The sequence below is a fragment of the Candidatus Thiopontia autotrophica genome, assembly GCF_982804495.1.
This window is the reverse complement of record NZ_CEYDPX010000001.1, coordinates 1-111,822: the sequence shown is the minus strand read 5'-3', so window position 1 is coordinate 111,822 and position 111,822 is coordinate 1. Positions and strand designations below refer to the sequence as shown.

At 48.2% G+C, this 111,822-nt stretch carries 130 protein-coding genes, 1 other RNA gene and 2 riboswitches (1 of these 133 only partly in view); of the genes, 34 read left to right on the top strand and 97 right to left on the bottom strand.

What is annotated here, in order from left to right; all coding sequences use genetic code 11:
* The 3 genes in view from parC to AC3ZFK_RS00645 are tightly spaced (at most 14 nt apart) and all read right to left on the bottom strand, a layout consistent with a single transcriptional unit that may run on beyond the window.
* Window positions 1-295: the 5' end (the start) of a DNA topoisomerase IV subunit A gene (parC, locus tag AC3ZFK_RS00655; protein ID WP_487505847.1), read on the bottom strand. Its footprint begins 1,958 nt before the window's first position; only the first 295 of its 2,253 coding nucleotides appear in the window; the start codon lies at window positions 293-295; the stop codon falls past the left edge of the window.
* Between the two features lie 12 nt (window positions 296-307).
* Window positions 308-2,194 (bottom strand): DNA topoisomerase IV subunit B, encoded by a 1,887-nt coding sequence (gene parE, locus AC3ZFK_RS00650; RefSeq protein ID WP_487505846.1) that lies wholly within the window; start codon window positions 2,192-2,194, stop codon window positions 308-310.
* A 14-nt stretch (window positions 2,195-2,208) separates the two neighbouring features.
* Window positions 2,209-2,718 (bottom strand): CNP1-like family protein, encoded by a 510-nt coding sequence (locus AC3ZFK_RS00645; protein WP_487505845.1) that lies wholly within the window; start codon window positions 2,716-2,718, stop codon window positions 2,209-2,211.
* A 56-nt stretch (window positions 2,719-2,774) separates the two neighbouring features.
* On the opposite strand from AC3ZFK_RS00645, the gene AC3ZFK_RS00640 reads away from it, so the two are divergent.
* From AC3ZFK_RS00640 to AC3ZFK_RS00615, 6 genes are all read left to right on the top strand, one after another.
* Window positions 2,775-3,008 carry an exodeoxyribonuclease VII small subunit gene (locus AC3ZFK_RS00640; protein WP_487505844.1) on the top strand — a complete coding sequence of 78 codons (234 nt, stop codon included), beginning with the start codon at window positions 2,775-2,777 and terminating at the stop codon, window positions 3,006-3,008.
* Complete coding sequence (locus tag AC3ZFK_RS00635; protein ID WP_487505843.1) at window positions 3,005-3,868, top strand: polyprenyl synthetase family protein; 864 nt, start codon at window positions 3,005-3,007, stop codon at window positions 3,866-3,868. Before AC3ZFK_RS00640 ends, AC3ZFK_RS00635 begins: the two co-directional genes overlap by 4 nt.
* 6 nt (window positions 3,869-3,874) lie before the next feature.
* Window positions 3,875-5,767 carry a 1-deoxy-D-xylulose-5-phosphate synthase gene (gene dxs / locus AC3ZFK_RS00630; RefSeq protein WP_487505842.1) on the top strand — a complete coding sequence of 631 codons (1,893 nt, stop codon included), beginning with the start codon at window positions 3,875-3,877 and terminating at the stop codon, window positions 5,765-5,767.
* A gap of 5 nt (window positions 5,768-5,772) precedes the next feature.
* Entirely contained in the window at window positions 5,773-6,153 is a 381-nt protein-coding gene (queD, locus tag AC3ZFK_RS00625) for a 6-carboxytetrahydropterin synthase QueD (RefSeq protein WP_487505841.1), read from the top strand.
* A gap of 15 nt (window positions 6,154-6,168) precedes the next feature.
* A complete protein-coding gene (gene folE2 / locus AC3ZFK_RS00620) occupies window positions 6,169-6,954 on the top strand; it encodes a GTP cyclohydrolase FolE2 (protein WP_487505840.1) in 786 nt (261 codons plus the stop codon).
* A 116-nt stretch (window positions 6,955-7,070) separates the two neighbouring features.
* Window positions 7,071-8,279 carry an NnrS family protein gene (locus AC3ZFK_RS00615; RefSeq protein WP_487505839.1) on the top strand — a complete coding sequence of 403 codons (1,209 nt, stop codon included), beginning with the start codon at window positions 7,071-7,073 and terminating at the stop codon, window positions 8,277-8,279.
* Between the two features lie 182 nt (window positions 8,280-8,461).
* Here the strand turns inward: AC3ZFK_RS00615 and thiL are convergent, their stop codons facing one another.
* The 8 genes from thiL to glyA are packed head-to-tail and all read right to left on the bottom strand — an operon-like array spanning window position 8,462 to window position 15,091.
* Window positions 8,462-9,421 (bottom strand): thiamine-phosphate kinase, encoded by a 960-nt coding sequence (thiL, locus tag AC3ZFK_RS00610; protein WP_487505838.1) that lies wholly within the window; start codon window positions 9,419-9,421, stop codon window positions 8,462-8,464.
* On the bottom strand, window positions 9,408-9,842 hold the full coding sequence (gene nusB / locus AC3ZFK_RS00605; protein WP_487505837.1) for a transcription antitermination factor NusB: 435 nt from the start codon (window positions 9,840-9,842) through the stop codon (window positions 9,408-9,410). Before nusB ends, thiL begins: the two co-directional genes overlap by 14 nt.
* A 16-nt stretch (window positions 9,843-9,858) precedes the next feature.
* On the bottom strand, window positions 9,859-10,329 hold the full coding sequence (ribH, locus tag AC3ZFK_RS00600) for a 6,7-dimethyl-8-ribityllumazine synthase (protein ID WP_487505836.1): 471 nt from the start codon (window positions 10,327-10,329) through the stop codon (window positions 9,859-9,861).
* A gap of 24 nt (window positions 10,330-10,353) precedes the next feature.
* The gene (ribBA, locus tag AC3ZFK_RS00595; RefSeq protein ID WP_487505835.1) at window positions 10,354-11,457 is read right to left on the bottom strand and encodes a bifunctional 3,4-dihydroxy-2-butanone-4-phosphate synthase/GTP cyclohydrolase II; all 1,104 of its coding nucleotides are present in this window, start codon (window positions 11,455-11,457) and stop codon (window positions 10,354-10,356) included.
* Between the two features lie 16 nt (window positions 11,458-11,473).
* On the bottom strand, window positions 11,474-12,136 hold the full coding sequence (locus tag AC3ZFK_RS00590) for a riboflavin synthase (RefSeq protein WP_487505834.1): 663 nt from the start codon (window positions 12,134-12,136) through the stop codon (window positions 11,474-11,476).
* A 16-nt stretch (window positions 12,137-12,152) separates the two neighbouring features.
* Complete coding sequence (gene ribD, locus AC3ZFK_RS00585) at window positions 12,153-13,256, bottom strand: bifunctional diaminohydroxyphosphoribosylaminopyrimidine deaminase/5-amino-6-(5-phosphoribosylamino)uracil reductase RibD (RefSeq protein ID WP_487505833.1); 1,104 nt, start codon at window positions 13,254-13,256, stop codon at window positions 12,153-12,155.
* Window positions 13,257-13,266: 10 nt separating this feature from the next.
* Window positions 13,267-13,803: a transcriptional regulator NrdR gene (gene nrdR / locus AC3ZFK_RS00580; protein WP_487505832.1), complete on the bottom strand. Its 537-nt coding sequence runs from the start codon at window positions 13,801-13,803 to the stop codon at window positions 13,267-13,269.
* A 34-nt stretch (window positions 13,804-13,837) separates the two neighbouring features.
* Complete coding sequence (glyA, locus tag AC3ZFK_RS00575) at window positions 13,838-15,091, bottom strand: serine hydroxymethyltransferase (RefSeq protein WP_487505831.1); 1,254 nt, start codon at window positions 15,089-15,091, stop codon at window positions 13,838-13,840.
* Between the two features lie 280 nt (window positions 15,092-15,371).
* Here glyA and ettA point away from each other — a divergent pair, with 280 nt between their 5' ends.
* Together ettA and efpL are read left to right on the top strand one after the other, a co-directional pair.
* Window positions 15,372-17,039: an energy-dependent translational throttle protein EttA gene (ettA, locus tag AC3ZFK_RS00570; RefSeq protein WP_487505830.1), complete on the top strand. Its 1,668-nt coding sequence runs from the start codon at window positions 15,372-15,374 to the stop codon at window positions 17,037-17,039.
* Between the two features lie 82 nt (window positions 17,040-17,121).
* On the top strand, window positions 17,122-17,691 hold the full coding sequence (gene efpL / locus AC3ZFK_RS00565) for an elongation factor P-like protein EfpL (protein WP_487505829.1): 570 nt from the start codon (window positions 17,122-17,124) through the stop codon (window positions 17,689-17,691).
* Between the two features lie 11 nt (window positions 17,692-17,702).
* Here the strand turns inward: efpL and yidD are convergent, their stop codons facing one another.
* The 6 genes from yidD to dapA all read right to left on the bottom strand — a co-directional run bounded on the left by yidD (window position 17,703) and on the right by dapA (window position 25,913).
* A complete protein-coding gene (gene yidD, locus AC3ZFK_RS00560) occupies window positions 17,703-17,927 on the bottom strand; it encodes a membrane protein insertion efficiency factor YidD (protein ID WP_487505828.1) in 225 nt (74 codons plus the stop codon).
* Entirely contained in the window at window positions 17,924-18,988 is a 1,065-nt protein-coding gene (locus AC3ZFK_RS00555) for a 3-deoxy-7-phosphoheptulonate synthase (protein ID WP_487505827.1), read from the bottom strand. Before AC3ZFK_RS00555 ends, yidD begins: the two co-directional genes overlap by 4 nt.
* A gap of 211 nt (window positions 18,989-19,199) precedes the next feature.
* Window positions 19,200-23,072, bottom strand: coding sequence for a phosphoribosylformylglycinamidine synthase (gene purL, locus AC3ZFK_RS00550; RefSeq protein ID WP_487505826.1), 3,873 nt, complete (start codon window positions 23,070-23,072; stop codon window positions 19,200-19,202).
* A gap of 22 nt (window positions 23,073-23,094) precedes the next feature.
* A complete protein-coding gene (locus tag AC3ZFK_RS00545) occupies window positions 23,095-23,862 on the bottom strand; it encodes an MBL fold metallo-hydrolase (RefSeq protein ID WP_487505825.1) in 768 nt (255 codons plus the stop codon).
* 3 nt (window positions 23,863-23,865) lie between these two features.
* Window positions 23,866-25,017, bottom strand: coding sequence for an NlpB/DapX family lipoprotein (gene bamC, locus AC3ZFK_RS00540; RefSeq protein ID WP_487505824.1), 1,152 nt, complete (start codon window positions 25,015-25,017; stop codon window positions 23,866-23,868).
* Between the two features lie 11 nt (window positions 25,018-25,028).
* Complete coding sequence (dapA, locus tag AC3ZFK_RS00535) at window positions 25,029-25,913, bottom strand: 4-hydroxy-tetrahydrodipicolinate synthase (protein ID WP_487505823.1); 885 nt, start codon at window positions 25,911-25,913, stop codon at window positions 25,029-25,031.
* Between the two features lie 90 nt (window positions 25,914-26,003).
* Here dapA and AC3ZFK_RS00530 point away from each other — a divergent pair, with 90 nt between their 5' ends.
* A complete protein-coding gene (locus tag AC3ZFK_RS00530; RefSeq protein WP_487505822.1) occupies window positions 26,004-26,567 on the top strand; it encodes a glycine cleavage system transcriptional repressor in 564 nt (187 codons plus the stop codon).
* Window positions 26,568-26,615: 48 nt separating this feature from the next.
* Here AC3ZFK_RS00530 and AC3ZFK_RS00525 read toward each other — a convergent pair whose 3' ends face one another.
* The 10 genes from AC3ZFK_RS00525 to AC3ZFK_RS00480 form a co-directional block, all read right to left on the bottom strand.
* The gene (locus AC3ZFK_RS00525) at window positions 26,616-27,680 is read right to left on the bottom strand and encodes an AI-2E family transporter (RefSeq protein ID WP_487505821.1); all 1,065 of its coding nucleotides are present in this window, start codon (window positions 27,678-27,680) and stop codon (window positions 26,616-26,618) included.
* Window positions 27,673-28,032, bottom strand: a complete 360-nt coding sequence (locus AC3ZFK_RS00520; RefSeq protein ID WP_487505820.1) for a hypothetical protein — start codon at window positions 28,030-28,032, stop codon at window positions 27,673-27,675. The genes AC3ZFK_RS00525 and AC3ZFK_RS00520 overlap by 8 nt, the downstream gene beginning before the upstream one ends.
* A gap of 19 nt (window positions 28,033-28,051) precedes the next feature.
* Window positions 28,052-28,966, bottom strand: coding sequence for a selenium metabolism-associated LysR family transcriptional regulator (locus AC3ZFK_RS00515; RefSeq protein ID WP_487505819.1), 915 nt, complete (start codon window positions 28,964-28,966; stop codon window positions 28,052-28,054).
* A 124-nt stretch (window positions 28,967-29,090) separates the two neighbouring features.
* Window positions 29,091-30,023: a carbohydrate kinase family protein gene (locus AC3ZFK_RS00510; protein WP_487505818.1), complete on the bottom strand. Its 933-nt coding sequence runs from the start codon at window positions 30,021-30,023 to the stop codon at window positions 29,091-29,093.
* 17 nt (window positions 30,024-30,040) lie between these two features.
* Window positions 30,041-31,513, bottom strand: coding sequence for an aminomethyl-transferring glycine dehydrogenase subunit GcvPB (gene gcvPB / locus AC3ZFK_RS00505; RefSeq protein WP_487505817.1), 1,473 nt, complete (start codon window positions 31,511-31,513; stop codon window positions 30,041-30,043).
* Window positions 31,513-32,886: an aminomethyl-transferring glycine dehydrogenase subunit GcvPA gene (gene gcvPA, locus AC3ZFK_RS00500; protein WP_487541261.1), complete on the bottom strand. Its 1,374-nt coding sequence runs from the start codon at window positions 32,884-32,886 to the stop codon at window positions 31,513-31,515. The genes gcvPB and gcvPA overlap by 1 nt, the downstream gene beginning before the upstream one ends.
* 3 nt (window positions 32,887-32,889) lie before the next feature.
* On the bottom strand, window positions 32,890-33,273 hold the full coding sequence (gcvH, locus tag AC3ZFK_RS00495; RefSeq protein WP_487541263.1) for a glycine cleavage system protein GcvH: 384 nt from the start codon (window positions 33,271-33,273) through the stop codon (window positions 32,890-32,892).
* Between the two features lie 27 nt (window positions 33,274-33,300).
* The gene (gene gcvT / locus AC3ZFK_RS00490) at window positions 33,301-34,395 is read right to left on the bottom strand and encodes a glycine cleavage system aminomethyltransferase GcvT (protein WP_487541265.1); all 1,095 of its coding nucleotides are present in this window, start codon (window positions 34,393-34,395) and stop codon (window positions 33,301-33,303) included.
* A gap of 152 nt (window positions 34,396-34,547) precedes the next feature.
* Window positions 34,548-34,636, bottom strand: a riboswitch (glycine riboswitch).
* 84 nt (window positions 34,637-34,720) lie between these two features.
* Window positions 34,721-36,028: a Xaa-Pro aminopeptidase gene (gene pepP, locus AC3ZFK_RS00485; protein ID WP_487506292.1), complete on the bottom strand. Its 1,308-nt coding sequence runs from the start codon at window positions 36,026-36,028 to the stop codon at window positions 34,721-34,723.
* Between the two features lie 8 nt (window positions 36,029-36,036).
* Window positions 36,037-36,618, bottom strand: coding sequence for a UPF0149 family protein (locus AC3ZFK_RS00480; RefSeq protein WP_487506291.1), 582 nt, complete (start codon window positions 36,616-36,618; stop codon window positions 36,037-36,039).
* 234 nt (window positions 36,619-36,852) lie between these two features.
* Here AC3ZFK_RS00480 and AC3ZFK_RS00475 point away from each other — a divergent pair, with 234 nt between their 5' ends.
* The 6 genes from AC3ZFK_RS00475 to AC3ZFK_RS00450 all read left to right on the top strand — a co-directional run bounded on the left by AC3ZFK_RS00475 (window position 36,853) and on the right by AC3ZFK_RS00450 (window position 39,031).
* A complete protein-coding gene (locus AC3ZFK_RS00475) occupies window positions 36,853-37,107 on the top strand; it encodes a TIGR02449 family protein (RefSeq protein WP_487506290.1) in 255 nt (84 codons plus the stop codon).
* Window positions 37,104-37,418, top strand: a complete 315-nt coding sequence (locus AC3ZFK_RS00470; protein ID WP_487506289.1) for a cell division protein ZapA — start codon at window positions 37,104-37,106, stop codon at window positions 37,416-37,418. Before AC3ZFK_RS00475 ends, AC3ZFK_RS00470 begins: the two co-directional genes overlap by 4 nt.
* A 40-nt stretch (window positions 37,419-37,458) precedes the next feature.
* Window positions 37,459-37,643, top strand: a non-coding RNA gene (gene ssrS / locus AC3ZFK_RS00465) — 6S RNA.
* A gap of 18 nt (window positions 37,644-37,661) precedes the next feature.
* On the top strand, window positions 37,662-38,249 hold the full coding sequence (locus tag AC3ZFK_RS00460) for a 5-formyltetrahydrofolate cyclo-ligase (protein ID WP_487506288.1): 588 nt from the start codon (window positions 37,662-37,664) through the stop codon (window positions 38,247-38,249).
* A 201-nt stretch (window positions 38,250-38,450) separates the two neighbouring features.
* Complete coding sequence (locus AC3ZFK_RS00455) at window positions 38,451-38,672, top strand: hypothetical protein (protein ID WP_487506287.1); 222 nt, start codon at window positions 38,451-38,453, stop codon at window positions 38,670-38,672.
* A 59-nt stretch (window positions 38,673-38,731) separates the two neighbouring features.
* On the top strand, window positions 38,732-39,031 hold the full coding sequence (locus AC3ZFK_RS00450; RefSeq protein ID WP_487506286.1) for a hypothetical protein: 300 nt from the start codon (window positions 38,732-38,734) through the stop codon (window positions 39,029-39,031).
* 19 nt (window positions 39,032-39,050) lie between these two features.
* Here the strand turns inward: AC3ZFK_RS00450 and yaaA are convergent, their stop codons facing one another.
* The 5 genes from yaaA to ilvA all read right to left on the bottom strand — a co-directional run bounded on the left by yaaA (window position 39,051) and on the right by ilvA (window position 44,780).
* Entirely contained in the window at window positions 39,051-39,827 is a 777-nt protein-coding gene (yaaA, locus tag AC3ZFK_RS00445; protein ID WP_487506285.1) for a peroxide stress protein YaaA, read from the bottom strand.
* Window positions 39,827-40,987, bottom strand: a complete 1,161-nt coding sequence (locus AC3ZFK_RS00440) for a hypothetical protein (RefSeq protein ID WP_489433695.1) — start codon at window positions 40,985-40,987, stop codon at window positions 39,827-39,829. The genes yaaA and AC3ZFK_RS00440 overlap by 1 nt, the downstream gene beginning before the upstream one ends.
* Window positions 40,960-42,165, bottom strand: a complete 1,206-nt coding sequence (locus AC3ZFK_RS00435; RefSeq protein ID WP_487506283.1) for a vWA domain-containing protein — start codon at window positions 42,163-42,165, stop codon at window positions 40,960-40,962. The genes AC3ZFK_RS00440 and AC3ZFK_RS00435 overlap by 28 nt, the downstream gene beginning before the upstream one ends.
* Window positions 42,162-43,205: an AAA family ATPase gene (locus AC3ZFK_RS00430; RefSeq protein ID WP_487506282.1), complete on the bottom strand. Its 1,044-nt coding sequence runs from the start codon at window positions 43,203-43,205 to the stop codon at window positions 42,162-42,164. Before AC3ZFK_RS00430 ends, AC3ZFK_RS00435 begins: the two co-directional genes overlap by 4 nt.
* A gap of 63 nt (window positions 43,206-43,268) precedes the next feature.
* Window positions 43,269-44,780, bottom strand: a complete 1,512-nt coding sequence (ilvA, locus tag AC3ZFK_RS00425) for a threonine ammonia-lyase, biosynthetic (protein WP_487506281.1) — start codon at window positions 44,778-44,780, stop codon at window positions 43,269-43,271.
* Between the two features lie 73 nt (window positions 44,781-44,853).
* Here ilvA and rpiA point away from each other — a divergent pair, with 73 nt between their 5' ends.
* Window positions 44,854-45,519: a ribose-5-phosphate isomerase RpiA gene (rpiA, locus tag AC3ZFK_RS00420; protein WP_487506280.1), complete on the top strand. Its 666-nt coding sequence runs from the start codon at window positions 44,854-44,856 to the stop codon at window positions 45,517-45,519.
* Window positions 45,520-45,926: 407 nt separating this feature from the next.
* Here the strand turns inward: rpiA and AC3ZFK_RS00415 are convergent, their stop codons facing one another.
* From AC3ZFK_RS00415 to AC3ZFK_RS00325, 19 genes are all read right to left on the bottom strand, one after another.
* Window positions 45,927-47,300, bottom strand: a complete 1,374-nt coding sequence (locus AC3ZFK_RS00415) for an ATP-binding protein (protein WP_487506279.1) — start codon at window positions 47,298-47,300, stop codon at window positions 45,927-45,929.
* On the bottom strand, window positions 47,297-48,007 hold the full coding sequence (locus tag AC3ZFK_RS00410; RefSeq protein WP_487506278.1) for a response regulator transcription factor: 711 nt from the start codon (window positions 48,005-48,007) through the stop codon (window positions 47,297-47,299). The genes AC3ZFK_RS00415 and AC3ZFK_RS00410 overlap by 4 nt, the downstream gene beginning before the upstream one ends.
* Window positions 48,008-48,286: 279 nt before the next feature.
* Complete coding sequence (locus AC3ZFK_RS00405; RefSeq protein ID WP_487506277.1) at window positions 48,287-48,430, bottom strand: hypothetical protein; 144 nt, start codon at window positions 48,428-48,430, stop codon at window positions 48,287-48,289.
* A gap of 122 nt (window positions 48,431-48,552) precedes the next feature.
* Window positions 48,553-48,906, bottom strand: a complete 354-nt coding sequence (locus AC3ZFK_RS00400; protein WP_487506276.1) for an ArsR/SmtB family transcription factor — start codon at window positions 48,904-48,906, stop codon at window positions 48,553-48,555.
* Between the two features lie 14 nt (window positions 48,907-48,920).
* The gene (locus tag AC3ZFK_RS00395; protein ID WP_487506275.1) at window positions 48,921-49,193 is read right to left on the bottom strand and encodes a hypothetical protein; all 273 of its coding nucleotides are present in this window, start codon (window positions 49,191-49,193) and stop codon (window positions 48,921-48,923) included.
* 334 nt (window positions 49,194-49,527) lie between these two features.
* Window positions 49,528-49,701 (bottom strand): hypothetical protein, encoded by a 174-nt coding sequence (locus tag AC3ZFK_RS00390; RefSeq protein ID WP_487506274.1) that lies wholly within the window; start codon window positions 49,699-49,701, stop codon window positions 49,528-49,530.
* Between the two features lie 218 nt (window positions 49,702-49,919).
* Window positions 49,920-53,735 carry a DUF3683 domain-containing protein gene (locus AC3ZFK_RS00385; RefSeq protein WP_487506273.1) on the bottom strand — a complete coding sequence of 1,272 codons (3,816 nt, stop codon included), beginning with the start codon at window positions 53,733-53,735 and terminating at the stop codon, window positions 49,920-49,922.
* A 242-nt stretch (window positions 53,736-53,977) separates the two neighbouring features.
* On the bottom strand, window positions 53,978-55,309 hold the full coding sequence (gene cobJ / locus AC3ZFK_RS00380; RefSeq protein ID WP_487506272.1) for a precorrin-3B C(17)-methyltransferase: 1,332 nt from the start codon (window positions 55,307-55,309) through the stop codon (window positions 53,978-53,980).
* Entirely contained in the window at window positions 55,306-56,451 is a 1,146-nt protein-coding gene (locus AC3ZFK_RS00375) for a cobalt-precorrin 5A hydrolase (protein ID WP_487506271.1), read from the bottom strand. The genes cobJ and AC3ZFK_RS00375 overlap by 4 nt, the downstream gene beginning before the upstream one ends.
* On the bottom strand, window positions 56,448-57,206 hold the full coding sequence (gene cobI, locus AC3ZFK_RS00370) for a precorrin-2 C(20)-methyltransferase (protein WP_487506270.1): 759 nt from the start codon (window positions 57,204-57,206) through the stop codon (window positions 56,448-56,450). Before cobI ends, AC3ZFK_RS00375 begins: the two co-directional genes overlap by 4 nt.
* A gap of 14 nt (window positions 57,207-57,220) precedes the next feature.
* Complete coding sequence (gene cbiE, locus AC3ZFK_RS00365) at window positions 57,221-58,519, bottom strand: precorrin-6y C5,15-methyltransferase (decarboxylating) subunit CbiE (protein ID WP_487506269.1); 1,299 nt, start codon at window positions 58,517-58,519, stop codon at window positions 57,221-57,223.
* On the bottom strand, window positions 58,519-59,625 hold the full coding sequence (locus AC3ZFK_RS00360) for a cobalt-precorrin-5B (C(1))-methyltransferase (protein WP_487506268.1): 1,107 nt from the start codon (window positions 59,623-59,625) through the stop codon (window positions 58,519-58,521). The genes cbiE and AC3ZFK_RS00360 overlap by 1 nt, the downstream gene beginning before the upstream one ends.
* Window positions 59,615-60,298 (bottom strand): precorrin-8X methylmutase, encoded by a 684-nt coding sequence (locus tag AC3ZFK_RS00355; RefSeq protein WP_487506267.1) that lies wholly within the window; start codon window positions 60,296-60,298, stop codon window positions 59,615-59,617. The genes AC3ZFK_RS00360 and AC3ZFK_RS00355 overlap by 11 nt, the downstream gene beginning before the upstream one ends.
* Window positions 60,295-61,044 carry a sirohydrochlorin chelatase gene (locus AC3ZFK_RS00350; protein ID WP_487506266.1) on the bottom strand — a complete coding sequence of 250 codons (750 nt, stop codon included), beginning with the start codon at window positions 61,042-61,044 and terminating at the stop codon, window positions 60,295-60,297. Before AC3ZFK_RS00350 ends, AC3ZFK_RS00355 begins: the two co-directional genes overlap by 4 nt.
* A gap of 13 nt (window positions 61,045-61,057) precedes the next feature.
* Window positions 61,058-61,840 carry a precorrin-4 C(11)-methyltransferase gene (cobM, locus tag AC3ZFK_RS00345; protein ID WP_487506265.1) on the bottom strand — a complete coding sequence of 261 codons (783 nt, stop codon included), beginning with the start codon at window positions 61,838-61,840 and terminating at the stop codon, window positions 61,058-61,060.
* On the bottom strand, window positions 61,837-62,376 hold the full coding sequence (gene cobO / locus AC3ZFK_RS00340) for a cob(I)yrinic acid a,c-diamide adenosyltransferase (protein WP_487506264.1): 540 nt from the start codon (window positions 62,374-62,376) through the stop codon (window positions 61,837-61,839). The genes cobM and cobO overlap by 4 nt, the downstream gene beginning before the upstream one ends.
* Window positions 62,373-63,653, bottom strand: coding sequence for a cobyrinic acid a,c-diamide synthase CobB (locus tag AC3ZFK_RS00335; RefSeq protein WP_487506294.1), 1,281 nt, complete (start codon window positions 63,651-63,653; stop codon window positions 62,373-62,375). Before AC3ZFK_RS00335 ends, cobO begins: the two co-directional genes overlap by 4 nt.
* Window positions 63,654-63,670: 17 nt before the next feature.
* Window positions 63,671-64,381 carry a CbtA family protein gene (locus AC3ZFK_RS00330; protein ID WP_487506263.1) on the bottom strand — a complete coding sequence of 237 codons (711 nt, stop codon included), beginning with the start codon at window positions 64,379-64,381 and terminating at the stop codon, window positions 63,671-63,673.
* A gap of 16 nt (window positions 64,382-64,397) precedes the next feature.
* Complete coding sequence (locus AC3ZFK_RS00325) at window positions 64,398-64,589, bottom strand: CbtB domain-containing protein (RefSeq protein WP_487506262.1); 192 nt, start codon at window positions 64,587-64,589, stop codon at window positions 64,398-64,400.
* Window positions 64,590-64,628: 39 nt separating this feature from the next.
* Window positions 64,629-64,842, bottom strand: a riboswitch (cobalamin riboswitch).
* Between the two features lie 97 nt (window positions 64,843-64,939).
* Between AC3ZFK_RS00325 and AC3ZFK_RS00320 the strand changes: the two genes are divergently transcribed.
* The 7 genes from AC3ZFK_RS00320 (at window position 64,940) to AC3ZFK_RS00290 (ending at window position 71,956) form a co-directional block, all read left to right on the top strand.
* Window positions 64,940-65,710 carry a ketopantoate reductase family protein gene (locus tag AC3ZFK_RS00320; protein ID WP_487506261.1) on the top strand — a complete coding sequence of 257 codons (771 nt, stop codon included), beginning with the start codon at window positions 64,940-64,942 and terminating at the stop codon, window positions 65,708-65,710.
* 8 nt (window positions 65,711-65,718) lie between these two features.
* Entirely contained in the window at window positions 65,719-66,858 is a 1,140-nt protein-coding gene (locus AC3ZFK_RS00315) for a cation diffusion facilitator family transporter (protein WP_487506260.1), read from the top strand.
* A gap of 12 nt (window positions 66,859-66,870) precedes the next feature.
* Window positions 66,871-67,782, top strand: coding sequence for an AEC family transporter (locus AC3ZFK_RS00310; RefSeq protein WP_487506259.1), 912 nt, complete (start codon window positions 66,871-66,873; stop codon window positions 67,780-67,782).
* Window positions 67,783-67,860: 78 nt separating this feature from the next.
* A complete protein-coding gene (locus tag AC3ZFK_RS00305; RefSeq protein ID WP_487506293.1) occupies window positions 67,861-68,940 on the top strand; it encodes a TRAP transporter substrate-binding protein in 1,080 nt (359 codons plus the stop codon).
* 226 nt (window positions 68,941-69,166) lie between these two features.
* Entirely contained in the window at window positions 69,167-69,808 is a 642-nt protein-coding gene (locus AC3ZFK_RS00300; protein ID WP_487506258.1) for a Fic/DOC family protein, read from the top strand.
* A gap of 349 nt (window positions 69,809-70,157) precedes the next feature.
* Complete coding sequence (locus AC3ZFK_RS00295; RefSeq protein WP_487506257.1) at window positions 70,158-70,670, top strand: TRAP transporter small permease subunit; 513 nt, start codon at window positions 70,158-70,160, stop codon at window positions 70,668-70,670.
* Window positions 70,667-71,956, top strand: a complete 1,290-nt coding sequence (locus tag AC3ZFK_RS00290) for a TRAP transporter large permease (protein ID WP_487506256.1) — start codon at window positions 70,667-70,669, stop codon at window positions 71,954-71,956. The genes AC3ZFK_RS00295 and AC3ZFK_RS00290 overlap by 4 nt, the downstream gene beginning before the upstream one ends.
* 30 nt (window positions 71,957-71,986) lie before the next feature.
* Here AC3ZFK_RS00290 and AC3ZFK_RS00285 read toward each other — a convergent pair whose 3' ends face one another.
* Genes AC3ZFK_RS00285 through cbiB form a run of 4 tightly spaced genes read right to left on the bottom strand, consistent with a single transcriptional unit; the run spans window position 71,987 to window position 75,256 of the window.
* On the bottom strand, window positions 71,987-72,322 hold the full coding sequence (locus AC3ZFK_RS00285) for a thioredoxin family protein (RefSeq protein ID WP_487506255.1): 336 nt from the start codon (window positions 72,320-72,322) through the stop codon (window positions 71,987-71,989).
* 2 nt (window positions 72,323-72,324) lie between these two features.
* Window positions 72,325-73,269 (bottom strand): ROK family protein, encoded by a 945-nt coding sequence (locus tag AC3ZFK_RS00280; protein ID WP_487506254.1) that lies wholly within the window; start codon window positions 73,267-73,269, stop codon window positions 72,325-72,327.
* 42 nt (window positions 73,270-73,311) lie between these two features.
* Complete coding sequence (gene cobD, locus AC3ZFK_RS00275) at window positions 73,312-74,328, bottom strand: threonine-phosphate decarboxylase CobD (RefSeq protein WP_487506253.1); 1,017 nt, start codon at window positions 74,326-74,328, stop codon at window positions 73,312-73,314.
* Window positions 74,321-75,256, bottom strand: coding sequence for an adenosylcobinamide-phosphate synthase CbiB (gene cbiB / locus AC3ZFK_RS00270; RefSeq protein WP_487506252.1), 936 nt, complete (start codon window positions 75,254-75,256; stop codon window positions 74,321-74,323). Before cbiB ends, cobD begins: the two co-directional genes overlap by 8 nt.
* A gap of 39 nt (window positions 75,257-75,295) precedes the next feature.
* On the opposite strand from cbiB, the gene AC3ZFK_RS00265 reads away from it, so the two are divergent.
* Window positions 75,296-76,747, top strand: coding sequence for a cobyric acid synthase (locus AC3ZFK_RS00265; protein WP_487506251.1), 1,452 nt, complete (start codon window positions 75,296-75,298; stop codon window positions 76,745-76,747).
* Window positions 76,748-76,814: 67 nt separating this feature from the next.
* Here the strand turns inward: AC3ZFK_RS00265 and AC3ZFK_RS00260 are convergent, their stop codons facing one another.
* The 3 genes from AC3ZFK_RS00260 to cobU are packed head-to-tail and all read right to left on the bottom strand — an operon-like array spanning window position 76,815 to window position 79,117.
* On the bottom strand, window positions 76,815-77,540 hold the full coding sequence (locus AC3ZFK_RS00260; RefSeq protein WP_487506250.1) for an adenosylcobinamide-GDP ribazoletransferase: 726 nt from the start codon (window positions 77,538-77,540) through the stop codon (window positions 76,815-76,817).
* A 12-nt stretch (window positions 77,541-77,552) separates the two neighbouring features.
* Window positions 77,553-78,602, bottom strand: coding sequence for a nicotinate-nucleotide--dimethylbenzimidazole phosphoribosyltransferase (cobT, locus tag AC3ZFK_RS00255; protein WP_487506249.1), 1,050 nt, complete (start codon window positions 78,600-78,602; stop codon window positions 77,553-77,555).
* Between the two features lie 2 nt (window positions 78,603-78,604).
* A complete protein-coding gene (gene cobU, locus AC3ZFK_RS00250) occupies window positions 78,605-79,117 on the bottom strand; it encodes a bifunctional adenosylcobinamide kinase/adenosylcobinamide-phosphate guanylyltransferase (RefSeq protein ID WP_487506248.1) in 513 nt (170 codons plus the stop codon).
* Window positions 79,118-79,197: 80 nt separating this feature from the next.
* Here cobU and AC3ZFK_RS00245 point away from each other — a divergent pair, with 80 nt between their 5' ends.
* The 3 genes from AC3ZFK_RS00245 to nadC all read left to right on the top strand — a co-directional run bounded on the left by AC3ZFK_RS00245 (window position 79,198) and on the right by nadC (window position 81,920).
* Window positions 79,198-79,614, top strand: a complete 417-nt coding sequence (locus AC3ZFK_RS00245; RefSeq protein ID WP_487506247.1) for a pilus assembly PilX family protein — start codon at window positions 79,198-79,200, stop codon at window positions 79,612-79,614.
* Between the two features lie 172 nt (window positions 79,615-79,786).
* On the top strand, window positions 79,787-81,085 hold the full coding sequence (locus AC3ZFK_RS00240; protein WP_487506246.1) for a GspE/PulE family protein: 1,299 nt from the start codon (window positions 79,787-79,789) through the stop codon (window positions 81,083-81,085).
* A complete protein-coding gene (nadC, locus tag AC3ZFK_RS00235) occupies window positions 81,072-81,920 on the top strand; it encodes a carboxylating nicotinate-nucleotide diphosphorylase (RefSeq protein ID WP_487506245.1) in 849 nt (282 codons plus the stop codon). Before AC3ZFK_RS00240 ends, nadC begins: the two co-directional genes overlap by 14 nt.
* On the opposite strand, the gene def is transcribed toward nadC, so the two are convergent.
* The 4 genes from def to rluD are packed head-to-tail and all read right to left on the bottom strand — an operon-like array spanning window position 81,917 to window position 84,639.
* On the bottom strand, window positions 81,917-82,432 hold the full coding sequence (gene def, locus AC3ZFK_RS00230; protein WP_487506244.1) for a peptide deformylase: 516 nt from the start codon (window positions 82,430-82,432) through the stop codon (window positions 81,917-81,919). The two genes, nadC and def, sit on opposite strands and share 4 nt — an antisense overlap.
* Window positions 82,425-82,943 (bottom strand): glycine cleavage system transcriptional repressor, encoded by a 519-nt coding sequence (locus tag AC3ZFK_RS00225; RefSeq protein ID WP_487506243.1) that lies wholly within the window; start codon window positions 82,941-82,943, stop codon window positions 82,425-82,427. The genes def and AC3ZFK_RS00225 overlap by 8 nt, the downstream gene beginning before the upstream one ends.
* Window positions 82,944-82,954: 11 nt before the next feature.
* On the bottom strand, window positions 82,955-83,662 hold the full coding sequence (gene pgeF / locus AC3ZFK_RS00220) for a peptidoglycan editing factor PgeF (protein WP_487506242.1): 708 nt from the start codon (window positions 83,660-83,662) through the stop codon (window positions 82,955-82,957).
* Entirely contained in the window at window positions 83,659-84,639 is a 981-nt protein-coding gene (gene rluD / locus AC3ZFK_RS00215; RefSeq protein WP_487506241.1) for a 23S rRNA pseudouridine(1911/1915/1917) synthase RluD, read from the bottom strand. The genes pgeF and rluD overlap by 4 nt, the downstream gene beginning before the upstream one ends.
* A 49-nt stretch (window positions 84,640-84,688) precedes the next feature.
* Here rluD and AC3ZFK_RS00210 point away from each other — a divergent pair, with 49 nt between their 5' ends.
* Complete coding sequence (locus AC3ZFK_RS00210; RefSeq protein ID WP_487506240.1) at window positions 84,689-85,447, top strand: outer membrane protein assembly factor BamD; 759 nt, start codon at window positions 84,689-84,691, stop codon at window positions 85,445-85,447.
* A gap of 23 nt (window positions 85,448-85,470) precedes the next feature.
* Here the strand turns inward: AC3ZFK_RS00210 and AC3ZFK_RS00205 are convergent, their stop codons facing one another.
* Window positions 85,471-87,138 (bottom strand): NAD+ synthase, encoded by a 1,668-nt coding sequence (locus AC3ZFK_RS00205; protein ID WP_487506239.1) that lies wholly within the window; start codon window positions 87,136-87,138, stop codon window positions 85,471-85,473.
* 79 nt (window positions 87,139-87,217) lie between these two features.
* On the opposite strand from AC3ZFK_RS00205, the gene hemH reads away from it, so the two are divergent.
* Both hemH and AC3ZFK_RS00195 read left to right on the top strand, forming a co-directional pair.
* Window positions 87,218-88,201 (top strand): ferrochelatase, encoded by a 984-nt coding sequence (gene hemH / locus AC3ZFK_RS00200; RefSeq protein WP_487506238.1) that lies wholly within the window; start codon window positions 87,218-87,220, stop codon window positions 88,199-88,201.
* Between the two features lie 5 nt (window positions 88,202-88,206).
* Window positions 88,207-88,749, top strand: a complete 543-nt coding sequence (locus tag AC3ZFK_RS00195) for a 2-thiouracil desulfurase family protein (protein ID WP_487506237.1) — start codon at window positions 88,207-88,209, stop codon at window positions 88,747-88,749.
* A gap of 56 nt (window positions 88,750-88,805) precedes the next feature.
* Here the strand turns inward: AC3ZFK_RS00195 and AC3ZFK_RS00190 are convergent, their stop codons facing one another.
* On the bottom strand, window positions 88,806-89,264 hold the full coding sequence (locus AC3ZFK_RS00190; RefSeq protein WP_487506236.1) for a DUF2939 domain-containing protein: 459 nt from the start codon (window positions 89,262-89,264) through the stop codon (window positions 88,806-88,808).
* Between the two features lie 83 nt (window positions 89,265-89,347).
* Between AC3ZFK_RS00190 and mobA the strand changes: the two genes are divergently transcribed.
* Genes mobA through moeA form a run of 3 tightly spaced genes read left to right on the top strand, consistent with a single transcriptional unit; the run spans window position 89,348 to window position 91,706 of the window.
* Window positions 89,348-89,932, top strand: coding sequence for a molybdenum cofactor guanylyltransferase MobA (gene mobA / locus AC3ZFK_RS00185; protein WP_487506235.1), 585 nt, complete (start codon window positions 89,348-89,350; stop codon window positions 89,930-89,932).
* Between the two features lie 2 nt (window positions 89,933-89,934).
* Window positions 89,935-90,483 carry a molybdopterin-guanine dinucleotide biosynthesis protein B gene (mobB, locus tag AC3ZFK_RS00180; protein ID WP_487506234.1) on the top strand — a complete coding sequence of 183 codons (549 nt, stop codon included), beginning with the start codon at window positions 89,935-89,937 and terminating at the stop codon, window positions 90,481-90,483.
* Window positions 90,480-91,706 (top strand): molybdopterin molybdotransferase MoeA, encoded by a 1,227-nt coding sequence (gene moeA / locus AC3ZFK_RS00175; protein WP_487506233.1) that lies wholly within the window; start codon window positions 90,480-90,482, stop codon window positions 91,704-91,706. Before mobB ends, moeA begins: the two co-directional genes overlap by 4 nt.
* Here the strand turns inward: moeA and ssb are convergent.
* Both ssb and AC3ZFK_RS00165 read right to left on the bottom strand, forming a co-directional pair.
* Complete coding sequence (gene ssb / locus AC3ZFK_RS00170) at window positions 91,703-92,152, bottom strand: single-stranded DNA-binding protein (protein WP_487506232.1); 450 nt, start codon at window positions 92,150-92,152, stop codon at window positions 91,703-91,705. The genes moeA and ssb overlap by 4 nt on opposite strands.
* 57 nt (window positions 92,153-92,209) lie before the next feature.
* Complete coding sequence (locus AC3ZFK_RS00165) at window positions 92,210-93,592, bottom strand: MFS transporter (protein ID WP_487506231.1); 1,383 nt, start codon at window positions 93,590-93,592, stop codon at window positions 92,210-92,212.
* Window positions 93,593-93,760: 168 nt separating this feature from the next.
* On the opposite strand from AC3ZFK_RS00165, the gene uvrA reads away from it, so the two are divergent.
* Window positions 93,761-96,580, top strand: a complete 2,820-nt coding sequence (gene uvrA, locus AC3ZFK_RS00160) for an excinuclease ABC subunit UvrA (RefSeq protein ID WP_487506230.1) — start codon at window positions 93,761-93,763, stop codon at window positions 96,578-96,580.
* Window positions 96,581-96,583: 3 nt separating this feature from the next.
* On the opposite strand, the gene AC3ZFK_RS00155 is transcribed toward uvrA, so the two are convergent.
* From AC3ZFK_RS00155 to AC3ZFK_RS00005, 31 genes are all read right to left on the bottom strand, one after another.
* On the bottom strand, window positions 96,584-96,928 hold the full coding sequence (locus AC3ZFK_RS00155; protein WP_487506229.1) for a GTPase: 345 nt from the start codon (window positions 96,926-96,928) through the stop codon (window positions 96,584-96,586).
* A gap of 8 nt (window positions 96,929-96,936) precedes the next feature.
* A complete protein-coding gene (locus AC3ZFK_RS00150) occupies window positions 96,937-97,668 on the bottom strand; it encodes an SAM hydrolase/SAM-dependent halogenase family protein (RefSeq protein ID WP_487506228.1) in 732 nt (243 codons plus the stop codon).
* Between the two features lie 93 nt (window positions 97,669-97,761).
* Entirely contained in the window at window positions 97,762-98,163 is a 402-nt protein-coding gene (gene rplQ / locus AC3ZFK_RS00145; protein ID WP_487506227.1) for a 50S ribosomal protein L17, read from the bottom strand.
* Window positions 98,164-98,213: 50 nt separating this feature from the next.
* The gene (locus AC3ZFK_RS00140) at window positions 98,214-99,212 is read right to left on the bottom strand and encodes a DNA-directed RNA polymerase subunit alpha (RefSeq protein ID WP_487506226.1); all 999 of its coding nucleotides are present in this window, start codon (window positions 99,210-99,212) and stop codon (window positions 98,214-98,216) included.
* 74 nt (window positions 99,213-99,286) lie between these two features.
* Complete coding sequence (gene rpsD, locus AC3ZFK_RS00135; protein WP_487506225.1) at window positions 99,287-99,916, bottom strand: 30S ribosomal protein S4; 630 nt, start codon at window positions 99,914-99,916, stop codon at window positions 99,287-99,289.
* A 28-nt stretch (window positions 99,917-99,944) separates the two neighbouring features.
* Window positions 99,945-100,334: a 30S ribosomal protein S11 gene (rpsK, locus tag AC3ZFK_RS00130; protein ID WP_487506224.1), complete on the bottom strand. Its 390-nt coding sequence runs from the start codon at window positions 100,332-100,334 to the stop codon at window positions 99,945-99,947.
* A 56-nt stretch (window positions 100,335-100,390) separates the two neighbouring features.
* Window positions 100,391-100,747 carry a 30S ribosomal protein S13 gene (gene rpsM / locus AC3ZFK_RS00125; RefSeq protein ID WP_487506223.1) on the bottom strand — a complete coding sequence of 119 codons (357 nt, stop codon included), beginning with the start codon at window positions 100,745-100,747 and terminating at the stop codon, window positions 100,391-100,393.
* 108 nt (window positions 100,748-100,855) lie between these two features.
* A complete protein-coding gene (rpmJ, locus tag AC3ZFK_RS00120) occupies window positions 100,856-100,972 on the bottom strand; it encodes a 50S ribosomal protein L36 (RefSeq protein ID WP_487506222.1) in 117 nt (38 codons plus the stop codon).
* Window positions 100,973-100,990: 18 nt separating this feature from the next.
* Window positions 100,991-102,331 (bottom strand): preprotein translocase subunit SecY, encoded by a 1,341-nt coding sequence (secY, locus tag AC3ZFK_RS00115; protein WP_487506221.1) that lies wholly within the window; start codon window positions 102,329-102,331, stop codon window positions 100,991-100,993.
* 12 nt (window positions 102,332-102,343) lie between these two features.
* A complete protein-coding gene (rplO, locus tag AC3ZFK_RS00110) occupies window positions 102,344-102,781 on the bottom strand; it encodes a 50S ribosomal protein L15 (protein WP_487506220.1) in 438 nt (145 codons plus the stop codon).
* 3 nt (window positions 102,782-102,784) lie between these two features.
* Window positions 102,785-102,970 (bottom strand): 50S ribosomal protein L30, encoded by a 186-nt coding sequence (gene rpmD / locus AC3ZFK_RS00105; protein ID WP_487506219.1) that lies wholly within the window; start codon window positions 102,968-102,970, stop codon window positions 102,785-102,787.
* A gap of 5 nt (window positions 102,971-102,975) precedes the next feature.
* A complete protein-coding gene (gene rpsE / locus AC3ZFK_RS00100) occupies window positions 102,976-103,488 on the bottom strand; it encodes a 30S ribosomal protein S5 (protein ID WP_487506218.1) in 513 nt (170 codons plus the stop codon).
* Between the two features lie 65 nt (window positions 103,489-103,553).
* Window positions 103,554-103,904: a 50S ribosomal protein L18 gene (gene rplR, locus AC3ZFK_RS00095; RefSeq protein WP_487506217.1), complete on the bottom strand. Its 351-nt coding sequence runs from the start codon at window positions 103,902-103,904 to the stop codon at window positions 103,554-103,556.
* A 69-nt stretch (window positions 103,905-103,973) separates the two neighbouring features.
* Complete coding sequence (gene rplF, locus AC3ZFK_RS00090) at window positions 103,974-104,504, bottom strand: 50S ribosomal protein L6 (protein ID WP_487506216.1); 531 nt, start codon at window positions 104,502-104,504, stop codon at window positions 103,974-103,976.
* 44 nt (window positions 104,505-104,548) lie between these two features.
* Window positions 104,549-104,944, bottom strand: a complete 396-nt coding sequence (gene rpsH, locus AC3ZFK_RS00085) for a 30S ribosomal protein S8 (protein WP_487506215.1) — start codon at window positions 104,942-104,944, stop codon at window positions 104,549-104,551.
* 62 nt (window positions 104,945-105,006) lie between these two features.
* Window positions 105,007-105,312 carry a 30S ribosomal protein S14 gene (gene rpsN / locus AC3ZFK_RS00080; RefSeq protein ID WP_487506214.1) on the bottom strand — a complete coding sequence of 102 codons (306 nt, stop codon included), beginning with the start codon at window positions 105,310-105,312 and terminating at the stop codon, window positions 105,007-105,009.
* Window positions 105,313-105,350: 38 nt separating this feature from the next.
* Window positions 105,351-105,890: a 50S ribosomal protein L5 gene (gene rplE, locus AC3ZFK_RS00075; RefSeq protein ID WP_487506213.1), complete on the bottom strand. Its 540-nt coding sequence runs from the start codon at window positions 105,888-105,890 to the stop codon at window positions 105,351-105,353.
* Between the two features lie 12 nt (window positions 105,891-105,902).
* On the bottom strand, window positions 105,903-106,223 hold the full coding sequence (rplX, locus tag AC3ZFK_RS00070; RefSeq protein WP_487506212.1) for a 50S ribosomal protein L24: 321 nt from the start codon (window positions 106,221-106,223) through the stop codon (window positions 105,903-105,905).
* Between the two features lie 25 nt (window positions 106,224-106,248).
* Window positions 106,249-106,617, bottom strand: coding sequence for a 50S ribosomal protein L14 (gene rplN, locus AC3ZFK_RS00065; protein WP_487506211.1), 369 nt, complete (start codon window positions 106,615-106,617; stop codon window positions 106,249-106,251).
* A 46-nt stretch (window positions 106,618-106,663) separates the two neighbouring features.
* Window positions 106,664-106,930: a 30S ribosomal protein S17 gene (gene rpsQ / locus AC3ZFK_RS00060; RefSeq protein WP_487506210.1), complete on the bottom strand. Its 267-nt coding sequence runs from the start codon at window positions 106,928-106,930 to the stop codon at window positions 106,664-106,666.
* Window positions 106,927-107,124, bottom strand: a complete 198-nt coding sequence (gene rpmC, locus AC3ZFK_RS00055; protein ID WP_487506209.1) for a 50S ribosomal protein L29 — start codon at window positions 107,122-107,124, stop codon at window positions 106,927-106,929. The genes rpsQ and rpmC overlap by 4 nt, the downstream gene beginning before the upstream one ends.
* A 12-nt stretch (window positions 107,125-107,136) precedes the next feature.
* On the bottom strand, window positions 107,137-107,550 hold the full coding sequence (rplP, locus tag AC3ZFK_RS00050; RefSeq protein ID WP_487506208.1) for a 50S ribosomal protein L16: 414 nt from the start codon (window positions 107,548-107,550) through the stop codon (window positions 107,137-107,139).
* Window positions 107,551-107,582: 32 nt separating this feature from the next.
* On the bottom strand, window positions 107,583-108,260 hold the full coding sequence (rpsC, locus tag AC3ZFK_RS00045; RefSeq protein WP_487541271.1) for a 30S ribosomal protein S3: 678 nt from the start codon (window positions 108,258-108,260) through the stop codon (window positions 107,583-107,585).
* 11 nt (window positions 108,261-108,271) lie between these two features.
* Window positions 108,272-108,604 carry a 50S ribosomal protein L22 gene (rplV, locus tag AC3ZFK_RS00040; RefSeq protein WP_487506206.1) on the bottom strand — a complete coding sequence of 111 codons (333 nt, stop codon included), beginning with the start codon at window positions 108,602-108,604 and terminating at the stop codon, window positions 108,272-108,274.
* A 4-nt stretch (window positions 108,605-108,608) separates the two neighbouring features.
* Window positions 108,609-108,884, bottom strand: a complete 276-nt coding sequence (gene rpsS / locus AC3ZFK_RS00035) for a 30S ribosomal protein S19 (RefSeq protein WP_487506205.1) — start codon at window positions 108,882-108,884, stop codon at window positions 108,609-108,611.
* A 19-nt stretch (window positions 108,885-108,903) separates the two neighbouring features.
* Window positions 108,904-109,731 (bottom strand): 50S ribosomal protein L2, encoded by an 828-nt coding sequence (gene rplB / locus AC3ZFK_RS00030; RefSeq protein WP_487506204.1) that lies wholly within the window; start codon window positions 109,729-109,731, stop codon window positions 108,904-108,906.
* A 34-nt stretch (window positions 109,732-109,765) separates the two neighbouring features.
* Entirely contained in the window at window positions 109,766-110,068 is a 303-nt protein-coding gene (gene rplW / locus AC3ZFK_RS00025; RefSeq protein ID WP_487506203.1) for a 50S ribosomal protein L23, read from the bottom strand.
* The gene (rplD, locus tag AC3ZFK_RS00020) at window positions 110,065-110,685 is read right to left on the bottom strand and encodes a 50S ribosomal protein L4 (RefSeq protein WP_487506202.1); all 621 of its coding nucleotides are present in this window, start codon (window positions 110,683-110,685) and stop codon (window positions 110,065-110,067) included. The genes rplW and rplD overlap by 4 nt, the downstream gene beginning before the upstream one ends.
* Before the next feature lie 12 nt (window positions 110,686-110,697).
* Window positions 110,698-111,348 (bottom strand): 50S ribosomal protein L3, encoded by a 651-nt coding sequence (gene rplC / locus AC3ZFK_RS00015; protein ID WP_487506201.1) that lies wholly within the window; start codon window positions 111,346-111,348, stop codon window positions 110,698-110,700.
* 31 nt (window positions 111,349-111,379) lie between these two features.
* On the bottom strand, window positions 111,380-111,691 hold the full coding sequence (rpsJ, locus tag AC3ZFK_RS00010; RefSeq protein ID WP_487506200.1) for a 30S ribosomal protein S10: 312 nt from the start codon (window positions 111,689-111,691) through the stop codon (window positions 111,380-111,382).
* Window positions 111,692-111,751: 60 nt separating this feature from the next.
* Window positions 111,752-111,822: EF-Tu C-terminal domain-related protein (locus AC3ZFK_RS00005; protein ID WP_202398113.1), on the bottom strand; the 71-nt coding region annotated here is incomplete at its 5' end.

Sequence of the window (111,822 nt, the reverse complement as noted above, 5' to 3'; positions counted from 1 at the left end):
TCTGTGCCATCAACACCATCGCCTCATAGGCCGCAGAGTCACCATGGGGGTGGAATTTACCCAATACATCACCCACTGTTCTGGCTGACTTCTTGAACTTGGCTGTTGCAGAGAGCCCCAGCTCTGACATCGCATATACAATACGACGCTGCACCGGCTTTAGACCATCACCAACATGAGGAAGTGCTCGATCCAGGATTACATACATTGAGTAATCCAGATAGGCCTTCTCGGTAAATTCACTTAGCGGAAGATGCTCCACTCCCTCCATATCCATCTCTATTGACTCGCTCATCTTTCCAGATCCTTAAACCTCAGCAAGGTCTCCCCGTTTCTCCAGCCAGCTCTTGCGGTCAGAGGCGCGTTTCTTTGCCAGCAACATATCCATCATGCTATTGCTATCATCACCAGGCTCAATAGTCAGTTGCACCAATCTTCTGGTCTCTGTCGCCATTGTGGTCTCCCTCAACTGCAGCGGATTCATCTCTCCCAGCCCCTTGAAGCGCTGAACATTCACTTTACCACGTCTTTTTTCAGCGGCAATACGGTCCATAACACCCTCTTTCTCTGCATCATCCAGCGCATAATAGACCTCTTTTCCTACATCAATACGGTAGAGTGGAGGCATCGCCACATAGACATGTCCATCTGCCACCAGCTTTGGAAAGTGACGCAAGAAAAGAGCACACAGCAGGGTTGCGATATGGAGACCATCAGAATCCGCATCTGCCAGGATACATATCTTGCCGTAACGCAGTCCGGTCAAATCACTACTGCCTGGATCCATGCCGAGTGCGACAGAGATATCATGCACCTCTTGTGAGGCCAGCACATCACCAGGCTCTATCTCCCAGGTATTAAGGATTTTTCCACGTAGCGGCATAATCGCCTGAAATTCTCGATCCCGCGCCTGTTTTGCAGATCCTCCCGCCGAATCACCCTCAACCAGAAACAGTTCGCCGCGCAGTGGATCATCTGTAGAACAGTCTGCCAATTTTCCCGGGAGTGCTGGTCCACTGGTTACCTTTTTACGGGCCACCTTCTTGCGAGTGCGCATTCGGTTTTGTGCACTATTGATTGCCAGTTCTGCTATCTGCTCTCCTACAGCCGGATGCTGATTAAGCCAGAGACTGAATGAGTCCTTGATTACACCAGAGACGAATGTCGCCACCTCACGTGAAGAGAGACGCTCTTTTATCTGTCCAGAAAACTGTGGGTCCTCCATCTTGACAGATAGAATATAGCTGACCTTTTCCCACACATCCTCTGGAGCCAGTTTTACTCCGCGAGGAAGCATATTACGGAATTCGCAGAACTCTCTCACCGCCTCAGTCAACCCTGCACGCAACCCGTTAACATGGGTTCCACCTTGTGGCGTTGGCACCAGGTTTACGTAGCTCTCATTAACAGATTCGCCCACTTCAGAGAGCCAGAGCACAGCCCAATCCACCCCCTCACGTTCGCTACTGCTTGATCCCATAAAGGGCTCATCTTCAGGCAGTGTCGGCACATCTCCTACCTGTCCCAGCAGGTATTCTCTAAGACCGTCTCTGTATTCCCACTCCTCCTTCTCACCAGACGCCTCATCCAGCAAGGAGATTTTCAGTCCTGGCTGGAGTACAGCCTTGGCACGCATCAAATGACGCAATTTAGGCAGGGAAATTTTTGATGAATCAAAAAACTGGGGGTCTGGCCAAAAACGCAGTGTGGTACCAGTGTTGCGTTTTCCGACTGTTCCTACCTCTTCAAGATCGCTCTTTTTCTCTCCATTGGCGAAGGCCATATTCATCTCACGCCCTTCACGACGCACCCAGATCTCCAGATTTTTTGAGAGAGCATTAACCACAGAGACACCAACACCATGCAACCCACCAGAAAACTGGTAATTTTTTCCCGAGAATTTGCCGCCAGCATGGAGTCTTGTCAGAATGACCTCAACCCCAGGTACACCCTCTTCCGGATGAATATCTGTTGGCATACCACGGCCGTTATCCTCAACCGTGGATGAACCGTCTTTATGGATAGTGACCTTGATATAGTCTGCATGGCCAGCTATCGCCTCATCCACACTGTTATCCAGGACCTCCTGCACCAGATGGTTCGGGCGGGTTGTGTCGGTATACATTCCTGGACGTTTTCGAACCGGGTCCAGACCGGAAAGAACCTCGATGGCCGAGGCATCATAATTGGACATAACTGCTCAGTTGGTTAACGGTTGTATTTAATCTTATCAATAACTGCATCTACAGGTCGCGGACGATTTCCCTGTTCGCACACAATCCCACGCAACAGGGCCTTACGGAAAAAATCATAACTACGCACCGGCTCCCAGTGCGCTCCATCATTCTCCGTAAAACTGCCATTTATACCAAATGCATAATTTTTGTATTCCATTGTCTGACAACGCATTCCGTCGTAAAAGACATTGGTTGATCCACTTCTGGTTTTTATCACTGCAGAGTATCGGATTACATAATCATCCGCAATGGATAGGGAGTTGGTATCCAGAAAATAACGGTGGCTGGAAGAGGGGTTATCAACCTGGAACTCCAATAAATTATCCTCTTGCGGATAATCCGGGATAGATATCTCAGACTCCTTCCACGCATCCCCCTCCTCATAATAGGTACTACCTGATCCTCCATCCCACCAGTTGGCATCTGCAGCCGACAGAATAGAAAAAATGAGAATGAAAAATGTTACAATGATCCGCTTCATGAACGTACATTATCCACCGAATCAGAGCTGAACCAACCCCCCTGACAGAAAAAAATATGGCTGCGAAAAAGAAAACCGGAGACTCTTCATTCAATTTCGAGAAGAGCCTTTCCAATCTGGAACAACTGGTTGCAGAGATGGAGAGTGGTGATCTGTCTCTGGAGGATTCACTGAAAAAGTTTGAAAATGGCATCCAGCTTATAAGAGATTGTCAGGGGGCATTGAGTGATGCGGAGCAAAAGGTTGAAATCCTTACCAAGGAGGGGTTGAAGCCGTTCGAATCCTCATGAGCAACCCATTCGGTGTGTGGCAGCAGCGTGTAGAGGGGGCTCTAGAGCAGTCCATCCCTGCCACAACCACACTTCCCACCCAACTACACAAGGCGATTCACTACACTGTTTTCAGTGGTGGTAAACGGATTCGTCCAATTCTTGTCTATGCTGCCGGTAAACTGTTTGATATCTCTACTGAAAAACTTGATAAAGCGGCAGTAGCAGTTGAACTCATCCACACCTATTCTCTGGTTCACGATGATCTCCCCGCAATGGATGATGATGACCTGCGCAGAGGAGAGCCTACCTGCCATCGTGCCTTCGATGAGGCTACTGCAATTTTGGTCGGAGATGCTCTACAGACCATGGCCTTCCAGGCTCTTGCAGACTCCCCTCTATCCAGTGATATTCGCCTCAAATGGATCCAGTTGCTCACGGCTGCCAGCGGTTCAGAAGGCATGGTCGGGGGACAGATGATCGATCTGGAGACAGTAACCGAGAGTGACGAATTAAGCACTATGCACCTGATGAAGACAGGTGCATTGATTCGTGCAAGTATCCTGATGGGGGCAACTCCAGGGAGGCCTGACGAGACCACTACCGACAACCTTATAACTTATGCTAACTCAATCGGTCTTGCCTTTCAGGTTCGCGATGACATCCTTGATATAGAAGGCACAAGCGATATCATCGGCAAACCACAGGGCTCGGATCTGGAGCAGGAGAAAAGCACCTTTGTATCTATATTTGGTATGGATAGTGCGAAAATCAGGCTACAAAAACTACACCAACAAGCAATAGATGCACTATCTCTATTTGATAGTCGGGCGGATAGCCTGAGAGAGATTGCCAATTTCATTATCCAGAGAGACCATTAACCGGCTATGCTCTCCTCTTCTCCATCAACACCGCTTCTGGATAAAACTACAGACCCAGAAAAGTTGCGCCACCTTGATCAGGAGCAACTTCCTGATCTGGCTAGGGAAATTCGCAGCTTTATGATTCACTCGGTTGAACAGACCGGTGGCCACCTTGCATCCAGCCTGGGAGTTGTTGAGCTCACGATAGCACTACACTACATATACAACACACCTGAAGATCGCCTGGTCTGGGATGTGGGTCACCAGAGCTATCCTCATAAGATAATTACCGGCAGACGTCATGAGATGTCTACTCTACGACAAAAAGGTGGTCTCTCCGGCTTTACCAAACGTGAAGAGAGCCCCTACGATCCATTTGGAACCGGACACTCCAGCACATCTGTAAGTGCTGCTCTGGGGATGGCAATTGCAGCAAAACAGGCTGGTGAAGAGAGACAGACTATTGCTGTTATTGGTGACGGCGCGCTGACCGGAGGCATGGCCTTTGAGGCACTAAACCATGCGGGCGATGAAAATGCCAACCTGCTGGTGGTACTAAATGACAATGACATGTCAATCTCTGAAAATGTTGGAGGGCTCTCTCGCTACCTTGGTAGAGTTCTTACCAGCTCCGCCTACAGTCATATGCGTGAAACCAGTCGCAAAGTGCTGAGTAAACTGCCAGGCGCCTGGGATCTGGCAAGAAAAACAGAGGAGCACGTCAAGGGGATGGTGGTTCCAGGAACACTATTTGAAGAGCTTGGATTCAACTATGTTGGCCCTGTCGATGGACATGATATAAACGCACTGGTACGCGCCTTGCGCACTCTGCATACACTCAAGGGCCCACGATTCCTCCATATAATTACCCAAAAGGGCCATGGTCACATACCTGCTGAACGAGACCCTCTTAAATACCATGGAATTGGACGTATTGAACCTGCCACTCAGCAAAGTGATGTGCAAACTGAACAGGCCACCACATATACATCTATTTTTGGTGACTGGCTCTGTGATGCCGTGGAGAAAAACCCGGAACTTATTGCCATAACCCCTGCCATGATGTGCGGCTCCGGCATGGTACGTTTTGCCGAAAAATATCCCGACCACTTTATTGATGTTGGTATTGCAGAACAACACGCGGTTACCCTGGCTGCAGGGCTGGCTGTAGAGAACCGGCATCCGGTTGTCGCGATCTACTCTACCTTCTTACAGCGTGCCTATGACCAGCTGATTCATGATGTTGCTCTGCAGAACCTTCCGGTTCTGTTTGCTATCGACCGGGCTGGACTGGTTGGTGCTGATGGCCCAACCCATACTGGCGCCTTTGATCTAAGTTTTCTCAGGGCTATTCCAAACCTTATTATCATGACCCCTTCAGGTGGTGAAGAGTGCCAACAAATGCTATCGACCGGTATGCGATACCATGGGCCAGCAGCGGTTCGTTACCCTCGTGCAACAATCCCGGATCAACCAGAGAGCAATAGCCCTGTAACAATCGGCAAGGGAAAGATTCGCCGACAGGGGGAAAAAGTTGCCATACTGGTGTTTGGAACACTGCTTGAACAGACCATGGATGCAGCTGAACAGATAGATGCAACTGTCGTTGATATGCGTTTTGTTGCCCCGCTGGACCACTCACTTATTACCCAGATGTGTAAACAGCATGAGATGCTTGTCACTGTTGAGGAGAATGTGACTGCAGGAGGTGCCGGTAGTGGTGTAAGCGAGTTCATACTTTCCCAAAACATATCTACTCCACTGTTGATGCTTGGACTGCCAAATAATTTCGTCGAACAGGGGGAGAGAGCAGCCCTTATAGAGCAATATGGCCTCTCTGGCCATGGTATACTTGACTCGATTAGTAGGTTTCAGCAACAAAGTTCTTCGAATAACCACCCTGACCCATCCATATAGCTCTTATGTCTGGACGATTTACACTACAAGTTATCAGTGATTTTTCAGCTGCCCACAGCCTTCGTGGATACCCTGGAGACTGCCAGCATCTACACGGACACAACTGGAAAGTAGAGGTTGAGGTAACATCTGCAGAACTGGATGAGCTGGGTATGGTTATTGATTTCAAAAAAATAAAACAGGCCACCAAAGAGGCCACTGACCGTCTTGACCATCAATACTTAAATGATGTGCCACCATTCGACAAAATCAACCCAACTGCTGAAAATATAGCCCATACATTTTTTACTGAGATCTCAAACTCAATCAACCATCAACAGGTAGAGGTTGAGTCTGTTACAGTCTGGGAAACCGAACGGTCATCAGCACGCTATAGCAAAAGATAATAGAGAGAAACCTTTATGAGCAATGACAAAATGGTAGATGTACAGGGTAGTGAGGATACCCGTCAGATACCAATCGACAAGGTTGGAATCAAGGATATCCGTCACCCTGTTGTCATCAAGGATCGCACCGGAAAAGAGCAGCACACAGTTGCAACCTTCAACATGTATGTCAGCCTTCCTCAACATTTCAAAGGGACTCACATGTCCCGTTTTGTGCGTATCCTTAATCAGCATGATTTTGAGATCACCGTAGATACATTCAAGGCCATGCTGGGAGAGATGGTGACGACCCTGGAGGCTGAATCTGGCCACATAGAGATGTCATTCCCTTTCTTTGTCAACAAAAAGGCTCCCGTTAGCGGAATAGAGAGCCTGATTGACTATGAGGTAACATTTATTGGTGAGATTACAGATGGACGGCCCTCCATGAACGTCAAGGTTCTGGTGCCAGCTACCAGCCTCTGTCCTTGCTCCAAGGAGATATCTGAATATGGTGCACACAATCAGCGTTCTCACATTACGGTAAATGCAAGGCCTTCAGGGTTCCTCTGGATTGAGGACATGATTGATATTGTGGAACAGGAGGCCTCATGTGAGCTATTTGGTCTGCTCAAGCGTCCTGATGAGAAATACGTGACCGAACGTGCCTATGATAATCCAAAGTTTGTTGAGGATCTGGTGCGTGATGTTGCAAACAGGCTCAATAGTGACGACAGAATCATCTCCTATGTACTGGAGGCTGAAAATTTCGAATCCATCCATAACCACTCTGCCTATGCGATGATTGAGAAAGTAAAGTAATAGAGACAGCACCTAATCTCACCATTGCCATAGATCAATTACAAGCTGGCAAAAAACATGTAAAAAGTACCATCTATTAGCCGTCAAAAAGAGGCTGCGATAACTGGAACAGATATATGTTACTAAATATTGAGAATAAGTCGGAGCCAGTCCACTCTTTTGCACTCTTTCAGCTTGGATTCCGTCCATTTTTCCTGGCGGCATCACTGTATAGCATAGTTGCCATAGTTCTATGGACGCTGTCCTATAGTTTTCAGTGGCACCCGGGTGCTATCCTGCAGTTTGGCAACCACTTTTTGTGGCATGGTCATGAAATGGTATTTGGCTATGGGGTTGCCGTTGCAGGTGGGTTCCTGCTAACGGCATCCATGAACTGGACGGGGGTGCAGACAATACGTTTTACCCCTCTGGCACTTCTCTTTAGCTTGTGGTTGCTTGCCAGAATACTGCCATGGATAGACAGTATTCCCCTAATCATCCCTGCAACACTCGACCTTCTGTTTTTGTTGGCCCTCACTATCGCTATCACCCATCCTCTCTACAAGGCACGGCAGTGGGATCAGGTTCGTATCTTTACCTCCAAATTTCTCACAATTTTTATCTCAAACCTTATCTTCTACCTTGGTGTATTCAAGGTGATAGACGGGGGTGAACGTATTGGCCTATATGGTGGCATCTACCTTATTATTGCCCTGCTACTAACCCTTGGGCGCCGAGTCTTTCCATTCTTTATAGAGAAAGGTGTAGGGGTAGAGTTAACACTCAAAAACTCTAAATTTCTGGATATCTCCAGCCTCGCACTGTTTCTGCTGTTTGCCCTCAGTGACATCTTTCTGCCCCAGTTATGGGTAAGCGGACTGTTGGCGGCAGCACTTGTAGTTGTACATGGTTTGCGATTTGTTAACTGGTATACAAACCTTATATGGAACAAACCCCTTCTTTGGGTGCTGATGGTTGGCTACGGCTGGATTATCCTTGGGTTTCTATTCAAGGCACTATCTGCCTTTGGGGTAATATCACCACTTATTGCGCTACATGCATTCACCTACGGCGCTATTGGCATCATTACAATGGGCATGATGGCGCGCGTTATCCTTGGCCATACAGGGAGAAGCATCTTCAATCCACCAAAAAGCCTTAACATCATCTTTGGGTTGCTGCTTGTTGGTGCTGTGGTTCGTGTACTGCTTCCCATTATTCTTCCAGAACAGTTCGTAACCATGGTTCTTATTTCACAACTGTTCTGGGTTGCCTCATTCACCATGTTTCTGTGGAACTATGCGGCCATGCTCATACAACCAAGAACAGACGGAAGACCTGGATAACTTTGGTCTCACCGCCTAAGTTTTCCTTAATTGTTGTCTTGTGTTATATCCACTACCATCTCTTTCACTAAGGAGGCTCTGATTAAGTCACTTCGTGACCCAATCAGATGTTCCCTAATTGTGAGGAGGTGGTGACCGGTGTCTTGATTGCTCAGGATGCCGGTTTTTTATAGGTTCCAGGGTTAAAAATGTTGAAACCCACTCTTGTCGGGAATCCATTCTGATGTCCCCCTCCACTGCAGACCAACATCTTGCTTAATCTCTCCAATTACAGATACTGCGATATCAATATCTGACAAGCTATTATTAACGTCACCCAACTTCTGTTTTGGAATTGTAAAACAGAGCTCATAGTCGTCACCTGCAGTCATCGCCAACTCTAGTTGTTCTGCAGTCGTGGAAAGTCTCGATAGTGATGGATGCAGAGGAATTGCATCCAGATCAATTATTGCTCCAACACCACTCTGATCAAGGATATGGCCAACATCAGCTAGCAGGCCGTCAGAAATATCTATCATTGATGTTGCATATTCACGCAAGATTACTCCTGCCTCAACACGCGGAGTTGGGAGCTCCAGATAATTTATGATCTCTTTCGCATTCTCCCCCTGCTGAATAAGTTTTAGTGCGAGAGCTGCAGCCCCCAGGGAATTTGTTACACAGATCAGGTCTCCTGCTTTTGCCCCATCTCTGCGGACTGCCTCACCTTCCGGCACCAGACCATGAATCTGCATGGTTAGAGTAAGAGGCCCTCTGGTTGTATCACCACCAACCAGGTCAATCTGGTAATGGTTAGCCAGCGCAAACATTCCTTGAGAGAACCTGCCCATCCACTCTGGATTATTCTCTGGAATAGTGAGCGCAAGTGTTGCCCATACCGGGGCTGCTCCCATTGCTGCCAGATCGCTGAGGTTTACTGCCATTAGTTTATGGCCCAATGATTCCGGCGACACCCCTCCCATAAAGTGTACGCCCTCAACCATGGTATCGATTGAGACAACGAGTTGTTTACCTGACGGAATCTGAAGCAGAGAGGCATCATCACCAATACCAAGAATTGTCTCTGGGTGGTATGTGTCTGTTCTATAGAAGTATCTCTCGATCAGGGAGAACTCACCATCACCCTGACTACTTTTTTTCATGTGCCGCAACTTCTACTTTGCGGGATTCGTGCGCTACTCTGTCAAGAGCGGCATTGATAAATTTGTGGCTCTTGGCCGAACCAAATGTCTTTGAGAGGTTGATATACTCGTTCAGAACAACTCTATATGGGACCTCAGGCATATATATCAGCTCATATGTTCCCAGTCTAAGCAGCGCCTTTTCAACAGGATCCACCTGTTCAATTTTCCTGCTCAGATAAGGAGACACCGACTGATCAACAGAAGTCACTTCAGCAATTACCCCCTTAACGACTTTCTCAAACAGCTTGGAGTCGGCCTCATCAAGAATTCCTTCTTCATGGAACTGGGTTATGATCTCAATTACAGGCTGTGCCGAAATAGACCACTGATATAACGCCTGTACCGCAGCACGTCTCGATCTGGAGCGCTCCTTGCTCATTGTGCCGGTTATAAACCTAAAGCTTTTTTAGCAGGTTAACCATCTCAATGGCAGAGATTGCCGCCTCAGCACCCTTGTTGCCCGCCTTGGTTCCTGAACGTTCAATGGCCTGTTCAATTGTATCTACTGTCAATAGACCAAAGGTGATTGGGGTGCTACTCTCCAGTGAGACTGTTGCCAACCCTTTGGTAGCCTCTCCAGCAACAAAATCGAAATGCGGGGTTCCACCACGAATTACTGCTCCTATCGCAATAATTGCATCATATCCCTCTTTTGCCATCCTCTGTGCCGCGATAGGCATCTCAAAGGCACCGGGAACTCTTACCACATGGATATCCTCAGCATTGGCTCCATTACGAACCAGGGTGTCAATAGCACCTTCCAGCAGACTCTCAACTACAAAGCTGTTGAAACGGGCAACCACAATACCGAAACGCCCTCCATCCACATTCAGATTTGCCTCAGTTACCTTTATATTGCTGTCCATATTTTTTCCTCTCTTAGATAATTATCAGTAGGATACCGTCTCAACCAACTCAAGTCCAAACCCTGACAGAGCATGTAATTTTCTGGGGGTACCCAAAACGCGCATTTTTCTCACTCCAAGATCGAGCAGAATCTGTGCTCCAACACCAAAATCACGCAGTTCTCCCGTCGATTTTGTGTTGTCTGAGTTACCGCCTTGCTGGTGGTTCCTGATCCGCTCAATCAGATCTCGTCCGTCCTCTTCCTTACGGAGTAGAAGCAGTACACCATTCTCTTCCTTGGCAATTCTCTCCATATCTCGCTCAAGGGTATGTCCGCACCCCTCTCCATCAACAGAGAACAGATCACAAAGTGTATCAAGCATATGAACACGGACCAGCACCGGGGTTTCCGGATCAATGCTACCCTTTACCAGAGCCAGATGAACCTCTCTATCAATGGATTCACGATAGGCTTTGATATGGAATGAACCATACTTGGTATCAAGATCACTCTCAGCCTCTGCCTCTACTGTTTTCTCGTTGCGGATCCTGTACTCAATCAGGTCAGCAACAGTTCCCAGCTTCAGTCCATGCTCCTGGGCAAACAACTCAAGATCAGGACGACGAGCCATTGTGCCGTCATCATTCAGGATCTCAACAATAACAGATGATGGCTCAAGCTCCGCCAATCTGGCCAGATCACACCCCGCCTCTGTATGTCCCGCACGGGTCAATACCCCGCCTAGCTGCGCCATTAATGGAAACACATGGCCCGGCATGACGATATTGTCTGCTGTTGCATCAGCTGCTGTTGCTGCCTGCACTGTAACTGCACGGTCAGCAGCCGAAATGCCCGTGGTCACACCACTGGATGCTTCAATAGAGACGGTAAAGTTAGTACCGTGCAGATCACTGTTTGTACCTGTCACCATAAGCGGAAGATTTAGCTGCTCACAACGGTCACGGGTAAGGGTGAGACAGATCAATCCACGGCCATAACGGGCCATAAAGTTAATGTCATCAGCTGTAGCCTTGGCAGATGCCATAATCAGATCGCCCTCATTCTCACGATCCTCATCATCCATCAGTACAACCATCTTGCCTTGACGAATATCTTCAATAATCTCTTCTGAACTGTTCAGTTCCATTATTTTTTTCTACCTGTTATTTCCCTAAAAATCCATTTTCAGCAAGGAGTTCCATACTGATCCCCTTCACTCCTGACTTAGCTGCACGATCCCCCAACAGCATCCTCTCCAGATAACGGGCAATCAAGTCAACCTCAAGATTAACCATGACCCCTACCTGAAAACTGTCCATTGTAGTCTCTTGCAGAGTATGCGGAACAATATTTAGATCAAACACTGCCCCATCAACACTATTCACGGTGAGACTGATTCCGTTAACTGTAACCGATCCTTTCTCTGCTATGTAACGCGCAAGCTCATCTGGTGCCTTGATACGGAAACAGACCGAACGTCCATCATCAGAACGGCTTATCACCTCACCAATGCCATCCACATGGCCACTAACCATGTGTCCACCAAGTCTGGTAGTTGGTGTTAGTGCCTTCTCAAGATTCACATCTGATCCAGCCTTTAGCTGTGAAAATGCGGTACGTGACAGAGTCTCACCAGAGACATCTGCAATAAAACCATTTCCCGGAAGCTCTACAGCAGTCAGACAGACGCCATTAACAGCAATACTGTCTCCAAGTTGCACATCACCAAGATCAAGTTTCCCGGTCTCAACAAATATTCTGGCATCGCTACCCTTGGGTTCAATGCGTGAAATACGCCCTATGGACTCTATAATTCCTGTAAACATGACGGCTAAGGATACATTAGTGAGCTGTTAACGTCATTCTGAGATCGCCACCAACCATTCTGATCTCCTTAATTTTCAACGAAATTTTTTCATCCATCTCCTTTAACTGGATATCAAGCAGAGGACGCGCATCACTTCCCATCAAAACTGGTGCCATGTAGAGAACAATTTCATCAACCAACTGATGCCTTACAAGCTCCCCTGCAAGAGTTGCTCCGGTCTCCACATGAATCTCATTCATCTCGAGCTGCGCCAAATACCCCATTAGCTGTTGAAGATCCAACCCTCGACTGGAGCGATCCAGGCGAATCACTTTCACATTTTTCCTCTCAGACCACTCTGATGGTATGGATGCATCTGTGGCCACAGCCATAATGATCTCTCCATCAATAGAGAACAATTTTGCAGATGCTGGGGTTTTTGCATCAGGGTCAAGAACTATCCGAACCGGTATCTTGAAATCACCGCTGATCTCTCGCACATTCAGGGATGGGTCGTCAGCCAGGATTGTTCCAACCCCCGTCATAATGGCAGAACTGCGTGCACGCAACCTTTGTACATCCATGCGTGCATCTGCGCCTGTAATCCACCTGCTCTCACCTGAGGACATGGCGGTACGTCCATCCACACTCATTGCCATTTTCAATCTTATGAATGGTCGCTTACTGCGCATCCGTGACAAGAAACCGGGATTTAACATCTCTGTCTCTTGCGGGGAGAGGCCACTTTGGACCGCAATGCCGGCATCCTGCATTCTTCTGATCCCACCCCCTGAGACCTCTGGATTTGAATCCTCCAGCGCCACAACCACTCGTGATACCCCTGCCTCAATCAAGGCATCACTACAGGGAGGAGTTTTGCCAAAATGGCTGCATGGCTCCAGGGTGACATAAGCGGTTGCCCCATTGGCAGCTTCACCAGCCTGATTCAACGCATTAATTTCGGCATGTGGGCCACCGGCATACTGATGAAACCCTTCACCAACAATCTCGCCACTCTTCACCAGAAGGCAGCCAACGCGCGGATTAGGGTCTGTCGTATAGAGCCCCTTCGCCGCCAACTTATGAGCCCGTGCCATCCAGCGGTGATCTTCCGGACTAAAAACTGAGCCACTACTCATCTGCTGCAAATCACCTCTTTTTTCCATTTCGCCAAGGCTGATCTATATTTTCATCTGCCAAAAGCTGTAGCTGTAGATCATTTTTTCCCAACTGAGTCTCATGCTCCATTCGCTCAACCATCTCACGGAACGCATTCACATCCTGAAAACTTCGATACACAGAGGCAAAACGTATATATCCAACCTCATCAAGATTACGCAACTCATCCATTACCCACTCCCCCAGTTCGCGAGATTGCACCTCTCGCTCCCCTCTGGTAATCAGTCGATGTCGGATTCGTTCAATGGCTGCATCTATGCTCTCTGTCTCAACTGGGCGTTTCTCCAGCGCGCGCAAAAAGCCTCTACGTAATCTCTCTTCATCAAATGGTTGACGATTGCCATCATTCTTGATGATTCTTGGGGTTGCCAGATCCACAACCTCGAAGGTTGTAAAGCGCTCACTACAAGCCTGACATTCGCGCCGCCTGCGTACCTGATCACCCTCTCCTACCAGACGAGAGTCAACCACACGGGTATCTTCAGCCCCACAAAATGGACACCGCATCCTCTACTCTCTCCTGATGAACATTACAATAACCCTATCTGTATACGGGGAATCGCGCACAAAGATCCAACACCTTCTGCTTCACGCTGGCAATGGTTTCCTGATTCTCTACATCATCCATAACATCACACATCCAGCCGGCAAGCTCCGTTGCCTCACCCTCACCAAACCCGCGAGTGGTGATCGCAGGGGTTCCTACACGGATACCACTGGTTACAAATGGGGACTGCGGATCATTAGGGACCGCATTCTTGTTAACGGTAATATTGGAGTTACCAAGTGCTGCATCAGCTGCTTTTCCAGTAATCCCCTTGCTGATCAGATCAACCAGGAACAGATGGTTATCAGTGCCACCAGATACCACATCATAGCCACGATCAAGAAATACCTGTGCCATTGCCTGCGCATTCAACTTGACCTGATGCTGATAGCTCTTGAATTCTGGATCCAGCGCCTCCTTGAAGGCGACAGCCTTGGCAGCAATAACGTGCATCAGCGGGCCACCCTGAGTACCAGGAAAAACCAGTGAATTCAGCTTTTTCTCAATCTCGGGATTTGATTTGGCCAGAATAATTCCACCACGAGGTCCGCGCAGTGTTTTATGGGTTGTTGTTGTGGTGACATCAGCAATCTGCACGGGACTAGGGTATTCGTCCACAGCAATTAATCCAGCGACATGTGCCATATCAACAAACAGATAGGCACCAACCTCATCTGCAATATTACGGAATCGCTCCCAGTCAACCTCCCTGGAGTAGGCAGAGAAACCAGCCACAATCATTTTTGGTTTATGTTCACGGGCCAGAGACTCCATCTCCTCATAGTCCAACAGCCCTGTATCGTTGTTAAGACCATACTGCACCGCATTGTATATTTTGCCCGAGAAATTTGGTTTTGCGCCATGAGTGAGATGCCCTCCAGCATCAAGACTCATACCAAGAATGGTATCGCCCGGAAGACAGAGCGCCTGATAGACAGCAGCATTTGCCTGTGAACCTGAGTGAGGCTGCACATTGGCATAATCAGCACCAAAAAGCTCCTTGGCACGATCAATTGCCAGCTGTTCTGCAATATCCACATACTCACAACCACCGTAATAGCGTTTTCCTGGATACCCCTCTGCGTATTTATTAGTAAGCTGAGACCCCTGCGCCTCCATAACCCGAGGGCTTGCATAGTTCTCTGATGCAATTAACTCGATATGCTCCTCCTGTCGACGCTCCTCATTCTGCATCGCACCCCATAACTCATCATCAAACCCTGCAATCGCCATATCCTTTGAAAACATCTACCAATCCTTTTAATACATATAGAGTTAATACAACCTTCGATTTTACCACATGAAGCAGGTGATCTTTCTGCCAAAAGCTCTCTTCAAGAGCCATCAAAGATTAAATAATCGTTGACTATTTTAGAATTAAATAATATACTTGCAACCTGTTGGATTGTCCCTCCTGTTCTGATTTCATGGATGACTGTTGCACATGGACGTGCACTTATACTTTCCTCTTTCACATTCGTTATACTCCCCGCCTTTATTAGCCCCACAACAATAGGTTGGAGTATTAATGGCTCAATTTATCTACACCATGAATCGCGTCGGCAAAATTGTGCCGGGCGGTCGAGAAATCCTAAAAGAGATATCTCTCTCTTTTTTCCCGGGCGCAAAAATTGGTGTGCTTGGACTAAATGGCTCAGGCAAATCAACTCTCCTTAAAATTATGGCTGGGCTCGATAGTGAGATTGAGGGAGAGGCTCGTCCACAAGCAGGAATAAACATTGGATACCTTCCCCAAGAACCGCAACTAGACCCTGAAAAAGATGTGCGTGGAAATGTTGAAGAAGGTGTCTCTGAGACCAAGGCACTTCTTAATCGCTTCAATGAGGTTAGTGCCGGTTTTGCTGATCCTGATGCCGACTTTGATGCCTTGCTGGCAGAACAGGCTGAACTTCAGGACAAGATCGACTCTGCAGGCGCCTGGGAACTAGATCGGAAGCTGGAGATAGCAGCAGATGCTCTGAGGCTACCGCCTTGGGATGCAGATGTAACCAAGCTCTCTGGTGGTGAGCGACGCCGGGTCGCTCTCTGTCGCCTGCTACTATCCAATCCTGATATGCTGCTACTTGATGAGCCCACCAACCACCTCGATGCAGAGTCTATCGCCTGGCTGGAACGATTCCTTCACGACTTCCCTGGAACTGTGGTTGCCATCACCCATGACCGCTATTTTCTCGATAATGTGGCTGGCTGGATTCTGGAACTGGACCGTGGGCGCGGTATTCCATGGGAGGGAAATTACTCCTCATGGCTGGAGCAGAAACAGAATCGCCTGCAGATGGAAGAGAAGCATGAGAGTGCTCGTCAAAAAACCATGAAGGAGGAGCTGGAGTGGATTCGCTCAAACCAAAAAGGGCGCCATGCCAAGAGCAAGGCTCGCATAGCCCGCTTTGATGAGCTCTCTTCCCATGATGCACAGGCACGAAACGAGACCCATGAGATATATATCCCACCTGGCCCCAGACTCGGAGACCTTGTAATTGAGGGAGCAGGTATCCGCAAGGGATTTGGAGATCGCCTGCTGGTTGATGATCTTAACTTCAACCTTCCCCCTGGCGGTATTGTCGGAATTATCGGCCCCAATGGTGCCGGTAAAACCACTCTCTTCAGAATGTTGACCGGAGATGAGAAAGCAGATTCTGGAGAGATCAAAATTGGTGAGACGGTGAAGCTCTCCCATGTTGACCAGAGTCGTGACACACTTGACCCCAAACAGACGGTATGGGAATCAATCTCTGGCGGGCAGGAGATTTTGCGGATTGGTGGCTATGAAACCAACTCTCGTGCCTACGTTTCTCGCTTCAATTTCCGTGGTGGTGATCAACAGAAGCGTGTTGGTGACCTCTCCGGTGGTGAGCGCAACCGTGTCCATCTGGCAAAATTATTACAGAGTGGCGGCAATGTGCTGCTGCTTGATGAGCCAACAAATGATCTTGATGTTGAGACCCTGCGCGCACTGGAGGAGGCCCTACTGGCATTCCCTGGCTGCGCAGTAGTGATCTCGCATGATCGCTGGTTCCTTGACCGTATCGCCACCCACATGCTCGCCTTTGAGGGTGACAGCAAGGCGGTCTGGTTTGAGGGAAACTATGCCGATTACGAACAGGATAGAAAGAGACGACTTGGTGCCAAGGCAGATCAGCCGCACAGGATTAAGTATCGTCCAATATCAAAATAATTTGAATAAGTCTCAAGTGATTCCTGCTACTTAGGCGTGTCCGCGGCAGGAATCACCCATACAGTTACAACAGGAAATAGTTATGCCAAAAGCATCAGAACTAAAACGTGGAATGATAGTAGAGATCAACGGTACGCCACATGCGGTAAAAACTGTCGAGTCAAAAAGCCCCTCTTCCAGGGGAGCCTCTACCCTCTACAAAATTCGTTTTACCAATCTGCAGAGTGGCCAGAAACTGGATGAATCATTCAAGGGAGATGATCTGTTAAAAGATGCCGATTGCCTGAAACGACAGGCCCAATATTCATACAGTGATGGTGATAATTTTGTTTTTATGGATATGGATGACTACACCCAATATGAGGTCAATGGAGATGAGCTGTCAGAACAGTCTGGGTATCTGGTTGAAGGGATGGACGGGATCACAGTTCTTCTCTCTGATGACAATGTCTTGGGTATTGAGCTACCTCAAACTGTAACTCTGACTATTATCGAAACCGCTCCTGGAATCAAGGGAGCATCTGCTACCGGCAGAACCAAACCGGCAATTTTATCTACTGGTATAGAGATTCAGGTACCAGAGTACCTTGGGAGCGGAGAAGAGATAAAAGTACATACCGTAACAGGAAAGTTTATCTCCAGAGCCAGGTAGAATTTATCTGTTTAGTGTCCATCTTTTGGGGGTACCGGGTCATGCCCCCCTTCATGCCACGGGTGACAACGCCCGATTCTGCGAATTGCCATCCAGCTACCACGTAGTGCGCCATACTCTTTCAGGGCATCAATTGCATAGCTTGAGCAGGTCGGGGTAAAACGACAGCTCTGCCCCACCCATGGGCTTAGAACGATCTGGTAACCACGTACCAACAGAATCAGAATGGATTTCACGACGATTGGCGTCGTTGCCGTACTGCCTCCGCAAAGCCCTCAAGCAGTCCGACAGTGGCATCCCAGCCAATACAGGCATCAGTTACACTCTGGCCATATACCAGCTCTTCACCCTCACGAATATCCTGTCGCCCCTCAACCAGGTGACTCTCAACCATTACCCCCATAATATTATGGTCACCATGGCTAATCTGATGCGCAACATCGCTACCAACATCAATCTGTCTCTTGTAATCCTTGCGACTATTGGCATGACTAAGATCAATCATCAGTCGCGTATTCTGTTCTGCCTCTCCTAGATCTGCTGCCGCATTCCTCACACTCTCTGCATCATAATTTGGGCGCCCATCACCACCACGCAGTATTACATGACAATCCTCATTACCATTGGTTGAAAAGATTGCGGAGTGCCCCTGCTTGGTAACCGAGAGAAAATGGTGTGGTTGCGAAGCTGCCCAGATCCCGTCAATTGCGATCTGCAGCTTTCCATCTGTTCCATTCTTGAAACCAACCGGACATGACAATCCTGACGCCAGCTCACGGTGAACCTGGCTCTCTGTTGTACGAGCCCCAATGGCTCCCCAGCTTATGAGGTCTGCAATATATTGCGGGGTAATCAGATCAAGGAATTCTGTTGCTGCAGGCACGCCTCTGTTATTGATCTCCAGCAACACCTCACGCGCCATACAGACACCCTTGTTGATATTGAAGCTTTGATCCAGGTCAGGGTCATTGATAAGCCCCTTCCAGCCAACCCGTGTGCGCGGTTTTTCAAAGTAGACACGCATCACTATAACCAACTCTTTAGCGAGATCATCACTTACTACACGTAATCTATCAGCATACTCTTTGGCCGCCTCAACATCATGAATAGAACAAGGACCAACCACAACCACTAGTCTGTCATCGGTTCCATCAAGAATCTGATGAATTGCATTTCTTGTCTCCCAGACTGTTTGCGACGCCTTCTCGGTAATCTGGTGCTGACGATGAACATCCTCGGGGGCTGCAACTTCCTGCATTCCCCTGATACGAAGATCATCTGTATTATGAGCTGTCATCTTTTTCTGTACTCCAGATATTGATCCTTGTGAAAGCAACCTCAGTCTCGCCTATACGGCACGCGCCATGGTCTCTCAACTGCGGCCATCCAGTCCCGCGGACGGTCCGCCTGTACGAGATGGCGATTATGTTCGCAATTATTGAGGCCAGAGTGGGCATTTTATCTCTCACTCTGGAAATATGGAACAGTTCTGACAAGAGAAGACAAAATCAATCTACCCAAACCCTGGCATTACGGAACATGCGCATCCATGGTGCATCCTCATTCCATCCATCAGGGCGCCACGAATATTGGACGCCTCGGAAAACTCGTTCTGGATGAGGCATCATGATGGTAAAACGTCCATCATCAGTTGTATAACCGGTCTCTCCATTGACAGAACCATTAGGATTAAGCGGGTAATTTTCTGTCGGGTTGCCTGTATGGTCTATGTAACGCATTGCAAGTTGCGCCTTACTGCCATGGTCACCAGAGAATTCCACCCTGCCTTCACCATGGGCCACAGCAATTGGAATTCTGGCTCCGGCCATCCCCTGCAAAAAGATCGATGGAGATTCCACCACCTCAACCAGCGACAATCGGCCTTCAAATTGTTCGGAGAGATTCCTCACAAAACGTGGCCAATGGTCAGCACCAGGTATCAGTTCGTGTAGCACCGACATCATCTGACAGCCATTACATACACCAAGCCCAAAGGTATCCTTGCGCTCAAAGAATTTTGCAAATGAATCCCGTACACGACCATTGAATAGTATGGACTTTGCCCACCCCTCGCCAGCACCGAGAACATCTCCATAAGAGAACCCACCACAGGCCACTACCCCACGGAAATCATTAAGATCAACCCGCCCTTCAAGCAGATCACTCATATGGACATCCTGACAATCAAAACCGGCCCGATCAAAGGCAGCAGCCATCTCCACCTGACCATTTACACCCTGCTCACGCAGAATTGCCATCGACGGTCTAACCCCACGCTTGATATATGGTGCTGCAATATCAGCATCGATCTCAAACGAGACAACAGCCGACATTCCCGGATCCTTCACATCCAGCAGACGATCATACTCCTGGTCTGCACAATCCGAGTTGTCACGCAGTCGCTGAATCTGCCAACTAGTCTCTGACCATGCACGCTGCAGGTCAACACGACTCTCATCAACAATAATATCTCCCTGATTGCGTACAGTAATTCTGTCATTATCAGACAGTGTGCCAAGCACATGGGTATGGCTGAATAGACCATAATCACGCAGTTTCTGTTGTACAACCTCCAGATCAGAGTGTCTGATCTGTATTACTGCTCCCAGCTCTTCATTAAAGAGTGCTGCAGAGGGATCACCATCAAGATCATCGATCAACAGTGATAACCCTGTATGGCCAGCAAATGCCATCTCACACAGTGTAGTAAAGAGACCGCCATCTGAACGATCATGATAGGCGAGGATCTGTCCGTCCTCATTCATTTCCTGGATCAGTCCAAAGAAATGACGCATGGCACCAGGATCATTCAGATCTGGCGCATGGTGCCCCACTTGCTTGTATACCTGGGCTAATGCAGACCCTCCAAGACGACTCTTTCCCTTTCCAAGATCAATCAACAAGAGATCACTGTCTCCTGCATCAGTGATTAATTGCGGGGTTAACGTCTTTCTAATGTCCGCACACGGAGCAAAAGCACAGGCGATCAGTGAGATTGGTGCAGTAACAGAGCGCTTCTCGCCATCCTCTTCCCAGACACTCTTCATCGACATGGAGTCCTTGCCAACTGGAACCGAGATATCAAGTTGCTGACATAGTTCAGATACAGCCTTCACCGTATCGAACAGTGCCGCATCTTCACCCGGATGACCTGCTGGGGCCATCCAGTTTGCAGACAATCTAATCTGATCTATTGAACCTATTCTGCTTGCAGCAATATTTGTCAGTGCCTCGCCAACAGCCATACGACCTGAAGCAGCCGGATGGATGAGTGCTGTTGGAGCAGATTCACCAAGCGCCGTAGTCTCACCCGTGTAACTGTTGTAACTGGTTGCAGTTACAGCAACATCAGCCACAGGCACCTGCCATGGACCCACCATCTGATCTCTTGCAACCAATCCGGTAACAGTACGATCACCGATAGTAACAAGGAATGACTTGTTGGCCACCGTTGGCAGACGCAACACCCTGTAGATCGCCTCATGCAAATCAATCTTGTCAGTCTCAAATTCCAGCTTATGGAATGGCTTGTGGTGAACCTCACGCAACATCTTCGGAGGTTTGCCAAATAACACGTCCATAGGCAGATCTATCGGCGTGTTATCAAAGTGGCCATCCCCCATAACAAGTTTCTGCTCTCTGGTGGCCTCACCAATTACTGCATACGGGCATCTCTCACGCTCACAGAGCGCACGAAACTGCTCCATACGTGATGTATCTATGGCAAGAATATAGCGCTCTTGCGCCTCATTACACCAGATCTCCAGAGGAGACATTCCAGGCTCATCATTAAGCACCATTCGCAACTCAAAACGGCCTCCGCGCCCACAATCGTTAACAATCTCCGGCACTGCATTTGATAGTCCGCCTGCCCCCACATCATGAATGGAGACAATAGGATTTTCATTCATCTGCCAACAGCGATCAATCACCTCCTGACATCGACGCTCCATCTCAGGATTGCCTCGTTGCACAGAGGCAAAGTCCAGGCTCTCTGAACTACTGCCACTAGTCATGGATGAGGCAGCTCCACCGCCCAGACCGATCAACATTGCCGGGCCACCCAGAACTACTATCTGTGTACCAGGTGGAATTTCATTTTTCTCTACATCCTTACGCCTGATGTTGCCCATGCCACCAGCCAACATTATCGGTTTGTGATAACCACGCACCTCATCACCTTCCGCTCCCGCCACCTTCTCTTCAAAGGTTCTAAAATAACCATGAATGGCTGGACGCCCAAATTCATTGTTGAATGCGGCCGCCCCAATTGGAGCTTCCAACATGATATCCAGCGCAGATACAATTCTTGATGGCTTACCGTAATCCTTCTCCCAAGGCTGCTCGGCACCAGGAATCCTCAGGTTTGAGACAGAGTATCCAGAGAGGCCTGCCTTTGGTTTAGAGCCACGCCCTGTGGCACCACCATCCCTGATCTCACCACCTGCACCTGTTGCAGCCCCTGGAAATGGGGATATTGCAGTTGGATGGTTATGAGTCTCAGCCTTATAAACAATATCGATCTGCTCCTCTGTTGTGCCATAACGAGACCGATCTCCCTGCGGGAAAAATCTACCACCACCAAATCCTTCGATAACCGCGGCATTATCCTTATATGCAGAGAGCACGCCTTCCGGGTTATTCCTGTGGGTATCACGAATCATGCCAAACAGAGTTTCATCACGCTGTTCGCCATCAATAATCCAGTCTGCATTAAAAATCTTGTGGCGACAGTGTTCCGAGTTTGCCTGGGCAAACATCATCAACTCAACATCATTTGGATTGCGCCCCATCGCCTCGAAGTTTTCCACCAGATAATCAATCTCATCATCTGCCAAGGCGAGCCCCAGAGAGTTATTGGCCTCTTCCAGAGCAACTTTCCCCCCACCAAGAATATCAACACTCATTACCGGTGCTGGCTCGGCAGTGGTAAAGAGAGCCTCTGCATCAGACTCATCATCCAGCACTGTTTCAGTCATCCTGTCATGTATCAGGGAAAACAGCTTGGCCTCATTATCCAAATCCAGACTACCCTCAATCTCCACCCCCCATTCAACTCCACGCTCAATCCTGTGCACATCATTCAGGCCACAGTTGTTGGCAATGTCGGTAGCCTTACTGGCCCATGGAGATATGGTTCCCAGACGGGGCACAACAATAAGCCTTCTACCTCTCAATGAGGTCTCATCATGTGATGGCCCATACTCCAGCAACTTCTCCAGAACAGTCTGCTGCTCTTCAGTCAACGTTGAGTACAGATCAACAAAATGGAGCCACCGGGTTGTAATTCCTTTTACCGCCGGCAGCTCTCTGGAGAATAGTTCTTCCATCTTTCCCAGTCTGAACCGAGAAAGTGCCGGACCACCCTTTATGACTAACATGCAATTACCCTTTTATCATTAATCAAACTATCTCTCTCCAACCCAGCCCATCCTTTTGGCTAGCAATTGAGATCCATTTTTTTTCACAACCCAAGGCACCACTAACTGCGGAAACCGCCTTCTCTTCACAATTATTCTGCTCGCTCAAGTGCATTACAACAAGATGCTGCAGTGAAGATGTATCTATCTCATGCAGCAACATTGCCGCCTGCTGATTACTCAAGTGTCCAAGCCTCCCCATAACCCTTTTCTTTAATGAATATGGATATGGGCCTATAGCCAACATATCAGGATCATAATTGCACTCAAGCAACAGCGCATCACATCCATCAAGCTGTCTTTCTATGTGAGAAGAGACCTCCCCTGTATCAGTCAACAGACCAACCCTTTGCTTCCCATTAGAGAAGGTAAACTGGATCGGCTCCTCTGCATCATGTGACACATGGAATGGGGAAACCTCTATGGCACCAATAGAGAACCTTTCAAACCCACCAATAACTCTGACTGAATCAAACAGACCATGTCTACGCTCAGCCTCCGCTGCAGTACCAGACGTCATCCATACCGGACATCCTGTTTTTTTGGCTAACCGCCTGACACCACCAAGATGATCACCATGCTCATGCGTAACCAGGATCGCATCAATCTCATCGAGAGCTTTTCCCAACCGCTGCAGACGAATCTCAGTCTGTTTCAGTGAGAACCCACAATCAACAAGAATTGTGGTCTCTTCTGTTTCAAACAGTGTCCCATTACCCTTGCTGCCACTTCCCAGAGAGGCAAATCGCATAAACTACTTCAGCTGTTCATGCAGCAAGGTCAGTATTCGTCTGGCTGTTCCAGAATTATCTATCTGCCCGTCAGAAGTCATGACAACAATCCGACTCACCTCTTCATGGGACTCGATACGAATCTGGTACTCACCCTCTTCAGGCTGATCCTCACCACCCCAGAACTTGAGCTTATCCAAAATTCCATCCTGTTCATTATCCTTGAATGGATCTATATAACGAACATAGTAGATTCCTTTGGAACGATCTCGATCCTCAACCGTAAATCCAACTCGGTCCAGCGCATGACCTGTACGTCTCCAGGTCCGAGGGAACCCCTCCTTGACCAATACAAACTTCTCGCCATCAGCAGAATCGACTATACGAGCGCGTTCAACTATACCCTTGCCTTCCAGACCGGCCAGAGCAGTATTAGCCCTGGTTGCCTCCATTCCCAGGAAGGACATAATTCTGCTCAGCAGCTCTGCCTCCAACTCTGCCATTGCTGGATGGGGTTGCCAGACAAAAGAGTCCCCTGATGCAACCTCTTCCATGCGGCGATGACTCAGATATAGCTCTGTAACCCCCTCCTGATCAGTACGTTCCAGTCGGATTCTGAATTTATCACGTGTCCCTGTTGAGTAGAGCATATCTAACGCTTTGCCAAGGATATTACGAATTGGCCCTTCCTTAATCTCTGCACGATTCTCTGCCCAATCGGTCTCCATGATTCCTATTCTTGGATCCTCTCGCTCAATTATGAACCCATTCTTCAACCAAAACTCACGCAGTTTAGACCACAACTGCTCCGGAGTTGCGTTGATCACCAGCCAGCGTTGGTCGCCATCCTTGACCACCCTGATCTCTTTCTGTACCGGCATAACATCCTGCGAGTTCTCCAGCAGCCCCCCAACGCCACCATCAGACTCATAACTCTTGAGTGAGGCAACACCTCCTGGAACCTGGTAAAGATCCTGCATTGTTGAGGTGGTCAAGTCCGGTGGAATTTCGAGTGGCTTTGTCTCTACTGCACTCTCATAACTGAGCTCTTTCTTGTAAGCCTTGTATTTGTCTACAGTATTATCCACTGTGCTGCAGGAGATCAGCGAGAGTGCCCCTAGCAAAATTGCGGCTCCAGGGAGGAGGCCTCTACGATTCATAATTGTTATTTTCATAATTTATCTGGTTACTTTTCTTGATTCACTTCGGCAGCACCTATTGCATCCTTGATAGCAGATCGATACATCTCTGATAGTGGAGTCAAAGGCAGACGTATACCCTCTGCAATCATCCCCATCTCATATAGAGCCCACTTTACCGGAATTGGATTTGCCTCGAGGAAAAGATCGCGATGAAGAAGTTTCAGGGGCTCATTTATTGCGTGCGCCTTTTCACTATCTCCAGCCATTGCCGCCACACACATCTCATGCATCTGTCGTGGTGCCACATTGGCAGTTACCGAGATGGTTCCATGACCACCCTGGAGGATGAAATCGGTACAGGTAGAATCGTCTCCACTATAGATCTCGAACCCATCCTCACTAAGAGAATGAATCGGCTCAATCCTTTCAAGATCACCGGTTGCCTCCTTTACCCCAATAATATTTGGAACTTTTGAAAGCCTGCCAATAGTCTCCGGAAGCATGTCACAGGCTGTACGCCCAGGCACATTGTAGAGAATCTGTGGAATATCAACTGCCTCGGCAACTGCCTTATAGTGCAGATAGAGCCCTTCCTGGGTCGGCTTGTTGTAGTAAGGTGTCACCAGAAGAGCGGCATTGGCACCCTGCTCTTTTGCGCACCTGGTCAGATCGATGGCCTCTTGGGTTGAGTTGGCTCCAGTACCTGCGATAACTGGCACACGACCATTCGATATCCGGATAACTCGCTTAATCACCTCACAATGCTCACTCTCATTCAGAGTAGCTGACTCCCCGGTTGTGCCCATAGCAACAATGGCATCTGTTCCATTCTTGACATGAAACTCAACCAGCTGATCCAGTGCCTCCCAATCCAATCCACCATCAGGGTGCATCGGTGTAACCAGCGCAACCATACTTCCTTGAAACATCGATATTACTCTCTTCTATAAAATGTTTTTCTCTGAACTGTAAATGGTACTTCTGCAAAGGTGCAGTGACAAGATATACTCTCCAATACTATGGAAAAGAAATCACCCACCAATCCCTCACAAACAGTGACTGATAACCTTGTTATCACTGCAATCGGCAAAGATCGCCCAGGAATCATCAATGAGCTCTCCAGAATTGTACTGGAACAGAAGGGCAATGTTGTTGACAGCAGAATGACGGTGCTTGGCGGTGAGTTTGCCATCCTGTTACTGGTCTCCGGGAAATGGGACACTATTGCGCGCCTGGAGGCCACACTGCCAAAATTCCAGGAAAAACTTGAACTCACAATTCTTACCAAGCGAACATCTGATCGCCCCATCAAACATGAACACCTCCCTTACCACGTTGAGGTTATCTCGATTGATCATCCAGGAATCGTCTACAAAGTGGCTGACTTCTTCTCCTCACGGCAGATAAATGTAGAGGAGATGAACACCAGTAGCCACCATGCGCCCCATACAGGAACACCAATGTTTGTATTAAATATGGTTTTGGGAGTCCCAAGAAAAGAGTCAATAACCCAGCTGAGGGAAAACTTTCTCGACTTCTGTGACTCACAAAATCTTGATGGCATGCTCGAGCCTATCAAGTAAGGAAGATCCAATTACGCTTTTTCAGAGGTTCCGTAGCAAGTGAAAAATTTACTGGACAGCCTTCTCCTCCAGAGTCGGCCACGCTGAAATAACCGCTTTAACCAGGGTCGCCAGAGGAATAGCAAAAAATACCCCCCAGAACCCCCAGACTCCCCCAAAAAAGAGTACTGCAACAATAATTGCTACCGGATGCAGATTAACCACCTCAGAGAACAGCAGCGGTACCAGCACATTCCCATCCAGAGCCTGGATAACCCCGTAAACCAGCATTATGGTTCCGAACTCTCCACCCCACCCAAACTGGTAGAAGGCCACTGCAGCCACCGGGATGGTGACAACTGTTGCTCCAACAAATGGCACCAGTACCGAGAGGCCAACCAGAACACCAAGCAGCAGGGAGTACTGAAGGTTCACCACAACAAACGCGATATAGGTTGCACCTCCTACAATCAACATCTCCCAGAATTTACCTCGTATATAATTGCCAATCTGCAGATCCACCTCACTCCAGACCCGCTCTGCCAATGAGCGATCATTCGGCAGAAATGCAGTTACCCATGAAAAAAGTTCTTTTTTATCCTTGAGCATAAAGAAAACCAACAGCGGAATCAGTACCAGATAGATCAGCATGGTTATGATTCCCGGGATATATCCAAGACTTTTCGCAAGCGCCTGCTGTGCAAACTCTGTCATGGAACGGCTGGCAGCATTGGCAATCTCGGTCACCTGCTCAACACTTACAAGTGTCGGATAACTCTCAGGCAGCTGGGAGAGCATATCTCTGCCTGTCTGCACCATTGCCGGTACAGCAGAAAGAAATTGTGTTATCTGGCTGGACAGCAGTGGCAACATGACAACCACCAGAAAAACCATAAAGGCAATAAAGAACAGATAAATCAGCCAAATAGAAAGTGATTTATTTGTCCCACGATGCTGTAGCTGTTCAATTGGCGTGTCCATCAGATAAGCCAGAACAATGGCCACCAGAACGGGGCCCAATATCTGTCCAAATAGAATTACTACCGCAAAAACAGTAGCTAACAGAATTAGCAGAATAACCAACTGTGGGTTGGAGAGTTGACGCTGAAACCAGCTTGAAAAGATATTATTCATCAATATATATCTGATAGTGCGACTGGAAAATCTCCTCCAGCTCATCAATCACCTCGGCTGCCTCACGCCCACTCACCAAATGAGCACTCATCAGATCAGCACTCTGTTTTAATAGTTTATCGTGATTCAACATGGGGTAAGTCTCTGATAATCGTCGGATTGCCATAACAACCCTCTCATTTTTCGGTCGCAGCAGACCCTGTGGGTTCTCTTTTGCGGCTGCCTCCACCACTTCTCCTGATTTCACCCCATCTCCATCATGATGGAGAAAAGTCGCATACCTTAATAGTGCATTACGGTCATCACCACTTAATGCAGAAAATATCTTCCGCAACTGATCAAACGCATCCATCTTTTGATTCAGGGTTTCCTTAACTCAATTCGTCTACCTTGTATGCATCACAATACTCTTTGGCAAATTCCAGTAGCTCATCCATAGCTCGAAGTCTGAACTTCTGCTTCTGATGCACAAAGGAGAATGGGCGAATCATATGAGGATCAAGGTGAATCATCTTGACTGTACCCAACTGCAACTCCTTCTGTATTGATGCCTTGGAGATAATGGTAATTCCGATTCCCGACTCAACAGCACCCTTGATCGCCTCTGGACTACCAAGCTCCATAATGACATTGAGATCAGATGGATTAACTCCAGCCCCTGTCAGATAGTCATGAATCACCTCTCGTGTTCCAGAACCCTCCTCTCGCCATATATATGGGTACTCCTTAAGCTGCTCTATCTTTATAGACTCTTTACTGGACAGCGGATGATCAGGAGGAACAATCAACACCAGCTCATCCTCACGACAGAGGTCAAGCTGTAGCTTCTTATTGGATACCGGGGCCTCTACAATTCCCAGGTCAATTACATTGTTCTCAATCATGGAGACCACACTATCAGTATTTCCAACCTTCAGACGAATCGTAACCGACGGGTGCTTCTCATGAAATCTTCCCAACATGTTAGGTACCATATACTCGGCAATAGTGGTGCTCGCCCCCACAATCAATACACCACTTACCTCTCCGGTCATCTCACGTACTGCATTGTCCATCTCACCATAGAGGTCCAAAATTCTCTCTGCGTACTCAAAGACTCTACCGCCAGCCTCTGTAAGAGTTATTCGATTATGGGTACGATCAAACAGACGGGTATTAAAATAGTCTTCCAGCTGTCTCACCTGAAAAGTGACCGCTGGTTGCGTCATGTGTAGTGACTCTGCAGCTTTTGTGAAGCTGAGCATGCGAGCCACAGTGTGAAAAACTTGTAATCTACGATCTGCCATAATCCTTTCCCAAAATTTCCCCCCTTGGAGAACCTTCCTGATAAAAAGACTTTATAACATAAAAAAGATCAATACTCCAATAGGGAACATAGTGGTATACCGCAACGTTAAAACATAGAGTTACTCAGAACTCCTCATTAAAGGCCTCACGATATGACTCCTTGAACTCCTCCATTGTAAAATGGTGATTCTGGGTGCCATGAGTACCTATCTTTATAGAGCCTAGAAGTGAGGCAATCTGGCCAGTTATCTTCCACTCCATGTCATTGAGCAGACCAAATAGCAGCCCTGCGCGAAAAGCATCACCACAACCTGTTGGATCAAGCGTATGTTCAACAGAAACCGCTGGAATATCAATACGATGCCCACCAGCGTAGATAATCGACCCCTCTCCCCCACGGGTGACAATCAGCGCATTCACACGCTCTGCAATCTCTACCGCACTCAATCCGGTACGCTCCTGCATCAAGGCAGACTCATAATCATTTACCGCAATCCATGTGGCTTGATCAATAAATTGAATAAGGTCCTCCTTGCCAAACATCGGTAGCCCCTGACCAGGGTCAAAAATAAATGGAATATCTGCCTCTGCAAACTGAGCGGCATGCTCCACCATTCCTTCACGACCATCAGGTGAGACAATCCCCAGAGAGACCCCCTCAATATCAGAGACAGAGTTAAGGTGTGAAGAATTCATGGCACCGGGATGAAATGCAGTTATCTGGTTATCATCCATATCTGTGGTTATAAATGCCTGAGCAGTATAATTATTTGTGATTTCCTGCAATCCACTAGTGGCAATACCAAACTTCTCCATCCATTCACGATAGGGGGCAAAATCAATGCCGACAGTTGCCATTGGGATCGGTTTTTCACCCAACAAATTGAGGTTGTAGGCGATATTGCCAGCCGTTCCTCCAAACTCCCGTCTCATCTCAGGAACCAGAAAAGACACATTTAACATGTGAACCTTATCCGGAAGAATATGATTCTTGAATTTATCCGGAAAAACCATTATCTGATCAAATGCATATGAACCACATATAAGTGCTGTCATTTTCTGCTAATTCCTTATTACTGTTTATACCAATTCAAATCCAACTCTCTTGCTGCACGCACATCATCCAGGCGCCTTACCGGTAGCGTCCAGGGGGCGCCCTTTACCTGATCCGGAGACTCTTTCGCCTCTCGCAGAATCTGCGCCATTACATCCACAAATGCATCCAGTGTCGCCTTGTCTTCAGTCTCTGTTGGCTCAATCAAGAGACACTCTGGAATCAGCAAAGGAAAATATGTGGTTGGGGCATGGTGCCCATAATCCAGCAGACGCTTGGCAAAATCCATGGCAGATATACCAAGCTCCTTTGCCTCTCTCTTCAGAGTAACAATAAACTCATGAGTTGCTCGTCGCTCAGGAATAGCCAGAGTAAAACCAGCCTGCTCCATCTTCTTCATCAGATAGTTGGCATTCAAAACTGAATAGTCTGCAACTCGTTCCATACCATCTGTGCCCAACATCCTTGCATAGATGTATGCGCGCAACAGTATTCCTACATTGCCACTCCACGCAGAGAGGCGTCCAATACTCTCAGGGCGATCCTGCTCCTCCATCCACCCAAACTCTGGTGGCTGATCTGGAGAATCACCATCGATCTTCTTGACCATAGGGATGGGAAGATATGGGGCGAGTCGCCTGTTTGCAACCACAGGCCCTGCACCTGGCCCACCACCTCCGTGAGGGGTTGAAAAGGTCTTGTGAACATTAATATGGATAACATCAAATCCCATATCACCGGGACGGGTCTTACCAAGAATTGCGTTCAGATTAGCGCCATCATAGTAGAGCAACCCTCCAGCCTTATGCATGATGTCAGCAATCTCTTCAATCCTGCGCTCGAACACTCCAAGAGTTGATGGATTGGTCAGCATAATTCCAGCTGTCTGCGGCCCAACCACCTCACGCAGCGCATCCACATCCACATCGCCGGACTCATTGGTTGCAATCTCTCTTACCTTATAACCACACATAACCGCAGAGGCAGGATTTGTACCGTGTGCCGCATCAGGGACAAGAATCTCACTTCTTGCATCATCTCCCCGTGCATCGTGGTAGGCACGGATCATGGCAACCCCGGCAAACTCACCCTGAGCCCCTGCGGCTGGAGTCAATGATGCAGCCTCCATACCGGTTACACTCTGAAGTATCTCCTGTAACTCATATAGAGATGCCATTACCCCCTGCCCCAGAGCAGCATCACCTGCAGGGTGACGATTGAGGAAACCGGATTGCATTGCCAACGTATTGCAACCTCGAGGGTTGTACTTCATGGTACAAGAGCCCAGAGGATAAAAATTAGTATCAATCGAAAAGTTCTTCTGTGAAAGCCGGGTATAGTGGCGTACTGCCTGCAGCTCAGACACTTCTGGAAGATCAACTCTCTTCTCTCTCTTCAGCAAATCTGGAATATCAACCAGTGGCTTTTTCTGCTCACCAACATACTGTGCCCTGTTACTTCTACCAGACTCTGAGCGCTCAAAAATCAACATTAGATCTTCTCCCCTGCCAACACACTCTCCAGGGCTGTGGCAAAACGCTCTATTTCACTATTACTACGCAACTCTGTGGCACAAATTAACAACATATTCTTTCCCAATTCCGGGTAGTTTTCAGAGAGCTGGATTCCTCCCACAATATCCTGCCAAACCAGTGCTGCCAGCACCTCGCCAGCATCTCTTGGCAACTCGACAACCACCTCATGAAAGAATGGTGACGAGAAGTGTTGAGTCACCCCATCAATAGCTGTCAACCGCTCAACCATTTTGTGACTATTATGGTGTGATCCTGTAGCCATCTGCTCCAGCCCATCACTCCCCATTAAGCTCATGAAAATTGTGGAGGCTGTTACCATCAGCCCCTGATTAGTGCATATATTGGAGGTCGCCTTCGAGCGACGGATATGCTGCTCTCTGGCCTGCAGAGTCAAGGTAAATCCGGGATGATCTTCAAGATCACGAGTCTGTCCAACAAGACGTCCCGGCAACTGCCTAACCAGCGCCTTCGTACAACACAAAAAGCCAAGGAATGGGCCTCCGGAAGAGAGCGGAACACCAAGTGGCTGGCCCTCACCACAGACAATATCGGCCCCCTTCTCTCCCCATTCACCAGGTGGGCTAAGTACAGTAACTGCTATCGGATTAACACAACCAACCACCAACATGCCGTGTTTATGCGCCATATCAGTCAGACCATGTACATCCTCGAGTGTACCAAAGTAGCCAGGCAACGGGATAACCAGCGCCGCATAATCATCCCCCTCATCAATTTTCAGAGAGGCGGGGTCAAGCGCACCGGTCTTGGCATCATAGTCCAACTCAACCAACTCAATCCCTTGATGGCGCACCAATGTATCAACTACCTTTCTATAGGCTGGATTCACTGTTCTTGGCATCAAAATTCGTTTTGACTTTGAGCGACGATTTGCCCGTACCGCCATCAATACAGCCTCGGCCAGAGCTGATGCTCCATCATAGAGTGATGCATTCGAGACATCCATTGCCATCAGGCTGGATATCATTGACTGGTACTCATAAAGCATCTGCAAGGTACCCTGGCTTGCCTCAGCCTGATATGGGGTATAGGCAGTATAAAATTCACCACGTGTTGCAAGTTCCCATACTGCAGCCGGAATATGGTGCTGATAGGCTCCTCCACCAGCAAAACAGAGCACTCCATCATCTGCTGAAGAGCGTTCCCGCATCAGCTGCCCGATCTCCATCTCACCCATTCCTGCAAATGGATTTTCAGGATTTTCTGCATGAAGAGTTTCTGGAATCTCCTCAAACAGCTCATCAATCTGCCCGACACCAATAGTATCGAGCATAGCCTCAGTCTCGGCTTGTGTATGGGGAATAAATGGCATCTACTACTCCGCCTCTACAACCGCAGCATAACTGTCTGCATCAAGCAGCTGATCAAGATCTCCCTCATCAGCGAGCTTGATTTTCAGAATCCATGAATCATAAGGGGCATCATTCACCTGTTCCGGGCCATCCATCAACTTCTCATTGACCTCAACAATCTCACCTGCCAGAGGTGCATAGAGATCAGATGCAGCCTTTACCGACTCCACCACTCCGCACTCCCCCTCGGCATCAACCTGAGCACCAACCTCTGGCAACTCGACGAACACAATATCTCCCAATAACTCCTGAGCATGATCGGTAATACCAACTGTTACGGTACCTGCATCATTTCGAATCCACTCATGGCTCTTGCTATATTTCAGATCAGCTGGAATTTCACTCATTTCAATCTTCCTCTTACACTTTAATAATCAGTTAACCGCTTTGCCATTTCGTACAAACACCGGTTTCCCAACTGTTGCCGAAATACGTTTACCTCTAATATCAACATCACAACTTTCTACTACAGATGACTCAATGCGAGCCAGAGCAATTGTTCTGTTCAGGGTTGGTGAGAACCCTCCACTAGTTATCTCACCAATCTCTCTCTCACCAACAAACAGCTTCTGATGAGAGCGCATAATCCCCCTGCCATCAAGCAACAGCCCTACCAACTTGCGTGGCACCCCTGCGGATTTCTGCTGCTCAAGAACAGATCGCCCAATAAATTCTCTCTCTTCGGGATCCAGTGCAACCGTCCAGGATAGTCCCGACTCCAGGGGGGTCGTCTCCTCGGTCATATCTGCACCATATAGCATCATGCCAGACTCAAGGCGGAGGGTATCTCTGGCACCCAAACCACATGGCTCAATACCTGCGTCCACCATTGCCTGCCAGAATGGTTCAGCATCCTCATGGGGCAACATAACCTCGAAGCCATCCTCACCTGTATATCCGGTACGGGCAACAAACCACTCTTTTACTTCAGCAGCGTAGAAACGCTCCAGTGATTCAACTCTCTCCCTGGAATCCTCTCCCAGCCACTGCAGCAGAATTGAGCGAGCCTCTGGCCCCTGTACTGCAACCATGGAGAGCTCTGGCTTCTCGGTTAGGAGAGCATCAAATCCGGCGAGCTGTGCCTGCATCCAGGCCAGGTCATTGGTTCTGGTTGCTGCATTGGTAACTATTCTATAGTTATTCTGGCCCATCCAGTAGACAATCAGGTCATCAACCACCCCACCATGCTCATTCAACATACAGGAGTAGAGTGCCTTGCCCTCGGTCTTTAGGCGAGAAATATCATTGGCCAATAGCCTGGAAAGATAACCAGCTGCACCTGATCCAGAGAGGTCACTAACTACCATATGGGAGACATCGAACATTCCTGCTCTGTTACGAATGGCGTGGTGCTCATCGACCTGTGATCCATAATGAAGTGGCATCTCCCATCCAGAGAAATCAACCATCTTTGCACCTGCACGCTTGTGTGCCTTATTGAGTGCGGTCTTCATTAATTCTTGTGACATATTCTGGCTCTTGGTCTATTGCTAACGTAGCCGCACACAAAGCGCATACGGCCACAACAAACCCCTCTGTCCGGGAACCTGAGAGATTGGGCAAACTTCATAAATCTGCCTTCCCCTTCGGTAGATCGTAAAGATCTTCTCCAGAGCCAGTATTAGATATCGTAGTCCTTTTGCCTGAGCGTTTCCGGGCTGTTGCGCCTTCGGCGGCCTGCTAGAGCAGACTCTCTCCCACGATCCGAAACTGAGTTGAAAATTCTACCCTTATCCGTCAGGCAGTGCCATTCGGATTTTAAATAGGTAGAAAATTATTGAGAGGTCATCAAACTCAATGAGACATCAATGATTCAATCTCGGCAACGCTCCTGGGGGCCCCCTCGGTTATAACCTCGCACCCCTTACTGGTAATCACAACATCATCCTCGATGCGAATACCAATCCCCTGCCATTTCCTGGCAACCCCTTTCATCCCTTGCGGGATATAGATCCCTGGCTCAACTGTCATCACCATCCCCGGCTCCAGTTGACGCCACTTGCCACCCACCTTGTATTCACCAACATCATGAACATCCATTCCTAGCCAGTGGCTGGTCTGATGCATATAGAATCTCTTGTACTCCTCATCCTTGATTAAACTGCTAAGATCACCTTTCAGAATTTTCAGCTCCAACAACCCCCTGGTTACAGCCCTTACAGCGGCACGGTGGGGAGCATCAAAACGTCTGCCCGGGCGCATCTGTCTTATTGCTGCTTTTTGTGCTGCAAGAACAACCTCATAGAGCTGACGTTGCACCGTAGAAAAACGGCCATTTACAGGAAATGTGCGAGTAATATCTGCAGCATATCCATCATACTCTGCTCCCGCATCAATCAATACCATCTCACCATTCTGGAGCTGCTTGCTGTTTTTTATGTAGTGAAGCGTACAGGCACTATTTCCACCTGCCACAATCGAATCATAGGCCACAGTCCGTACCCCATGAGCTGAAAACTCGTGAAGAATCTCCCCCTCGACCTCTGACTCAGATATCTCCGGACGGCAATATCTCATTGCCCTGCGATGTGCTGCAACCGTAATAGCTGCAGCTTTTTTCATAAGACGAATCTCTGCAGCTGACTTAATCAGGCGCATCTCATGCAAGAGCGGATCCAGCAACTGCACCGTCTGCGGAGTCACAATACCGGCACGACTCTGCTGGCGAAATAATCTCAACTGCTTGAGCAGGCCCCGCTCAATCGTGCTCTCCTCACCCAGATTGAAATAGAGGTACTGTACTCCTGCAAGCAGATCCGGCAGTTTTTCACTCCATTGCCCAATAGGCCATGCCTCTGTCATCCCCATCTCTGAAACAGCACGCTCTGTCCCCAGCCTCTCGCCCGTCCACTGCTCTTGCTCTCGATCTCTCTCCTGACAGAACAGCATCCATGACCCCTTACTGCCGCTCTTCTTGATAACCAGAACCGCATCCGGCTCTGCAAACCCGGTCAGATAATAGAAGTCACTCTCAGGATGGTATGAATACTCAACATCTCGGTTGCGCATGTGATGTGGAGCTGCCGACAGAATAGCAATGGAGTCAGGCTTCATCTTTCTTAACAGCTGCCTGCGACGGCCTGCAAATACATTCTGGTTCATGATATTTCTTAGTGAATAGTCTCGTTTAGTGGCAGGGAGCCAATCGGGCTCTTTACGGAATTGCTCCCCTCATACAGAAGCATGGTACCAATACGTACATGCTCAACCACCTGCAGGAAATCCATCTCATCCTCCTCATCCCCATGGTCATCCTCTCCCTCGATGAAACTGGCACGAGATATCTCCATCAGGTCTTTCAGAAACTCCTGTTGCACCTCACTCTCCTGAAAATCCTCACTGGCTGATGCAATACCGTATCCATATAGAAATCCCTCACACCATGCAGCCAGAGCTTCGGTACGCACATCAAGGGGCTCATCTTCCGGCAGAAACAGCTCAAACTGCAGCTCGTCACCATTCAATTGCTGAGCCACATCAGCAACCATCCTGGCTATCATGGCAACATCCTCTCGGGCCTGCAGATTAGCCTCGTCACGCTCTCCAACAACCTCCTTGAGCCAGCCAATCTCATCCTCTGCATGGCCAGACATCAGACGACCACAGAAAGAGCCATGAAGCTCTGCCCCATCCATTGCGAGTGATAAACGTCTTAATGCATCACTAACATCATTGTATTGAATCTTTTCCATCCCCCCATTCTCTCAAATACAGAGAACTGCGCAACTTTCAGGAGGCTCTGATTAAGTCACTTCGTGACCCAATCAGATCTCCCTTACAAGTTATTTTATGGGGGAAGGGTTATAATTCAGCATATTACAACAACATCTATAGAGCCCTTCCCCCAAACCCCCATCCCATTAATCTTTTTCAGATATTCTTTCACTATTGAAGATTTATTACGATCACTCTATAGTCCTCCCATTATGGCCAAGAAAAAAACCACAAAAAAGAGTTCTGCGGGTGGAAGCCAGTGGCAGCCGGAGATCAAAAATCTGGAGCACAGAATCGGCGAACTGATTAGCCTCTGTAATACCTTGCGTGAGGAGAACGGAGATCTGCGTGGAAAAATACAGGACGTCATCACAGAGCGTGATGAGTTGGTGGAAAAAAATCAACTTACAGTCAAGAGTGTTGAATCCATTCTCTCATCTGTAAAAATACTGGAAAAACAGTCATGACCAAAAGTACACCAGTAACCATCAGCATTCTGCAAAAAGAGTACAAGATCTCCTGTCCTCCAGAAGAGCAAAACTCACTTATTGAGTCAGCGTCAATCGTTGACAAGAAAATGCGCGAGATAAGAAAACAGGGGAAAAGTGTTGGTCAGGATCGCATTGCCATAATGGCGGCACTCAACATTGCTCATGAACTACTGCATAATCACTCTGATCAGCAGCAGGGTGCAGTTGACGTGGCGGATGAACTGGTTCGCCTGCGAGGCCAGGTGGAGGCTGCACTTCACCAAGGCAAGCAATTAGAGCTTGAATAATTACCCAAACAGGTGTAGCTTATATACCTATAGATTTTGGTGTCTACTGTAGTATTTGATCACCGGGACTCGATCCTTGATCCTTAACTCACGACCCTGGGAGCTAATTTTATTAAAGGCGTGTGCAGGTCCGATTATCGGAAAGCCTAAACCTTTAGTTCAGGCTCCCCTCCTTGAACTCTATGGTTCAGGGACGTTGGCCCGACCGGTACATACGGTAGACACCACCCTACACTCCCCCTCATGAAAGCCACCGCCACTCTCCGTAATAAAATCCGCGAGAAGAGACGTGCTCTTCCTGAAGCGGTGCGCCAGGCCAACTCGGCAGAGCTCTTTGGCCACTTGATCAACCACCATGTTTTCAAGCGTAGCCGCAGAATTGCAGGATTTATTGCCAGTGACGGGGAACAGGATCCCGAGCTAATTATTGATCGAGCTATTCACGATGGTAAGGAGTGTTTTCTCCCTGTCTTGAACAGACTGCATGGCAACAGATTATGGTTTGCTCCACTCCATGAAGATAGCAATCTTGTTATCAATAAATATGGGATTCCGGAACCGGAGATATTTCCTCCAAAACCAACTCCAACCTGGACCCTTGATCTTGTGCTTACCCCACTTGTAGCTTTTGATTCAGCTGGAGGACGCATAGGGATGGGCGGCGGATATTATGATAGAACCTTCTCTCATCCAAAACGCTCGAGCAATAGCAGGCGTCCATTTCTGCTTGGAGTGGCCCACTCATTCCAGGAGGTTAAATCAATAAAAAAAGAGCCGTGGGATATTCCACTTGACGGCATTGCCACAGAGAAAGGGGTTACTGTTTTCTAATTAGTTTATAGCCATAAACTAATTAGAAAACAGTATGGTAATATTTGCATTTAAAATCAGGAACTACTTATTTTATTTAGCTTATTATTAATAAACAATATTGATTACAATAATATTGACTTATTGATTGAATAATATATTGTTGCCGCAAGTCTGTTAATACAGGCTTATTTTCTTAACTACATAGAGAGGTTATTCGATATGTTTGATAATGCATTTTCTACCGTTGGTAGCGTTGTACGTGGACTTACTGGATTGTTAATGTCATTAATCGGGCTCGGCCTTTTAATCGAGGTTGTATTTGGTGCAGGGGCTCTTGGAATGCCCGGAGTTGTTGGGGGCATCGGCAACGTTGTATCCCAGTTCAGTGGAGTTAATGGTTTAATTACACTGATTGTACTTGCAGCATTACTTAACAGATAATCATCTTTAAGTAGACCCCCCTCTTCGGAGGGGGTGTTACAGACAAAAAGGCAGACACCATGAACAGTTCACCGATAAAAGAGACTATCAACCGTGCCACCTCATGGTTAAAAATTCTTACCGATTTTGGTGTCATGCTTATAATCACCTTCATAATTATTGATATTCTGTTCCCGGGGACAACCGGCATTATTGGAAACCTTACAGAAATAGTTCAAACCGCAACCGGATCAACTGCTGATACCACTACAGCCGCTAAATCTGGCTCTGAAGTTATCACAAACGGCAACAGTGATCGTGGACTGGTTGGACTTGTTGCTCTATTACTATTTTTATTTCTGCTACGCCGCGACAAATAGATATTTTCACCTGACTCAATCAGGGTCGGGCGGACTCTTTTCGCAAAAACAGTAACTGACCACTATCTGATCCCTCTTCCGAGAAGCGATATCCTGCGGCAGAAAAATCTTGCAACTGTTCCGCTCTATCCAGACGATTACGAATAACAAAATCACACATCATTCCACGTGCCTTTTTGGCATATATGCTAATAATTTTATACTGGCCATTTTTCTCATCCTTGAAAACAGGAGTAACTACAGGATAATCCAGCATCCCATCCACGGACTTGAAGTACTCGCTGGATGCCAAATTAATGATCTCCCCACCAGATATCTCTACATCACGATTAATCAATGAGGCACTCTCTCCACGCCAATAATCATACAAGTTATCCCCCTTACGATTTTTAAGCCTGGTACCCATCTCTAATCTGTGTGGCTGAATCATATCAAGAGGGCGCAACACCCCATACAACCCAGAGAGGATTCTTAAATGGGCTTGAGCATAATCAAAGTCTCTCTGCTCAAACGCTGTGGCAGCCATGCCTGCATATACATCACCCCTAAAGGCAAGAATCGCCTGTTTGGATCGTTGCTCTGAGGTGTCTGTTGTCCACCGTCTGTAACGTTCAAAATTCAGACGAGCAAGATTGTCACTTAATTTCATTAATCTCTTCAGATCACTCTCACTATACTGCTTCATAATTAAGGCAATGTACTCAGCCTTCCCTATCAGCTCTGGTTCCGAGAAGCCTATATCTGGTGCCACCTCTTCAAATTCAAGTTTTTTGGCTGGTGAAATCAGTAGTAACATTATTTTTGCAACGTCTCCAGATTAGCTCTTATCAACTCAAACAGCGGAGTCAGCTTTTTTCTGATAGAGCGCCCCACAGCTCCACTGTGCAGAACCATCCTAAATGAAACCTCCTCCCTGACACATGAGAGCAACATAACTGCCTGCATCATGTCCCGATATTCTGAATGGCTCTGTAACAGTTCCGCAACGGCCTTGATACTGCCATCATCAATCCACTCTCCAACCTGCAACTGACAGAGCTCCAGCGATCTCTCCTCAGTTGCAGGTATTCCGATATCAGAAAAGAGGGCACCAATGGCATTCATAAGGGCGTAAACAGAATCCTCATTTGCCACCTTGCCAAGTAACTCTATGGCCAGAGCGATAAATGTCTGCCCCTCGGAGGAGACAATGGTAATCATGGTTTTTGCAGCACTATTGCCACTATCAGACAGAGCTGCACACCCATCAACAATCTCCTGGTACCGAGGATGTGGCGCAACCAGATCAGGCAGTGACAAGGGGTTAGCCTGCAGAAATGCCACCTGATAAATACCCTTCCCACGCTCCTGACTTCGTCGCCATATCCGCTCAATCTGACCATCATCAAGTAGGCCGTCCTGCAGTAACAGGGACAAAATCAACAGCACCTCCTCTGTATCAGTAACAAACGCCAGATGCTCAACAAGAAACTGAGCGATCTCTCTACCCAGGCTACTGTTCACCACACAGGGGTGGCGCAACATATGCGTACCCTGCTCTGCCTGTTGTACCGTATTGGTAACAGTCCACCAGACATTATGTGCCAACTCAACATTCAGCCCCGAGGAGTTGGCTACCGCAACAACCGCTTCCGGATCGCCCAACAGAAGAAACTTGCCAAGATGCACCCCTCCCGTCTGCCCCATGCGACTCCACCGTTTAATATAGTTAGGATAACCCCCACTACTACCCAGAACATGTTCCGACAACATCTCACGAACATACCTCAGGTATTGATCATTATTACAGTTTGGAGAGAGCGGGATTGATGCCTCACCATTAGGCGTCAGTGCATACATTGTCATATGCGCCTCATCCAGACGGATAGCCTTGGGGCTGTTGTGCAGCATCACCTGAATACGCAACTGGTCTTCACTGGATAACGACATCAGTTCAACTGGATCCTCTCTCCCCACGGCACACACCCTCTACCCTTGATCAGCCATATCACCGGCAACTGTGGTGGATCTGCCGGGAACTTCCCCTCAGCATCAGTAAAGTAGAGCAAAATATCAGGCTGACTATCCTGTTGCTCAAGCCACCGAAAAACCGGGTTGAAACTGGTCCCTCTTCCACCCTTTATCAACTCAGATTGAACCTCCATAGGCTCCCATGGCTCGAATCTGACGGGCTCTCCAACAATCTCTTGATCACTCATCAACAGTGTAACCCCTGCACGAATCTGCCCCTTCAGGCCATTAATCTCGGAGACAAACTCCCCAATCTCGTCAATACTCACTGAGCCGCTGGTATCAATTGCGACCACAACATCAAGCTGCCCGCTTCTCAGGGATGGAAAAATAGCCCCGCTTCCCCTGCGTGATGAGGGACGGAGGTAACTGTAGTCATCTCGCGCTCGTGCTGTCATATAGTGAGCCAACATCATTCTCCATGGCAACCGAGGCTGGAGAAAGTGGTCAACCATCCTTGCCATGGCACCGTCCAGCTTGCCTGCCTGCATTGCCTGCTGTGCCGCCCCGGCGAGATGTTGCTGCCACTGGGTCTCCAGAGAATTTCTCTCCATTTCACCGAGAGGGGGTGGACGACCCGAGGCACCACTATAACCCCAACCGGAATTAGGTGTGCCAGAACCATGAGCATCGGAAGCATCCAGCTCAGAATCTGAACTGTCTGAAGTATCATCATGGTTATCATATAGATGCTGATCCAGTGTCTCCCGATCGTCATCCTCATCCAGCATTGGATATATCTCCTCTGCCGTCATCCCGTCAAAACTTTTCAGATATAGAACATCGTCTGGTGGAACCATATCCTCACCAATCAACATGGCATTTATGGCAAAGTCACACGCCACATCCCAGCGGTGTCTGTTTCTATGTTGACGGCGCGAAAAATGGGATAGCGCACAGTGCAGCGCATCATGAGCCAACATGAACTGAACCTGTTTGGATGTCAGCGCAGAGATATATTCAGCATTGTAATAGATAGAACGTGCATCTGTTGCTGTGGTTTTACACCAGCCTGGTGATGCCTCAACCAGCGGCAGACGCAATACAAGTGCCCCTAAAAATGGGCGCTCCAGAATCAATCTGGTACGTGCTGCACTCAACTTTGTATCAACTACCTCACTCATTCGTAGAGCATCACATCAGCGATCGCTTTCGCCCACTCTCCAAATTGTGGTACCGCAAACAGTTTCTCCCCAACCGCACGATGCAGATCAGAGACCAGCATTACCCCCATCTCACGCTGAGGAAAACGGCCAGCATAATCAAGAACATTGCCGAGCACACTCTCAAGCCTGTCGCTATCCCTTAACTTGATTGCACGGCCCACCAAGGCTGTTGCAACTGCATACTGCAGATCAATCTCCTTGGGGACATCAGCACCCTCTCCTGAAAGAATCATATCGAGATCAGGAAGGTTATGAAGATTTTCTATAAATGCCGCCAATTCAATGCCTGCAGCATTTCCCACACATCCCTGCAGCGCACCTCTCAACAACTCGCTGTTGGGCTCAAACTTGTTAAGTGCACGGTGGGCAAACTCCCAGGAGCGCGGAGATGGAAAAGCAACAGGATTATGGGCAGGATCAAAATCAAAAAGTAGCTCTGGTCTAAAACGGAGAAATGATATAACCCTCTCATCAACACCACTCTTCCAAGCCCAGCTAACCCAGTCATCAAGATTTACATCCACCTCATAATGGGAAAATCGATTCGCCAGAGGTGCCGGCATGGTATAGGTAACCCCCCTATCCCCCTGCCGATTGCCTGCCGCAAATATGGCCCAGCCATCTGGCACTCTATACTCGCCAAGCCTGCGATCGAGAATAAGTTGGTATGCTGCCGCTGATACTGTGGGTGGTGCAGAGGTTATCTCATCAAGAAACAGAATGCCGTGCTCACCATGACGAGAGGCATCAGGCAACAGAGCAGGAATAGACCACTCTACCAGGCCATCCTTGTTAAATGGGATTCCTCGCAGATCACTTGGCTCCATCTGTGAAAGTCGTATATCTACTACACGTCCATTCCCGCTCTCGGCTATCTGCGCCACCATCTGGGACTTGCCGACACCAGGCGGCCCCCATAGCATTACAGGTGTATGGTGGCCAGAGTCGGCACTTTGATACTCACGCTCCAGAATGGAGAGCAATTGTGCAGGTCTCATCTAACTATTCTCGCTATCATTAAATTGGCAGAATATCATACCAATTTAGTGAGGCTTTATCGACTAACTCAAAAAGAGCTTATAGACGGGATTCTCTGTCTCTTCCCAGTAGTGATACCCAAGATCATCAAGAAATTTCTGGAAATCTGCACGCTCTTCAGACGGCACCTGAACCCCGCACAGAACACGACCAAATGCTGCGCCATGGTTTCTGTAATGAAACAGACTGATATTCCAGGTACGGCCCAGATTGGTTAAAAACTGCAATAGTGCCCCGGGGCGTTCCGGAAATTCAAAACGATAGAGAATTTCATTATCAATACCAGACTGACGCCCCCCAACCATATAACGGACATGCAGTTTTGCTGCCTCATTGTCAGATAGATCCTCAACCGGATACCCCTTATCAACCAGACGTGAGATCAGATGATGTGGATCTTCTCCAGTGCCAAGCTGCACCCCAACAAAGATATGGGCATCTGCCTGGTCGGCATAACGGTAATTAAATTCAGTAATTTGACGTTTTCCAAGCAACTTGCAAAACCGTTTGAAACTGCCAGGACGCTCTGGAATTGTTACTGCAAGAACAGCCTCTTTGCGCTCCCCAATCTCTGCACGCTCAGCCACATGACGCAAACGATCAAAATTAATATTGGCACCACTATCCACCGCAATCAGTGTCTGCTTCTCTACACTATTCTGTTCTACATATTTTTTTAGCCCAGCTACAGCAAGTGCACCCGCAGGTTCGGCAATTGACCTGGTATCGTCAAAAATATCCTTGATAGCAGCACAGATCTCATCAGAGCTGACCAACACCACCTCATCCACCAGTTTGCGTGCCAGCCTGAAGGTCTCCTTGCCGATCTGTTTAACCGCAACACCATCAGCAAAAATACCAACCTGATCCAGCACCACCCGACGCTTGCTCTTCAGTGCATTATGAAGTGTTGGCGCATCTTCAGGCTCAACTCCTACTACACGAATATCCGGGTAGAGATATTTTAGATAAGCTGCCATACCGGCAATCAGTCCGCCGCCACCAACCGGGATAAAGACTGCATCAATCCTGCCCGCATGTTGACGCAGAATCTCCATTGCAATAGTTCCCTGCCCGGCAATCACCTCAGGATCATCATATGGATGAACCAGCGTCAGCCCCTTATCCTCAGAGAGCTCCAACGCCTTCTGGTAGGCATCATCATAGGCATCACCAAACAGAACTGCCTTGGCACCATACTTGCGCACCGCCTGCACCTTGATCTCGGGCGTAGTCTTGGGCATCACAATCGTCGCCTTAACACCCATCTGCTGAGCAGAGAGTGCGACCCCTTGCGCATGGTTGCCAGCAGATGCTGCGACCACACCACGCCTTAACTCCTCATCACTAAGGCTAGCCATCTTGTTATATGCACCACGCAACTTGAAAGAGAATACCGGCTGCAGATCCTCTCGCTTAATCAGCACATTGTTTCCTAAACGCTCGGACAGGCCACGCGCCTCTTCCAGTGGTGTCTCTCGTGCCACATCATAGACACGCGCCTTAAGTATTTTTTCAATATATTTTTTTGGCATGGCTCACAGTATACTTGTACAAAACCAGACAGCAAACAGACATTACATAAAACAGAACATGGAGAAATAGAATATGACTCAAGATGAGATGAAAAAGGCCGTTGCCGAGGCAGCACTGGAGCATGTAGTACCAGGAGAGATTATTGGGGTGGGCACAGGCTCAACCGCCAACTTCTTCATTGATGCTCTGGCCACTATAAAAAATCAAGTTAAAGGGGCTGTAGCCAGCTCTGAGGCCACAGCAGAACGTCTGCGTGGACATGGTATCGAGGTATTGGACCTCAACTCTGTCAGCAACATGTCTATCTATGTGGATGGCGCAGACGAATCCAACAGCCAACTCCACCTAATCAAGGGGGGTGGTGGTGCACTGACCCGTGAAAAAATTGTGGCAGCAGTTGCAGACAAATTTGTCTGTATCGCCGACGAGAGCAAACTGGTAGATGTAATGGGTGATTTTCCCCTTCCAGTCGAGGTGATCCCAATGGCACAGAGCTATGTTGCCCGCGAGATCATCAAACAGATTGGTGGACAGCCTGTACTACGTGAAGGATTCACTACAGACAATGGCAACATCATCATTGATGTCCGCAACCTCAAAATCATGGAACCTACAGTGGTTGAACAGAAGCTAAACAATATTGTTGGCGTGGTCACCAATGGGCTGTTTGCAATGCGTCCAGCCGACGTGCTGTTGTTGGGAACACCTAACGGGGTGCGTGCCATCAACCCTGAATAGATTCATCAAGTAAGCTCTATTCATGGTTGGAGATTGCTCTAGAGCCCGAAAACTAGAGCCCGAAAACAACCCAATTCTGCCCTTCAAATAATCATAAAATAATTTACGAACGGTCATCATACAGTAACATTGGTTTAGCATAATGGTCCCACGATTTGAGGTGGACTCCTAATTGTCCCTCCTCCTCCTCGGACTCTCCGGATAAACCTCAAATCTCAGGCCCTTCTCCCATAGATTGGCCTGAGACCCGTCAGTTATAGATATCACTGGCGGGTTTTTTTATGTCCGTAATCATCTGGTAACAATGTATTGATACTGTGGGGATGTTGTATGTAGCAATACAACAAGTTTCATGATACTTCCTTTGAAGCGACATTGCCTGCCCTGACTATGATGGGCAGGCTTTTTTATGCGACAGCCGGATGCTCCGCACTGTCAGTTGGAATGATCAGGCTTGCAATCACACTACCTCCACTCCTGTTTCTTAAGGAGAGGTGCATTCCATGAAGCTCGGCAAGCTGTCTGGCAATGGCCAGCCCAAGGCCGCTACCAAGATGTGAGTTACCTCTGGATTCATCCACCCTGTAGAATGGCTCAAACACAGTCTCAAGTAGCTCCTCTGGAATGTTGTCACCACCATTTTTCACCTCAACCTCAAGGTGTGATATTTGGTCACCTCTCTCCTTATGACAATAGACAGTGACCTCATGATCTCTCCCGAACTTGATGGCGTTCTCAATCAGATTACCAACCACTCTGCGGATTGCCGTTGAATTGGTCTTGATATGACAACATTTTCCCTGAGTGAAATTGATTGGTGTAGTGGAGGTTGCATATTGCTTGATCACACCATCTATAAGAACACCAAGATCAACCATCTGTATCTCTGATGACAGTGCGGCCTCTCCAAAATCCATTGAGCTGTCGATCAACTCGTCCATTACCTTGATGTCACTCTCTATCTTCTCAACCAGATCAGTATTATCTGGGCTTCTCAATAGCTCCAGATAGACCCTTATCCTGCTTAAGGGGGTACGCAGATCATGTGAAACCCCTACAAGAATGGTTGTCCTGTTCTTCAGTAGTGTCTGAATTCGTGAGGATAGCCTGTTTATATTCTTGATTAGGGATCGAATCTCTTTCGGGCCTTTTTCCTGAACAACACAGCACCCGTCTGGATGTTCAGTTTTGCCAAGATCATTTTCCAGGTCCCTTATTGGCTGGGTAATTTTCCTGGATGCCAGAACGGTCCCAGCCAGAGTAAATATTGTCCACAACACAAACAACAGAATTATGGACCAGCCAAAGTGAATGTGTGACCTCTTCTCACTGAAACCAATACGAATTACTTCACCATCCACATCAAGATCAACCCAATGGTAAGTTTCACCACTCTCTTCTACAGAGGTCAGTATTGAAAAATCACTACTATGAACTTTATCCCGAAGCATATCCCCGAGGTGGATCAAATATGGGTCAAATGAGACCATACTCTTCAGTGGGTTGCGATGGTCACCAAGAGTCAGCTTATTAGTTTCCAGTATAGATTGTACATAATCACTATCTCTTGATGTTCCATCTTTGAACCGATGGATAGAGCGTGCCGAGTTAATCAGAAGATCAGAAAAATCCCTGGCAGACTGGTCAACACTAGGATGAACAACAAGGGCTATGAATAGCAAGCCATTCAGAATAGCAACAATAAAAATTGTCCCTGCAAATATCAATGAACTTTGGCTTATTATTGAGCAGTTTTCCAGGCATCTCTCTAAGCGTTTCATTTGGTAACTTTATCGAGACTAAAGCGGTATCCAAATCCCCTGATTGTTATCAGAAAATCTGGGGAAGATGGATCATCCTCAATTTTTTTTCTCAGGCGATTGATACGAGCATCAATACTGCGATCCATTACATCCTGTTCATACGCATGTATCTGAGTCACAAGATAGTCTCTACTCAGTACCCTGCCCACTTTATCAAGAAAGATCTGCAATAAAACCGTATCTGCTGGACTAAGGTCAACCTCTTCACCATCTCTGACTAAGATATGTGATTCACGATTAAATTTGTTCTTTCCAAAGACCACCACTTTCTCTTCTCTATTCTGTTTTACCAGCAGTGACTCTCTGCTGCGGATCATTGCCTTGATTTTCTCCAGCAGCTCTCTTGGATCAAAAGGTTTTCTTAGGTAGTCGTCACCACCGCTTTGAAGACCAGCAACAACATCGTCTGTTCTGGTAAGGGCAGATACGAATAGAATTGGTATGGTATTTCCAGATCCACGAATGTGGCTAGCGACATCCAAGCCACTACCATCAGGCAGCATTACATCAAGTATTATCAGCGCAGGATTCTCCCTGGATAGAATATCCTCTACCTCAGAACCATACTCTGTCAAGATCACTGCAAAGTTGTTTTCTTCAAGAAGAGTGCGGACAGCACCAGCCAATCCACAGTCATCCTCAACGATAAGAATTTTTTTATCCATGCCCATCCTCCATCCAGCGCTATAAAGCACCTTCATGGTTCCCTTCCCCTGAGGGTAGTTCATAAAAACCTAATGTAAAGATTTTATTGAATATTAATGTGTCTTTGACCAATATCCATATTCGTTATAGATATAAATCAATAAATCACAATGTAATAATAGCGATTGTTTGTTACCAAACTGTTACCACAACCAACCAAAACCCAACATATGGTTTATCTATTGAGCGCTCTATCAACCCATTCGATGGCCACAAACAGGCCGAACTGCGTGTTTTCTCTACAACGATATCCCAAGAATAACGAATGGGTGAATGGCTAAAATTGCAAACATCGAGAACATAAGCAGGGCAGCCAGAACAACCAACCTTTCACTAATGGGATCAAGTAGTGCCTTGAAACGGTTTTTACCTGTTTTTTTCATAATCAATCCTTGTCTATGAAAATTTCAGACCACAGTCTAATCTATGACTGTTACCGCATGATGACCATATATAGATATATCCGTGAGCCTGAACACCACTTTTGACAATAACTCGAGATGCCCTAGACAACGAGCATTTTTACGATGCCGAGGTCTATATCCTCATTTTGGTTATCGCAGAACACCTTCTTTACCTGGCTCAAGAGCGGCAAAACCTCTACAGGATCAACGGAACAATAGACCTTATTATGTACACGCCTGGATTGAATTACGCCAGCTTTTCTTAGAGTCTCAATGTGCTGGGATATGTTGCTTTGGGTGGTACCAACAGATGCCAGAACATCACTAACTGTTTTTGCTTGATCACCCAGATAACAGAGTATCTTCAGTCTGGTTGGATGGCTCATGGCCTTTAATACGTCAGAAACTCTCTCCATCTCTGTTGCATTTAGTAGCATTTCAGTTTTATCTGTCATGCCTATCACCCAAGCTAACTAGACAGATAACCATCTTTTGGATCACTGACGCCACGCATGCTGGGAAAGGTCTGCTTCTCAAATTTTTCTGCAATTCTGCGTATGCAGATGACACACCCCTCTTTGCCCAACAACACATCAGAAAATTTCTTGTTTACTTTATGCCCAAACTGATCTGAAATCTCCACCTCTTCTTTCGTGGGTAGTACACGAGCCTTTAGGCCGAACTGATTCAGCACATTCCAAAAATCAACAAACCCCTCAATATCATATCCTGCAGCTCTCATCTCACTCCTCCTCAACACAACAAAATCCTTAACAGTCACTCATTACAGCGCTCGATCGAGTAACATTGCTTCTCATGGTATGATAAGAATTACGTATATGTCAATTAGCACAACTCTTAATTGACATAGCTCATGATAGTTGTTTGCAATGACCAATCAATCTACACAAGGGATTGCAAGATGGGGGATTACAAGCAGTTATTGAGTGACCAGTCTGACTTATTGGTTGATCTTTCAGTCATCAGGAATAGATGTAACAGGGGTTCCTTTACAATCCCTCAGATGGTGAATGAGCTGAGGTTAAGCTGGTAATAGAGATCGTAAAAATCCCTACTTAACGCACATTAAATAAAGATGTGAGGGTTCCACTGAGCCGGGACTCATCTCTTTTTTTCGACAATTCTCTGTAGCTCTCCTGCTTTTCTCTATTTTCAGCAAATATTTTCTCAAGCTGTTTTTTGAGCGCAGCAGACTGCTCTGTATTGGCGTGGCGTCCCTGAATATTCATCTCTATTTCCTTTAGCTAGGGATTAAACTTGGTGTCCCTCTCCACCAAAGTTTCTACGCCTCCTCCAGTGGCGGGACACTTTTAACAATACACAATATTTTGAGGGAAGTTATGACAAACTAATGTGTCATAACCCAAGAAAACAGTCTGATACGACGGTCTCTTGCCAAGCCAGTGTCTATTTGCATGAGAGCCGGGGAGCCTTTGATTTAGTCATCCTAGAGCAGCACCTGCTCCATCCCGCCTCCATTTACCCTGTCCAGAAACTGCTGTTGCCACTGGTCACCATGCAGCTTTTTCACTATCTCAACCACCAGATAGTCTACTTTCAATCCCGTGCTCTCTTGATAACGGATCAACCCCTGCTGGCAAGATGGGCAGGAGGTGAGAATTTTTTCTACGCTGCTGAGCCCGCTGATATCCTTTTTCAGCTCCTGCTCTTTTCTGAACTTCACCTGAGTTGCAATATCGGGACGGGTAACGGCAAAGGTTCCGGACTCGCCACAGCAGCGATCTGATAGCTGCACCTTAGAACCGGTCAGCCCCGATGCCACCTGGATTGAGTCAAACTGCTTCATTGGGCTATGACAGGGATCATGGAATAGATATTTTTCACTGTTCTCTTCCAGCTTGACCCCCTTCTTCAGCAGATATTCATGGATATCAAGCAGACGACAGCCGGGGAATATCTTCTCAAACTCGTACTGCATCAGCTGATCCATACAGGTGCCGCAGGATACCAGTACAGTTTTTATATCAAGGTAGTTGAGGGTGTTGGCGATACGATGGAAAAGGATGCGATTACCCATCGAGATCTGGTGCCCCTTCTCCTCATCACCAGAGGCACGTTGCGGATAGCCACAACATAGATACCCAGGAGGAAGGACTGTCTGCACATCCAGCGCATAGAGCATGCTAAGTGAGGCCATCTCCACCTCCCCGAAAAGGCGCTCGGAGCCACAGCCAGGAAAGTAGAAAACTGCCTCTGACTCTGTTGATGTGGTCTCTGGGTTTCTTAACACTGGGATATAGCGACGATCTTCTATGCCCAGTAGCGCTCTGGGGCTCTTCTGTGACATGCTCCCCGGCATAGGCCGATGGAAGAAGTGAACTACCTGACTCTTGATCTCCGGTTTGCCGGTTGTGGCAGGGGGACGCTTCTGTCGTTGCAGCAGCCCTGAGCCACGCATAAGCTGATGACCCAATCTCTGTAGTGCATAGCTCCATGTCACCAGCCCGGTACGCATAATCTTGATCAGACGGGGATCGGTTACATTGAGAAACTGCATAGAGATCCAACCTACCGGCTTGAACCACCGTTTGCGTTGACGTTTGAGGATGGTACGCATCTGTACAGTGACATCACCAAAATCAATATTGACCGGACATGGTGTTACGCAACGATGACAGATGGTGCAGTGGTCTGCCACATCATTCATCTCCTCAAAGTGGCGCAGCGAGATACCACGACGGGTCTGCTCCTCATAGAGCACCGCCTCAATCATCAGGCCAGTTGCAAGAATCTTGTTACGTGGGGAGTAGAGCAGATTGGCTGCCGGAACATGGGTGGTACAGACCGGTTTGCACTTGCCGCAGCGCAGGCAGTCCTTGACCATCTGGTTGAGGCTACCCAGATCATTAGCCTCCAGGATCAGCGCCTCCTGTGCCAACAGCTGCAGTGAGGGGGTGTAGGCATCCTCCAGCCCGGAACCGGCCATGAGCTTGCCACGATTGAAGTGCCCCTCTGGATCCACACGCTCCTTGTACCCCTTGAAGGCATCAATCTCTTTCTGATTCAGATAATGGATCTTGGTCAGGCCGATCCCATGCTCCCCCGAGATCACCCCACCCAGTGATTGGGCCAGCTCCATGATGCGGTCCACAATCCGCTCCGCCTCCTGCAGCATTTCATAGTTATTGGAGTGGACAGGAATGTTGGTATGGACGTTTCCATCACCTGCATGCATATGGGTGGCCACGAAGAGGCGGCGAGATTTTATCCTGGAGTGCAAGAGGTCAAACTCGTCTCTTAATTTAACCATCTCCTGACCGGAGAATATCTCCTTTAAAGGATGCTCTATCTCTCTCTTCCATGAGACTCTGAGATCACGGCGTTGTAGCAATCTAAACAGTGTGCGTGATTCAGAGAGATCTGGATCGCGCTCAATTTGGAGAGACCCATAACTGTTATCCATATTCTGTAACAGCAGGCTCCAACGTGTTTTTATCTGATCTATCAGTTCATTTGCAGCACTCTGTTTCGAGACCAGAATCTGCTGATGCTCCTCACTGTTATCACCTTGTGCCGTATGTCTGTTTATCTTCTTGATCAGCTCCTGAAGCTCATCAAGGCCACTCAGTTTGTTCTGGATAGATTGCTCAATATTTATCCGCTCTATACCATCCCCATAGTCAGCCAGGCGGTCCAGTGGAATTACCACATCCTCATTAATCTTGAATGCATTGGTATGGGCGGCAATTGCAGCTGTTCTGGATCTATCCAGCCAGAAATTTCTACGAGCCTCAGAGCTAACAGCAATAAATCCCTCTGCTCCACGCCTCTCTGCAGCATCAACCACAGAGTTAATTACATCCGTTAGCAGCTCATCACTCTCGCCACCAATATCGGCAAGCAGCACCATCTTTGGCAGATCTGGCCGCGCCGCCTTGGTGCTGTACTGGACAGCTTTCACATAACGCTCATCAAGGTGCTCTAGCCCAGATAGAACCACGCCTCTACTCTGCTTAATGATATCTATGGTTTCAACAATAGCAGGCACTGCTCTGTGCAGATCAGGATCAAAGAACTCGAGACAGAGGGTTCGTAGCTGCGGTGACTGTTTATGTAGCACAAACAGAGCTGATGTTATCAGTCCGTCGCAGCCCTCTTTTTGTGCACCCGGCAGACCTGCCAGAAATTTGTTTGTAACATCCTTGCCAAGTCCTGGCTTGCGCATCTGCTCTGATGGAATCTGCAGGATCTGTGGTTCACTCTTCTCTGTGATCCCATCTTTTTCAAAGAGCTGAATCCTGAATTCCGCATATGGCTGATCATGCAATTTCCCCAGATTATGGTTCAGCCTCTCTACCGCAAGCCACTCTGCCTGGGGTGTGACCATCTTCCAGGAAACAAGATTATCCAGTGTTGTGCCCCAGCGTACTGCCTTTTTGCCTCCGGCATTCATTGCAATATTGCCGCCAATGGTTGAGGCATCCTGTGAGGTTGGATCAACTGCAAAAGCAACTCCAGCAGCCTCTGCCGCCTCGCTTACCCTCCGGGTAACTACTCCAGACTCTACCTCGATGGTTGCTACAGGTTTGTCTACGCCCTGAATTTTGCGTTCAACAACCTGCCCCAGCTTCTCAAGTCGCTCAACATTGATAACAACACTATTGGCCTCAAGAGGTACGGCACTACCTGTATATCCTGTGCCTCCGCCTCGAGGAATTATGGTCAAAGCAAGATCAATGCAGGCCTCAACAACATCCCTGACCTCTTGTTCACTATCCGGGGTAACCACCAGAAACGGAAGCTCTACACGCCAGTCTGATGCATCAGTAGCATGAGATACACGGGCAAGACCATCAAACTGAATATTATCTTTTCTGGTAATGCGAGAGAGTCTCTTGAGAGTGCGCCTGCGCATCTCGGCCTGACAGCTGACCCATGACCTGAACTCATCAACCGCCTCTCTGCTCTTCTCTGCCAATTGAAGCGCAAGCTCATTACCATCGGCGCGGCTTACAATCTGATCCAGACGATGGTTGAGTGCATCAACAAGAGCGTTACGTCGACCTACGTTCTCAATCAGGTCGTCCTGAATGTATGGGTTACGACGTACGACCCAGATATCACCCAACACCTCAAACAGCATGCGCGCAGAACGTCCCGTCTGGCGCTGCCCTCGCAGTTCATCGAGCACATGCCACATCTCCTCTCCCAGAAAGCGAATAATAATTTCTCTATCTGAAAAAGATGTGTAGTTGTATGGAATCTCACGAATTCTGTGAGCTTGATGGATGGTCCCAGTCATAGGAGCATATGATACCGCAGGGAGGGGAAGTCAAAAAATAAAAACGGCTTCTGAAATCTCTTTCGGAAGCCGCAATATTGCCCTTTAATTATTATTATTGTATTTCGTCTTATTTTTCTTATTTTGCCGATACTGTCAGGTGTCCTCCAATATGCGGACAGCCAATATAATCATTAAGAAAACAGTTGTCAACCTATTGTTTTTATTATCGTTTTATAAGAATATCCTGATATTCTGGTTAATTACCTGGCCAGTCTCCCCCAACTATCCTTAAACATCTTCTCACAATCAGTATTGAATGATTCCTCCCCCCTGACCAGCAGGATATGAAACAGAAGATCTCCATACCCATTCAAAAAATAGAGTCCTCGCTGATTATCCCCTCTTGTGGAGAACCATACCTGAGCAACCTCTGCCCAATTAATATGAAGATGGAAATTATCATGCTCCAGGTTTAGCCAATCACCACGCCGTTCAAATTCAAGATTCTCAACCAACAGCTCTGATACTGCGCCGGCATCAGAGCGAACCACAACACGTAATTTTCCCCACTTCTCTGCAGATTGGAGAGCCTTGAGATGGTTTGCAGGGTCAACCATTGCTACCTCAAACAGGCCTGCCCTATCACCATCTGTCTGCATCTGTATAGCATCAAGGATCTCCCCCACCGGCCGCTTAAAATAGGTTGATGCCGCCCGCAAGGTGGCCTTTTGGTTTTCACTCAACCACTCTCGCACTACAGCCCCCCAACCATCAAGCCCCATACTTAACGAGTGGCCCGCCTTCTCTCCATCCCTAACATCACCAGTAAGAGCGTCATATTTATTTGAGTAGCCCCGCGGTGTCACCATCAGACCATGATTAACAGTAGTTGTATGGTTACCAACAAGCACTGTGGTCAACATGCCAATTTTGTAGTCAGCCATTTTGGCTAGTGTAGTTATCTGGATATCTTCCAGTGCACGATATGCCGACTTGACTATAGCCACGGGGGTTTCAGGATCCCGGTAACGCAGAAGTATTTTTTGAGCCTCGACAATCTGCTGGGTACGACGCCCACTCTTTGGGTTATAGAGGGCAACCACAAAATCACTGGAAGCTGCCGCCTCCACCCGGTTGGCAATGGTTGGCCAAGGGGTGAGCAGATCGGAAAGCGAGATCGAACAGAAGTCATGTGTCAGTGGCGCCCCAACCAGAGAGGCACAGGCAGATAGCGCTGTCACTCCAGGAACCACCTCAACCTTGATGTCGTCGTTACCCGGCATCCATCCAGACTGAAACAGAACCTCATAGGTTGGCCCTGCCATACCATATACACCTATATCACCTGATGAGATCAGGGCAACTGTCTTCCCCATTTTTGCATGCTCATAGGCCTCGATACTGCGATCAACCTCCTCGGTCATCCCCTTTTTGATAACCTCCTTGCCGTCCAGCATCCCTTTTACCAGTTTGATGTAGGTGGAGTACCCAATCACAACATCCGACTCTTCAATGGCCTGACGTGCCCGGAGAGTCATGTTGGCTTGATCACCCGGACCAAACCCAACCATCAATATTTTTCCTCTGCTCATCCCTGTTCCTTTATCTCAACAACAGATATCGTGGCATTTTTTCCATCCTTGCCACGATACTTGTATTTTTCTATCAGCAGGTCATCCATCGTGGTCTCTGCCGCCAATATTGCAGCAGCCTCTGCCACTGCCGGGGTACCCATGTATTTCATTACCACATCCGAGGGGTTTGGAACCTCGACCTCAGAGAGCTGCTCTGCAGAAAAGTAGGTACACCTCCACCCATGGCTATCTGCCAATTGCAGGAGCGCAACCTCATCACTCTTCTTATCAATTGTTGCCATACCATCAACCTGATCATGGCTGGCATTTATCTGTTTCAGAGCGTTAGAGAGTGCGGTCTCAACAGTTTCGAGCGGGGTATTACGATCACATCCAACACCCAACATTAATCTCCTGGGTGGGCGATAGACAACCAGCCTCTCGTCCAACTGATCCCAAACAGCAGCTGGAATATCCTGATTTGTTACCCAGAGCAGCGACTTTATCTGGGTGAGATCAACATCCTCAAAACTGTCAAACAGATGAATATTTGCAGGAAGTGCGCTATCCCTTCTCCACCAATCTCTGCTCCCCGCCTCTTGCACAAAAGCAATTGGCTCCTCGTTCACCACATCCGCCGAGACCCGGGTTATGTTTATTTTGGGTGCCTCTATCTTCCACCCCAACTCACGACCAAGAATATCAACTGGGATGGTTTTCCCCACATCCGATGCTGTGGTTACAACTGCTGTTGCCTGCAGTATGGATGCAATCTTTTCCGCATACTCGTTTGCCCCCCCAACATGCCCAGAGAGCACCGGAATAACAAACTTGCCGGCATCATCAACCACCACGATGCCCGGATCCTCATCCTTCGATTTAAGGTGAGGCGCCGCAAGACGCACAACCGCTCCAAGAGAGACAAAAAACAGCAGTTGATCGAATGATTCCATCAAACTTGCCATCTGGGCACGCATGGCCCCCTGGTAGATAATCTTATTACAGTCAACTGACTCAACCTCTGACGCAAACTTCCTGGAGGTTACGACAGTCAACTCCTCTATATCCGAGGAGACCATCTTGGCAGCCAGTGCAACCATCTGACTAACACCATGCTTGGTGATTGCAATCAGCGCTACCCGTGGCGATACCACACTCATCTTTTTCTGCATCCTCTTTTGATCTCGCCTTTAACCCTGCCTGGATTCTTGACCAGAAGAAGAGAGAGGTAGTTAACCTTCTCTCCACGCAGGGTGCGGAGATCATGCACAACTCTCTCATCTGGCGCTCCTACACGCTCTACAAAGACAGAGCTCTCCAACAGCCCTCTGCTCTCAAGCATCTCTATCAGATCGTCCATCAGTGGCTTAACCTTCATCAACACCAAACTATCGAAATCATCCAGCAACTTCTCTACTGTGGATACGCCGTACCCTGCAGGCAGGATGGCCATGGTGTCATCAACCTCTGCAATCGGCAGCTGTACCGAGGCGGCAGCAGCATTAAATGAGGAGACCCCAGCAATAGTCTCAACCTCTACATTCTCATCCAGCCCCTTAACGCTCTTTGCCAGGTGACCGAAGGTAGAATAGGTGGATGCATCACCCTCAACCAGAAACAGTACATCCTTGCCCCTGTTGAGAATATCCAGAACCGTCTTAGCGGCCCGTAGCCAGGCCTTTGATAACTTCTCGAGATCATGAGTCATGGGAAAAACAAGTCTGGTATGCTCTTCTGGCATCTCCAGTCCTGAGCGCTGCACAATACCAAGCGCAAAACTGTCACTCTTTTCATTGCGTGCAGGATAGGTCCATACCATCTCTGGATTGCTCAACAACTCCCACCCTCTTCTGGTAATCAACCCCGGATCACCCGGGCCCACAGATACTCCTATCAGCTTTCCCTGCTTGCTCATTCCACTACTCTCTACTATTTACTGTTCTGTTGTTTCCTGGCCGAGACGATCCATACCGGATTCTCTGCCTGCATTCGATGCATCTCCAGAATAGGAGAGCTGCGTGACGCCTGCATCTGGGTTACATCCCACTCTGCACCCTCCTGCTTCAATACTGCTGTAACCTCTGCAAGATTCTCCAGAGTGACAAAGTTCATGACCAGCCACCCACCAGGCCTCATTCTATGTAAAATTTTTCTGACCAGAAGCTCAAGATTTCCACCACTGCCACCAATAAATACTGCGTTCGGATCCGGCCACCCATCAATTCCGGATGGTGCCTTATCAACCACAAGGGTGTAATTGGTAATCTGCAGACGTTTTCTGTTTTCACGTACATTCTCTGCATCAGCCTCATTCTTCTCAATGGCATAAACATGCCCGCCAGATGCAACTCTTGCAGCCTCAAGGCCAACTGACCCCGATCCAGCCCCGATATCCCATACCACACTATCTGCAGACAACTGCATTCTGGCCAGTGACAGAGCTCTTACCTCACGCTTTGTGATTAGCCCTCTGTCAGGCCTTCTCTGGGAATACTCACTATCCTCGATGCCAAACAGAGGAAGCAACGAACTCTCCTCATCCAGAGAACTGTCCCTCCACAACAGCATGATATTCATATCCGAGAACTTCTGTTCTGCGCTATCTTCAATAGAGATTGGCCCCACCAGATTTTCACCACTCTGCAGCAGATTCTCTGCAACCGCCATCTGCCATCCGTTACTGAACCCCTCCATCAACATCATGCGTGCAACTCTGTCCGGACTGTTTGCTGAACTGGTAAAGACAATCAGCAGTTGCTCGCCTCTTATCTTTTGCAACAACTTGTAGAGACCATGCTCAGGATCCGGCTCCTCTACCCACTCCCCTGCATCAGCACCATGGATGGAGCATATTGATGCAGACTGCCAGGCGATACCAAAACGTGAGCAGGCCACCTGTAGAGTGGAGATATTGGGAATAATTTCACACTTTTCCATACCAAGTTTTGACGCCAGATAGCTCCCTATTCCATGACAGAGAGGGTCCCCTGTTGCCAGCACTATAACTGATCTGGAATCATCAAGAGCATCATCTATCCACTGAGGCACCTGACTGAATTTTCCTGTCATATTCCTCTGCTCCGATCCCTCCTTGAAATTATTGGAGAGCAGAGCAAGTAAGCGACTACCGGCAATCACCAGATCTGCATTGGCAATCAGCTGCTGCTGGCTTTCGGCAAGACCACTAAAGCCGTTATCCAGAACTCCGATCACTCTACATCTGTCCATTAATTTATCTCTTTGAAAGCTTGAGCAAGGGGGTTTCCATCAAAATCACAAACCAAAACCTTGATGGAGAATTTACCCGGATAGCGTCCCGACAGGGTTGCGATAACCTTTTCTGCCAGGGCATGGTGGAACTGCGCCGTAAGACCAATCTCCTCCATACGCTCACTAGCGAAACGTGCAGTGTCTGCATCGCGAATCTCATCACATATCTTCTGCTCTACCCCAAGTTTGGCAGCCAGATCTGCCAACAACCCTGTGTTGACTGCATTTCTGTTTGCGTGGGTAATAGTTTCACCCTGCGCCATCTTGGTCAGCTTGCCAACCATACCTCCAATCACCACATGCGCTATACCCTGATCAACTACCGTATCAAGTGCATAACTCAGAAAGTCACCCATCTGTACAAAGCAGGACTCATCCAGCTCAGGAAGTGATCTGATCACAAATTTTTCAGTACGGCCTCCGGTAGTCAGAACAACTGTATCCTGCCCTTGCCTTGCAGCCACCTCAATCCCCTGAATAACACTTGCCCTGAATGCTGCAGTCGAATATGGGTGAACAATTCCCGTTGTGCCAAGAATTGAGATGCCACCAAGAATGCCCAGACGGTGATTCAGAGTACGTTTAGCGCGCTCCTCACCATCCGGCACCGAAATTATTATCTCAATACCAGCTCTCTTCAATAGTGCTGAACCAACCTCACGAATATTTTCCTCAATATTCTTTCTTGGGGTTGGATTAATTGCAGCCTTGCCGACCTCAAGCCCTAGTCCGGGACGAGTTACAGTACCTACTCCAACCCCACCCAATAATTCAATAACCCCAGAACTACTCTCTAGTATCCTGACATCTGCTGTCATATGGGCCTTGTCTGTAACATCAGGATCATCGCCCGCATCTTTTACCACCACCGCATGCGCACTATCCGGGGTTACCGCACCATCGATAACTGGAAAGAGAACACGTTCACCGTTTGGCAGAAGAGCCTCCACCTCATCAGGCACCTCACCACTAATCAATCCAATTACTGCAGCACGTGCCGCAGCAGCAGAATTTGCCCCTGTGGTATATCCCTTGCGAGACCCCTTTTTCTTGTTACGCTGCATCTTTCCTCTGTGCTGCTTCTGCCAATGCAAGCAGCGCATGGAGCGCGGCAACCACCAGGGTTGAACCGCCCTTTCTTCCTCTGGTGATAATCCATGGCACCTCTGAGATCTGGCTCAGATCCTCTTTTGACTCCTCTGCAGAGACAAAGCCTACAGGCATACCAACAATAAGTGCCGGACGTACACCGTCCTCACGAATCATCCGATTAACCTCAAGCAGTGCAGTTGGGGCGTTGCCAATTGCAACAATTCCCCCATCAATCAGGCCAAGACGATTGGCCTTGCGCATGGATTGCACAGCACGTGTCGTATTCTCGCTACGCGCCTGCTCAATTACATCATCATCAGAGATAAACTGCTGCACTGTTACCCCAAAGTGGCCTAGTCGCGGTCTGGAGAGTCCAACGCATATCATCTCCACATCAGCCACCACTGATCCACCAGAGAGAATTGCCTGCAGACCGGCCTTTACCGCATCAGGGTGGAAACCGGTCAGACCATTAAACTCGAAATCTGCAGTGGCATGGATCATACGGCGCACAACCTGCCACTGTTCACTATTGTAGTCTCGTGTCCCAGCCTCCTGATCCACAATCGAGAAAGAGTCATGTTCAATCTTCTGCCCAGCCTGGGTCAGCTGCTCGGTTACAATATTTTGTCTCTCTTTACTCATCTCTGCGCCTCAATTACTCTCTGATCCAGCAGATCAAAGATCTCATTTTCAAATCCAAAATAGTTGCCTAATCCAAACTCAACCTCTGGAAACTCTTTTCTCAACTTCTCAACCTGTCCACGAATACGCTCTATCAATGTTCCAGTAAAGAGATAGTAAGGAAGTATAGCAACATGGGTCATCCCGGCAGCCATCTGCCGCTGCACAACATCCTCCAGTTTTGGAGAGGTAATTCCAGTAAATGCCAGCTCAACCTGCTTAACCTCACTCTCCTCATATAACCAGCGCGCCATCATCGCCATCTCTCCATTGGCATGACGATCTGAAGATCCTCGTGCCAATAGCACCACCCCTGTCTTTGCCGGATCTGGCGACTCCATATCGGCCAACACATTGTGCAGAGAGCGTTTCAGAATATCCAGAATTTTGTCATTTACCCCTAGATGCTTTGCATAACGGAACTCCCTGTCCTGGAATTTTTCTGCCGCCTCGCTGATAAACTCCGGAATCTCCTCCTTCACATGGCCTGCCGCATTAAGAATAAGTGGGACCACAATAATCTTCTCTGCAGATTGTGCCGCCTGCTCCAGCCCTTCTGCAATCAGAATATCAGCCAGCTCAATAAAACAGAGATCAATATCCCACTCTCTGTTGCGGTTACGCCACTGTCCGGCAAACTTCTCTATCTCCTGGTTACCGGCCACACTCCTTGAGCCATGACCAACCAGCAATATCTTCTCTCTCATGCTTCCTTGCACTCTACAGATCCTTAACTTTACGAAAACGGTGGTGGAAACCGGGATCATACAGTTTTGATTTCTTAAGTTCTGGCCACTCTCTGGCCCCCAATACCGGACTAACGACAATCATTGCCTGACTGGCAATCTTCTCTGCCTTGCATAGATCACGTATCTCACTTAGTGGACCGCGTATAATTTTTTCTTCTCCCGGCCAACTCGCCTTTTGCACAACCATAACCGGGCTCTCTTCTGACCAGCCAGCAGCAACCAACTCACTCTGTACCTTCTTCAGCAGAGTAATCGAGAGAAAAATACATATAGTTGTGTGGTGTGCTGCCAACTCGGACAAAGATTCCCCTTCAGGCATTGGGGTGCGTCCCTCAACCCGGGTGAGGATTACTGTCTGTGTCACCTCCGGCAGAGTTAATGTCTCTACCCCAGCAGCAACCGACGCCATGGCAGAGGAGACCCCAGGAATAACTGCGACCTCGATCCCGGCCCTGTCAAGTGGCTGCACCATCTCAACCAATGCACCATAGAGCCCTGGGTCACCTGTCTGTAGACGCACTACTGTCTCCCCACTGTGCGCCTGCTGGATAAGCCAGTCGGTAATCTCCTGCAGGGTCATCCCTTTGGAGTCTTGAATCTGACAACCATCCTTAGCCCAGCGCATTGCTGCCTCCGAGACTAGTGACCCTGCATAGAGAATTGCATCTGCTCTCTCTACCAGATCGCGTCCCTTGACAGTAATCAGATCTGGATCTCCCGGACCTGCCCCAACAAACCATACCTTGCCACTCAAAACTCTATCCCCTGTTGGGCCTTGATACCGCTGTCTGCATAGGCATGTTTTACTTTTTTCATCTCTGTCACTGTATCTGCCACATCAACCACCTCTTTGGCTGCATTCCTGCCTGTCAGAATAAGATGCATCCATCCTGGCCTCTCCTCTCGAATAAACTGCGCAATCTCCTCACCACTAATCCAGCCGTACCCTGAGCAGTAATTGATCTCATCAAAAATGAGCAGATCAAATTCATGGGACCGTACCTTCTCCTTGCACAGCTCCCATATCTCTCTACTGGTCGCTATATCCTGTTCAGGATTTTTTGTATCCCAGGTGAAACCATCACCCAGAGCATGCCACTCGATATTCTCAAATTTCTTTGCTGCCTCCTGCTCACCTGTTCTCCACTTACCCTTGATAAACTGGATTACACAGACCTTCATACCCCAACCTGCGGCACGAAACATGACCCCGAACGCACTAGATGACTTTCCTTTACCTTCTCCAGTATGGACCAGAACAACCCCCTCTCTCTTGTCTCTGGACTTCATACGGCACCAAACCAGCCGGCAACCTGTTCTGGAGCACTGGGGAAGTACCAGTGAACATAGGATGCTCTTGTATTCATGAAATGGATTCCCCTATCACCACGACCTAATCTGAATGCCTCGGGCAGAGGCTTGCTCTCCTCTCTGGTCGAGTGGTGAAACTCATGCCCTCTTGCTCCGCCCTTCTCATCACGGTACCCAAGCGAGGCCAGTCGATCCTGCATTATTGTTGCAAAAGGAAGAGCCCCAGCCATTGGCCATCTCTTTTCATCATAATCTGTTAGCGACTCTCCCAACAATATCATGCCTCCACACTCTGCCAACAGATACCCTCCGGTCTCAACAAACTCTCGTATATCGCTCATACTATCCGATTCTGACAACTCCTCTGCAAAGAGCTCTGGATAGCCACCTGGCAACCACACTGCATCCACCCCCTGCGGCACTCTATCACCTGCCACGGGGGAGAAGTAGGAGAGCCTGGCCCCCTGCCACTCAAGCCACTCCAGATTTGCGGGGTAGATAAAACAGCAGGCACCATCACTGGCCACCGCAATTTTTTTATTCTTGAGCAGTTTTCCGGAGTCATACTCATCTACCTCAACAACACTACTCTTAGCTCTGCCCGTGTTGTCTGTAGCAGTATTGAATATGGCTGACTCCACCCAATGAAAAGATGAGGAGAGGTCAGGCAATACAACCTCGTCCGGAGTCACCAATCCAAGATGTCGCTCTGGCAGTTCTGGTGCACCCTTCTCCATCCATCCTCTTAGTGGTGGCAGTTGATACTCATCAAGGGCACTCTCCAACAGGCCGGCATGATGTAAAGAGCCCACCCTGTTGGCAATAATCCCGCCAATAGTAACGCCATGTCGAGTAGCGAAATCGACAAAACCAGAGACCAGCGGAACAACTGATCCACTCATCCCCTTCGCATCCACAACAAGCCATACCTCCAGCCCTAACTCTGATGCAAGATGGAGGGATGATCCATCCTCACCCACACCTTTGCGGCCATCAAATAGCCCCATCACACCCTCAACCAGAACAAGATCCTTGTCTTGCTGCTGTGTGATAAGGCGTGCGGACTCTTCCGAACCAACCATATGGGTATCCAGATTGTAGGAGGTGAGACCGGTAATGGCTTTGTGCCAAAGCGGATCAAGAAAATCAGGGCCCGCCTTGAAGGGAGCCACAGAGATGCCCTGCTTTTTCAATGACTGCAGAAGGGCAAGGGTTACGGAAGTCTTTCCGCAACCCGATTGCACCCCTGCAACCAGAATTTTTTTAGCCAGAACTAGCTCTCGGAAGCAGACATCTTTTGCAGGAAGAGACCTGTCAGCCCTCCCAACACAACCCAGAACAGTCCGTTGGCAATAGCAGTTGCCTGAACAAACGCATCCGCAAGTGACTCAGGTGCCAGACCGGAGTACTCTGCAGGATGTGGAGCCCCAACCAGGTGCGGTACAACCAGCAGAATTACACCAATGCCTTTAATTAATATACTCTCCGCAAAAACCAGCATACCCAATCCAGCAATAGTGGCCACTACCGTTGCACCCCACCATATCTGTCTGGATGCCAGATCAGCAGCAACAGTCCCCGGAATCTCTGGCAACAGTCCTAGTGATGGTGCAGCAAAGAAGGCTATATATCCACCAAGCCCCCAGAGCAGGCCTTTCTTCAGACCGGACTGGTTCTTGAACATGATGGCTGCTGCCAGCAGTAGTGAAAAACCTATCCCTGCCAGAATATTTGCCAAAACCGTATAGCTGGTACGCTCTGCCCCATCCTTGGGCGCCCACCCCTCTTCCTCGGCAGCATCATGTGAATGGCTATGGGTATGGGCATGGCCATCTGCTGATACTGCGGCACCTGGCTCCTCTGACACCTCATAGGTCTCAGCCTCAAGGATAATAGGTACAACCTGAAGACGCTGTACTGCAGAAAGCAATAGGCCTGCGAGAACCCCCGCAACTACTGCGGAAAAAATCATATTACGAAACATTGTGAACTCCTTCAGATCAGTGGCAGGGAAAAGCAAATGAGTGACGGGTATCGTGTGCCGCATTGTGCGCCACATCCGCCTGACCTTGCATAAACCCAACCGCAAACAAGATGGTTAGCCCCAGGAGGACTGCACCAACCACTGCAGGAAGTTGACTGTTTTCTGAAACCGCACCGTGTGTTGATGCAATATGTGATGAACTACTCATAAAATAAAACTCCTTGTTACCGTACTCTCCCGTACGAGTGAAAAGACTCAATCCCTGGCCGGTCTCCGGACTTGCGACTCCACATCACACCTTCCCATCACCAAACTCATGACAGTGGTATTCTGTAATGCTTCAAAATCACCTACCGTTGCGGGGGCAGTATCGGAATTGCAGTAGTTGCGCACCGATTTCCCATTTAACTCCTGATCTATTTGAACAAATGAGCAAGAGAACCAACAATCGCCTCCCATTTTGTGGCCTAATCAAAAAATTGTCAATTTTCCTTTTCATAAGCAAACAACGCTTTGTCGTAGAACCGAACCCTGTTTCTCATTTACAATCAACATAATATGACAAATCACAATTCCATTATTCTTATTGGTGCTGGAGAGATGGGTGGCGTATTTGCACGCGGATTCCTGCGAGCCGGCTACACAGTCCATCCGGTTACCCGGGCAATCTCCATTGATGAGACCGCCTCATCCATACCTGATCCGGAGCTGGTTCTGGTGGCGGTGGCCGAGAATGACCTCCACCCGGTCCTGGAAACTATTCCGCCCCAATGGAGAGATCGTCTGGTACTGCTGCAGAACGAGCTGCTACCGCGTGACTGGGAACAGCACAGATTGCAAAATCCGACCGTGATTTCCGTCTGGTTCGAGAAGAAGCGAGGGATGGATTTCAAGGTGATCATCCCCTCCCCGGTATTTGGTCCTCATGCAGAGAGGGTTTTCAATGCACTTGGAGAACTCGATATTCCAGTCAACGTACTAAGTTCTCAACCGGAACTGCTTCAGGAGCTGGTGCTGAAAAATGTCTACATTCTGACCACCAATATTGCCGGTCTGGTTACCGGTGGGACAGTTGGTGAGCTCTGGGAAAACCATCAACCATTTACACGGATCATCGCCAATGAGGTAATCGATCTTCAGGAGTGGCTGACAGGTGAGACTCTGGATAGAGAGGCGCTGATCTCTGGTATGGTAGAGGCATTTGAGGGTGATCTGAACCACAACTGTATGGGACGCAGTGCTCCAGCACGACTGGATCGTGCACTGCAAATTGCTGCAGAGGCTGACATTGAACTGCCCGAGATGAGAAAGATAAAGGAGAGCGCATAAGCCAATCCATGCATAATCTAAACCCAAGTTACCCACAGGCACGCCGCGCCACCCTGATTGGCGGAGTCATCAACCTTCTATTAAGCATCATCAAGATGGTTATCGGGATTATTGGCAACTCCCAAGCGTTGGTGGCCGATGGAGTTCACTCACTATCTGACCTTATCTCTGATGTAATGGTTCTCTATGCAACCAAGCATGGAGGCAAGGATGCAGATGACAACCACCCATATGGACATGGTCGAATCGAGACCATAATTACCGTGGCTGTCGGAATACTGCTGATTGCTGTTGCCATCGGAATTTCAGCAGATGCAATTGACCGTCTGTTCCATCCCGAACAACTATCCAGCCCCGGGATAATCGTGCTGTTTGCCGCATTGGTATCAATACTTGCCAAAGAGGGGCTGTATCACTACACCCTAAGGGTGGCCACCCAGATTCGCTCCAATCTGTTGCGCGCCAATGCATGGCACCACCGTAGTGATGCACTCTCATCAATCGTGGTACTTGTTGGTGTTATGGGGACCATGTCAGGTCTCGAGTATCTGGATGCAATTGCCGCCATCGGCGTATCGCTGATGGTTGCCAAGGCTGGTGTGGAACTATCCCGGGAGAGCATCGAGGAGCTGATTGATACCGGACTCAAGCAGGAGGAGATCGATACAATCAAACAGACAATACAGGGTGTTGAGGGTGTGCGTGCAATGCACCGCCTGCGCACCAGGAAGATGGGGGCAAATGCCATTATTGATGTTCACATACTGGTAGACCCCAAGCTAAGTGTCTCTGAGGGGCACCATATTGCTGACCGTGTAGAGTCGAAACTCTATGAGCAGATTGAGGACATATCCGATGTAACCATCCATATCGATCCGGAGAATGATGAGGAGGTTACCCCGTGTCGAGCACTCTCCATGCGTAGCGAATTGATGGAGAGAATGGAAGGGTGCTGGAAAGATGTCCCTGAGAGCAGGCTCATAAAGGATGTCACTCTCCACTATCTGAATGGAGAACTGGAGCTTGAGGTATGGATTCCACTTGGAACAATCGAGTCCATGGCACGAGCACAACAGCTCTCAGAGACTCTTAACAACTGTATTGTCGATGACCCTGAGGTCAAACAGGTACGGGCCGTATATTTCTAGTGCTGTGACAATATGCTGAACATTCTTTTACCAATGGCTATATTGTTACTGGCTGGCACCCTCTGGCGCCCCCTGAAGCCAATGGGTCTGGATGCTGATACTACCCGCAAGGCACTTACCGGGCTGGTCTATATGCTGCTACTCCCGTCTCTGGTTCTGGATGTGCTATGGAAAGCACCACTTGGTATCGACTCATTCAAGATTGTGCTGATGGCTGCAGTCGGCGTCTTAACCAGTGTAGCTCTTGCCTCAATCATCTACCGTAAGGGACGGATAAACTCGCCGGCACGAGGGGCGATGATACTTGCCGCCTCCTGGGCAAATGTGACCTATCTGGGGCTACCAGTACTAGAGCAGACCTTTGGCAGCGAGTACCGCAGTGTCGCCCTGCAGTACGACCTTTTCGCAAACACTCCACTTCTGCTCACACTGGGGATATGGATTGCACAGCGCCATGGCTCAGGGCCAAACCACAACACTATTGTCGAGATATTCAGTGTCCCGGCTCTCTGGGCTGCCATTGCAGCAATCGCCCTCAATCTATACCAGGTGCCTGTTCCCACAGGGCTCGATACGGTTCTCAATATGCTTGGCAGTGCCGTGCCCCCATTGATGCTACTAGCATTGGGCATGGGGTTACGTTGGGACATTCTGCGCTGGAACCGTCTCCCTCTTCTACTCCCTGCAATAATCATCCAGCTGATGGCTATGCCCCTGATGGTCTATCTTATGAGCCAGACGATTGGGCTATCTGGAGACCTGCAGACAGCTGTGATTCTGGAGGCGGCAATGCCAACCATGGTTCTTGGTATGGTGATCTGTGACCGTTACAAGCTGGACAGTGCACTTTTTGCAGGTGCAACCACCATCTCTACCGGCCTGGCTCTTTTTACCCTGCCAATGTGGTACAGCTGGGTCGGTTAAGGCAAAATTCATACACACAATAAATCAACAAAGGAGAAAACCGTGAAGGCAATCTTTAGCAAATCAATAGCTGCAACAATCGTGCTGGCCAGTTCTATTGCACTTACAGGGTGCGGTGAGGACAAAAAGAGTGAGACAACATCCTCTACCGAACCATTAAAAACCTACACCCTGCGCCTTGCACACACCTGGCCCACCAAATTCCCAATCTTCGGTGATGCAATCCACAGCATGGCTACAATGGCCAACAAGATGTCCAAAGGACGCATCAACATCACCATCGACTCCAAGAACAAGCACAAGGCACCGCTTGGAATTTTCGATATGGTGAAATCTGGTCAGTATGACATGGGCCACTCTGGCTCCTACTACTGGAAAGGAAAAGTTCCGAATACCCTCTACTTCACATCCATGCCTTTCGGGATGACTGCCGTGGAGCAGTATGCCTGGTTCTACCATGGTGGCGGATTTGATCTAACCCAGAAGGTCTACGCACCCCACAACCTGGTCTCCTTTCCCGGAGGCAACACCGGAAATCAGATGGGTGGCTGGTTCCAGAAGGAGATCAACTCCATTGAGGATCTTCAGGGGCTGAAGATGAGAATTCCAGGATTTGCCGGCGAGGTGCTGGCAAAGGTTGGGGCAAAACCGACCAATATCCCTGCAGGTGAGCTCTATACAGCACTGGAGCGTGGCACCATTGATGCGTTAGAGTGGGTTGGTCCCTCTCTTGATCTGCGGATGGGATTCCACAAGATTGCCCCCTACTACTATACTGGATGGCATGAGCCAGGCTCCGAGCTACAGTTCATGTTTAATAAGGAGAAATGGGACTCCCTCCCTGCCGATATCCAAGAAATCCTGCGCGTAGCAATGCGGGTAGCGGCATATGACATGTACACCCACTCCTACCATGAGAGCGCAGAGAACTGGGCCTCGATGAAGAGTGAATACCCAAACATTCAGGTTAAGTCATTCCCTGCTGAGGTACTGCAGGCAATGAAGAGCGCCAATGACGAGCTGATTGCCGAGCGCGCTGCTGAGGACTCTCTTGCCAGAGAGATTATCGAATCACAGGCTGCCTATCTGAAAAAGGCACGAGCCTGGACCAAGATCTCAGACCAGAGCTACTACGAGACCATGGAGGCATTGCAGTAACCGGCTTGCAACAACCAAAGAAAAGGGGCCGCCTAAATAGAATTGACGGGTTACAAAAAGCCTTCTCCGGTCAGTTTGCTCCACAAGATCCCAATGATGAACCAGCCACAGCCCTATTAGACCGCATAGCCAAAGAAAAAGAAGAGGCGGCAGCCAGGACCAAAAAGGCCAAGACAGCAAAGAAGAGAGTGAAGAAAAACAGAACAAGCACGAGGAGAGCCAGTTCATGAATGCTGATCGCTATGATGCTGCCGGCAACCCGGAGGCTGAGTTTGAGCCTGGGTCGAATGGCCTGGTTTTGAGAAACAAGCTGGGCATCAACCAGACGGATGAGATGGATGAGGTTGAGTTGGATCTACTGATTCAACTGTACGATGAGATTCCAGAGCAGGTAGAGGTTGATCAGCAGATTTCCATTGCCAATCTCAAGGCGTGGCACCATCGCTGGCTGGGCAATGTCTATGTTTGGGCTGGAGAGTGTCGAACGGTAAATATTGGCAAAGATGCATTTCAGTTTGCTGCAGCTGGGCAGGTTGCCCGACTAATGGATTTGCTGGAGCGCGACTATCTATCCCGTTACACCCCATGTGCAAGTATGACCGATGAGCAGCTGATTGAGGCCATTGCAGTGGTTCATATCGAACTTATTCTGATTCACCCTTTTCGTGAAGGTAACGGTCGGTTATCACGTCTGCTGGCCAATGTAATGGCGATGCAGGCGTGCAAGCCGGAACTGGATTTTTCCCTCTGGGATGAGCAGAAGGAGAGATACTTTTCAGCGATTCAGGCGGGGTTGGATGATGTTGAGCCGATGAAGGAGTTGGTCAGGCAAGTGCTACCCGATGTTTTGAGGCACGAAGATGTTTAACCCTCTTTTCCAATATCTGAATCGACACGCCTGTCTCAATTGCAGTGGAGCTGGCGAGGCTGCGCACACGGCGACTTACCGCCTTTTTCTGTGTCAGATAAGAGTTTGCTTGAGCCAGCGTTTTGTTGTTCATAGTTTATATTGTAAACCATTTTTGAGTATGCCGTCATCAACACTGGTGGCGTTGAAAAGGGTATAGATGCAGAAAGAAAAGAGACCTGGGATGCCGAAGTCAACTCAGAAGGACGTTGGCGCCAATACAAACAAAGCAGGGGTGATCTAACTCCGCATCCCCGGATGTATAGGTGGAGACAAGACCTATATTGTTCTCTGGTATCATCCCCTCCCTATGCCACCACTTGAACTGATCGAATCCCGTATCCAGCGCCTCTCACAGGGTATTGGCAGGGTCTCAGCTGTTCTGCTGTTGCTGTTGCTAGCAAACGTCTTCTACGATGTGGTGATGCGCTACCTGCTCAATGATGTCTCCATCGGAATGCAGGAGTTGGAGTGGCATCTCTATGCCTCGCTCTTTCTGTTGGGGATCTCCTACACCATGTCGCAGGATGGGCATGTTCGGGTGGATCTGATCTACGACCAGCTCTCTGCAAAGCGGCGTAGCCAGATTGATATCGTCGGTACGATTTTCCTATTGATCCCCTTCTGTCTGCTTATCACCTGGTATGGTATGGGCTTTGTTGCAGAGTCATATCAGCTGGGAGAGAGCAGTGGGGACCCTGGCGGTCTCCCCTATCGCTGGCTGATCAAGGCCATGATTCCACTCTCATTCCTGTTGCTGCTAATCAGCAGTGTTGGCTTTATGCTACGGAGCTGGCGGTTGGGGCAGGAGGGCGGGGCATGATTGGAATTCTGATGTTCCTGACTGCACTGCTGATGCTGCTGTTCGGATTCCCCGTTGCTTTCACCTTTGGTGGCATTGCCATGATTTTTGGAGTCCTCTCAGAAGGTATTCAGATTTTTGCCTTTATGCCCTTCCGGATCCAGTCGATCATGGAGAACTCGACCCTGATGGCGGTTCCCCTCTTCATCTTTATGGGGATCATGTTGCAGAAGACGGAGCTGGCGGAGCAGCTGCTGGAGTCTATGGCCAGGCTATTTGGCAAGGTCTCTGGCGGGTTGGCAATCTCAACCATACTGGTTGGAACTCTACTGGCCGCATCGACCGGTGTAGTGGGGGCCAGTGTGGTGGCGATGGGGGTGATATCCCTTCCGGTGATGCTCAAGTACCACTATAACCGCCCCCTGAGTTGTGGAGTGATCTGTGCCTCAGGCACCTTGGGGCAGATCATCCCCCCATCTATCATCCTCATTATTCTTGGTGATGTAATGGGCATTCCGGTTGGAGATCTCTTCAGGGCTGCTGTCATTCCGGGGTTGGTGCTGGTGGGGTTTTATATCCTCTATGTACTGCTCTATACCCATCTGGTTGAGGAGAGTGCTCCGGCGATTCCGTTTACGGAAGATGGGGTAACCAGCCGCCGGAAACAGTATCTCGATGCGATGAAGGCGATTATCCCTCCGATGATTCTGATCATTGTGGTACTGGGGTCGATCTTTGCCGGTATTGCCACCCCTACTGAGTCCTCTGCGGTTGGAGGGGTTGGAGCCATCCTGCTCTCCATCTTCTATCGAAAATTCTCTTTTGGTGCACTACTTGAAAGCGCCGAGGAGACGGTCAAGATCACCGCTATGGTCTTTGCAATCCTGATCGGGGCCACCGCCTTCTCGATGGCCTTCACCTATACCGGAGGAGATCTAGTTGTTGAGGAGTATCTACTTCAGTTGCCCGGGGAGAAGTGGGGATTTCTGATCTTCTCCATGCTCTTCATCCTGATTCTGGGATTCTTCATCGACTTTGTAGAGATCGCTTTTATCGTGGTTCCCATACTGCTACCTATTGCAGAGATTCTTGGAATCCCCCTGCTCTGGTATGCAATCCTGATTGCGATGAATCTGCAGACCTCTTTCCTGACCCCACCATTCGGGTTCAGCCTCTTCTATCTGAAAGGGGTAGCACCGCCGGAAATTCAGACCACAGATATTTATCGCGGAGTGGCGCCGTTTATTCTGATCCAGATTGCGGTTCTGGGGTCAATTCTGCTGTTTCCTGGGATGTACAACCTCTAAACCAAGATGGCAGGGGGCTACTTGTGTCCGTCAGGAGTTCATAATCTCCCAGGGACGACGGATCTCCTCAACCAATTCAGCAGGGCTGAAGTTACGGGATTTACGTGCAAACTCCTTGCCATCGAGAAAGATGATGATGGTGGGAACTGCAAAAACCGAGTACTGGCCGGAGATCTCCGGAGTCTCGGTGGAGTCGATGTAGTAGCGGCCGATCTCTGGGTAGTTCTGCTCAAACAGCTCCATCAATTTGGGACGGAGTACCTTGCAGACATTGCACTGCGGGGTACTGAAGTAGAGCAGAACTCCGGGCTCATTTTCCAGAACCTGATCAAGCATCTTCAGGCTTTTCAGGTTCTGATCAGACACTCCTACTCGCCACCTTCCTGGTCTTCCCATATCTCTTTATCAGACCAGAGCCAGGCAGCACCACGTACACCGCTTGAGTCGCCATGCTTGGCTTTCATGAGATCGGTTCTGACCTCATCAGAAAAGACATACTCTCCCCAGAGGTTTTTTACGTTGGGATAGAGGCGATCAATATTTGAGAGACCTCCGCCAAGAACAATAACTTCTGGATCCATTAGATTAATCACCGTTGCAAGCCCTCGTGCCAGTTGATGTTCATATTTTTCCATGACCATGTTTGCATCATGCTCTCCCTGTTGTGCTCTATCAGCAATTTCATCTGCCGATAATGTGACTCCTGCTGTTCGATAATAACTCATCTGTAGAGCAGGTCCAGAGAGAAATGTCTCTATACAACCAGTTTTTCCGCAATAACATTCTGGCCCAGGAAGTTCCGATTTTTTTGGCCATGGGAGAGGATTATGGCCCCACTCTCCAGCAACTGCATTGACTCCGGTCACAACCCGACCATTTATAACAATCCCCCCTCCTACACCTGTCCCCAGAATCACTCCGAACATATTATCAGCTCCCACGGCCGCGCCATCCACAGCCTCGGAGAGGGCAAAACAGTTTGCATCATTGGCCAGCCTGACAGGTCGTGCCAAGATCTCTTCAAGATCTCTATCCAGAAGATTGCCAATCAATGCAGTAGAGTTGGCATTCTTTACTAGCCCTGTAGCTGGTGATACCGTACCAGGAATACCAACACCAACCGAGCCGTAAAGACCGCTCTGCTGTTCAACTGACTCCACAAGGTCACGAATTGCCTCGACTGTTCCTCTATAGTCACCTTGTGGTGTAGAGACCCGCTGGCGAACCAGCTCCTCACCGCTGCGGCCGATGACTATGGCCTCTATTTTTGTGCCTCCAAGATCAATCCCGATTCTGCACTTAACCTCTCTCACCAGAAAAACTCCAGCTTGCACGTGGATGATTTATTAAGGTTCCTAAGCGACATCACGTAACAGTTCGGCCCCGGATAGCGCACTCTCAAGGCGCTCCCACTCATTCGCGCTGCCAGGAAGACCAAAGCGGATAGAGGAACTCTCCTTAAACAGGCGTATCAGAACCCCCTGTTCAGCCAGACTGTTTGTGATAGCTGCCGCCTGGGGGGTTGTCAGCCACTGGAAAAGTGAGCTGCCGCCTTCTGGACTGAGACCAGCAGATCTGAGCAACTCAGACAAACGCCCACTCTCGACAACAAGCCTGTCTCTCATCTCACTCTGCCAAGAGTGGTCACAGAGAACCTGTTTTGTTGCCCATTGGGCGGGATGGCTAAGTGACCATGGGCCCAGCAATCTCTCCATCCTCTCCAGAAAAATTGGTGTGGCAAAGACAAAACCTGAACGAATCCCGGCAAGACCAAAAAACTTTCCAAGTGAACGCAGAATAATTAACCCCGTTCTTGGTCTGTCAAGCATACAGAGACTATGTTCAGGGGTGGCATCCATAAATGCCTCATCCACAACCAGCCAACCTCCACGATCTGCCAGTTGCTGATGCCATCTCAGCAACTCCTCTCGTGAGAACAGCTCACCTGTCGGGTTATTTGGATTTACCAGCACTAGCACATCAAGGCCTGGGAGTAATGATTCAATTTGGTCACTGCCTATTTTCAAGACCTCATGACCCGCCAATTCCCACCCTCTCATATGCTCCGAATATGATGGATCCAGAACGGCAACCCGGCTAAATGTTCTCAACCTCGGGAGTGTCTGGATGGCCGCCTGAGAACCTGCAACTGGCAGCAATGTCTCTGTTCCATAATAGTCAGCCGCAATTTTTAGTAGATCTGTATCTGATTCAGGCAGACGTTGCCAGACTTCTGCCGGAATAGCAGGAACACTCCAGCCATGTGGGTTTATCCCGGTAGAGAGATCCACCATCTCACTCTCATGAAAACCATAGCGCTCTGCCCAGTAGCGTCTGTTGCCTCCATGCTGAGGATGGTTTGCTCTATCCATACAATCTAAAAATCTCTGTAAAGGTGGCTATGGTCCACAAAACTGCAATCCACAATATTACACTTCTATTTACCAGGGAGAGGGTGCGACAGATATCTTCTCGCTCTGCTACCCTGCCAGCCCCGAGCATAGGCTTCTCCTCAATCTTTCCGTGATAGCTGGATTTTCCTCCAAGCTGGAGTTTCAATGCACCAGCACCGGAAGACATTACTGCCCCTGCATTAGGACTTTTACAGAGTGCCGCCTGCTCCTTCCAGCTTGAGAGTGCAGTGGATCTGTCTCCCAAAAGAGCATAACTCACAGCCGTAAGACGTGATGGAATCCAGTTCATCAAATCATCAACTCTTGCCGAGAACCATCCAAAACCGAGAAATCTCTCACTCTTGTAACCCCACATTGCGTCCAGAGTATTAACTGCCCTAAACAGAAGAGCTCCAGGCAGGCCGGCAACCACAAACCAGAAGATTGCCCCAAAAATTGCATCATTGCCGTTCTCCAGAACTGACTCCACAGTTGCAGCTACTACACCACTCTCATCAAGTTGGTCTGTATCCCTGCTTACAATCCATCCTACACGCTCTTGGGCCACCGGCAGATTCTGGTTATCCAGGGCGTTTCCAACCAACATGGCGTGAGAGACAAGACTGCGCCCCCCCATCACAAGGTAGAGTCCGGCAACCTGTATCGCCATACTCCAGTAACCATCCAGATATTGTGACAACAGCGCCAAAAACATTACCGGCATTACCATTGCAATCCATCCAACCACACCACAAACCCGAGTTGAGCGCTCCTCACCTCTGAACAGAATCTTCTCCACTCTACTGGCAATCCACCCGAACCCTACCAGAGGGTGAAATTTTTTCGGCTCGCCAAGCAACATATCAAGCAGAAATGCGATTGTGACAATGATGGCAATCTCTAACATTCGGCTATCGTATAATGAGCAGAGATGAATTTCACCATAATGATTCAAGGTACAACCTCAGATGCCGGAAAAAGCATCATTACTGCCGGCCTCTGTCGCCTGCTCCATCGCAAGGGTCGATCTGTTGCCCCCTTCAAGCCCCAGAATATGGCCCTTAACAGCGCTGTAGCTATTGATGGTGGTGAGATTGGTCGTGCCCAGGCCCTTCAGGCAGTCGCAGCTGGGGTACCTGCAACAACTGATATGAACCCAATCCTGCTCAAGCCGACTACCGATATGGGCGCACAGGTTATCCTTCACGGCAGAGCAATTGGGAACCGTGATGCCCGTAGCTACCACCAACTCAAACCTGAATTATTGAATGAGGTTGTAGAAGCACACAGGCGACTTGCCGACAAATATCAGGCCATCATTGTCGAGGGGGCTGGTAGCCCTGCGGAGATAAACCTCAGAGAGAACGATATTGCCAACATGGGTTTTGCCGAGGCTATTGACTGCCCCGTTCTACTGGTAGCCGATATAGATCGTGGCGGAGTATTTGCCCATATTGTTGGGACCCTTGAGCTTCTCTCAAAAAGTGAACTGGATCGAATCAGGGGATTCATCATCAACCGCTTTCGTGGAGATATCTCACTACTGCAACCAGGCATAGAGTGGCTAGAAGAGCGAACAGGAAAACCGGTGATTGGAGTACTGCCATATCTACATGGGCTCCACCTCGATGCAGAGGATGCACTACAGCGAGATCAGACCACTAACGACGTAAGCAAGCTGAATGTCATCATCCCCGCACTACCGAGAATCAGCAACCATACAGATCTTGATCCTCTGCGCCACAATCCTGAGATAGACCTGCAAATTATTCCTCCCAATATCACCCCTCCTCCGGCTGATCTTATTATTCTGCCCGGTAGCAAGAGCGTTCGTTCCGATCTGCAGTGGCTTCGTGAACAGGGGTGGGAGTCTGCCATCCAGAAACACATACGCTACGGCGGCAAGGTGATCGGGATCTGTGGTGGCTTCCAGATGTTGGGAGAGAAGATCAATGACCCTGATGGGATAGAGGGTGAACCGGGGACAACAGCGGGGCTTGGACTGCTCCAGATGGAGACCGAGCTGAAGCCAGAGAAGCAGCTAAAAAATATAACCGGCAACCTGACGCTAGCAGCTGGAGATACCCCGTCAACAGCCACTGTTAAGGGCTACGAGATCCATGCCGGAATAACAACCGGAGAGGCTCTTAAACAGCCACTAGTCAGGTTACGAGGTGGTGATGCAGATGGCGCCATCTCGGATGATAATCAGGTTGCAGGGTGCTATATCCATGGATTATTTGACCACCCTGAGGCGTCAGAGTCGCTACTCAGATGGGCAGGAATGGATGATAGCTCTCATTCACTAAACATTGAGCAACTCAGAGAAGAGAGCCTGAACAGACTTGCTGACGAGATGGAGGAGCACCTGAAACTGGATGGGTTATTAGATTTGTAACTTCTGGAACCGTCCAGCAAGATAGACGGTAAGTATGGTGAGATCCCGGTTTGTTCAGGCTATTAACTTATTCAACAATCAACAGCAGCAACAACAGCGCCTCCATCTTCTCAACCATTGCCCCGGCTATATCCCCGGTTACTCCACCTAGCTGTTTAACTATCATCCAACGAAACAGTAGCAGTGCAGTAGCGACAATCAACAGTGTAATCCACGACACGCCATAAAACAGGGCAGTACCCAATACTGCAATCTGTACCAATACCCCCAACAGACGAGGAATATTGGATGAGATACCATCACCCATCCCGCCTGGACGAATGTATTTGGTGGTCTGGAAAAGTGTAATCAGGGCTGTTCTGGCCAGAATAGGTGGCCAGATCAACATCATCCACTCTCCACCTTCCAGTAGCGCCATGATTGCGCTCCACTTGACCAGTAGCAGCAGAACAATTGATATCACCCCCATAGGGCCCGATGTTGGATCTTTCATTATCTCCAACATCCGCTCTCGATTTCCCATTCCACCAACCCATGCGTCGGCACTGTCAGCCAGCCCATCCAGGTGGAGCCCTCCAGTCAGGAAGACCCATAGAACCAGGATCAGTGATGCCTGGAGTGGCAGAGGAGATGTTGGTAACAAGGATGCGAGCAGCAACAGCAGCCCGCCAATAGTTGCCCCCACCAGTGGGTAGAAGAGGATAGAGTAACCACGGTTTTGTGGCGTCGGTTCAACCACCACAGTAATCGGAATCCTGGTTAGCAGTTGAAAGGCAATTATGAGCGGCTGCATGGTCAAGTTGGGCTACCCCTCAGAGACCCCTGCCTCGCCAAAGGTGGCCATCTCCCCATGCAGCTGACACGCCTGCTGCAAGATGGGAACAGCAACTGCGGCACCACTCCCCTCCCCCAGTCTCATCCCCAGATCCAACAGAGGGTTCGCATCCATGGCATCAAGTACCTTGCCATGCCCCTGCTCTGCAGAGCGGTGGGAGAAGATTAGCCACCCCCTGACAGCTGAATTGATTCTGACCGCAGCAAGTGCCGCAACCGATGTTATGAAACCATCCACAAGTACCGGCACCCCTGACTGTGACGCCTTGATGTATGCGCCTGCCAGAGCAGCAACCTCAAATCCACCCAGATTTTGCAGGATATCCATTGGACTACCCAGATTGTCTTTATGGAGTTCAAGCGCCTGCTCTATAACCTCACCTTTGCGGGAGACCCCAGCGGAATCAAGTCCGGTCCCTGCACCAACAACGGATGCGCCACGCTCTCCAAGTAGTGCGGCCGCTACCGCAGAAGCTGATGTGGTGTTGGCTATCCCCATCTCGCCACCTATGTAGATATCTGCCCCCTGTCCGGCCGCACGCTCCACTGCCTCTCTCCCCACCCCAAGGGCACGCTCCAGCTCACCTCTATCCATTGCCGGCGCCTGGGCAAGATTTTTTGTCCCTGATGATATTCGGGCATCAACAACCCCACCAAGTGGTTCCAGTGAACCTACAGTCCCCACATTAACCACCTCAAGGGTTGCACCCAGGCTGTTTGCCAAGACACTAATTGCTGCCCCTCCACGCGAGAAGTTACGTACCATCTCTGCCGTCACCTCTTGCGGAAAGGCTGACACCCCCATCTCCGCCACCCCATGGTCTGCAGCAAAGATGGTGATGAATGGGTTCTTAATTGCGGGTTTTACCCTCCCCTGCATTGATGCCAATCTGATTGCCAGAGATTCCAGTCGACCCAGTGCACCAGGTGGTTTGGTCAGCTGTAGCTGGCGCTCTTCCGCCTGTTTTTCGGACTGCCTGTCAACCTGCTGAACCGGAGACTCCCACCAGTTATTACCCATCTTTATCCCTTTAATGTTTGTGGCAGACCGGCAACTACCAGAGTTACTCTATCGCAGATAGCTGCCAGTTTTTGGTGAAGCCTTCCTGCTTCATCACAATATTTTCGTGTCAGTGCATCCATCGGCACCACCCCCATACCGGTCTCGTTACCAACCAGCAGTGTGGTTCCCGGCAGTTCTGGAAGAGTCTTTACAAGTAAACTGACCTCTTGCTCCAACACCATTTCGTCTTCCTGCAGAAGCAAATTGGTTAACCATAAGGTTAGACACTCAACCAGGATGGTACGCCCATCCCTGGCCTCCTGTAGCAATACTGATGAGAGCCGTATTGGCTCTTCTATCAACTCCCACTCAGGTGATCGGCTCTGCTGGTGGTGAACGATCCTGTTTTTCATCTCACCATCACCGGCAGTCGCAGTTGCCAGATAGAGAAGGCTCTCTCCTCTATCCAGTGCCACTCGCTCTGCATAGCTACTTTTTCCTGAGCGGGTGCCGCCCAGAATCAGTTCTCGCATGTGATACTCTTGAACCTGAATCCATCTCTCATCCGCAGAATCATAACCTATTTTTCATCCAGTAAAACCATATACCAGACGTGCCATACTCACTACCTAGATCACCCTCCAGCCCCATATACAGGGGAAGCACTCTGGTTATCAGTCTGTTGCTGTTGACCCTGATGAGTATGCTTGGGTTGGGGGCGATGCAATCTGCACAACTTGAAGAGAAGATGGCATCAAACTTCCGTTATGGAGTAGCAGCATTTCATGCCGCTGAGGCAGGACTACAACAGGCGATTGAAAACCATGCCAACAATCAGGTGGTCGCTACTATTTCTGGAACAGTTGGAGATGGTGAATTTAGTGCATCCGTTACCGAATCATCCAGCATCTATACTGTAATCAGCGACGGGGCTCACTCTTCATCCGGAGCACGTCAACAGTTAACGATGGTGCTGTCCGGTGCAGTTGGCTCAAACCCAACAGTCAACAGCTGGAGCCATGATGAATAGTTCACCCTTTTTATGCCAACTTATTGATGGTCAAACGGTCACCGGAAAACTACATGGTATAGATGCTGAATCCAAATCTGTGCATTATCATGATGACCATTCAAACCAAATCAGCCAGCTCGATTTCCACTCAATAAGTCACCTTTATCATCATCAACCATGCCCGGGGGAGATGACAGTCTCATTTCATCTGCGATTTAGTGATGGCTCAACCCTGAGCTCTTCTGCCGAGCATTACAAATCTGATTCGTCTGGAGACCATCTATATGATGTAGGAGAGTCACATAACGGGGTTCATCTATTTTTGCCAACTGGAAGCCTGCACCAGCTTTCTGTGGACTCATCAAAAGAACATCAAACGGAAAAAAACATACAGGGTAAAAAGATCATTGCTCTGGTTAGAGAGATGATTGTGGAGGCCATTGAAAAACGCGCCTCTGATATACACCTCAAACCACTGCAAACAGTAGTTGAAGTCCGTTACCGGGTAGATGGCTCCATGCAACTTGCACACCGTATCAATCGTAACCACTATTCTGCCATCGTTAGCCGCATAAAAATTCTTGGCAATATGGATATTGCCGAACATCGCCTGCCACAGGACGGGGCGTATCATCTCTCGGTTAATAACAGGGGGGTAGATCTGCGTATATCCACTGTTCCCACCCTGGAGGGCGAGAGTGTAGTCATTCGCATTTTGGACCCCAAAACAGGGCTACGAAAAATATCCGATATTGGCTTCAGGTTTGGTGATGAACAGCTCTTTCGCAGAATGCTGCAACAGAAGAATGGTTTGATCCTGATCACTGGACCAACAGGGTCCGGAAAATCCACCACCATGTATGCTGCCATGGATACCCTGCGGGAACGTGCTCTCAATATCATAAGTATTGAGGACCCAGTAGAATACCGCATGGATCGGGTGAGACAGATTGAGGTCAATGAGGTTGCCAACAATACTTTTGCAAAAAATCTGCGGCATATCCTGCGCCATGACCCCGATGTAATCCTCATTGGTGAGATTCGAGATCAAGAGACCGCTAAAATTGCCCTGCAGAGTGCATATACAGGACATCTTGTGCTGAGCACACTTCACACCAGAGATGCCCCCAGTGCCATAACAAGGCTGCTGGAGATGGGTATGGAGCCTTATATGCTCAAGGACACCCTGATTGGTGTCCTCTCTCAAAGATTAGTCAGAAAACTATGTGACCAATGCCATGGAGAATCTCCAGACAGAGCGCATTGTCACCACTGCAACAGAAGTGGATTTTATGGAAGAACCCCTATTTATGAACTGATCAAAGTGAACTCCCTGATTCGAGAACAGATCAGAGATGGCATTACTGCAGACGAGATTCGTGCCACTGCCCTGGAAAATGGTATGGTTTCAATGGAGCTCCACGCTACAGAACTTATTGACCAAAAAATCACAACCGCTCAAGAGAGCAATTATCATGAACCATCCTGACCAATCCATTTACCGTGCAGTCTCCAATGCCCTTGAGGAGGATATTCAATCAGGAGACGTTACAGCTCAATTAATACCTGAAAAGACCATGGCAACTGCAACCATTCTTACCAGAGATGATATGGTGCTATGTGGTAGAGAGTGGGTTGATGAAAGCTTTCATCAGCTTGACCCATCCATATTGCTAACGTGGAATATGGAGGATGGAGCAGCTGTCTCTGCCAATCAGATTCTAGTAACCATACAAGGCTCTGCCCGAGCACTATTAACTGCAGAGCGTACTGCAATGAATTTTCTGCAGACACTCTCTGCCACGGCAACCATCACCAGACAATACACCGAACAGATAGCAGAGAGCCATGCAGAGATCCTTGATACCAGAAAGACCATTCCCGGGATGAGAGAAGCGCAGAAATATGCTGTGCATTGTGGCGGAGGTACCAATCACAGAATGGGTCTCTATGATGCCTTTCTGATAAAAGAGAACCATATTGCCGCCTGTGGCTCAATCAAGAGTGCTGTAGAGCGTGCGCGAGAAATCTCCAGCAACGAGAAGATTGAGGTCGAGGTTGAATCAATTAATGAACTGAATGAGGCTGTTGCTGCTGAGAGTGATGTCATCATGCTGGATAATTTTTCTCTGCAACAGATGAGAGAGGCCGTATCACTAAACAGTGGTCGTGCACTACTGGAGGTTTCAGGAAATGTCTCTCTGGAGCAGTTAAAGGATATTGCCGACACCGGCGTTGACTATATATCTATAGGAGCACTCACAAAACATGTCCACGCTATTGATCTATCCATGAGATTATCGATAGACTCCGGATTATCCTAACGTTTTTTTCTCTGAAACAGATCAGTTCTACGGCTGACCAGCCTGTCCAGAAACAGCATCCCATCCAGATGATCCACTTCATGCTGGATTGCCCTGGCCTCATAGCCTTCACTCTCATATTCATGAAGTTCGCCAGATTCATCCTGTGCGGCAAATTTTATCTGAGTGGCACGAATCACATTGCCCGTATAGTCAGGTACAGACATACAGCCCTCACGCCCAAGCTCAAAACCATCCCACTCGGTAATCTCTGGATTTACAAGCACCATCCTCCCCTGGTTGGGAACAGGTCTCTTCTTTTTTCCTCTGGTCATTCCAGTCAGATCCACAATACATATTCTCTGTAACCTCCCCACTTGAGGAGCGGCAATACCAATACCTCCAGGCTGGCTACGCATGAAGGTATCAAGCTCTGTTATAAACCGGGCCAACTCCTCATCAAAAGAGTCAACCGCCTCACACTCCTGCTTCAGACGGCTATCGGGATAGGTCAAAATCTCCATATCAACCAATCAAGGTCTCAATCTCTTCCACACGAAAATCAATTGATTCAGACAGAGGCTCCAGGGCCCGATGGACAGCATCCACGCCAGCACCTGCTATCCCTTCAATCATAAGAATATAGATTGGCTTTTCTGCAGCACCCCCAACCTGTGAATCCAGATCTGTAATATCAAAACCGGACTCTGCCAATACCCCTGTCACTTGGGCCACAATACCTGGACGATCAGCACCATAAACCACCACCCGAAGATCTGGAATTGAGTGCTGATGCAATCCTGGCTCTATCTTGTCAACATGCAGATGAAGCCCCAGCTCCTCGGTTACCGGATGCACAGTTTGACACAGCTGTTTCTCATCGCCATCCATCTCTACCATCATCATGATGGTGAAGTTACTGCCAAGCCGCATCATTGAGGTCTCACCAAGAGACCCCCCAGCCTTGAACAGTGCCTCTGTAATCTGAGCCACAATTCCTGGCTGATCCTTTCCTACCAACGCCATCATGTACCAATTTTTCATACTCTCTTCCCCTACTCCAGCCATATCAGTGTTGCCAACCGTCCTGTATTTTCATCTCTTCGATAGGAGAAGAACCGCTCACTATCTGTGAATGTATCCCACTCGCCACCATAAACCGAATATATGCCAAGCTGTTGAAGCTGCTGACGAGCAAGACCGGTCATTGATGCCAGCCATCTTCCACCATCTGATGGCACAAACATCTCCTCAGCCTCCTCACTATGCCGACAAAATATCTCCCTAACCTCATCACCAATCTCATAGGAGTGCTGTCCGATTGACGGTCCAAGCCACACCATTAGCTCATCACCATCATTCTGGAACTTTGAAACACCCTGCTCAATAATCCCGGCAGCCAACCCTCTCCATCCTGCATGAATAGCTGCGATTCTATCCCCCAGTCTGTTGGTGACAATAATTGGCATGCAATCGGCTGTAAGAACAGCACATACAACTCCTCTCATGGAGGTCCAGGAACCATCCGCCTCTGCTATCTGGCTCTCTGCAGGCAATTCTACAACTGCTGTTTTGTGAACCTGATTCAACCACCAAGGATCATGCGGCAATCCAAGTCGATTTTGTAGATTTTCTCTGTTCTTCTTTACCGCAACCGGATTATCCCCTACATGAGTTGCCAGATTGCCGCTCTTGCGTGTGGTTGTCACTGCTCTAACTCCATCTGGAGCTGGCCAATCTGGCTCTACATCAACAATCGTCACTGGGAGTTGATCTCTCTATCCTCACGAAGAATATCAATTATATTCACCATATCCTCAGGCAGGGGAGCCTCAAACTCAATCAACTCTCCTGACAGTGGATGCCTCAAACCCAAACGAGCCGCATGCAGAGCCTGTCTCTTGAATACACGAAGGGTCTCACTCATCTCTTCAGAGCTACCTGCAGGGATCTGAAGACGGTGACCATAGACAGGATCTCCCAACAGGGCAAAACGGATGTGCTCCATATGAACACGAATCTGATGAGTTCTCCCTGTCTCCAGGGAAAGTCTGACATGGGTATGTGAACGAAATTTCTCCATTACCCTGTAGTGGGTTACTGCAGGTTTACCATTCTCGACCACAGCCATCTTCTTGCGATCCACACGATGCCTGCCAATTGGAGCATCAACTGTTCCGCCAGCGGTCATCACTCCCTTGCAGATAGCCTGATATTCTCGACTCATGGACCTCTCCTGTAGCTGTCTCACCAAATCGGTATGTGCCTCCAATGTTTTGGCAACCACCAGAACTCCACTGGTATCTTTATCCAGACGATGGACAATGCCTGCTCGTGGAACCTCCGCAAGGGTTTTATCATGGTGTAAAAGAGCGTTAACCAGAGTTCCCCCCCAATTTCCTACTGCCGGATGAACCACCATCCCTGCAGGTTTATCAACAAAGATGATTGAATCGTCTTCATGCAGAATATTCAGTGGGATTGGTTCAGCTACCCACTGTACCTCCTCCTCTCTCTCAGCCTGTAGCCTAACCTCTTCCCCGGTAGCCACCGAGTCTCTTGGACGTCTCTTCTCACCATCAATCAAAGCATCACCAGAACGTATCCAGGACTGCAATCTACTTCTGGAGAATTCCGGAAAGAGCGTCGCCAGAGCAACATCAAACCGTTTACCAGAAAGCTCCTCCGGGATGGTGGTATGATACTGATCAGACCCATTTGAGTTTTGTTGCGGATCCATATTCTTTTCGCTACCCTTCGTCCTTTCCTACTATTTTTTTACTATAACCATGATTCGTAAACAGGCTCCATTCTCCTCCATCCTTCTACTGGTTTCCATCCTTGCTTCAGGTTTGTCTGGCTGCTCTCTTCTTCCTGAGCAAATTGATGTTACAGAGGACTGGTCTGCCAACAGATTCTACTTTGAGGCGCACGAAGCGATGACAAGTGGAGGCTACGAGAAGGCAATCGAGTATTTTGAGAAGCTGCAGGCCCGTTTCCCCTACGACAAACATGCTATGCAGGCTCAAATCGAGACCATCTACGCATATTACAAGTGGGATGAGTCTGCATCGGCTATAGCTGCTGCTGACCGTTTTATAAAACAGCATCCCCGTCACCCCAGTGTTGACTATGTCTACTATATGCGTGGCCTGGTAAATTACGATGAAGGGAGAACAATGTTGTCAGATATTGCCCTAACTGACCCAGCAACACGAGACCCCAAGGCGATGCGCGAGGCATTTCACTACTTCTCTAAACTGGTGACACGCTTTCCTCAGAGCAAGTACAGTGAAGACGCGAGAAAGAGAATGCTCTTTACCCGCAACAAACTGGCAGAGCATGAGCTACATGTTGCCAAATTTTATATGGATCGAGAGGCCTATGTTGCAGCCTCAAAACGTGCAAATTACGTTATTGAGAACTTCCAGAAAACTCCTGTGGTAAGAGATGCTCTACTCCTGTTGGTTGATATCTACCACAAGATGGGAATGGAGGATCTGGCGGCAGATACTGAACGGGTTTATGCTGCAAATTATCCGGAGTAACCGATTTACAGAGTCAAGCACAGCTAACGAGAGCGAAACCCTGATGTTATGGGGTAACGACGATCTCGTCCAAATGCCCTGGTTGTAATCTTTGCCCCTGGAGGCGCCTGTCGTCTCTTGTACTCATTACCATTGACCATCCCAATTATGCGGTTGACTACTTCAGAACCGAAACCGGCATCAATGATCTCTTCTGCACACTGCTCCTGCTCTATATAACGCTCAAGAATCTGATCAAGGATCTCATATGGTGGTAGCGAGTCTGAATCTTTCTGGTCTGGTGCCAGCTCAGCTGATGGCGGCCTGTCAATCACACGCTGTGGAATAACCTCATCTTGTCCACGCTCTTTGGCCTGTCGATTTCTCCACTCTGCCAACCGATAGACCAACAACTTGGATATGTCTTTGAGGGGAGCAAATCCTCCTGCCATATCCCCATACAGAGTGGCATAACCGACCGACATCTCACTCTTGTTTCCGGTTGTCAGTAACATTCGATTTTTCTTGTTGGCAATAGCCATCAGAATCACGCCCCGACATCTGGCCTGAATATTTTCCTCTGTGGCATCCACCCCATATCCATCAAACTCATCACTCAAGGTATCCATAAATGCATCAAAGGTCTGCTTTATGGGAATAATCCGAAAATCAATCCCAAGTACATTTGCCTCTATCTCTGCATCCTCAACACTCATTTGTGCGCTGTAACGAGATGGCATAGCCACCCCCTCCACATTGTCAGCGCCAAGTGCATCCACCGCAATAGCGAGAGTCAATGCCGAATCAATGCCACCAGACAGTCCGAGAACCACCCCGGGAAAACCATTCTTTCCCACATAATCTTTTACTGCCAGTATCAACGCCTGATATATCTCGGACAACTCCTGATCACCTTCTGGGTCATCCACAGAGTGTGCACTAAGACATAAATACTCCTCCGCACTATCATAGATATAGAGACCCTCTGTAAAAAACTCCCCACAGACGATCTTCTCTCCCTCGCCATTCATCACAAAGGAGCCTCCATCAAAGATCAACTCATCCTGACCTCCAACCTGATTGACATAAACCACCGGAATTCCACTCTCCCCAATCCTCTTGCGGATAATCTCCTCACGATCTCCTCTCTTGCCTGCATGGTATGGGGATGCATTCAGATTAAGGACCAGATCAGCTCCCGCATTGGAAATCTGCTGCATAACCTTTTGGTGCCACAGATCCTCACATATCGTTATAGCAATACTTTTACCCTTATGTTCAAACAGAACAGGGGCATCCCCCCGAGCAAAGTAACGTTTCTCATCAAACACCCCGTAGTTGGGCAGCTCCTGCTTACAGTAGCTCATCTCAATCTTTTGTCCACGCAATAACGTAGCAGCGTTATACAGCAGACCACTTCTGTCCCGCAGCGGGTGCCCAACCACCAGGCTGATCTCATCCGCCGCCTCTACCAGCTGTTGCATTCCATCCTCAACCTGTTGCAGAAATCCCGGACGCAACAACAGATCCTCTGGCGGATATCCCGTCAGAGAGAGCTCCGGAAATAGAACGATATCTGCCCCCTCTCTCTTTGCATGTTTTGCAAACTCAACCATCTGGTCAATGTTTTTCTGCAATGCTCCAACATGCGGATTGGTTTGTGCCAGCGCAATTACCAGGTTTTGGCTATTTTTGATCGATTCTATGCTCATTCTCTCTTACAACGATTATTCATGGCAGTTCGGTGACAAAATTGTAACAATACTCCACTAACTGACACAGAAGAAATATATGACCACTGGCGTACTTATTACAAACTTGGGGACCCCTGATGATGCAACACCAGCATCTCTCAGACGTTATCTTGCAGAATTTCTGTGGGATCGCCGTGTTGTGGATATGCCTCGTCTGAAGTGGTGGCTGATTTTACATGGAATTATCCTCAGAGTTCGCCCCAAACGGGTAGCGAAAGCATATCAGAAAGTATGGACAGAAAATGGCGGGCCACTACTGGTTATCTCTAAACGCCAGAGAGAGGCTATAGAGAAGAGGTTGGCAGACAAACTTGGATACAAAGTACCTGTTGCTCTGGGAATGCGGTATGGCAACCCGTCAATATCATCAGCACTGGAGAGCCTGCGTCAACAGGAGGTCAGCAAGATCATCATCCTCCCCCTGTTTCCCCAATATTCGGCCGCCACTACTGGATCAACCTTTGATGCTGTCTCTCAAGCATTGCAACAGTGGCGGAACATTCCAGATTTAACCTTCATCAATAACTATCACAATAATCCTGGGTATATTGAGGCCCTGGCAAACTCCATCAATGACAAGTGGAAAGAGGGTGGGCGTGCAGAACGTATACTGCTCTCTTTTCATGGATTGCCACAACGCTACCACGATGCCGGAGACCCCTATCGTGATCAATGCAATGCCACTGCCATTGCCCTGAACAAAAAACTTGGGTTGAGAGATGGACAACTACAGGTTGTATTCCAATCACGCTTTGGCAAAGAGGAGTGGCTAAAACCATATACTGAAGAGACCCTGAGGCTTCTTCCCGTTGAGGGCATCAACAAGATCGATATTATCTGTCCAGGATTCTCTGCCGACTGCGTAGAGACTCTTGAGGAGATTGCCATGCAGGACAGAGATCTGTTTATCGGTTCTGGTGGAGAGAGTTATCAATATATTCCAGCCTTGAATAATCGTCATGACCATATTGATGCGCTGACAGATATCCTTTTGGCTAACTGGGGAGAGAACAGGGTATAGACGACATGCATAACCATGACTCTATGCCTGTTGTTGCCGTAAGCCGCTGCCTTCTTGGAGATCCCGTACGATATGATGGCAAGGACAAAAAATCACAGAAGCTTATAGAGGAGATAGCCGGTCTGTTTTCCATACTTCCAGTATGCCCCGAGGTTGAGGCTGGACTGTCGATACCGCGCCCACCAGTACAGTTAGTCAAAGATGGCAATGGTATTATTTATGTCAGAGGCCGAGATGATCAAACAGTGGATATCACCTCACAACTACATAGATTTTTCAGAAGATTTGATGAGGCCAACACCACCTTGAGCGGAGCCATTCTCCAGAACCGCTCTCCAAGTTGCGGGGTTGGAGATACTCCTCTGTTTTCACCATCAGGATCTGAACTCAACCAGGATAACGGAGTTTTTACTACATTTATAAGATCACGACATCCTGACCTTCCTGTCTCAACTCCAAAACAACTAAACTCGGATGAGGCTATTCAGGAGTTCAGAGACGCTGTTTTCAGATATATTAAGCGTTCCACCGGCTCTGGCAGCCATTAATCTGTAGCACGCTCGAGCCCGGCTATGACTACCAAAGATTTTGCAGAGATTCCCTACTAATAGAGTTCGCTAAGACGCCAAACCATCCCATGTCGCTTCATTATCAATACAGTTGGATCATCACCCAGATCACCTAATCTCACTAAAAACTGGTTTGGTGAATCAAAGAAGGCATGATCAAGAGTATCGTATATTGAGACACCGGTTTCTCCCCGATTTGCTCCAGAGAGTCGATGTCTGATCCACTCTATAGTTACCGCCTGATCTACGGTATAGGCGCTCATGGAGTTTGCTCCATCACGAAGCATTCTTGAGGCTAGCCCCTCATTATGATCTCTACTCTCGATCCGGAGGACTCTCTTGTAGTTCTCCTGCACCTGTTGCAGATCAATGTATTTACCAAGCTGGGACACATCATTGGCAACCAATGCATGATCAAATCGATAGAGACTATAGTATGGCAAAATACCGTAAAGGATAACGGCAAGAAAAAGTAATCGTACGATCCAACGCATGATCATTAACTCCTCGGTAGATGTATAATTCTTATCTTAATTATTTTAGTTATTAACCTTACCACAGTATATACTCGCGCGCGATGAAAGGAATTACCGGAATCATACTGGCTGGCGGCAGAGCCACACGTATGGGGGGAGATGATAAGGGTCTTACCACTATCAACGGCAAGCCTATGGTGCAACACGTTATAGAACGTCTGACTCCGCAGGTAGGGACCATGATCATTAGTGCAAACCGCAATCAACGGTACTATGAGGCATTTGGGTACCCAGTAATATCTGATTACAACGACAAATTTGATGGTCCACTTGCCGGAATTGCCAGTGCCATTGAGATCACCGACACACCTCTCATTCTGGTCACTCCATGTGATACCCCTCTGATTCCAGCTGATCTGGTCGAGAGGCTGTATGAATCTCTGCAACAGACAGATTCACCGATTGCTGTAGCCCATGATGGAGAGAGGATGCAGCAACTCTGTTTTCTTGCTTCTCACCATATTATCGACTCAATCAAAGAGCGGCTAGCAGATAATGAGCGCAGGGTATACAGATGGCTTGAATCATTGAATCCGGCAATCTGCAATTTCAACTCCACCATGCTGTTCTCAAACATCAATACACCTGAAGAGCAGTCTGCCATAGAGCAACAACTGCAGGATTAGCTGTGAACTCAAAAACATTAAATTCTCCAACACCACTACTGGGATTTGCCGCATGGAGTGGAACAGGAAAAACCACCCTGTTGAAGCAGATTATTCCAATCCTGGTAGCAAGAGGAGTACATGTCGCTGCAATCAAACATACTCACCATGAATTTGATATCGACCAGCCCGGAAAGGATAGCTATAAATTGAGAAAATCTGGTGCCAGTCAGGTATTGGTTGCATCATCCAGACGCTGGGCCTTAATAAATGAAAATAGCGGAGATGCAACTGAGCCTGATCTTAAGCAGCTATTGCCAAAACTTGATCATGACAATATTGATCTAATTCTGATTGAAGGATTTAAGCATGAACCAATCCCTCGAATAGAACTGCACCGCTCTGTCACCGGCAAGCCACTACTGTATCCAGATGACAGCCAAATAATTGCTATCGCCATAAGTAATAACGAACAGATGAACCCTTCAATCCCGAGGCTAGATCTGGATAATAGTGAACAGATAGCAGACTTTATAGAAACCAACGTACTTCACAGGAAACAGACAACATGACACCCAAGAAAGGACTCTTGCCCGTCAACGAGGCACTGGAAAAGATCTTCCAGGAAATTAACCCAACTGAAGATATTGAGACAGTTGAGGTAATGACAGCATTTGGCCGCACCCTGGGAGAAGAGATAGTTTCTCCAATTAATGTTCCGTCCTATAACAATTCGGCTATGGATGGTTATGCAATTCAGGGGGCCGACCTGCCAGATAACGGTACAGTTACGCTTGAGGTGATTGGTTCATCATTCGCCGGCACCCCCTTTGATGGAGTCATGCAGAGAGGGCAATCTGTCAGAATCATGACTGGTGCCAAGATCCCTGATGGTGCTGACACTGTCATCATGCAGGAAAAGGCCACCAGGGAAGATGAACAGGTAACCTTCTCCAGCGAGGACAACCACACTCCGGGAGAGAATGTCCGTATGGCTGGTGAGGATATGAGAACTGGCGAGACAGTGCTCCATCCGGGACAGAGACTGGGGGCTGCAGAACTGGGGATGATTGCATCACTTGGTTATGGCGAGGTCCAGGTCAAAAAGAGAATCAGGGTAGCCTTCTTTTCCACCGGTGATGAGCTCTGCTCTGCTGGTGAACCATTAGGGGATGGGCAGATCTACGACAGTAATCGCTATACCGTATTCAGCATGCTCCGTGAGCTTGGGGTTGAGCTAATTGATCTTGGAATTATTCGTGATGAGCGTGAATTGATCGAACAGGCCTTTCAGGATGCTGCCGCTCAGGCCGATGTAGTCATAACCTCTGGTGGTGTCTCTGTTGGTGAGGCCGACTTCGTAAAAGAGACTCTTGACAGATTGGGAGAGGTTAATTTCTGGCGTATCGCAATGAAACCGGGGAAACCACTCGCCTTTGGAAAGCTGAACAATGCATGGTTCTTTGGTCTGCCTGGCAATCCGGTATCAGCAATGGTCACATTCCTCCAATTTGTCCGTCCTGCACTTAACCACCTGGCCGGAAAAGAGCGTGCTACCCCATTCCGCATCCCGCTACGCTGTAGTAATAAGCTGAAAAAACGCCCAGGTCGACTGGAGTTCCAGCGTGGCATCCTGGAAAAAGGGGATAACGGCGAGACCGTAGTGCGTGGTGCCGGCCCTCAAGGCTCACATATTCTACGTTCAATGAGCATTGCCGACTGCTTCATTGTGCTGCCTGAAGAGAATAGTGGTGTAGAAGCAGGAGAGTGGGTTGAGGTAGAGCCATTCCTTTAGAACGGTATATCGTCATCCAGATCATTCATGGTTGGAGCTGTAGCCGCCGCTGGAGCCTGTTGCTGCTGTCCACCACCAGAGCTGCCACCGAAGTCAGCAGTGCCTCCACTACGGCCGCCCAACATCTGCATCTCACTAGCTACGATCTCCGTCGTATAACGGTCATTACCATCCTTGTCCTGCCACTTGCGGGTCTGTAGACGACCCTCAACATAGACCTGCGCACCCTTCTTGAGGTACTCAGATACAATTTCAGCCAATCGATTAAAGAAGACAACACGATGCCACTCTGTACGATCCTGCTGCTCCCCGGTATTCTTGTCTTTCCAGCTATCTGTTGTGGCGATGGATATATTCGCAATAGCTCGTCCATCAGCGGTATAACGCACATCCGGATCCTGCCCCAAATTACCCACCAAAATTACCTTATTGACTCCTCTTGCCATCTTCCTCTTCCCTCTTTAGTCCATTAACACAATACAATTTCCGATCCGTTCATGGTCTCATGCTGGAGCAAACGGTTCCAGTGATTTTCTATCCAAAATTTTCTCATCCACCTTGAGATAGGCAACTTCATCTTCGGCAATTACCACGGCCTCACTAACCCCGGGAATACCTAATAGCTGTTGTGCCAGTATTGATGCCTGTAGTTGATCAATCTCCCCTACCCGTAAAAGCTGTGTCTTTACTGACTTGGGACGTTCCATACTGCTAGCCACTACCAGCCATAACAAGGCCAATCCACCAGAAGCAAGGAAAACCGGCGCAATCTCTACACCATCGGACCAACCAAGAATCCACCCGCCCAGAATACCCCCCATAAAGGCACCAAAAAACTGGGAGCTTGAATAGACCCCCATTGCTGTACCCTTTTTGTCTGCCGGTGCCATCTTTGAGATAAGTGAAGGCAGAGTTGCCTCCAAGAGATTAAACCCTCCAAAAAAGATGACCATAAAGATAATAATTCCCCACAGTGAATCAGACATCTGCCATAAACCGAACTGTGATATTGCCACCAGCCCAATGGCGATAGAGAAGACCTCTTTCATTCTGCCCTTTTTCTCTGCCTGAATAATCATTGGTATCATGATCATCACTGCCACTAGAACCGCGCCCAGATAGACCATCCAGTGATCCTGCGGAGCCATACCACCATCTCTCAAACCGATAGGTATGACCACAAATATAGCTGTCAGAATCAAGTGAAGTACAAATATGCCAAAATTAAGGCGAAGAAGTTGTGAGTCACCAAGCACTGCCCCAAATTGTGCCGGATCCGCCTCTGCGTCATGATGCATATGGCTATGAGTTGGGGTCGGAACAATACGAAACAGCATTACCAACCCAAAGACTGCCAATAGCGCAGTAATCCAGAAGATTCCTGATACACCTACCCAGCCACTGATGACGGGTCCAAGAATAATTGCTGCCGTAAATGAGGCACCAATACTCATCCCAAAAGTAGCCATGGCCCTTGTCCTGAACTCTTCACGAGTCAGGTCTGCCAATAGTGCCATGGTAGCAGCGGCAATAGCACCAGACCCCTGAATCGCACGCCCTATGATAACTCCCTCGATGGTTGTTGCCATGGCAGCAACCACACTTCCAACCGCAAACAGCATCAACCCCATGGCGATAATACGTTTTCTGCCAAATCTGTCGGAGAGCATCCCAAACGGAATCTGTAGTAGTGCCTGAGTCAGGCCATAAACTCCAAGCGCTACCCCCATCAACATTGGGGTAGCCCCCTCAAACTCCTCCGTATATAGCGAAAGTACCGGCAGCAACATAAATAGTCCCAGCATTCGCATCGAGAAAATTCCTGCCAATGATCCAGCTGCTCTGCGCTCAACTGGCAACATTCCCTCTCCCTCACCTTTCTTCATCCAGACCTCCGGTAACTCTTCCTTGATAACATCTTTTTGTTGTTCTACCTATCTTCCACTCCAGATCAACCAATTTCAGTCAAATAGCAATAATAGGTCGAGCCAAAATAAAAGTTGAGCTATATTATCAGGTTTTCCGCTGACAAAAAGTCATATCTACAATAGACCATGGACAAGATTATTATTCGCGGGGCTCGAACCCACAACCTAAAGAATATTGATCTCGATCTCCCTCGAGAAAAGCTGATTGTTCTGACCGGGCTATCAGGATCTGGCAAATCATCTCTTGCCTTCGACACCATCTATGCCGAAGGTCAGCGTCGCTATGTTGAGTCCCTATCTGCCTACGCCAGACAGTTCCTCTCGGTTATGGAGAAACCAGACGTAGACCATATAGAGGGGCTCTCACCAGCGATATCAATTGAACAGAAATCAACCTCACACAACCCCCGATCCACAGTTGGAACAGTAACTGAGATCCATGACTATCTGCGTTTGCTATATGCTCGTGTCGGCACTCCCCACTGCCCACAACACGATACTGTACTGGAGGCACAACCAATCAGCCAGATGGTTGATCAGGTTCTTAATCTTCCTGAGGGCAGCAAAATAGTCCTGCTGGCTCCACTGGTTAGAGGGCGGAAGGGTGAACATCAACAACTTATCGAGGAGCAGCGTGCCCACGGTTTTTTAAGGGCCGTGGTTGATGGTGTAATCCACGATCTGGACCAGATGCCCGCTCTTGATGGAAAAAAGAGACATACCATAGAGATTGTTATAGATCGCCTGAAGGTACGACCCGATATCCGTCAACGCCTGGCTGAGTCACTGGAAACTGCCATTGCTCTCTCCGATGGTCTTGCATCAGTCTCCCTTATGGACAAGCCGGAAACCACTCTGCTCTCTTTCTCTGCTCACTATAGCTGTCCAGAGTGTGGCTATAGCCTGGAAGAGCTAGAACCACGTCTCTTCTCATTCAATAACCCTGTAGGTGCATGTCCAAGTTGTGAGGGGCTTGGCATTCAGCAATATCTTGATCCCGAGAGAATAGTCACCCATCCTGAACTCCCTCTGTCAGGTGGTGCAATTAGAGGATGGGACAGAAGAAATGCATGGTATCACCAGACCCTAAGATCCCTCTCCGACCATTATAAGTTTGATCTGGAGACCCCATTTAACCAACTCCCGAAAGATGTAGTAAAGATTGTTCTATATGGATCCGGTGATGAAACAGTTGAGTTCAGCTACTTTAACAGCCGTGGTGGTGTTACCCGCAAAGAGCACCCATTTGAAGGCATTATCCCGAACATGGAACGACGCTACCATGAGACTGATTCAAACTCGGTACGTGATGACCTCTCAAAATATATAAACAGCCGCCCCTGCCCAGAGTGTAACGGGAGCCGCCTACGGGAGGAGGCAAGGCACGTATTTATTGACGGACACCCCCTGCATGAGATAAGTCGATTCTCTGTTGAAGATAGTGCCAACTTCTTTAACCAACTGAAACTGACCGGATGGCGAGGAGAGGTTGCCTCCAAGATCGTTAAAGAGATTTCACAACGCCTTGGGTTTCTGGTTAATGTTGGCCTCAACTACCTCTCTCTGGAGAGAAGTGCGGATACCCTCTCTGGTGGCGAATCCCAACGAATACGCCTTGCCAGCCAGATCGGTGCTGGACTGGTTGGAGTCATGTATGTACTGGATGAGCCATCCATCGGCCTGCATCAGCGAGACAACCAAAGGCTCCTCGACACTCTGATTCGTCTGCGCGACCTTGGCAACACCGTTATTGTGGTTGAACATGATGAGGAGGCCATCAAGACGGCTGACTTTGTGGTTGATATTGGGCCAGGTGCCGGCACTCATGGTGGACAGATTGTGGCCCAGGGAACCCCAGATGATGTCATGAACAATCCCAACTCACTCACTGGACAGTACCTCTCTGGATCACGCTCAATCGGACTACCAAAACAGCGGGTAACTGCATTCAGAGATAGACAGCTAGTCATTCACAAGGCCAGCGGCAACAATCTAAAAAATATAACTCTTTCCATACCTGCAGGTCTCATGGTCTGCATTACTGGAGTGTCCGGATCCGGCAAATCGACCCTGATCAACGATACTCTCTACCGCGCAACCGCACAGCACCTGAATCGTGCAAAAGAGGATCCTGCACCCCATGAACACATTGATGGTCTGGAGCTCTTTGACAAGGTTGTCAATATTGATCAGAGCCCAATTGGACGTACACCACGATCAAACCCAGCAACCTACACAGGTCTCTTTACCCCAATTCGTGACCTCTTCTCTGGCACAGAGGAGTCTCGTTCTCGTGGTTACACCCCGGGCAGATTCTCTTTTAATGTAAAGGGCGGACGCTGTGAGGCATGCCAGGGAGATGGAGTTATCAGGGTAGAGATGCACTTTCTTGCCGATATTTATGTCCCATGCGACGTCTGCAAAGGGAAAAGATACAACCGGGAGACTCTGGAAATAAAATATAAAGGCAAAAACATCCATGAAGTGCTGGAGATGACCGTTGAAGAGGCTAGAACCTTCTTTGATCCTGTTCCAACAATTGCCAAAAAACTGCAGACACTTATTGATGTTGGGCTGAGTTATATTCGTCTTGGGCAAAACGCCACAACCCTCTCAGGTGGAGAGGCTCAGAGAATCAAACTCTCACGTGAGCTCTCCAAACGAGACACTGGGCAAACTCTATACATTCTTGATGAGCCTACAACAGGGCTTCACTTTCATGATATCGAACAGTTACTACAGGTACTCCACCGACTGCGCGACCACGGCAATACAGTTGTGGTGATTGAACACAACCTTGATGTTATCAAGACTGCAGACTGGATTATTGACCTCGGCCCTGAAGGTGGTGATGGTGGCGGTGAGATTGTCGCCTGTGGTACGCCTGAACAGGTGGCAAATGAGGCGTGGTCACATACTGGAAGATATCTGCGGGAACACCTTTAAGCACTACCCCACAGCCTCCTTGATGGCAGATATCAACTCCTCGACACTCTCAAACTTGTCCAGCTGATCTTTTGAGAAGAGAACTTTCATCCCGTCTGTTGTATCAAGAACTACCGGGTATTCATATTGCTCGGTGAACCTCTTCTCAAATTCATCCTTGTGAAGAAACTCAAGGTTGGCGTTTGAGGACTCTCTGAATTTTGCCCATTCACCCTTTTCACTAAATGCCCCATAGGTTAGGGAACATAGTGAACACTGATATGTTGATGGGCTTACTATCTTGTGTGCGGTATCGAAGATGGTGTTAAGTTTCCCACTATCCGCGTTATAGACAAATATCACCTGCATAATTGAACTCACTCTGTAATGATCGAGACAGCTGTCCCAACCTCAATATCCAGCCTATCCCTGGCACTTCCCTGGTTGACTGCTATCTCTAGCAGACCAACCGAGTTGTCATACCAGAATGGCTCCCCAATTGCCCTGTCCGAAAAGGTGGCGCTGTTTCTCACGGTCACCCCATTTATAACTACTGTATCGTTCCCGCTCAATGATCCTGCTCTTACTCCTGTAATTGCATTACCGTAACGGTCAAGATAGATTACCTTATGGAGATTATGGCTGCCATTTCTGATGCTTGGCAGGATGGTCTCCATAATGTCACCATCAGATAGAGTATTTGATGAGATTTTGGCAGCAATTGGGGCAAACAGATCCCTGCCATGGAATGTATTAGAGAGATGATCAGGCTCCCACATGATTTGAAAATATGAAACACTCTCTGCCCTTGCAGTAACCTGGTCGAAGATCCCATTTTCCGGACCAATAAACCAGTTTCCATCTGCATGGAGTACCACTGCCCTGCGCTTGCCCCCAACCCCGGGATCTACCACTGAGAGAAAGATTGTTCCCTTTGGAAAATATGGAACATGGCTAACCAGGAAGTGAGAAGCAGCCTCTATATTGAATGGAGCAAGGTCGGAGACCAGATCAACTATCTCTCCATCTGCACTGTGCATAAATAGTGCAGATCGCATCTGAGCCAGATAGGGGCTCCCAACACCAAAATCTGTAACAAGAATAATCATAGTGTCTGATGATATCGCGTTTTTTTATTTTCACCAGAAAAAGAAAAAGCCGGATATCTATCCGGCTTTTTTCAGAACTTGTCAGGGATATTCTTAATCCTCTGAATCGTCCTCAATATCGTCATCCAGATCTACAACAGGACGGTCAACCAGCTCTACCATGGCCATTGGGGCCTTGTCACCAGCACGGAAACCGGCCTTGAGAATACGGATATAGCCTCCAGGACGCTCTGTATAGCGAGGACCCAGCTCGGTGAATAGTTTGGTGACCATCTCGCGGTCACGCATGCGGTTGAAGGCGAGACGGCGGTTTGCAACACTATCGGATTTGGATAATGTAATCAGCGGCTCTACAACACGGCGCAGCTCTTTGGCCTTTGGCAATGTTGTACGAATCAGCTCATGCTGAATCAGAGAGTTGCTCATGTTACGAAACATAGCCTTACGATGGCTGCTGTTTCTGTTTAGTTGTCTACCACTATGACGATGACGCATGATCTTATCCGTTTATTTATCTATATTATTCGCTATCTGACGAATTTTAATTAAGCTGACTCTTTCTCATCTCGAATGCTTGCTGGTGGCCAGTTCTCGAGACGAACACCAAGTGAAAGTCCGCGTGACGCCAACACATCCTTAATCTCATTAAGTGACTTCTTGCCAAGATTTGGTGTTCTCAACAACTCGGTCTCGGTGCGCTGAATCAGATCACCAATATAGAAGATGGCTTCTGCCTTGAGACAGTTGGCTGAACGTACAGTCAACTCCAAGTCATCTACAGGGCGCAACAGAACTGGATCTACCTCTGGCTCCGGCTCTACCCCTTCCTCATCTTCCTCTTCTGTATGCAGATCTACAAATGACTCCAGCTGAGTCTGCAAAATTGTTGCAGCACGGCGAATTGCCTCTTCTGGGTCAATAGTACCGTTGGTCCGCAGGTCAATAACCAGGCGATCCAGGTCAGTACGCTGCTTAAGACGCGCAGCCTCAACACTGTAACTAACACGATCGACAGGGCTAAATGATGCATCCAGCTTCAGGTTGCCGATAGTTGAGCTCTCATCCTCAGTAGAACGTTCTGTAGAGGGCTGATAACCACGTCCTGAAGATACCTTCAGTGTCATACTCAACTCAATATTTTTATCTGTTACGTTGGCAATAACGTGATCTGGATTGATAATCTCAACATCATCACCTGTGATATCACCAGCCACTACAGCACCAGCACCATTGCTCTTCAACGTAAGCTCTGCCTCACTATGAGCATGCATTACGATTGCAACTCCCTTCAGATTGAGAAGGATATCAATCACATCCTCTTGTACCCCTTCAATAGTAGAGTACTCGTGGTTAACACCGTCAATCACAACCTCTGTGATAGCGCTTCCGTGCATGGAAGATAGCAGGATACGACGCAGGGCATTCCCCAGTGTATGTCCAAAACCACGCTCCAGGGGACCAATCGCCACCTGAATATGGTTGGTACCAATATTCTTTATATTTGCCAGCTTTGGCTTGATAAACTCTTTAATTGAACCTTGCATCTTTTTTACCTCTTATCTAATTATCTTTCGTGCTTCAAACATAGAGTACAACTACCCAGCAAATAACCTCTCAATTACTTGGAGTAGAGCTCGACAATCAGGTGTTCATTAATTTCTGCAGAAAGATCAGTACGCTCCGGCATGCTCTTGAATGTACCCTCCATCTTCTCTGCATTCACATCCAGCCACTCAGCATCTTCACGAGCCTGCGGTGCAAGCTGCAGAGACATCTTGATGCGCTCCTGCTTCTTTGCCTTCTCACGAATGGATATGACATCATCCGCCCTCAGTTGATAGGATGGAATATTCAATACATTGCCATTCACCAATACTGATTTATGGTTGACTAGTTGACGTGCCTCAGCACGAGTAGAGCCAAACCCCATACGGTAGACAACATTATCGAGGCGTGCCTCAAGAATCTGTAGCAGGTTCTCACCTGTAGACCCTTTACGACGTGCAGCCTCTTTGTAGTAACTACGGAACTGCTTCTCTAGCAGACCATACATACGACGAACTTTTTGCTTCTCACGCAACTGAAGTGCATAGTCTGACATGCGTGGACGACGTGCGCCGCTACCATGCTGACCTGGAAGTTGATCAATCTTGCATTTTGTCTCAAGAGCACGAATTCCACTCTTCAATCCAAGATCTGTTCCCTCACGACGGGAAAGTTTACATTTTGGTCCTGTATATTTTGCCACAGTATAATTCTCCTAATTTTTCAGACCGTTATACGCGGCGTTTCTTGGGTGGACGACAGCCATTATGTGGCAGTGGAGTAACATCAGTGATGCTATTAACACGGATTCCAATATTGTTTAGTGCGCGCACTGAGGATTCACGACCAGGTCCAGGCCCCTTGATGCGAACATCTACTGACTTGACGCCATACTCTTGAGCCTGCACACCCGCCTTCTCAGCGGCAACCTGTGCCGCAAATGGAGTGCTCTTTCTGGAGCCACGGAAACCGCTTCCTCCAGATGTTGCCCAACAGAGTGTGTCACCCTTACGGTCAGTAATGGTAATGATGGTGTTATTGAATGTTGCATGTACATGCACAATCCCCTCAGGGACATTCTTTTTTACCTTTTTACGCTTTGAAGCGGATGCCTGTGCCATAAAACTATAAAACCCTAAAAACTAAAAATTAAAAAAAACCTGAACAGTTCAACCAATTAACGCTTAATTGGCTTCTTCGGACCCTTGCGAGTACGTGCATTGTTCTTGGTGTTCTGACCTCTAACCGGAAGACCACGACGATGACGGATACCGCGGTTGGTACCAAGATCCATCAACCGTTTGATATTCATTGAGATCTCACGTCGAAGATCACCTTCAACCGTGAATTTACCAACAATCCCTCGAATAGATTCAAGCTGACTCTCTTCGAGATCACGGATTTTGGTTGACGCTTCAATACCAGCTGCTTCGCAGATTGTATAAGCGCGAGTTCTACCTACCCCATAAATAGAGGTTAGTGCAACCCAAGCATGTTTGTTATCAGGTACATTTACACCCGCAATTCGTGCCATCTGGCTCTTCTCCTAAACGATCCTATTTCACACCTGCGCACCACGCAGAAAGCGCGCAAGGATACCTATTATGTGTACAAAAATCAACCACCACTTCAACGAGGACGACTAGCCCTGACGCTGTTTATGTTTTGGGTCTTTACTACAAATCACACGTACAACACCATTACGGCGAATAACCTTACAGTGTTGACACATTTTCTTTACTGATGCGCGAACTTTCATTTCATTACTCCAAAATTTTTAGATCCCACTGCGACCATACCCTTTAAGATTTGCCTTCTTCATCAGACCATCATACTGATGGGAGAGAAGATGAGACTGAACCTGAGAGATAAAATCCATGATCACAACTACGATAATCAACAGTGAGGTTCCGCCAAAGTAGAATGGAACATTCCACTTAATGATCAGGAATTCAGGAAGCAGACTGACTGCAGTGATGTAACCAGCACCAATCAGTGTCAACCTCGTCATCACCTTATCAATATACTTTGCTGTCTGTGCCCCTGGGCGAATCCCCGGGATAAATGCACCTGATCTTCTCAGGTTGTCTGCAGTCTCCTTCGGGTTGAATACCAGAGCCGTATAGAAGAAGCAGAAAAATATAATTGCAACAGCATAGAATGCAACATAGAGCGGCTGTCCGGGGGAAAGTGTAGTGGCCAGATCCTTCATCCACTCCATCCCCTCACCGCTACCAAACCAGCTTCCCATCGTTGCCGGGAACAGGATAATACTGGAGGCAAAAATTGGGGGGATTACACCAGCCATATTTACCTTGAGTGGCAGGTGGCTACTCTGTCCTGCATATAGCTTGTTTCCGCGCTGCTGCTTGGCATAGTTAACTGTAATTCTACGCTGCCCTCTCTCAACAAAGACTACAAATGCAGTCACCAGTATGGCCCCTATAAAGAGAACCAGAACTGTAATTGGGTGCATCTCTCCGGTACGGGCCAACTCCATGGTTCCACCAACTGCCGATGGAAGACCTGCAACAATACCAGCGAAGATAATCAGTGAGATACCGTTACCAATGCCACGCTCTGTTATCTGTTCACCAAGCCACATCAGGAACATGGTTCCGGTAACCAGGGTGGTAACTGCCACAAAACGGAACGCCAAGCCCGGATCAATTACTACGCTCATTCCACCAGCAGACTGTGACTCCAACGCAATGGAGATTCCAAGCGCCTGGAATGTAGCCAGAACCAGGGTTCCGTAACGAGTATATTGAGTAATTTTTCTGCGTCCAGACTGTCCCTCTTTCTTCAGCTGTTCCAGCTTTGGAGAGGTAACCGTCAACAGATTCATGATAATAGAGGCAGAGATGTAGGGCATGATTCCCAGAGCAAACAGGCTCAAACGCATCAATGCACCACCCGAGAACATGTTGAACATGTCCAGGATAGTCCCTGACTGCTGATCAAACATCGCCTTTAGAGCATTAGGATCAATTCCGGGAACCGGGATATGGGCACCCATGCGATAGACAATAATCGCACCCACCACAAATAACAGACGAGTTTTTAGCTCGGTCAGTTTGCCTGTGGAGTTGCCACCAATTGCCTGTTTATGTGCCATTGTTCTAGATTACTACTCTTCGATTTTGCCGCCAGCGGCCTCGATTGCTGCACGTGCACCGGGAGTGACTCCCAAGCCACTTACAGTCACGGCCTGGGTGATCTCACCGGAGGCAATTACCTTTGCGTGCTTGATATCCTGACCAACAATATTTGCAGCCTTAAGTGCCAACAGATCAATCTGGTTATCAACCGCAGCTTTCTCCAACTCATGGAGACGAACCTCTGCAACAAAACGTGCCTTACGAGATGCAAAACCGACCTTTGGCAGACGACGCTGCAGTGGTTGCTGACCACCCTCGAAACCTACTTTATGGTAACCGCCAGAACGGGACTTCTGTCCCTTGTGGCCGCGCCCACAGGTCTTTCCAGAACCGGAACCGATGCCACGACCTACTCGCTTGGCATCCTTTTTGGCGCCTTCAGCTGGCTTGATTGTATTAAGATGCATGATTTAACCCTCAACCTTCAGCATATAGCTGATTTTATTGATCATTCCACGATTTTCAGGAGTATCGATCACTGTTACAGTCTGATGCATACGACGAATTCCAAGACCAGCTGCGCAAGCCTTATGTGAAGGAAGGCGTCCAATTGTGCTCTTGACCAGTGTCACTGTAATTGTGTTGTTATCTGCCATGGTTTCTACCCCAGAATCTCTTCAACAGTTTTGCCACGTTTCGCTGCAATCTGTGAAGGGCTATTCATCTCTGTAAGACCCTTGATTGTTGCACGAACCACATTAATTGGATTGGATGAGCCATTGCGCTTGGCAAGTACGTTATGAACTCCCACTACCTCAAAGACAGCTCGCATGGCACCGCCAGCAATAATTCCTGTACCTTCAGATGCTGGTTGCATGTAGACGTCTGCTGCGCCATGTGTTGCACTGATTGGGTACTGTAGTGTTCCCCCATCCAGCTCAACTGTCTTGATATCACGACGTGCACGTTCCATCGCTTTCTGGATGGCTAATGGTACTTCACGAGCCTTTCCATAACCGAAACCAATCTTTCCATTCCCATCACCAACAACAGTCAGCGCGGTAAAAGAGAAAATTCGTCCACCCTTGACGGTTTTCGCTACTCGATTGACAGCAACAAGCTTCTCCAGCATGCCATCATCATTATCTTTTTTGAACTGTTTCTTCTCTGCCATCTTCGCTTCCTAATTTATCAACCAGGTCTGTTTGTCTGTAATGTTATATCTATTAATGCCCTTGATTAAAAATCAAGTCCATTCTCACGTGCAGCATCTGCCAATGCCTTGATGCGACCATGGTATCTGAACCCTGATCTATCAAAAGCGACACGGGTTACACCCGCATCCTTGGTACGCTCTGCAATCACTTTTCCAACCACTGCTGCTGCTGCAACATTGCCTGTTGCGCCAGCCTCTGAGCTAACCTCAGAGAGCAGGGTCGAGGCACTTGCCACAACCTTGGAGTCATGATTAATTACCTGTGCATAGATATGTCTTGGAGTACGGTGCACTGTTAAGCGAGGCACACCAAGTTCTTTGATCTTTGCACGTGTACGTCTTGCACGACGTAGTCGGGTCTGTTTTTTATCCATTGATAAATCCTGCGGTTTAATCCAGTTATTAGTCCATTCAACCGTTTTAGCTTATACCCTTGCGAGCACCTATTTCTTCTTCGCTTCTTTACGAATAACATGCTCATCCGTATAACGAACACCCTTACCTTTGTATGGCTCTGGTGGACGGAATGCGCGAATCTCTGCGGCAACCTGCCCCACCTTCTGCTTATCTGCACCCTTAACAACAACCTCTGTCGCTGCTGGTGTCTCGATAGTGATTCCCTCAGGAATCGCATAATTTACAGGATGTGAAAAACCAAGAGTCAACTCCAGTTTCTTTCCTGCAGCCTTGGCACGATATCCAACACCAATCAGCGTCAGTTTTTTCTCAAAACCGGCACTGACACCAACAACCATGTTGTTGATCAAGGCGCGCATCGTGCCTGCCATTGCAACACACTCTTTTCCACCTTTTGCAGAAACACGAACAACGTTATCCTCGTGTGCGACATTGACTGTCTCATGTACATCATAATCAAAACTACCGTTGGCACCTTTGACCTGAATCTTTTGTCCGCTTACTGTGACATCCACTCCGGTTGGGATCTCGACAGGGGCATTTGCAATTCTAGACATCTTGTTTTACCTGAATTCGATTAACAAATTATTACAATATGATCTTAATAAACGTGGCAGATCACTTCACCGCCAAGTCCAGCTTTTCTGGCAGCACGGTCTGTCATCAGTCCGCCTGGGGTAGAAATTATGGCAATACCAAGACCCGCATTCACTGATGGAACATCATCCTTGCCTGTGTATGTACGTAGACCAGGACGGCTTATTCTCTTCATCATCTCTATAACTGGCTGACCCTGGAAATATTTAAGCTCGATTTTCAGCTCAGCCTTTCCACCATCCTCAGCCACAGAGTAATCAGAAATATAACCTTCATCCTTCATTACTGTGGCGATCGCTCTCTTCATTTTAGATGATGGCATTGATACCACCTTCTTCTCTACTGCCAGTGCATTGCGGATACGGGTTAACATATCTGCTATTGGGTCTTGCATACTCATCTTTTATATTCCAAAAATTCTATTGTGACTCTTGTAACCAGTTACTGTTCCAATAACTGCGCTTACCAACTTGCCTTTCTTAGTCCAGGCACATCTCCGCGCATTGTAGCCTCACGCAACTTGTTTCTGCTAAGGCCAAATTTTCTGTAAAACCCGTGAGGACGACCTGTCAGGCTACAACGGTTATGCTGACGAGAGGGGCTTGAGTCTCTTGGCAACATATTAAACTTACGACGCGCTGCGGCTCTCTCTTCTGGTGCAAGTGAAGCATCCATCATCTTGCTTCTCAGCTCGGTACGTTTTGCCGCATATCTTTTGACCAACTTCTCTCGGCGCAGTTCGCGTTGAATCATTGAGGTCTTTGCCATATTTCTAGTCCTGTCTCACTCTTTTACCAAATAAGTAATTAATTCTTGAACGGGAAGTTCATCGCAGCCAACAAGGCCTTGCCTTCCTCATCCGTTTTTGCAGTAGTAACAACGCTGACATCAAGACCACGCAATGCGTCTATCTTGTCGTAATCGATCTCAGGAAAGATTATCTGCTCTGTTACACCCATGGTGTAGTTTCCACGACCATCGAATGATTTGCCGTTAAGTCCACGAAAATCACGAATACGTGGAATCGAAATATCAATCAGACGATCAAGAAAATCGTACATACGCTCTTTACGCAACGTAACCTTACAACCAATTGGCCAACCATCACGAATCTTGAATCCTGCAATGGATAAACGTGCCATGGTCTTTACCGGCTTCTGGCCAGCAATCTTCTCCATGTCTGCAACCGCATGGTCAAGAATTTTCTTGTCCGCTGTCGCCTCACCAACACCCATATTCAGTGAGATCTTGGTGATTTTTGGAACTTCCATAACACTCTTGTAACCAAACTGCTCCATGAGCTGGTTAACAACTATGTCTTTATAATGATCTTTACTAATACTCATGACCTTGATCTCTTATGCGTCGACAACTTCGCCGCTTGATTTGAAATAACGAACTTTACGGCCGTCGTCCAGGGTCTTGAAACCAACACGATCCGCTTTTCCGGTTGCATTGTTATAAACTGCAACGTTGGAAACATGGATAGACATCTCTTTCTCGACAATACCACCTGAAACACCCATATTAGGATTCGCTTTGGTATGTTTCTTTACCATATTGATTCCATCTACAATGATACGATCCTTTTCAGAAATGACACGTGCCACTGTGCCCCTCTGTCCCTTATCTTTTCCGGTGAGGACAACTACCTCATCACCTTTTTTGATTTTACGCATGTTGCTGTCTCTAAATTTCTGCTAATCAAATAACTTCTGGTGCCAATGAAACAATCTTCATGAACTTCTTGTTTCTCAGTTCACGAGTCACTGGGCCAAAAATACGTGTGCCAATTGGTTCATGCTTACTATTTAGCATTACTGCGGCATTACCATCAAAACGGATCAGCGAACCATCGTTGCGACGAACTCCCTTACGAGTACGTACAACCACCGCATTATAAACGTCGCCTTTTTTAACCTTGCCACGAGGCAGGGCTTCTTTTACGCTGACCTTGATCACATCACCAATACCAGCATAACGACGCTTAGATCCACCAAGCACCTTGATGCACATGACCTTTTTTGCGCCACTGTTATCGGCAACGCTCAATGTTGACTGCATCTGAATCATCGGTTCTCTCCAAACTTTCTAACTATCAATTCTTATTAATTCTGCTCTAAACTGCAGCCGCGCTCTCAACAACCTCAACCAGTCTGAACGATTTACTCTTGGAGATTGGACGACACTCCTGAATCGTTACTACATCGCCTTCGTTACACTGATTGTTCTCATCATGTGCATGCAGCTTGGTTGAACGCTTGATAAACTTTTTGTAAATAGGATGCTTAACCTGACGTTGAACCATTACAGTAATGCTTTTGTCTCCCTTATTTGAGACAACACGCCCAGTAATAGTACGTCCAGTTGTGGTCTGCTCACTCATGATGCTGCACCTTTCATTTCATTCATAATTGTCTTCACCCGAGCAATGTTATGACGAACCTTCTTCATCTGACTATTATCAGAGAGCTGATTGGTTGCCTTCTGCATGCGCAGATTAAATTGCTCGCGCAACATCTCCTGCAACTCTTTTTGCAGTTCTGTCTCATCCATTTTTCTCAATTCACTTGTTTTCATCGTTGCTACCTTTTATAGCGGAGTACGTGCAACAAAAGCTGTCGCTATTGGGAGTTTTGCTGCCGCAAGCTTGAACGCCTCACGTGCCAGCTCCTCAGAAACACCCTCAATCTCATATAACATCTTGCCAGGCTGGATCTGTGCAACCCAATATTCAACATTACCCTTACCCTTACCTTGACGTACTTCAAGTGGCTTTTTGGTAATTGGCTTGTCCGGGAAGATGCGGATGGTAAGCTTGCCCCCACGTTTCACCTGACGAGTAATTGTGCGTCGAGCCGCCTCAATCTGGCGAGCCGTGATTCGTCCACGCCCGGTAGCCTTGAGACCATACTCTCCAAAACTGACGGAGTTGCCATTCTGCGCAAGACCGCGGTTTCTACCCTTCATCTGCTTGCGAAATTTTGTTCTTTTCGGTTGAAGCATTGCTCTTCTTCCCTATCGTTTTACTTTATTACTTATTTAGCTTTCTTGTCTTCTGCATCAGGCTGCTTGCCAATAACTGAAGTGTCGTACACCTCACCCTTGAATATCCACACCTTGACGCCGAGAATTCCGTAGGTGGTATTTGCCTCAGCAAACCCATAGTCAATATCTGCGCGCAGGGTATGGAGTGGTACACGACCTTCACGATACCACTCAGTACGGGCGATCTCTGCTCCGTTAAGACGTCCTGCAACATTGATACGGATACCCTTGCCACCAGAACGCATAGTGTTGCCCACAGAGCGTTTCATGGCACGACGAAACATGATTCTCTTTTCAAGCTGCTGCGCGATACCCTCAGCCACTAACTGCGCATCCAACTCAGGTTTACGAATCTCTTCGATATTGATCTGAACAGGAATCCCCATCTTGGCCGAAACCTCACGGCGCAGCTTTTCAATATCCTCGCCCTTCTTGCCGATCACGATTCCTGGGCGAGCCGTATGAATAGTGATTCTTGCATTACCTGATGGACGCTCAATCTGAATACGACTTACAGAGGCCTGAGAGAGGCGCTTCTTCAGGAAATCCCTGATTGTAAGATCCGCATACAGCTGATCTGCATAGCTACTGCTATCCGCATACCAGGTTGAGTTCCAGTCCTTGATATAACCCAGACGATAACCAATTGGATGTACTTTTTGACCCATTCCGCTTTTCCTCAGCGATCTGACACAGACACACTAATGTGACTGGTTCGTTTAAGAATTCGATTCGCGCGTCCTTTTGCACGAGGCTGAATTCGTTTATAAGTTGGTCCCTCATCAACAAATGCTGTTGAGACCTTCAATTCATCAATATCTGCACCTTCATTGTGCTCTGCATTTGCGATTGCAGAGTTGAGGATCTTGCCGACAATATGAGCAGCCTTCTTGTTGCTGAATCTCAGCAGATCCACTGCATTTTCTACAGGAAGGCCGCGAATCTGATCTACAACCAGACGTACCTTCTGTGCAGAAATTTTCGCATTTCTAAGTTTTGCAAAAGTTTCCATACTATTACTTGCTCGCCTTCTTGTCTGCCGTATGACCACGGTATGTACGGGTCAATGCAAATTCACCCAACTTGTGACCAACCATATTCTCATTGATCAATACAGGAACATGTTGACGCCCATTATGTATTGCAATAGTCAACCCGATCATCTCTGGCATAACCATTGATCTTCTCGACCATGTCTTGATAGGACGTCGATCTTTACTTTCAACCGCATTCTTCACCTTGGTGCGAAGATGCTCATCGATAAATGGACCTTTTTTAATTGAACGCGACACGTTGTAATCCTCGTCTCAGTTACTTCTTGTTACGACGACGGACAATATACTGGTCCGTCCTCTTGTTTGATCTTGTCTTGTAGCCCTTGGTTGGCATACCCCATGGTGAAACAGGATGACGACCACCAGAGGTTCTACCCTCACCACCACCATGCGGATGGTCAACCGGGTTCATCGCAACACCACGCACCGTTGGGCGAACACCACGCCAGCGAGTAGCGCCTGCCTTGCCAAGCTTTCTCAGTGAATGCTCACCATTACTCACTTCACCAATCGTTGCTCGACACTCCAGAGAAATCTTGCGCATCTCACCTGAACGAAGTCGCAAGGTGGCAAAAGCCCCCTCCTTTGCAACATACTGGGCAGAGGTGCCAGCAGAACGGGCAATCTGTGCGCCCTTTCCCGGCTTCAACTCAATACAGTGGATAGTTGTACCTAGCGGTATATCAAGTATCGCCATGGTATTTCCAACTTTGATCTCAGCACTACTTCCAGACATAAGTGCATCACCAGCACTAACACCTTTTGGTGCAATAATGTAACGACGCTCACCATCTGCATAAAGTACCAAAGCAATATTTGCAGTACGGTTAGGATCATATTCAAGACGTTCTACACGAGCAGGAATCCCATCCTTGTTACGCTTGAAATCAATTATGCGATAGCGCTGCTTGTGACCACCGCCACGATGACGAGTTGTAATTCGTCCATCATTGTTACGACCACCATTCTTTGCCTTTTTTGCAATCAAAGCTGCATGTGGTTTTCCCTTATGCAGTTCATGATTCACCACAGAGACAACAAAACGACGTCCTGGTGATGTTGGTTTTGATTTTACGATTGCCATTTTTCTACTATTCCTTCGAAACTAAACCTGAACGCTATTCAGCACCCATAAATTCGATTTCCTGCCCCTCACTGAGGGTTACAAAAGCCTTTTTCCAACTTGCACGTCGACCAAATTTAGCCCCCGCACGTTTAATCTTGCCCTTGACGTTACTGACAGTAACTCCATCAACCTTGACGTCAAACATCATCTCAACTGCCTGTTTGATCTCTGGTTTACTGGCATCCTTTACTACACGAAACACATACTGGTTGCGCATCTCAGCAGCCATAGCACTCTTCTCAGTAACATGAGGCGCCAGTACAATCTTCATTAATCTCTCTTGATTATTATTCATACCAGTGACTCCTCAATCTGTTTCAGTGCAGATTCAGTCATTAATACACTCCCATAGGAGACCAGACTAACTGGGTCCATTGCAGTCACATCCGTCACTCCGACATGAGGAATATTTCTTGCCGCAAGATACAAATTCTCATCCACCTCACCAGAGACGATTAGAACGTTATCCATACCAAACCCGTTCAATGCACTGCTCAGTGCCTTGGTTTTTGGTGTATCGATAGCAAGATCGGATACTACTGTCAGCCTATCCTGGCGAACCAACTCGGAAAGAATGGAACGCATCGCTGCACGGTACATCTTCTTGTTAACTTTCTGCTCATAGTTTCTTGGACGTGCAGCAAAAGTAACGCCACCACTTCTCCAAATTGGACTACGGCTGGTTCCCGCACGGGCACGCCCAGTTCCTTTCTGACGCCATGGCTTTGCGCCACCGCCCCTTACATCAGAACGATTTTTCTGTGCAACTGTACCCGCTCTGGCACCTGCAAGATACGCTGTAACCACCTGATGGATCAACGCCTCATTATAGTCTGCAGAAAAAGCAACATCAGAGACTGCTATCTTTGACTGATCCTTTCCTGCTGGAAAATCACGTACATTTAATTCCATGATTCTGACTCCTTATCCTTGGCTGGCAGACTTGACTGCATGACGGATGATCAGATCACCACCCTTTGCACCAGGAACTGCCCCCTTTATCAGGATTAAATTACGTTCGGCATCAACCCGAACAACTTCTAAATTCTGTGCTGTACGCTGAACATTACCCATATGGCCAGACATTTTCTTGCCCTTGAATACTCGTCCAGGGGTCTGACACTGACCAATTGAACCGTTAGAGCGGTGAGAAATAGAGTTACCATGAGTACTATCAAGACCACTAAAGTGATGGCGCTTGATACCACCCTGGAAACCAAATCCACGGTTTGTTCCAGTAACATCCACCTTCTGCCCAGCTTCAAAGATTGAACTCTCAACCTCTTTACCTGGCTCAAATTCTGCAACCTCTTCAGCGGTAAGACGGAACTCCCAGAGTCCACGTCCAGCCTCAACACCAGCCTTGGCATAGTGCCCAGCCATTGGTTTGGTTACTCGAGAAGCTCTACGGCTACCGGTGGTTACCTGTATTGCGCTGTACCCATCAGTCTCGTCACTCTTTACCTGAGTTACCCTGTTGGGCTCAACCTGGATAACGGTCACGGGAACAGATGCACCCTCTTCGGTGAACACCCGACTCATCCCGACTTTTCGACCTACTAGTCCGATTGACATCTTCAATTCCTCTACTTATCTAATACTTCAATCAAGAAAGCTTAATTTGCACATCTACACCAGCAGCAAGATCCAGCTTCATCAATGCATCTACAGTCTTATCTGTAGGATCAACGATATCCATCATTCGCTTATGTGTACGTAGCTCATACTGGTCGCGCGCGTCTTTATTGACATGCGGAGAGACCAAAATAGTAAAGCGCTCTTTTTTTGTCGGTAGCGGGATAGGTCCTATAACCTGTGCCCCGGTACGCTTTGCCGTCTGTGCGATTTCACGTGCTGATTGATCAATCAGACGATAATCGAACGCTTTAAGACGGATACGAATTCTCTGTCCAGCCATTATTATTACTCAGTCGTTAATAATTAAATAATTACTCAAAAATCTTCGAATTAATTCTGCTTATTCGATAATCTTTGAAACAACACCAGAACCTACAGTTCTGCCACCCTCACGGATTGCAAAACGTAGCC

Excerpts from the sequence above, each read along its gene's own strand:
- parE (WP_487505846.1), bottom strand. The coding sequence starts at position 2,194 with ATGTCCAATTATGATGCCTCGGCCATCGAGGTTCTTTCCGGTCTGGAC.
- AC3ZFK_RS00645 (WP_487505845.1), bottom strand. The coding sequence starts at position 2,718 with ATGAAGCGGATCATTGTAACATTTTTCATTCTCATTTTTTCTATTCTG.
- AC3ZFK_RS00640 (WP_487505844.1), top strand. The coding sequence starts at position 2,775 with ATGGCTGCGAAAAAGAAAACCGGAGACTCTTCATTCAATTTCGAGAAG.
- AC3ZFK_RS00635 (WP_487505843.1), top strand. The coding sequence starts at position 3,005 with ATGAGCAACCCATTCGGTGTGTGGCAGCAGCGTGTAGAGGGGGCTCTA.
- dxs (WP_487505842.1), top strand. The coding sequence starts at position 3,875 with ATGCTCTCCTCTTCTCCATCAACACCGCTTCTGGATAAAACTACAGAC.
- queD (WP_487505841.1), top strand. The coding sequence starts at position 5,773 with ATGTCTGGACGATTTACACTACAAGTTATCAGTGATTTTTCAGCTGCC.
- folE2 (WP_487505840.1), top strand. The coding sequence starts at position 6,169 with ATGAGCAATGACAAAATGGTAGATGTACAGGGTAGTGAGGATACCCGT.
- AC3ZFK_RS00615 (WP_487505839.1), top strand. The coding sequence starts at position 7,071 with ATGTTACTAAATATTGAGAATAAGTCGGAGCCAGTCCACTCTTTTGCA.
- thiL (WP_487505838.1), bottom strand. The coding sequence starts at position 9,421 with ATGAAAAAAAGTAGTCAGGGTGATGGTGAGTTCTCCCTGATCGAGAGA.
- nusB (WP_487505837.1), bottom strand. The coding sequence starts at position 9,842 with ATGAGCAAGGAGCGCTCCAGATCGAGACGTGCTGCGGTACAGGCGTTA.
- ribH (WP_487505836.1), bottom strand. The coding sequence starts at position 10,329 with ATGGACAGCAATATAAAGGTAACTGAGGCAAATCTGAATGTGGATGGA.
- ribBA (WP_487505835.1), bottom strand. The coding sequence starts at position 11,457 with ATGGAACTGAACAGTTCAGAAGAGATTATTGAAGATATTCGTCAAGGC.
- AC3ZFK_RS00590 (WP_487505834.1), bottom strand. The coding sequence starts at position 12,136 with ATGTTTACAGGAATTATAGAGTCCATAGGGCGTATTTCACGCATTGAA.
- ribD (WP_487505833.1), bottom strand. The coding sequence starts at position 13,256 with ATGAGTAGTGGCTCAGTTTTTAGTCCGGAAGATCACCGCTGGATGGCA.
- nrdR (WP_487505832.1), bottom strand. The coding sequence starts at position 13,803 with ATGCGGTGTCCATTTTGTGGGGCTGAAGATACCCGTGTGGTTGACTCT.
- glyA (WP_487505831.1), bottom strand. The coding sequence starts at position 15,091 with ATGTTTTCAAAGGATATGGCGATTGCAGGGTTTGATGATGAGTTATGG.
- ettA (WP_487505830.1), top strand. The coding sequence starts at position 15,372 with ATGGCTCAATTTATCTACACCATGAATCGCGTCGGCAAAATTGTGCCG.
- efpL (WP_487505829.1), top strand. The coding sequence starts at position 17,122 with ATGCCAAAAGCATCAGAACTAAAACGTGGAATGATAGTAGAGATCAAC.
- AC3ZFK_RS00555 (WP_487505827.1), bottom strand. The coding sequence starts at position 18,988 with ATGACAGCTCATAATACAGATGATCTTCGTATCAGGGGAATGCAGGAA.
- purL (WP_487505826.1), bottom strand. The coding sequence starts at position 23,072 with ATGTTAGTCATAAAGGGTGGTCCGGCACTTTCTCGGTTCAGACTGGGA.
- AC3ZFK_RS00545 (WP_487505825.1), bottom strand. The coding sequence starts at position 23,862 with ATGCGATTTGCCTCTCTGGGAAGTGGCAGCAAGGGTAATGGGACACTG.
- bamC (WP_487505824.1), bottom strand. The coding sequence starts at position 25,017 with ATGAAAATAACAATTATGAATCGTAGAGGCCTCCTCCCTGGAGCCGCA.
- dapA (WP_487505823.1), bottom strand. The coding sequence starts at position 25,913 with ATGTTTCAAGGAAGTATGGTTGCGCTGGTTACACCGATGCACCCTGAT.
- AC3ZFK_RS00530 (WP_487505822.1), top strand. The coding sequence starts at position 26,004 with ATGGAAAAGAAATCACCCACCAATCCCTCACAAACAGTGACTGATAAC.
- AC3ZFK_RS00525 (WP_487505821.1), bottom strand. The coding sequence starts at position 27,680 with ATGAATAATATCTTTTCAAGCTGGTTTCAGCGTCAACTCTCCAACCCA.
- AC3ZFK_RS00520 (WP_487505820.1), bottom strand. The coding sequence starts at position 28,032 with ATGGATGCGTTTGATCAGTTGCGGAAGATATTTTCTGCATTAAGTGGT.
- AC3ZFK_RS00515 (WP_487505819.1), bottom strand. The coding sequence starts at position 28,966 with ATGGCAGATCGTAGATTACAAGTTTTTCACACTGTGGCTCGCATGCTC.
- AC3ZFK_RS00510 (WP_487505818.1), bottom strand. The coding sequence starts at position 30,023 with ATGACAGCACTTATATGTGGTTCATATGCATTTGATCAGATAATGGTT.
- gcvPB (WP_487505817.1), bottom strand. The coding sequence starts at position 31,513 with ATGTTGATTTTTGAGCGCTCAGAGTCTGGTAGAAGTAACAGGGCACAG.
- gcvPA (WP_487541261.1), bottom strand. The coding sequence starts at position 32,886 with ATGCCATTTATTCCCCATACACAAGCCGAGACTGAGGCTATGCTCGAT.
- gcvH (WP_487541263.1), bottom strand. The coding sequence starts at position 33,273 with ATGAGTGAAATTCCAGCTGATCTGAAATATAGCAAGAGCCATGAGTGG.
- gcvT (WP_487541265.1), bottom strand. The coding sequence starts at position 34,395 with ATGTCACAAGAATTAATGAAGACCGCACTCAATAAGGCACACAAGCGT.
- pepP (WP_487506292.1), bottom strand. The coding sequence starts at position 36,028 with ATGAACCAGAATGTATTTGCAGGCCGTCGCAGGCAGCTGTTAAGAAAG.
- AC3ZFK_RS00480 (WP_487506291.1), bottom strand. The coding sequence starts at position 36,618 with ATGGAAAAGATTCAATACAATGATGTTAGTGATGCATTAAGACGTTTA.
- AC3ZFK_RS00475 (WP_487506290.1), top strand. The coding sequence starts at position 36,853 with ATGGCCAAGAAAAAAACCACAAAAAAGAGTTCTGCGGGTGGAAGCCAG.
- AC3ZFK_RS00470 (WP_487506289.1), top strand. The coding sequence starts at position 37,104 with ATGACCAAAAGTACACCAGTAACCATCAGCATTCTGCAAAAAGAGTAC.
- AC3ZFK_RS00460 (WP_487506288.1), top strand. The coding sequence starts at position 37,662 with ATGAAAGCCACCGCCACTCTCCGTAATAAAATCCGCGAGAAGAGACGT.
- AC3ZFK_RS00455 (WP_487506287.1), top strand. The coding sequence starts at position 38,451 with ATGTTTGATAATGCATTTTCTACCGTTGGTAGCGTTGTACGTGGACTT.
- AC3ZFK_RS00450 (WP_487506286.1), top strand. The coding sequence starts at position 38,732 with ATGAACAGTTCACCGATAAAAGAGACTATCAACCGTGCCACCTCATGG.
- yaaA (WP_487506285.1), bottom strand. The coding sequence starts at position 39,827 with ATGTTACTACTGATTTCACCAGCCAAAAAACTTGAATTTGAAGAGGTG.
- AC3ZFK_RS00435 (WP_487506283.1), bottom strand. The coding sequence starts at position 42,165 with ATGAGTGAGGTAGTTGATACAAAGTTGAGTGCAGCACGTACCAGATTG.
- AC3ZFK_RS00430 (WP_487506282.1), bottom strand. The coding sequence starts at position 43,205 with ATGAGACCTGCACAATTGCTCTCCATTCTGGAGCGTGAGTATCAAAGT.
- ilvA (WP_487506281.1), bottom strand. The coding sequence starts at position 44,780 with ATGCCAAAAAAATATATTGAAAAAATACTTAAGGCGCGTGTCTATGAT.
- rpiA (WP_487506280.1), top strand. The coding sequence starts at position 44,854 with ATGACTCAAGATGAGATGAAAAAGGCCGTTGCCGAGGCAGCACTGGAG.
- AC3ZFK_RS00415 (WP_487506279.1), bottom strand. The coding sequence starts at position 47,300 with ATGAAACGCTTAGAGAGATGCCTGGAAAACTGCTCAATAATAAGCCAA.
- AC3ZFK_RS00410 (WP_487506278.1), bottom strand. The coding sequence starts at position 48,007 with ATGGATAAAAAAATTCTTATCGTTGAGGATGACTGTGGATTGGCTGGT.
- AC3ZFK_RS00405 (WP_487506277.1), bottom strand. The coding sequence starts at position 48,430 with ATGAAAAAAACAGGTAAAAACCGTTTCAAGGCACTACTTGATCCCATT.
- AC3ZFK_RS00400 (WP_487506276.1), bottom strand. The coding sequence starts at position 48,906 with ATGACAGATAAAACTGAAATGCTACTAAATGCAACAGAGATGGAGAGA.
- AC3ZFK_RS00395 (WP_487506275.1), bottom strand. The coding sequence starts at position 49,193 with ATGAGAGCTGCAGGATATGATATTGAGGGGTTTGTTGATTTTTGGAAT.
- AC3ZFK_RS00390 (WP_487506274.1), bottom strand. The coding sequence starts at position 49,701 with ATGAATATTCAGGGACGCCACGCCAATACAGAGCAGTCTGCTGCGCTC.
- AC3ZFK_RS00385 (WP_487506273.1), bottom strand. The coding sequence starts at position 53,735 with ATGACTGGGACCATCCATCAAGCTCACAGAATTCGTGAGATTCCATAC.
- cobJ (WP_487506272.1), bottom strand. The coding sequence starts at position 55,309 with ATGAGCAGAGGAAAAATATTGATGGTTGGGTTTGGTCCGGGTGATCAA.
- AC3ZFK_RS00375 (WP_487506271.1), bottom strand. The coding sequence starts at position 56,451 with ATGAGTGTGGTATCGCCACGGGTAGCGCTGATTGCAATCACCAAGCAT.
- cobI (WP_487506270.1), bottom strand. The coding sequence starts at position 57,206 with ATGAGCAAGCAGGGAAAGCTGATAGGAGTATCTGTGGGCCCGGGTGAT.
- cbiE (WP_487506269.1), bottom strand. The coding sequence starts at position 58,519 with ATGGACAGATGTAGAGTGATCGGAGTTCTGGATAACGGCTTTAGTGGT.
- AC3ZFK_RS00360 (WP_487506268.1), bottom strand. The coding sequence starts at position 59,625 with ATGCAGCGTAACAAGAAAAAGGGGTCTCGCAAGGGATATACCACAGGG.
- AC3ZFK_RS00355 (WP_487506267.1), bottom strand. The coding sequence starts at position 60,298 with ATGAGTAAAGAGAGACAAAATATTGTAACCGAGCAGCTGACCCAGGCT.
- AC3ZFK_RS00350 (WP_487506266.1), bottom strand. The coding sequence starts at position 61,044 with ATGAGAGAGAAGATATTGCTGGTTGGTCATGGCTCAAGGAGTGTGGCC.
- cobO (WP_487506264.1), bottom strand. The coding sequence starts at position 62,376 with ATGAAGTCCAGAGACAAGAGAGAGGGGGTTGTTCTGGTCCATACTGGA.
- AC3ZFK_RS00330 (WP_487506263.1), bottom strand. The coding sequence starts at position 64,381 with ATGTTTCGTAATATGATTTTTTCCGCAGTAGTTGCGGGGGTTCTCGCA.
- AC3ZFK_RS00325 (WP_487506262.1), bottom strand. The coding sequence starts at position 64,589 with ATGAGTAGTTCATCACATATTGCATCAACACACGGTGCGGTTTCAGAA.
- AC3ZFK_RS00320 (WP_487506261.1), top strand. The coding sequence starts at position 64,940 with ATGACAAATCACAATTCCATTATTCTTATTGGTGCTGGAGAGATGGGT.
- AC3ZFK_RS00315 (WP_487506260.1), top strand. The coding sequence starts at position 65,719 with ATGCATAATCTAAACCCAAGTTACCCACAGGCACGCCGCGCCACCCTG.
- AC3ZFK_RS00310 (WP_487506259.1), top strand. The coding sequence starts at position 66,871 with ATGCTGAACATTCTTTTACCAATGGCTATATTGTTACTGGCTGGCACC.
- AC3ZFK_RS00300 (WP_487506258.1), top strand. The coding sequence starts at position 69,167 with ATGAATGCTGATCGCTATGATGCTGCCGGCAACCCGGAGGCTGAGTTT.
- AC3ZFK_RS00295 (WP_487506257.1), top strand. The coding sequence starts at position 70,158 with ATGCCACCACTTGAACTGATCGAATCCCGTATCCAGCGCCTCTCACAG.
- AC3ZFK_RS00290 (WP_487506256.1), top strand. The coding sequence starts at position 70,667 with ATGATTGGAATTCTGATGTTCCTGACTGCACTGCTGATGCTGCTGTTC.
- cobD (WP_487506253.1), bottom strand. The coding sequence starts at position 74,328 with ATGGATAGAGCAAACCATCCTCAGCATGGAGGCAACAGACGCTACTGG.
- cbiB (WP_487506252.1), bottom strand. The coding sequence starts at position 75,256 with ATGTTAGAGATTGCCATCATTGTCACAATCGCATTTCTGCTTGATATG.
- AC3ZFK_RS00265 (WP_487506251.1), top strand. The coding sequence starts at position 75,296 with ATGATTCAAGGTACAACCTCAGATGCCGGAAAAAGCATCATTACTGCC.
- AC3ZFK_RS00260 (WP_487506250.1), bottom strand. The coding sequence starts at position 77,540 with ATGCAGCCGCTCATAATTGCCTTTCAACTGCTAACCAGGATTCCGATT.
- cobT (WP_487506249.1), bottom strand. The coding sequence starts at position 78,602 with ATGGGTAATAACTGGTGGGAGTCTCCGGTTCAGCAGGTTGACAGGCAG.
- cobU (WP_487506248.1), bottom strand. The coding sequence starts at position 79,117 with ATGCGAGAACTGATTCTGGGCGGCACCCGCTCAGGAAAAAGTAGCTAT.
- AC3ZFK_RS00240 (WP_487506246.1), top strand. The coding sequence starts at position 79,787 with ATGACAGTCTCATTTCATCTGCGATTTAGTGATGGCTCAACCCTGAGC.
- nadC (WP_487506245.1), top strand. The coding sequence starts at position 81,072 with ATGAACCATCCTGACCAATCCATTTACCGTGCAGTCTCCAATGCCCTT.
- AC3ZFK_RS00225 (WP_487506243.1), bottom strand. The coding sequence starts at position 82,943 with ATGAAAAATTGGTACATGATGGCGTTGGTAGGAAAGGATCAGCCAGGA.
- rluD (WP_487506241.1), bottom strand. The coding sequence starts at position 84,639 with ATGGATCCGCAACAAAACTCAAATGGGTCTGATCAGTATCATACCACC.
- AC3ZFK_RS00210 (WP_487506240.1), top strand. The coding sequence starts at position 84,689 with ATGATTCGTAAACAGGCTCCATTCTCCTCCATCCTTCTACTGGTTTCC.
- AC3ZFK_RS00205 (WP_487506239.1), bottom strand. The coding sequence starts at position 87,138 with ATGAGCATAGAATCGATCAAAAATAGCCAAAACCTGGTAATTGCGCTG.
- hemH (WP_487506238.1), top strand. The coding sequence starts at position 87,218 with ATGACCACTGGCGTACTTATTACAAACTTGGGGACCCCTGATGATGCA.
- AC3ZFK_RS00195 (WP_487506237.1), top strand. The coding sequence starts at position 88,207 with ATGCATAACCATGACTCTATGCCTGTTGTTGCCGTAAGCCGCTGCCTT.
- AC3ZFK_RS00190 (WP_487506236.1), bottom strand. The coding sequence starts at position 89,264 with ATGCGTTGGATCGTACGATTACTTTTTCTTGCCGTTATCCTTTACGGT.
- mobA (WP_487506235.1), top strand. The coding sequence starts at position 89,348 with ATGAAAGGAATTACCGGAATCATACTGGCTGGCGGCAGAGCCACACGT.
- moeA (WP_487506233.1), top strand. The coding sequence starts at position 90,480 with ATGACACCCAAGAAAGGACTCTTGCCCGTCAACGAGGCACTGGAAAAG.
- ssb (WP_487506232.1), bottom strand. The coding sequence starts at position 92,152 with ATGGCAAGAGGAGTCAATAAGGTAATTTTGGTGGGTAATTTGGGGCAG.
- AC3ZFK_RS00165 (WP_487506231.1), bottom strand. The coding sequence starts at position 93,592 with ATGAAGAAAGGTGAGGGAGAGGGAATGTTGCCAGTTGAGCGCAGAGCA.
- uvrA (WP_487506230.1), top strand. The coding sequence starts at position 93,761 with ATGGACAAGATTATTATTCGCGGGGCTCGAACCCACAACCTAAAGAAT.
- AC3ZFK_RS00155 (WP_487506229.1), bottom strand. The coding sequence starts at position 96,928 with ATGCAGGTGATATTTGTCTATAACGCGGATAGTGGGAAACTTAACACC.
- AC3ZFK_RS00150 (WP_487506228.1), bottom strand. The coding sequence starts at position 97,668 with ATGATTATTCTTGTTACAGATTTTGGTGTTGGGAGCCCCTATCTGGCT.
- rplQ (WP_487506227.1), bottom strand. The coding sequence starts at position 98,163 with ATGCGTCATCGTCATAGTGGTAGACAACTAAACAGAAACAGCAGCCAT.
- AC3ZFK_RS00140 (WP_487506226.1), bottom strand. The coding sequence starts at position 99,212 with ATGCAAGGTTCAATTAAAGAGTTTATCAAGCCAAAGCTGGCAAATATA.
- rpsK (WP_487506224.1), bottom strand. The coding sequence starts at position 100,334 with ATGGCACAGGCATCCGCTTCAAAGCGTAAAAAGGTAAAAAAGAATGTC.
- rpsM (WP_487506223.1), bottom strand. The coding sequence starts at position 100,747 with ATGGCACGAATTGCGGGTGTAAATGTACCTGATAACAAACATGCTTGG.
- rpmJ (WP_487506222.1), bottom strand. The coding sequence starts at position 100,972 with ATGAAAGTTCGCGCATCAGTAAAGAAAATGTGTCAACACTGTAAGGTT.
- secY (WP_487506221.1), bottom strand. The coding sequence starts at position 102,331 with ATGGCACATAAACAGGCAATTGGTGGCAACTCCACAGGCAAACTGACC.
- rplO (WP_487506220.1), bottom strand. The coding sequence starts at position 102,781 with ATGCATCTTAATACAATCAAGCCAGCTGAAGGCGCCAAAAAGGATGCC.
- rpmD (WP_487506219.1), bottom strand. The coding sequence starts at position 102,970 with ATGGCAGATAACAACACAATTACAGTGACACTGGTCAAGAGCACAATT.
- rpsE (WP_487506218.1), bottom strand. The coding sequence starts at position 103,488 with ATGGCAGAGAAGAAACAGTTCAAAAAAGATAATGATGATGGCATGCTG.
- rplR (WP_487506217.1), bottom strand. The coding sequence starts at position 103,904 with ATGGATAAAAAACAGACCCGACTACGTCGTGCAAGACGTACACGTGCA.
- rplF (WP_487506216.1), bottom strand. The coding sequence starts at position 104,504 with ATGTCTAGAATTGCAAATGCCCCTGTCGAGATCCCAACCGGAGTGGAT.
- rpsH (WP_487506215.1), bottom strand. The coding sequence starts at position 104,944 with ATGAGTATGCAAGACCCAATAGCAGATATGTTAACCCGTATCCGCAAT.
- rpsN (WP_487506214.1), bottom strand. The coding sequence starts at position 105,312 with ATGGCAAAGACCTCAATGATTCAACGCGAACTGCGCCGAGAGAAGTTG.
- rplE (WP_487506213.1), bottom strand. The coding sequence starts at position 105,890 with ATGAGTATTAGTAAAGATCATTATAAAGACATAGTTGTTAACCAGCTC.
- rplX (WP_487506212.1), bottom strand. The coding sequence starts at position 106,223 with ATGCGTAAAATCAAAAAAGGTGATGAGGTAGTTGTCCTCACCGGAAAA.
- rplN (WP_487506211.1), bottom strand. The coding sequence starts at position 106,617 with ATGATTCAGATGCAGTCAACATTGAGCGTTGCCGATAACAGTGGCGCA.
- rpsQ (WP_487506210.1), bottom strand. The coding sequence starts at position 106,930 with ATGAGTGAGCAGACCACAACTGGACGTACTATTACTGGGCGTGTTGTC.
- rpmC (WP_487506209.1), bottom strand. The coding sequence starts at position 107,124 with ATGAAAACAAGTGAATTGAGAAAAATGGATGAGACAGAACTGCAAAAA.
- rplP (WP_487506208.1), bottom strand. The coding sequence starts at position 107,550 with ATGCTTCAACCGAAAAGAACAAAATTTCGCAAGCAGATGAAGGGTAGA.
- rpsC (WP_487541271.1), bottom strand. The coding sequence starts at position 108,260 with ATGGGTCAAAAAGTACATCCAATTGGTTATCGTCTGGGTTATATCAAG.
- rplV (WP_487506206.1), bottom strand. The coding sequence starts at position 108,604 with ATGGAAACTTTTGCAAAACTTAGAAATGCGAAAATTTCTGCACAGAAG.
- rplB (WP_487506204.1), bottom strand. The coding sequence starts at position 109,731 with ATGGCAATCGTAAAATCAAAACCAACATCACCAGGACGTCGTTTTGTT.
- rplW (WP_487506203.1), bottom strand. The coding sequence starts at position 110,068 with ATGAATAATAATCAAGAGAGATTAATGAAGATTGTACTGGCGCCTCAT.
- rplD (WP_487506202.1), bottom strand. The coding sequence starts at position 110,685 with ATGGAATTAAATGTACGTGATTTTCCAGCAGGAAAGGATCAGTCAAAG.
- rplC (WP_487506201.1), bottom strand. The coding sequence starts at position 111,348 with ATGTCAATCGGACTAGTAGGTCGAAAAGTCGGGATGAGTCGGGTGTTC.
- rpsJ (WP_487506200.1), bottom strand. The coding sequence starts at position 111,691 with ATGGCTGGACAGAGAATTCGTATCCGTCTTAAAGCGTTCGATTATCGT.